This window comes from Burkholderia guangdongensis (assembly GCF_013403875.1).
In the GTDB taxonomy this organism is placed as follows: domain Bacteria; phylum Pseudomonadota; class Gammaproteobacteria; order Burkholderiales; family Burkholderiaceae; genus Burkholderia; species Burkholderia guangdongensis.
On record NZ_JACBNX010000003.1, the window covers coordinates 55,326 to 170,668 of the forward strand.

The following is a 115,343-nucleotide window of genomic DNA, read 5'->3' on the forward strand; positions in this document are numbered from 1 at the left end:
CAAACCAGACACTTTTTGTTCGGGCAAAGCGATTCCGTATTCCTTCGCCCCAAAGGACGCGACTGACATAATCAAGGCATGCGAGAAGCTTCCGGATCTGGATATGATGGTTCTTCTGTCTGACGAGGCGTCGTTGAATCCTCCGTCGTGGAAAATGCCTGCGCCTCGCTATAGAATGAAGGAGAACGGATCGTACGAAGCGGTAGATCATTACTACTTCTATGATTGCCAAAAACTTCGAGAGAAAGGATGGGGAGGTCGATCGGCGAATTGACGCCGACGGCAGATCAAGAGAAATGATTTCGCGGCGACTCGATATCACGACGACTGCTGCGTAGCGGAAACCGCCACGACACGCTGCTCGTGCCAATGAAACACGACGAGCTTGCGAAGCCAATACAGCGTGACGAAGCTGACCACGACCGCGATCATCTTCGCGACCATCTTGCCGAACACCGGCGCCGCGACGTGCACGATGCCGGCTGTAAGCAGCGCGCCGAGCGCGCAACTTCCCACGAACAGCGCGACTTCGCGGGCTTGAGAACGCCCGCTCGCCGCCGAATGGAACACATGGCGACGCGACAGCACATAGGTCACAATACCGCCGATCATATAGGCCACCCATGCGGCGAAGCCGGCATCGAGCGGCAGTATTGAACTCAACGCGATGAAGCAGAGCCAGTCGGTCGCGAGCGCAAACACGCTGACGACGAAATATCGAGAGAACATCACGTCTGCCTCCACTAAACCGTTGCGCGCACCGGCACAGCACGCAGACCCGATACCCCGGCGGCTTCCGTCGCCTCCGGCCTGTCGCCGCTCTCGTGATATTCGGCATCCTCGTTGACCGCCCAGATATCGCGCAATTGGCTTCCAGCGATGATGTTCTCGACAGTCAGCATCGCGGTCATCATCGCGTGATCCTGATTGTTGTACTTATGCATCCCGTTGCGGCCGACGAGATGCAGGTTCGGATAATGCTCGGCGAGATCGGCCCTGACCTCGTCGACGATCGCGCGATAGTCGTCGTCGTAGACCGGGTACGCCTTGGGTTGGCGTACGACGCGTGAGCCACGCACTTGGTCGCGCGTCGCCAGACCGATCTTCTCGAGCTCACCGACCGCGAGCGCGGTGAGTTCCACATCGCTGCTTTCCCAAAGCTTGTCGCCATCGAAGCAGAAATATTCGAGGCCGAGACAGCCGCCCGTGTCGGTGTCAGGCACCATCTCCGGAGACCACGACGCGAAGTTTTGAATGCGCCCGACCTTGACCGACGGATCATGGATGTAGATCCAGTTGTCGCTGAAGGTAGCCGGGCGATCGAGGATCAGCGCGACCGTGATGAAATCGCGGTATTGCAGCTTCGCGGCGGCAGGCGCGGAACACGGCGCCGGCGAGATCGCATTCAGCGTCTCGCGCATCGGCGCGGTGCAGACAACGTGACGCGCGACAATTCGCGTCGTCTGCCCATCGGCGCCGACGGCATCGACAGTCCAGTGCTTCGTATTCTCGTCGTAGGCGAGCGAGCGCGCGGCGCGGTCCATCAATAGCTGCCCGCCCTGATCCTGAAATTTGCGTGCGGCGGCTTCCCAGAGCATGCCGGGGCCCCGGCGCGGGTAATGGAACGACTCGATCAGCGACTTGATGCTCGTCTTGCGCGAACGAATGCCGAGCGAACGCTTCATCGCACTGACGATCGCGGTCGACAGGCTGAGACCCTTGATGCGCTGCGCGGCCCAGTCGGCGGAAATGTCGTCGCACGACATGCCCCAGACCTTCTCCGTATAAGTCTTGAAGAAGATCGAGAACAGCCGCTCGCCGAACTGGTTCGCAACCCACTGATGGAATGTCTTCGGATCGCGGCAAGGTCTGATCTTCGCGGCGACATAAGACAGCACGCAATGTGCGCTCTCGATCAGGCCGAGATTGCGCAGCGCTTCGATGCCATCGAGCGGATACCGATAGAACTTGTTCCGGTAGAAAATTCGGGAACTGCGTGGACGCTCGATGAAATCGTCGGGCAGCAGTTCGTGCCAAAGCGCGACCACTTCAGCGGACTTCGAGAAGAAGCGGTGACCGCCTATGTCGAAGTAATGTCCGTCGAACTTCTCGGTGCGGCTGATGCCGCCGACGTAGATCGGATCCTTCTCGATCATCGCGACCGCGAGATCGGTGTTCTTCGTCAGCAGATAACCAGCCGTGAGCCCCCCCGGTCCCGCACCAATGACGAGTACGTCAACAGATTGATCCATGTTGTCACCCCGGTAGTTATTGAGTTGGTCGAATGTTCCGTCGTTCGTTGAAACGTACTTCAGGTGCCGCCGCCTGCCAGGACTGCCGGTCGTGCATTGCTTGCCGGCAACGTGCCGACCTGTCGTATCGGCTCGAACGTCGATGCCCTGATGTGTCGACAGTCGTAGAGCCAGTATTGAGCGTCGCCATCGGGCGACCACTGGTGATGAGTCGACAGATCTGGGTAATTTCGGCTCGTGACGACAAAATCGAGCAAGGGGTCGGTGCATGCGTGATTCACGCCGCCGCGGGTGAGCGGTGGAAACGGACGCCGCATGAAAAATGTCGGCGAACTTCCGTTCGGGTGGTCATCGTCGTCAGGCCTTCCCGCCAATGGATCCTGCCTGATCCACGCGAACCGCCGTGCCGCCTCAAACGTCGTTCGACGGTGAAAGATGATGCCGCCCGCCTGCTCGGGCGAGTAATAGCTTGCCGCCTTCATCATCAACCACGGATAGACGACTTCACCCGGCGCTCCGTCCCAGTAAACCATCGAGCCGGGCGGAACCTGTGCACGGAACGGCGCGAGGTCCGGACGATCGGCGTCAGCCTCCACGGTCGCCATCGGTACGGAGCGCTGATCAAAATTGACGAGGCCATACGCGAACATCGCAGCCAGGAAAAGCGACAGGGCCAGTATCGAGATCCGGTGGCGTGACAGATTGAGCGCGGCCAGTACAGCAACCACTACGACGGCAAGACGTGTATGGATCAGTGCCTCGATCGGCTTCACGTTGAAGGCGATGCTGCCGGTTGGGTAGAGCGCGCGTACGAAATAGTAGATCGACTGATACTTGAGCCAAATCAGCGCGGCGATCAGCGTTCCGCAAATCAGCACGTAGCGCAGATACGGGGGGGGCGTGCCAAACAAGGCCGATGCAACGTGGGCCGATTGGCGGCGGGCATCGACATGCAGCGCAATGGCGATCAGCAACGCCAGCATGCCGCCGCCGGCGTCGAGCAACAGCCAGCAGATCGCAAGCAGCCAGATCAATAACGGCCGCGAGCGAGCTTCCCGCCGGATCAACAAAATCGCGGCGGGCCACTGCATCAGCGCAGGCATCCATAGCGTGCGCCAGGTTTGCATCTGGATCCAGAGGGCATCCTGAGCAGTCAGGGCCGCTGCGGTGGAGATCCCAAGCCCCGCTACAGCCAAAAGCGCGAGATTCGACCACAGCGCCCGGTGCTCCTGCGTCCTCGTGGCGAATAGCGCTACCGGCAACGCGATTGCCCAGCATGCGTCGCTCCACGCGGTGACATTCCAGAGGGTGGGAAACAGGAGCGGCAGGTTATATCGAGCGATGGCTAGCCAGTCCGGATCGAACGGGTGCACATGAAGGGCATGGAACGGCGGCAGCTCGATGACGGCGAATATAGACAGCACGAATGCAAAGAGGGCCCACCAATTGACGCGCTGCAGAACGCTGAGCATCGCAATCGCCAGTCCGGTTGCGCCGATGAGCGGATGAAGAGCCGTTGCCAGCAGGCCGAACGCAACGGCCATGCGGGGGCGGCGTTCGAGCGTCAGCGTGAGAGCCCAGATGCTGAGCGCTTCAGCCGGGAGACGGGCCGTGAGCAATAGCTCGTCGTAGGAAAAAACGGACAGCGCACCATACTCGGAAGGCATGCAGGCGATGAGTGACAGGCAGAGCCAGCACCAGGGCGGGTTCAGCAGTTTCCTGGCGAGGCGCCACATCCCGCTCCACCACAGTGCCTGAAATGCAATCAGGCATACGAGATTGCTCGCGCGGATGCCGAATGCAGAAACGAGTTTGCTGTAAAGCCGGCCATAGATGGTCCAGTCGTCCTGCGATCCGAATTCGAAGAACAGGTCGCGCGCGAAATGCCCGGGATTGGCGTTGTACAGCGCCTGCGCGGTGTACAGGATCGCGTCGTGCCGGATGCCCGTATAAGGATGGGCCAATAGAAACAGCGCGCCGATCGAAAGCGCGAACGCAATGGTCGAAGGTGAATGACGGATTATCGAGCCCATGATTGGCCAGCGATTGTTCGTCGAAAGTTCATGACCGTCGAACCCGTCGCCGATGAGCACATTGGAGCGTCTTGCCTTGTCGGCAGCGGCGAATGTGGAAGACGGTGCCGGATCAGCAGGCGCTTTGCCTGTTGCCGACCGGGCCGGCGCACCTGCTCGCAGACCTCGGTCCAGCGACGACGGACGTTTAAGCCGATCGCTCGTGATCCGCCGTCGCAGACGACGTCGTCTCCCGCACCACGCCAAGATCAGGTCGACGTAATGGCAGTTGATGAACGCATGCGTGCAATGCCAATGCGGACGGGGCGGCTGTTGCCACTTCCCCGGTTGAAATGACGCAAATTGTGGTTTTCATGTTTCCCCCGATGCGGTCCGTCGTGATGGCTTGTCTAAGCGCATACGTTCGGTGCCACCTTTTTATCGACGTCACTGATTATCTTGCTGTCTTGCAATGAGCGCGTGTTGGTTTGACGCGTGGAGGACTTACGCACGTAGCATGCCAAGCCCGTAAAACGGACGTAATCGGCACGTATACCGCGCCTGAAAGACAAGCGCGAAGCGTGTCAAGCCGTGGGATGTATCAATATTGAAACCGAGATGGGCGGCTTGCCGGTTTGACTGCCGGTTCCAGTGATTCAACAATGATGCATCGGCAGTCAAAATCGCGGCTTTGGTTTCGGCGATAACACGACGAGCGGAGCAACTGCCTTGGTATGGGCTCGTCCCGTTGGGCCCGCCCACGCCATGACTGCGCCCAGTTCGACGTTTCAGGATTGGTACGACCATACGGACCAGACATGCTCGAAACCCGACCGTATATCGACCACCTGCGCAAGCCAGATGGCCGTCGCGCAGGCAAACCCGCAGGCCACCCGATTCTCGGAAAAGTTTCGATTCTGAAACATCGCGAATCGATCGCAGGCTCCGACCCCCGATCCGCATCGGCTCGTCATCTTTCCGTCAGCCGATGTAACCTGAAGTAACGCGCCCCCGCGCATTCTTCAGGCAGTATGTCCGCACCACCCGGACCGACTTGCCGCCCGCCCCTATGTCCGCCGTCTACGATTACGCCGCCGGCCTGCTGCGTGCGCTCTACGACCGCCATCTGCACGGCGGCGCCGTGCTCGACACGGCCGCCTTCCCGGACGCCGCGCGCTTCGCCGCCGCGTGGCCCGCGATCCGCGCGGAAGCGCTCGACGTCGCGCGCGACCTGCCGCGCGTGCCGCGCTTTCACGACATCATGCGCGAACAGGCCGACATCTCCGCGAACGATGCGCGCGACTGGCGCATGTTCATCATGCAGGCATACGGCCAGCCGTTTCCGCGCAACCTGCTGCGCTGCCCGACCGTCGCGACGCTGGTCGCCGAGTCACCCGACGTGCTGTCCGCGTCGCTGTCGTTTCTCGCGCCGGGCAAGCACATACCGCCGCATCGCGGCCCGTTCCGGGGCATCCTGCGCGGCTATCTGGTACTGTCGATGCCCAAGCGCGCGGACGGCTCGCCCGCCGCGGTGCTGAAAATCGATCGGCGCGAATACCGGCTCGACGAAGGCCGCTTCCTGCTGTGGGACGACACGTTCGAGCATGAAGTGTGGAACGACAGCGACGAAGTGCGGATCGTGCTGCTGCTCGACATTCGCCGCCGCGACATGCCGCGCGCGTTGACGTGGCTGTCGGATGCGGTGATCCGCATCGTCCGGCTCGGGATCCGGATACGCGGCGGCACGATTCCCGTCTAGAACGAATCGCCATTCGTCCGGATCACGAAACAAAAAAAGCACACAAAAAAAAAACCCGCATCCGTCGCCGGACGCGGGCCAACTCTTGGACGAATGAAACTCAGTGCGCGCCGAGATACGCCTTGACCGCCGGCAGGCCCGGCTTGCCGTCGATCGTCGTGACGCCGGCGAGCCACTTGTCGAGCACCTGCGGATTCTGCTTCAGCCAGTCGGCCGCTGCCTTGTTCGGATCTTCCTTGTTCATGATCGGCAGCATCACGTGGTTCTCGATCGACGTCGTGAACTGCAGGTTCGACACGAACTTCGCAACGTTCGGGCAGCGCGCCGCGTAGTCGGGCGGCGTCGCGGTCAGCACCTTCGCCTCGCCGTAGTTCGGGCCGAATACGTCGTCGCCGCCGCTCAGGTAGTCCATCTTGAACTGCACGTTCATCGGATGCGGTTCCCAGCCGAGGAACACGATCCACTTCTTGTCGCGAATCGAACGGTTCACCTCGACCAGCATCCCCGCCTCGCTCGACTCGACGAGCTTGAACTTGCCGAGGCCGAACTGGTTGCCGTCGATCATCTTCTTGATCAGCGCGTTGCCGTCGTTGCCCGGTTCGATCCCGTAGATCCGGCCATCGAGCTTGTCCGCGAACTTCTGGATGTCGTTGAACGACTTCAGCCCGGCCTGGTACTCATAGTCCGGCACCGCCAGCGTGTACTTCGCACCGGTCAGGTTCGGCGTCGACAGCACCTTGATCGAGTTCGCCTTCACGAACGGCTGGATCATCGGGTCCATCGTCGGCGACCAGTAGCCGAGGAACACGTCGATCTGCTTGCTCTTGATCCCCGCGAACGTGATCGGCACCGAAGCGATCGTCTTCGTCGGCGCGTAGCCGAGGCCCTCGAGCATCGTCGATGCGAGACCCGTCGTCGCAGCAATATCGGTCCAGCCGACGTCCGCGAAACGGACGTTCTTGCAGACTGGCGGGTCGGCCGCGTAGACGGCCGAAACCGGCGCGGCAGCAAGCCCGATTCCGCATGCGGCTGCGATCATAAGTCGCTTCATCAGTGTTCTCCTCAAGGTGATGTCGTCTGGATGAATAGTGGGATCATCGATGTCTCGCATGCGCCGCGATCCCGACGGCGCACGGGCCGGTGGTGGTGCGCTGCCGTCAGCGTCCCGGCAGCCGGCGTTCGTAACTGGGCGCATGGCCGAACTGCGCGCGATAGGCCTTGCTGAAATGACACGGCGAATGAAAGCCGCAGCTCGCGGTCACGTGCGCGATCGACGCGTCGGTCGTGCGCAGCAGGTCGCGCGCGCGCTTCAGGCGCAGCGTCAGGTAATAGTGGGTCGGCGACACGTTCAGGTACACCTTGAACATCCGCTGCAAATGCCGCTGCGACAACCGCACGAGCCGCGCAAGCTCCTCGAGCGATAGCGGCTCCTCGATGTTCGCCTCCATCAGCCGCACGACCTCGATCAGCTCCGCGCGCGAGAAGCCGACGCGCGCATCGACCGGAATCGGCTGCTGATCGGTCGCGCTGCGGATCCGTTCGAGGATGAACTGTTCGGATACCTGCGCGGCGAGCTGCTGGCCGAAACGCGCGCCGACGAGATTCAGCATCAGGTCGAGCGGCGCGGTGCCGCCGGTGCATGTCAGGCGGTCGCGGTCGACGACGAACAGCTCATCCGCGAAATTCACCTGCGGAAACTCGGTGTGCAGCGACGACAGGTTCTCCCAGTGCACCGCGCAGCGATAGCCGTCGAGCAGCCCGCCCGACATCAGCGCATACGCGCCGGTGCAGATGCCGCCGAGCGGCACGCCTTCGTCCGCGAGGCGTCCGAGCATCTCGCGCGTGCCGTCGCCGACGACGTCGCGAATCCGGATCCCGCCGCAGACGATCATCACGTCCGGCAGCCTGTCGTGATCGAGCCGCTGCGTCGGCCGCACCGCGATGCCGTTGCTTGCGTGCACGGGCGCACCATCGAGCGAGTAGATCGACCACCGGTAATGATCCGCGCGGCCGACATAGTTCGCCATCCGGAGCACTTCGACCGCGCTCGAGAACGCGATCATCGAAAAGTTCGGCAGCGTCAGAAAGCCGAAATGGGCCAGCGACGAAACCGGAGATACGCTATCGACGGGCGCGGCGGCGACGGACGTCACGTCGATCTCCTCACGAGCGGGTTGCACGAGGCCGGCCCCGTGGCGGTGCGCCGCGGAGACGGATGAAAGGGTTCGCTTGGTTCGCTTCGAACGCGGCCGGCGCGATGCACCGGCCGCCGGCTCAATCAGGCTCGCGCGGGTGCGCCCTTCGCACGAAAGAGCTGCTTCAGGCCTGCGAACAGCGGTGCTTTCGCGGTGCCCGGCGCGCGGCCGAAGCTCTCGGTGATGCGGTCGAGAATGATCGCGAGCAGCACGACCGACAGACCGCTTTCGAAGCCGAGACCGATGTCGAGGCGCTGGATACTCGCGAGCACGTCGTTGCCGAGACCGCCCGCGCCGACCATCGACGCGATGATCACCATCGACAGCGCCATCATGATCGTCTGGTTCACGCCCTGCATGATCGACGGCAGCGCATTCGGGAACTGCACCTTGTACAGCAGCTGCCACGGCGTGCAGCCGAATGCCTGGCCCGCCTCGACGATCTCCTGGTTCACGTGACGGATGCCGAGGCTCGTCAGGCGCACCGCCGGCGGCATCGCGAAGATCACCGTCGACAGGATCCCCGGCACGCGGCCGAGACCGAACAGCATCGCGGCCGGAATCAGGTACACGAACGCGGGCATCGTCTGCATCAGGTCGAGGATCGGACGCACGACAGCCGCGACGACCTTGCTCTTCGCTGCCCAGATGCCGAGCGGTATGCCGAGCACGAGGCTGATGATCGTCGACGACAGCGTGAGGCCGAGCGTGATGACGGTCTGATCCCAGAAGCCGGTCGCGAAGATCAGCAGCAGCGACGCGGTCGTGAACAGCGCGAAGCGCCAGCCGACACGCCATAGCCCGATGCCGATGAAGAACGCCATCATCGCCCACATCGGCACGGCCTGCAGGCTGTGCTCGATGAATGCGGCGAGCCCTTCGATCGCGCGGCCGATCGCGTCGAACGTCGACGCGTCGTGATCGAGGAGATAGTGAACGGACTGGTCGACCCAGGTACCGAGCGGAATGAGTTCAGACATGGGAACCTCGCGAACGCGTAATGGCTTTCAGGATGACGGCGCGGTCGACCGACCCGCAGTAGCAGCCGTCGTCGTCGACGACCGGCAGCGCGTTCGGGCTCGCGACGACGCGCGCAACCACGTGATCGAGCGACGCGTCGCGCCGGATGCTCTCGACGGGCCGTACGTCCGGCGCGGCGTTGCCGATCGCGTCGCGCGTGACGAAGCCGCGGATCTTGCGCGCGGCATCGAGCACGAACGCGTATTCGGCGCTGCCGTTCAGCGTCGCGGCGACGTTCGCCGAATCGAGCTTCGACATGGTCGGCACCGCGCCCGTCTGCATCAGGTCGCCGGCGGTCAGGTAGCGGCTCGTATCGATGCCGTCGAAGAACGCGCGCACGTACTCGTCGGCCGGCTTCGCGATGATCTCGTGCGGCGTGCCGACCTGCACGAGGCGGCCGCCTTCCATGATCGCGATCCGGGTGCCGATGCGCAGCGCTTCCTCGAGATCGTGCGACACGAACATGATCGTGCGGCGATGCTCCTTCTGGAGCTGCAGCAGCACGTTCTGCATTTCCTTGCGCTTGAGCGGATCGAGCGCGGAGAACGCCTCGTCCATGATCATCAGCGACGGGTTCACGGCAAGCGCGCGGGCAAGGCCGACGCGCTGCTGCATCCCGCCGGACAGCTCGCGCGGCAGCTTCTGCGCGAACGTCGCGAGGCCGACCTGCTCGAGCACTTCCATCGCGCGGCGCTCGCGTTCCTTTTTCGCCATGCCCGCGACCTCGAGCCCGAACGCGGCATTCGACAGCACCGTGCGTTGCGGCATCAGCGCAAACGACTGGAACACCATGCTCATGTCCGTGCGGCGCAGCGAGATGAGTTCCGAGCGACGCGCGGTGGCGACGTCGCGACCGTCGATCAGCACCTTGCCGGCGGACGGCTCGACGAGCCGGTTCACGAGGCGAATCAGCGTAGACTTGCCGGAACCCGACAGGCCCATCAGCACGAAAATTTCGCCTTCCTGCACATTGAACGACACATCGTGCACACCGACGACCTGACCCGTGCGCTTCAGCACGTCATCCTTCGTCGATCCGGAAGCGAGCATGTCGAGTGCCTGCTTCGGATTGCTTCCAAACACCTTGCACAGACCTTCGACTACGACCTTGGGGGCATCCATCGAAACCTTCTCCTCGTGTAGCGGGACTCACACGTCTCACTGCGTGCCTACATAGTTGCTAGAAAAAACCCCGGCCTGCCGACGAATTACGACAAACGCTTGCGCAAATACGACACGACGGAAAATGGCTGGTGGCCGGTGTGCGCAGGACGGGTCGCGCGGCAGGCATGGTTTGCGGCGATGCAATAGGCGCTCACCCGCGACCGTCAAAGCTCAAGGCCTTTTTTTGTGCGGAGCAGCGCGACGCGCGCGCGGGCGCGGCGCATGCGCAATCGCGCGGGCGGCGCGTCGTTTTTCGACAAATCCGCGTCCGATCGCGCGGTCGCGCTTGCTTCGATGCGACATCGCGCAGCGACACGCGTCGCCATCGAAACAAGCGAACGGACGTGCGAAAAAAACGGTCGCGAAAAATCGATCCGGAACGGCTGTGTTAAATTGGTCGCCAAAGAACCCCAATCACGCCGAAGCGAAAATCGGCGGTCACATTCCGAGCCATGCCGTCAAACAAAATAATCGCGACTCCGTCCGGCGTTGAATTTCCTTGCGCGCCGTCTGCCCCCGAATCATTGCCGTGCGTCCCCCGACACGCGTGGCCGCCAGCGGATTGCGCGGGCCGGCGATCGTTCGATCGGCGGCACCCGAATTAGGCGTTTTCTTCGATCCGCGCATTCGACGCAGTCGATTCGTCCGGAATCCGCTATTTTCCATTCAGGGTCATGCCTGAAATACCGCGATCGGATTCGATTCACGATTGCGGCGCCATAACAACATAACGAGAGGGAGTGAATTCGATGACGTGGGTCTTTGCCGCGATCGGTTTCATGGTGGGCGGGATCGCCGGGCTGATCGGCGATTTTTCTTCGAGCGTCGGCGCGCTGCTGGGCGCCGCGATCGGCTTCTGCATCGGTCACGCGCTCAACCGGAGCAAGCAGGCGCAGCAGCCTGCCGCCAAGCCGGCCCAGCCGCAGGTCACCACCCTGCCACTCGTGCAGCGCGTCGAGCGCCTCGAAGCGACCGTCGAAACGCTCAGGCAGGAAGTCGCGCGGTTGCGCGGCCAGTCCGCGGGCGCGGCGGCGGTCAGCGCGGCGACGACCGCGGCGACGGCGCCCGAGTTGCCGACGTTCGGGTCCGAACCCACGCAGGCGCCTGCGCAGCCGTCCGCCACGCGGCCGGACCTGCAGCCGCCGAGCGCCGTTCCGGTACCCGCACCCGCACCGAAGCCCGCGATGCGCACCGACGGCGCGCCGAGCACGGCAGCCTCCGCATCCATGCCGACGCCCGCGCCCGCCACGCCCATCGCAAGCGAACGGCCGGCGCCCGCTGCCCCGCCCACGCCGCCCACGCCCCCCGCACCGCCGAAGCCGCGCGAACCGGATCTCGCCGAGCGCGCGTTCCAGGCCGCACGCGACTGGCTGCTCGGCGGCAACACCGTCGTGCGGGTCGGGATCATCGTGCTGTTCTTCGGCGTCGCGTTCCTGCTCAAGTACGCGGCCGACAATGACATGTTGCCGATCGAGTTCCGTCTCGCCGGCACCGCGATCGGCGCGACCGCGCTGCTCGTCGTCGGCTGGCGCGTCGGCGCGCGCCGCGCCGCGTACGGCCTCGTGCTGCAGGGGGGCGGCGTCGGCGTGCTGTATCTGACGGTGTTCGCCGCGACGAAGCTCTATCACCTGCTGCCCGTCGGCGCGGCGTTCCCGCTGATGGTCGCGGTCTGCGCGCTGAGCGCGTTCCTCGCGATCCGGCAGAACGCATCGCCGCTCGCGTTCATGGGCAGCGCGGGCGGCTTTCTCGCGCCGGTGCTGCTGTCGACCGGCGGCGGCAGCCACATCGCGCTGTTCAGCTACTACGCACTGCTGAACGCCGGCATCTTCGCGATCGCGTGGTTCAAGGCCTGGCGGCCGTTGAACCTGCTCGGCTTCGTGTTCACGTTCACGATCGGCTCGCTGTGGGGTGTCACCGCGTACCGTCCCGAGCTGTTCGCAACCACCGAGCCGTTCCTCGTGCTGTTCTTCCTGATGTACGTCGGCATCGCGCTGCTCTACGCGACGCAACGCGAGCTCGCGCTCAAGCATTACGTCGACGGCACGCTCGTATTCGGCACGCCGATCGTCGCGACCGCGCTGCAGGCCGCGCTCGTGAAGCACTTCCCGTTCGGCCTCGCGTGGAGCGCGGTCGCGCTCGCCGCGTTCTATCTCGCGGTCGCCGCGGTGCTCGCGCGCCGTCGCGACCGTCTGCGCCTGCTGTTCGACGCGATGCTCGCGCTCGCGGTGATCTTCGCGACGCTCGCGGTGCCGCTCGCGTTCACCGGTCCGACGACCAGCGCCGCATGGGCGATCGAGGGCGCGGCGATCGTCTGGGTCGCCGTGCGCGAACGGCGCCTGCTGCCGTTCGCCTTCGGCGTGCTGATGCAGATCGCGGCGGCCGGCGCGTTCTTCTGGGGCCTGCTCGTGCATCCGGCACCGGCCGCGCTGCCGGTGCTGAACAGCGCGTACATCGCAACGCTGCTGATCGCGCTCGCCGGCATATTCACCGGCTGGTGGCTGCATGCGCGCGACGAAGCGCGCGCATGGCACGCGTGGATGCCGGAACTCGGCCTCGCGGCCGCGAGCTGGGGGCTGCTGTGGTGGCTCGGCGGCGGCATCAACGAGATCGTCACGTTCGCGAGCCGTTATGCGAGCGCGCATCCGGCGCGCTTCACAACGGACGTCGTCGCGCTGTTCGCGGCCGCGACCGCATGGCTCGCGCACGTCGCGCGCAGGCGGCTCGCCTGGCCGCTCGCCGAATGGCCTGCGCTCGCGCTCGCGCCGGCGCTCACGCTGCTCGTGCTCTACGCGTTCGACCTGAACGAAGCGCCGCTGACCGGGATCGGCGCCGTCGCATGGCCGGCCGTCGTCATCGCATGCTATGCGTTGCTGTGGCGCCAGTCCGCCGACCGCCCTTCGTCCGGCGCGCAGCGCGGTGCCGGTGCTGGCGAGCGCGTGATCGCGCCGCTGCATACGCTGATGTTCTGGAATCTCTGCGGATTGTTCGCATTCGAAGGCTACTGGCGGCTGCACGCGTACGTGCCGGAAGGCGCGTGGAGCTGGAGCGCGTGGGCGTACGGCTATGGCCTGCTGCTCCTGCTCGTGTCCAGCGTCGGCTCCCGTCTGCGCTGGCCTGTCGCGCGGTTCGCGCATGCGTACCAGGTGTGGGGCGCGGCGCCGCTCGCCGCGCTGCTGTGGGCGTGGAGCATCGCGACGCTGCCGAGCGACGGCGATGCGTCGCCGCTCTTCTGGCTGCCGCTGCTCAATCCGCTCGACGTCGCGCAGTTGCTGATTTTCGTTGCGACCGCAACCTGGTTCCGCCGCCTCAGGGCGCTCGACGTCAAGTGGCATCCGGCCGCGCTCGACTACGCGGCGCTCGCGACCGTGTTCCTGTGGTTCAACGCGCTGCTGCTGCGCACGCTGCATCACCGCTTCCACGTCGCGTACGACGTCGACGCGGTGCTGACGTCGTTCAATCTGCAGCAGGTGTTCATGGTCGGCTGGAGCGTGTTCGCGCTCGCGGGCCTGTGGTTCGCGCGTCGCGAAGGCCCGGCGCGGCTCTGCGCGATCGCATCGGCGCCGCTCGTGCTCGCGATGTGGCTCTGGACCTTCTACGCGAACCTGACGCAGGACGGCGGCCACTGGGCGCGGCTGCCGCTCCTCAATCCGATCGACCTCGTGCAGCTCGCGGTCTACGGGCTCGCGGCGCTGTGGCTCGTGCGCGTGGGGCGTCTCGGCGTGCCGCTCGCCAGGTACCGCGTGCCGTTGCAGGCGGCGGCCGGCGCGACCGGCTTCCTGTGGCTCAACACGATGCTGCTGCGCACACTGCATCACTGGACCGGTGTGCCGTATACGTTCGACGACATGGCGCACTCGATGCTCGTGCAGGCATCGGTATCCGTGTTCTGGACCGTGTGTGCGCTCGCGACGATGATCTGGGCCACGCGCCGCCGGCTGCGTCCGCTGTGGTTCGTCGGCGGCGCGCTGCTCGCGCTGACGGTCGTCAAGCTGTTCCTGTTCGACCTGTCGCACGTGAAGGGCGTCGAACGCATCGTGTCCTTCATCGGCATCGGCGTGCTGCTGCTGTTGATCGGCTATTTTTCGCCGCTGCCGCCGAAGGCCGCGGCGGCAACGGCGACGGAAGGAACCGAATGAAACGCCTCCTTGCAGCGCTGAGCCTGAGCGCGCTGACGTCGGTCGCGTTCGCGGACGCCGGCCAGTCCCACGCGCAGGTCGCGCGCCGCTTCGCGCTCGGTCTCGACGGCAGCGCCGCGTACTACACGCTCGCCGTGCCGCAGACGGTGTATGCGGCGAGCCTGCGCAACGATCTCGGCGATCTGCGCGTGTTCAACGGCGCGGGCGAGCCGGTCCCGTACTCGCTCGACGCACCGCCGCCCGTCGCCGCGCCGCCGCAAACGCTCGCGGTGCACTGGTTCCCGCTGCCGCCGTCCGGCGCCGCTGCCGGCGTCGCGACCGGCGGCGTGCCACTCGGCGTGTCGATCGCGGCGGACGGCTCGCTGCGCGCGACCGCCGCGGCGCCGTCGCGCGCGAACCGCAGCGCGGATCTCGTCGATGTGTCCGCCGTCGGCGGCGCGGTCGACGCGCTGCTGATTCATCTGCGCAACGATAGCTATCAGGGGCGTGTGCACGTCGACGCGAGCGACGATCTGCGCAACTGGCAGCCGCTGACCGACACGCAGTTGCTGAAGGTCAGTTCGGAGGGGCGCACGCTGACGCAGGAACGCATCGCGCTCGACGGGGTGCGTCAGCGCTACCTGCGGCTTAGCTGGCTCGACGGCGCGCCGGCGATCGCCGGCGCCGCTGCGGAATTCCGCAGCGGCGACGGCAACGCGCCGGACGGTACCGCGCTGCCGCGCCAGTGGCGCGACGGCGTGACGATGCGAGCGGGCGCCGCGGCGGGCGAGTATCTGTTCGACACGGACGGCGCGTATCCGGTCGATCGCCTGCGCGTGGATCTGCCTCAGCCGAATACGATTGCACACGCAACGATTCAGAGCCGGGAAAACGCGCAGGCACCGTGGCGCGACGTCGCGGACGGTGTGCTGTTCCGGCTGCAGGGCAAAGCGGGCGAGCAGCGCAATCCGCCGCTCGCGTTCGCGCCGGATGCGGATCGCGCGTGGCGCATCGTCGTCGACATGCGCAATGGCGGTCTCGGCGGCGGCATGCCGGCCGTTTCGGTCGGCTGGCACCCGGCGTCGCTGACGTTCGTCGCGCGTGGCGCGCCGCCGTTCGCGCTCGGCGTCGGCAACGCGTCGCTCGAATCGGCGGCCGTCGGCCGCGATGCGCTGCTGATCGGCGCAACGTCCGTGGTCGGGTCGGCGCGCGTCGGCGACGCGCTGCCGTCGCCCGCCGCTCCGCCGGCTGCCGGCGATCCCGACGCTAAGCGCCGCTACGTGCTGTGGGCGGCGCTGCTGGTCGCGGTCGGCGTGCTCGGCACGATCGCGTGGCGTCTCGCGCGCGACGGCGGCAATCGGGATCGTGAAGGCCGCTGAGCGGCGTGGGGGTCGCGACGTTTGGTCGGGGTTTGGATCGTCGGGAAATCTACGGGAGGAACGTGATTGATGGTGGGTTCGCAGTTCTATGGATATGATCAAGGCCGCGATGAAACGCCACGGACTCGAACTGGCGCCTTGAGCATCGGGAGTCTAGGCTAGCTTGTGCGTACTGAGCCAATCCTTCAGCGCGGCGTTCAGGCGCGTCTGCCAGCCTCGCCCTGTTGCCTTGAAGGCGTCGAGCACGTCATCGTCGAGCCGGATCGTTGTCGCGGTCTTGTGACTGCCGACCGGCCGCCCACGTCCGCGACGCACCAACTTGTCGCCGATGTACTCATCCGCCTGTTCGAAGAATTCGTCGGTCAGCTCCGGCGCATCGTCCGGATCAATCCACTCGGTGTGCGTAGCGCGTTTGCTCACGGTCATTTGCCTTCCTCATGCTGACGATGCGGCGAGCCTCGCCGCGTGGGGTCCATACCATCACGATCATCCGCCCATCCAACCTGCCGACCGTGATACATCGCGATTCGCCGTAGTCTTCCCGCGTGTCCTCGATAGTGAAGTGGCGTCCAGCGAACACCTCGGCTGCCCGCGCGAAATCCAATCCTCGCTCGAACAGCGTCTTGTCGCGCTTGGTGGTATCGAATTCGATTTCCATGCGAATTATTGTACTTACAATAAAAAAATGGCGCAAGACGCAAAAAAACCGCACTGCGCCAATCGAACCGACCGCCCCCAAAGCCGGCGCCGACTGGCATTTCCCGCTGTCAGTGCGAGGTCTTCAACTGCGTCCACAGCCGGTTTTCAAGCCGCAGAATCTCGACCGGCTTCGGTTTCATCAACGTCATCTTCTTGAACACATCGTCCGGCGGATAGACCGACAAGTCCTGCGCGATCGCAGGCGTCACGAATTTACGCGCCGGTACGTTGGCGGTCGGGTAATACACCTCGTTGGTGATCCCGGCGTTCACCTTCGGGTCCTCGATGTAGTTGATCCACTTGAGCGCGGCCTCCGGATGCGGTGCGTCTTTCGGAATCGCCATCATGTCGAAGGCGACCAGACCGCCCTCCTTGACGTTCGTGAACCTGATGTCATACGAACGTTTCGCATCCGCACTGCGCCGATGCGCGATGCCGACATCGCCGGCGAAGCCGATGGAGACGCACACGTCGTTGTTGGCGAGATCGTTGATGTAGCCGGACGAGTTGAACTCGGTCACGTACGGCCGGACTTTCTTCAGCATGTCGAATGCCGCCTGATAATCGGCCGGATTGGTGCTGTTCGGATCCTTGTGCATGTATTGCAGCGCTGCCGCAAACACGTCGATCGATTCATCGAGGAAGGAAACGCCGCAGCCCTTGAGCTTCGCCAGATTCGCGGGATCGAAGACCAGTGCCCAACTATCGACCGGCGCGCTCGCGCCGAGCACCTTCTGCACTGCCTGCGCGTTGTAGCCGATACCGATTACCGCAAACGCCCAAGGCACGCCGTACTGATTGCCCGGGTCGGCGCCCGAGACCATCTGCATCAGCGTCGGGCTCAGATTCTTCAGGTTCGGCAGCTTCGACTTGTCGAGCTTCTGATACACGCCGGCCTGAATCTGCGCGCCCATGTAGTTCGACGTCGGTACGACGATGTCGTAGCCGGAGTTGCCGGTGAGCAGTTTGGCCTGCAACGTGTCGTTGCTGTCGTAGTTGTCGTATCGAACGTGAATGCCGGTCTGCTTCTCGAAGTTCGGAACGGTGTCTTTCGCAATGTAGTCCGACCAGTTGTACACATTCAGCGCGGCATCCGCCGCACGGGCCAGCGGCGCCGTCCACGCGGCCACGGCCGCCGCCATGCAGAGACTCGCGAAGACCGCTCGCCTGTATCGAGGTCCGGAGTGGGAAACGCTCATCGTGCTTTCCTTTTTTTAGGGCAGGTTACGGGATAGAGAGAGGGGTTCGAGCGGATGCAGCCGTTGTTCTCACGACTCCGTTTCAGCACGCCTCGCTTCGTAGTGCATACGGATTGCGGCACCAATATCGAAGAACGGGCGGGGAGGTACCCAGCCTGGCCTGGCGTTGTCGAGGACGGCAGTCAGCAACGCCGACTGGCCTCCCGACGCCATTTCCGCGAGCAGCCGTCCCCACAGGGTGCCGCGCGCCACACCGGAACCGTTGCATCCGGCAGCGGCATAGACGCCATGTTCAAGCTTCGCGAACCGCGGCTCACCGGATCGCGTGGCGCTCAGGTGGCCGGTCCAGGTGAATTGCAGGTGTTCGTCGGTGACCCACGGGAACCGGCGCTGCAATCCCCGCAGATGCCGGTCCCGCCGCGCCGCGAGCGAGCGGCCCGCGAGATCTCGATGGCGATACTCCACCGTGTTGCGAATCATCAGACGCTGGTCGGACGTCAAACGTAGCGTCGCGCCGGCAACCCGGGTCGACAGCACGCCCCAGGCGGATGCGTTGCCCAGTCGGGCCCGCTCCTCTTCATTCAGCGGCCGGCTGAGCGACGCGCTCAGTTCGAGCGGGAAGACCGCGCGGTCCGCCATCCCGACCCGTTGCAGAAAAGCGCCGACACAAACAATGACTTGCCCGGCGACGATGTCGCCGTCGTGCGAACGCGCGCGAATCTTGCCGCCATTCAGCCGCTCCAGGCCGACGATCCCGGTGTTCTCATAGAGCGAAACATTCTCGGGCAACGTGTCCCGCAACCCTTTGGCGTACTTTGCCGGCTGCAGCAGGCCGTTGCCGCCGCCGCACCATATTGCGGCCTGGTAGAAAGACGAACCCAGGCGCCGCGACAACGCCTGGCCTTCCAGCCATTCCGCACTCGCCCCGGCTTCCCGCAGGGTTCGCACCTGGGCCTCCGCCTGTTCGAGTTTCGCCGGATCATGGACGGCAAAGAAGTAACCGTCGTGGCTCAGGTCGCACTCGATGCCCAGCGTCGTCACGCGTCGGCTCACCTCGTCGCTCGCCGCTTTGCCGATCGCCGTCACGCGGTGGTATTGCTCGTTCTGTGGCCGGCCTGCCAGTTCTTCGAGTTCAGGCCGCTCGTATGCGACCACGAAACCGGAGTTGCGCGCCGACGCACCCTGCGCCGCGCGCTGCCGATCGACGATCACGATGCGTGATTGCGGGTGCAGTTCGGCGAGCGTATGCGCGGCCGTCAATCCCGTGAAGCCCCCGCCGATCACGAGCCAATCGGCTTGCTGAGTGCCTTTCAGCGGCGCTACGGCGGACGAGGCGCCTGCCTGGGCAATCCAGCCACAAATATTTTCGATCAAAGCGCGTCTCCTACCACGAAGCGAGGGGCTGCAATTGTCTGAAGCATGAATAATTGGCATCCTTGCGTGAAGGCGCCTTTCGGTTTGTGCAAATATATTGGGAGCTGGATGGGTTATCCAGTGCTATTAATTCATTCAAGCATTCATAAAACGCATGGATAAGCTCTATCGCCCGCCCTCTCTCCAGGCTCTTCAGGCGCTCGCGCTGGTGGCGGAGTCGTCCAGCTTTACCGAGGTCGCGGACAAGCTGCATCTGACCCAGAGCGCGGTCAGCAGGAAGATTCAGCAACTGGAAAGCCACTACGGCGCGCCGCTGCTCGTTCGCAACAGCCGCAGCATGCAACTGACCGAGCACGGCAAGGCGGTGCTCGACGTTGCCCGCAAGGTGCTCGGCGAGTTACGGATGCTCGATGAGCAGCTCACGCGGCGGGACAGGCCATTCCGCATCCGCATATTCGTATCCGTGGCGGTGCGCTGGCTATTGCCGCGCATGGTCGACTTCTATGCGCAGTGCCCCGATCTGTCGCTGTCGATAGAGACGGTGGCGACCGAGATGGTCGATCCATCGGGAGAGTGCGATGCCTATATCCTTTACCTCTCCGAAATGCGCAGGGATCCTTCGTTCCTCACACTCTTCGAGGAGTTTCTCGTGCCGGTTTGCGCGCCGTCCCCGGTCGGCGGCAAGCCCCCTCCGGCCACGCTGGAGGCGTTGGACCAGCACACCCTCATTCATGGCTCGACCGGCCACCACGAGTGGAAGCGCTGGCTTCAGGCGCAGGGGAAAGCGGACGACACCGACTACCGGCACATGACCTTCAATCTGGACGAACTGGCCATGGATGCGGCCAGTCGCGGATTGGGGGTGGCGATGACGGATCTGACTCTGGCGCAGGAAGCGATCGGTCGGGGCACGCTGATCGTTCCGTTCGGCACACCGCTGAAGACCACGGGCGTCTATGTGCTTTGGCTGCAGACCGCCGGCGCCCTGCACCCGGCGCGCCAACGCATCCTCCAGTGGTTTGCTCAACAGGCAGCGGGAGAGGCCCGCGACGCGGCGGGTTGAGTGCCAGCAACGTCGATTCAAGTCCGGATCGCGGATCCGGCAAGCACCCAGCCCGCCACCCCAGCCCGCTACCGTGCGCAATCGGCCAGCAGGTTCGCCAGCACCGACGCCCCTTGCGCGAGATGCACCGGGTCGGCGTCTTCCGCCTCGTTGTGACTCAGTCCGGCCTTGCACGGGACGAACACCATCGCGGTCGGGGCCACATACGAGAGGTTCACCGCGTCGTGCCCCGCGCCGCTGCACATCTCCAGATACGGATAGCCGGCGGCGGCTGCCGCCTGCCGCACGCGCGCGACGCACTGCGCATCGAACACCACCGGATCGTACTCGGCGACCCTCTGCACCACCACGCTCGCGCCGCGCAATGCGGTGCGTTGCAAACAGATCGCTTCGATGTCGGCGACGAGCCGTTGCAGCGCCGGCCGCGACGGGTGGCGAACGTCGACGCTGAACCTGACCTTGCCGGGTATCGTGCTCGGCGAGTTCGGCTGGCACGCAACATGGCCCACGGTCACGCGCCCATCGGCATCGAACCCATGCCCATGCTCGACGATCGCGGCGATCATCGCGGCCGCCGCGCCCATCGCATCCTTGCGCACGCTCATCGGCGTCGTGCCCGCATGCGACTCGAAGCCCGTCACCGTGACGTCGAGTTCGTCCATGCCCTGCACACCGGTCACGACGCCGATCGGCACGCCGGCCGTCTCCAGCACCGGGCCTTGTTCGATATGCGCTTCGAAGTAGGCTTTCGGCATCTGCCGCTCGCGCTCGGGGCCGGCGAAGCCGGTGCGCGCCAGTTCCTGGCCGAGCAGCACGCCCGTCTGCATGCACGGGCGGGCACGGGCGTACTCGAGATCCAGTGTGCCCGCATAGACCGCGGAGCCCATCATGCCCGGGGTGAAGCGCGAGCCCTCCTCATTGGTCCATGCCACGACGTCGACTGGATGCCGGGTCGCGATGCCGAGCTCGTTCAGCGTGCGAATGGCCTCGAGGCCGGCGAGCACGCCGTAGACACCGTCGAAGCGGCCGCCGAGCGGCTGCGTGTCGAGATGGCTGCCGCACATCACGGCCGGCGCGTCGGGCTGCGTGCCCGGCCGGCGCGCGAACACGTTGCCGATCGGATCGATGCGGATGTCGCAGCCGGCTTCCTCGCACCAGCGGATGAAGCGGCGCCGGCCCAGCACGTCGTCGTCGGTCAACGCGAGACGGCAACTGCCGCCGTGCGCGGTCGCGCCTATCGTCGCCATGTCCATCAGCGATGCCCAGAGCCTTTGCTGGTTAACGACGATCATCGCAGTCACTCCTTAAAAGGAGCGAGCATATCGGCTTGGCCGTATGACGAAAACTCGAATCCGAAAAAAGGCCCCGCCTGCATCCGCGCCGGCGGGGCCAACCCATGTCGGATGACACCTCATGGAGGAGACGGGATTCATCCTACCGATGCACGCGCCGCCGCCCAACCAAGCCTTTCTGCTATCGATCCGAGCGCCCGCCGCGCACGCTTGCCATGCGCGCCAGGCATATCGATAGAACGAAAAGTCGTTTTCCTGCCGACCGATTGGTCGCTAACATGCGGTTTTAAGCCGGCGCTGAGCGCCGGCCATGCCTTTCCCAGGAGCGTCTCTTGACCGCATTCGACCGTATCCACCAGCCGTTCGTCGTCGGCATCGGCGGCACAACGCGCGCGGCGTCGTCGACCGAGCGCGCGCTGAGCTTCGCGCTGCGCGGCGCGCAGGCGGCCGGCGCGCGCACGCGCCTGTTCGACGGCCCGTTCCTTCATACGCTGCCGCACTATGCGCCCGAGCATAAAACGCTGACCGACGCGCAGCGCGAGCTGATCGACGCGGTCCGCCAGGCGGATGCGATCATCATCGCGACGCCCGGCTATCATGGCGGCGTGTCGGGCCTCGTGAAGAACGCGCTCGACACGCTCGAGGAACTGCGCGCGGACGAGCGGCCGTACCTCGATGGCCGCGCGGTCGGCTGCATTGTGACCGCGTACGGCTGGCAGGCGGCCGGTACCGTGCTGACGTCGCTGCGCGCGATCGTCCATGCGCTGCGCGGCTGGCCGACGCCGTTCGGCGCGACCGTCAACACGCTCGAGACACACTTCGACAGCGCCGAGCTCTGCTCCGATCCGAAAGTCGCCGCGCAGCTCGAGACGGTCGGCACGCAGGCCGCCGAATTCGCGCTGGCATTCGCGTCGCATCGCGATACGCGGCGCGCCGCCTCCGTCGACGCGCTCGCGCCGGTGCTGAAGCTCGCGCATTCCTGATCGCCTTTCGTCCGCCTGACGCCGCCTGACGCCGCCTGATCGCCGCCCGATCACCGACCGAACGCTACCTGACCCGCGGCCTGACCGCTTACGCCGCCGCCTGCTCCATCACGAGCAGCTGCGCGCCGTCGGCGACCTGATCGCCGACCGCATACAGGATTTCGGCGACGACGCCCGCGTTCGGCGCGCCGATCGTGTGCTCCATCTTCATCGCCTCCATCACGATCAGCGGTGCGCCCGCCTCGACCGCCTGCCCCGGCTCGACCAGCACCGCGATCACCTTGCCCGGCATCGGCGCGGTGAGCCGCCCGCCGCCATGCTCCGTGTCGCCCGCATGCGCGAGCAGGTCGCCCCAGTCGAACGTTTCGACCGCGCCCTGCGTGAACACATGGAACGTGTCGCCGTCCGCGTACACGCGCGCGCTGCTGCGCACGCCGCCGAGCGTCACGTCGAAATCGAGCGGCGTCGGGCCGCGCGTCCATGCGAACGGCAGCGCGGCCGCCTCGCCGATCGCGAGCCGCTCGCCGAGCGCGCCGTCCTCGTAGGCGACCGTCAGATCGGTGTCGCGCTCCGTCGCGCGCCATTCGATCGTGCGCCGATAGTCGGCGTTCAGCCGCCAGTTCGACAGCGCACCCCACGGCGACCCGCCGCTCGCGAGCGTGTCGCGCTCGCGAGCGAACAGCGCCGCGCAGGCGAGCGCGAGCGCCGCGCGCGGCGGCTGCTGCGGCGCGAACAGCGCGTCGTGGTTCCGCTCGATCAGACCGGTGTCGAGATCGGCGGTCGCGAACGGCGCGCACGCGACGATCCGCTGCAGAAACGACGCGTTCGTATACAGGCCGACGACCTCGCATTCGCGCAGCGCGCGCGCCATCCGCGCGAGCGCTTCCGCACGGTCCGCGCCGTGCACGATCAGCTTCGCGATCATCGGATCGTAGAACGGCGTGATCGCATCGCCTTCGCGCACGCCGCTGTCGACGCGCACCGGCGCGCCGATGTCGAACTCGACGCCCGCCGGCAGCCGCAGATGCTTCAGCGTGCCGGTCGACGGCAGAAAGCCGCGCGCCGGATTCTCCGCGTACAGGCGCGCTTCGAGCGCATGTCCCTGCACGCGCAACTGATTCTGCCGCAGCGGCAGCGGCTCACCCGACGCGACGCGCAACTGCCATTCGACGAGATCGAGGCCCGTGACCATCTCGGTCACCGGATGCTCGACCTGCAGGCGCGTGTTCATCTCCATGAAGTAGAACGCGTCGCCGGTCATGATGAACTCGACCGTGCCCGCACCGACATAGCCGACCGCGCGCGCGGCCGCCACGGCCGCCTCGCCCATCGCGCGGCGCACGTCGTCGGCCAGACCCGGCGCGGGCGCTTCCTCGAGCACCTTCTGGTGGCGGCGCTGCACGGAACAGTCGCGGTCGAACAGATAGACGGTGTTGCCGTGCGTGTCGCCGAACACCTGCACTTCGACGTGGCGCGGGCGCGTCAGGTATTTCTCGATCAGCACGCGATCGTTGCCGAAGCTGCTCGCGGCCTCGCGCTGGCACGACGCGAGCGCGGCCGCGAAATCCCCGGAGCGCTCGACGACGCGCATCCCCTTGCCGCCGCCGCCCGCGCTCGCCTTCAGCAGCACCGGATAGCCGATCTCGTCCGCCTCGCGATGCAGCAGCGCCGCGTCCTGCTCGTCGCCGTGATAACCGGGCACGAGCGGCACCGCGGCCGCGTGCATCAGCGCCTTCGCGGCGGCCTTCGAGCCCATCGCGGCGATCGCGTCGACCGGCGGCCCGATGAACACGATCCCCGCCGCTTCGCACGCATGCGCGAAGTCCTCGTTCTCGGACAGGAAGCCGTAGCCCGGATGGATCGCCTGCGCGCCGGTCGCACGCGCCGCGTCGATGATTCGCTCGATGCGCAGATAGCTGTCGGCGGCCGCCGAGCCGCCGATGTGCACCGCTTCGTCGCATGCGGCGACGTGCTTCGCGTTTGCATCGGCATCCGAATAAACCGCGACGCTCGCGATCCCGAGACGTTTGCACGTCGCGGCGACGCGGCACGCGATTTCGCCGCGATTGGCGATCAGAATCTTGTCGAACATGGCTGTCGTCCGGTAATGGATTCGGTCACGCGCGCCACGACGGCGTGCGCTTCTCCAGAAACGCCGCGATCCCCTCGCGCGCTTCCGCGCCCGCGCGCGTGCGGGCGATCCAGTCGGCGGTGTCGTCGATCAGCGCCGCGTCGAGCGGCCGGTCGGCAACGTCGCGCACGAGCGTCTTGCACGCGCGCACCGCGTCCGGGCCGTTCGCGACGAGCGTCGCCGCGATCTTCGCGACCGTCTCGTCGAGCGTGTCGGCCGCGACCGTTTCGTGCACGAAGCCGAGTGCCGCCGCGCGTTCGCCGTCGAACAGCTCGGCGGTCGTGAAGTAGCGCCGCGCCGCGCGCTCGCCCATCGCACGCACGACGTAAGGCGCGATCGTCGCCGGAATCAGCCCGAGCCGCGCTTCCGACAGGCAGAACTTCACGCCTTGCGCGGCGATCGCGACGTCGGCCGCCGCGACGAGCCCGACGCCGCCCGCATACGCGTCGCCGTGCACGCGCGCGATCACCGGCTTCGCGCAGCGATGGATCGACTCGAGCATCCGCGCGAGCAGGCGCGCATCGGCGCGGTTCTCGTCGTCCGAGTAGCCGGCCATCTTCTTCATCCAGTTCAGGTCTGCACCCGCGCAGAACGCCGGGCCGTCGGCCGCGAGCACGATCGCGCGAATGCCGTCGCGCGTGTCGAGGTCCGTGAACGCGGCGGTCAGCTCCGCGATCATCGTCTCGTTGAACGCGTTGCGCACCTCCGGCCGCGCGAGCGTGACGGTCGCGACGCGGCCGTCGTCGGTCACCTTGATGGTTTCATATCGCATGGGTCAAGTCCTCACATCCGGAACACGCCGAAGCGCGTATCGTCGATCGGCGCGTTCATCGTCGCCGCCAGCCCGAGACCGAGCACGTCGCGCGTCTGCGCGGGGTCGATCACGCCGTCGTCCCACAGCCGCGCGCTCGCATAGTACGGGTGCCCCTGGCGCTCGTACTGGTCGCGGATCGGCTGCTTGAACGCCTCCTCCTCGTCGAGCGGCCACGTGCCGCCCTTCGCCTCGATCCCGTCGCGGCGCACGGTCGCGAGCACCGACGCGGCCTGCTCGCCGCCCATCACCGAGATCCGCGCGTTCGGCCACATCCACAGGAAGCGCGGCGAATACGCGCGCCCGCACATCCCGTAGTTGCCCGCGCCGAACGAGCCGCCGATGATCACCGTGAACTTCGGCACCTTCGCGGTCGCGACCGCGGTCACCATCTTCGCGCCGTGCCGCGCGATCCCTTCGTTCTCGTACTTGCGGCCGACCATGAAGCCGGTGATGTTCTGCAGGAACACGAGCGGAATCTTGCGCTGGCAGCACAGCTCGATGAAGTGCGCGCCCTTCACCGCCGATTCGGAGAACAGAATTCCGTTGTTCGCGACGATCCCGACCGGATGGCCCCAGATACGCGCGAAGCCGGTCACGAGCGTCGTGCCGTAGCGCGCCTTGAATTCGTCGAACGCGGAATCGTCGACGATCCGCGCGATCACCTCGCGCACGTCGAACGGCTTCCTCGTATCGACCGGGATCACGCCGTACAGGCTCTTCGCGTCGTAGCGCGGCGGCTTCGGCGCACGCAACTCCAGCGGCGGCGCGATGCGCGGCCCCAGATTGCCGACGATGCCGCGCGCGATCGACAACGCATGCGCGTCGTTCTGCGCGAGATGGTCGGCGACGCCGGACAGCCGCGTATGCACGTCGCCGCCGCCGAGATCCTCGGCGCTCACTTCCTCGCCGGTCGCGGCCTTCACGAGCGGCGGGCCGCCGAGAAAGATCGTCCCCTGGTTCTTCACGATGATCGATTCGTCGCTCATCGCGGGCACGTACGCGCCGCCCGCGGTGCACGAGCCCATCACGACCGCGATCTGCGCGATGCCCGCCGCCGACATCGTCGCCTGGTTGTAGAAAATGCGGCCGAAGTGGTCGCGGTCGGGAAACACCTCGTCCTGGTTCGGCAGGTTCGCGCCGCCCGAATCGACCAGATACACGCACGGCAGCCGGTTCTCGGCCGCGATTTCCTGCGCACGCACGTGCTTCTTCACCGTGACCGGATAGTAGGTGCCGCCCTTCACCGTCGCGTCGTTGCAGACGATCATGCACTCGCGACCCGCGATCCGGCCGATGCCGGTGATCACGCCCGCGCCGGGCGCGTCGTCGTTGTACATCCCGTACGCGGCCAGCTGCGACAGCTCGAGGAACGGCGTGCCGGGATCGAGCAGTTGCGCGATCCGGTCGCGCGGCAGCAGCTTGCCGCGCGACAGGTGCTTGTCCCGCGCGGCGGGCCCGCCGCCCTGCGCGAGCTGCTCGATTTTCGCGCGCAGATCGGCGACGAGCGTATCGAGCGCCGCGGCGTTCGTGCGGAATTCGTCCGAACGCGGGTTCAGCTTGGATTCGATGATCGGCATCGGCTCGGCTCCGTTGATCCTGATCGATTAGGATTACATCGTTTCTGCGAACAGCTCGCGGCCGATCAGCATCCGGCGGATCTCGCTCGTGCCCGCGCCGATTTCGTAGAGCTTCGCGTCACGCCAGAGGCGCCCGACCGGATACTCGTTGATGTAGCCGTTGCCGCCGAGCACCTGGATCGCCTCGCCGGCCATCCACGTTGCCTTCTCGGCCGTGTAAAGGATCACGCCCGCGCAGTCCTTGCGCACCTGCCGCACGTGCGCGCTGCCGGCGGAATCGAGATGCCGGCCGACCGCGTACAGATACGCGCGGCACGCCTGGTACGTCGTGTACATGTCGGCGATCTTGCCCTGGATCAGCTGGAACTCGCCGATCGACTGGCCGAACTGCTTGCGGTCGTGGATGTACGGCACGACCGCGTCGAGGCACGCGGCCATGATGCCCGTCGGGCCGCCCGCGAGCACCGCGCGCTCGTAGTCGAGCCCGCTCATCAGCACCTTCACGCCGCCGTTCAGCTCGCCGAGGATGTTCTCCTCAGGCACCTCGACGTCCTGGAACACGAGCTCGCCGGTATGCGAGCCGCGCATCCCGAGCTTGTCGAGCTTCTGCGCGACCGAAAAGCCCTTCATCCCCTTCTCGACGATGAACGCGGTGATCCCGCGCGCGCCGGCTTCCAGGTCGGTCTTCGCGTAGACGACGAGCGTGTCGCAATCGGGGCCGTTCGTGATCCACATCTTCGTGCCGTTCAGCACGTAGCGGTCGCCGCGCTTGTCCGCGCGCAGCTTCATGCTGACCACGTCGGAACCCGCGTTCGGCTCGCTCATCGCGAGCGCGCCGACGTGCTCGCCGGACACCAGCTTCGGCAGATATTTGCGCTTCTGCGCATCGTTGCCGTTGCGGTGGATCTGGTTCACGCACAGGTTCGAATGCGCGCCGTACGACAGCCCGACCGACGCGGACGCGCGCGAGATCTCCTCCATCGCGACCATGTGCGCGGTGTAGCCGAGGTTCGCGCCGCCGTATTCCTCGGCGACCGTCATCCCGAGCACGCCGAGCTCGCCGAACTTGCGCCACAGATCCATCGGAAACTGATCGGTGCGATCGACTTCGGCCGCGCGCGGCGCGATCTCCTTCGCCGCGAACGTCGCGATCGCGTCGCGCAGCATCTCGATGTCTTCACCGAGCATGAATTGCACGCCGGGCAGGTTGATCATGTCTCCTCCGTCTCCAGAAAGTGAGTGGGCGCTCGCGTCGATTTCTGAGTGTTACTCATAATCAGCCTGTTCGCCGATTGGATCGCACGCCATGCGGAAATTTTGCGTAGTTTCCCGCTTCTGAACGGCACTCGTCAATAGTTTTCTGAGTTTCACTCAGGTATCATCCGGACATGATCGACACGGACCGCACGACCATGACGACCGCCACCCCGAAGGCCGACCGCGCCGACCGAACTGACCGCCCCGACACGCCGCGCGCGCCCGCCAGCGCCCGATCCCGGCAGCGCGTGCAGGACATCCTGCGCGCCGGGCGTGACGTTTTCGCGGAAAAAGGTTACGAGCACGCGACGGCCGCGGAGATCGCGCAGCGCGTCGGCGTGTCCGAGGCGACCGTGTTCAGCTACTTCCGCGGCAAGCGCGAGCTGTGCGCGCGCGTGATCGCCGATTGGTACGATGAAAACATCGCGACGTTCGAACGCGGGATGCCGCTCGACGCGCCCGTGCATCAGCAGTTCGCGTTCGTCGTGCGAACCCACCTGCGACTGATGCTCGTGAACGGCACCGGCCTCTGCGCGCTCGTGCTGTCGGAGGGGCGCGCGAAGCAGCAAGCGCTCAGCGACGAACTGACCGCGCTGCAGCGACGCTACACCGCGCCGCTGATGGACGTGCTCGCGCGCGGCCAGGCGGCCGGGCAGATCCGCACCGACATGCCGCTGAGCCTGCTGCGCTCGCTCGTGTTCGGGCCGATCGAGCATGTGCTGTGGGATGCGATCCTCGGGCACCGCAAGCTCGACACCGACGCCACCGCCGAGCAGTTGATCGACGTGCTGTGGACGGCCCTGCAGCCGCCGGCGCCGGAAAGCGCGGCGCTCGCGCGCTTCAGGAGCGAGGTCGCCGATGCGATGCGGCGGCTCGATGCGACGGTGGGACACGATGTGGAGCACGCCACGCCGGTCGATTCCGTCGATTCGGCCCGGCGCGCATAGTCCGGCCCATGCCTCATTTGGGGGATGGGAACGACGTCCGTTTGCGTCTAACATGGCGACCCGATGGAGAGAGCAATCGCGGCACTGCACCGCGATCCCCTCGGGGCACGGAATGAAAGTCGCGCGCGAATCGTCCGACAAGAGACTGGCGGCGCACCGGCAAAGCCACGGTACGTGGCGGGGAGACCAACCCACTCCGTCAAAGCGATCCATCGGGCCGCGCCGCCGCCGGGCCTTCCGGCGACGATGCGGCGAAATCATCCGGGCCGGGCGATTCGAACGTCGCCCGGCTTTCTTTTTGCGCGCGGCATCGGTGCGCGCCTCTCAATGTGAGCATCCCCCGCCTGCGATCCTGGATCGCGGTCCGATACCTGTCATCGGACGGGCCAGCGTTCCCCCCACGATGATCCCCCAATAGAATTTCCGGAGCGACTCGGCGTCGCCCTGCGCGATTCACTGTGCTCCTTCTTTCCCGCGCGAACTGCACTCTCAACGGCGTGCCTGTCTCACTACACTGAACTGGTACGTCATCGAGCCGCAATGCGGCGTCACCTCAGACAAGACGGCGCCCGGCGAACCCGGCGCCGGTCACGGAGTTTCCTATGACCAAGCGACGCGAAGTTCCGGGCATCCGCCCGTACGACGGCCCGGCCGGCGGCTGGGGCGCCCTGAAAGCGACCGCGCAGGCGATCCGCGTGCAGATGGAAAGCATCGAGGCGCCGATCACGCTATTGCGCACCAACCAGCCCGACGGCTTCGACTGCCCCGGCTGCGCGTGGCCCGACAAGGAGCACCGCTCGACGTTCCAGTTCTGCGAGAACGGCGCGAAGGCGGTCACGTGGGAAGCGACGACGAAACGCGTGACGCCGGAATTCTTCGCGAGCCACACCGTCACGTCACTGCTCGCGCTCACGGATTTCGAGCTCGAAGGGATGGGCCGGCTCACGCATCCGCTCGTCTACGATCGCGCGACCGACACGTTCCGTCCGGTCGAATGGGACGCCGCGTTCGCGCGCATCGGCGAAATCCTGCGCGGCCTGCCGCCGGAGCAGGTCGAGTTCTATACGTCCGGGCGCGCGTCGAACGAAGCCGCGTATCTGTATCAGCTGTTCGCACGCGAGCTCGGCACGAACAACTTCCCCGACTGCTCGAACATGTGCCACGAGCCGACGAGCGTCGGCCTGCCGCAGTCGATCGGCATCGGCAAGGGCACGGTGTCGCTCGACGATTTCGAGAAGACCGAGCTGATCATCTCGATCGGCCACAACCCCGGCACGAACCATCCGCGGATGATGGGCACGCTGTGGGAAGCATCGCGACGCGGTGTGCCGATCATCGTGTTCAACCCGCTGCGCGAGCGCGCACTCGAGCGCTTCGCCGATCCGCAGAGCTTCATGGAGATGGCGATGGTCGGCTCGACGCGTATCGCATCGACCTATCATCAGGTGCGCGCCGGCGGCGACGCGGCCGCGCTGAAGGGCATCATGAAGGCGGTGCTCGCGCTCGACGCCGAGCGCGGCGACGTGCTCGACCGCGCGTTCATCGCGCAGCATACGGAAGGCTTCGACGCGCTCGTCGCGGACCTGAACGCAACGTCGTGGGACGACATCGAAACGGAAAGCGGGCTGACGCAGGAAGAGCTCGCGGACGTCGCCGACGCGTATGCGAAATCGAATGCGACGATCGTCACGTACGGCATGGGCGTCACGCAGCACAACAAAGGCACCGCGAACGTGCGGCTGATCTGCGATCTGCTGCTGATGCGCGGCAACATCGGCAAGGACGGCGCGGGCATCTGCCCGCTGCGCGGCCACTCGAACGTGCAGGGCAACCGCACGGTCGGCATCACCGAGAAGCCGTCGGCGAGCTTCCTCGCGAAGATTCAGGACGTGTTCGGCTTCGAACCGCCGGCCGGACACGGGCACGACGCGGTCCAGACGATGCAGTCGATGGTCGCCGGCCAGTCGAAGGCGCTGCTGTGCCTGGGCGGCAACTTCGCGGTCGCGCTGCCCGATCCCGAACAGAGCTTCCCGGCGATGAAGGCGCTCGACCTGAGCGTGCACATGGGCACCAAGCTCAATCGGTCGCATCTGCTCGTCGCGAAGGAAACCTACGTGCTGCCCGTGCTCGGCCGCACCGAGCTCGACATGCAGGCGGGCGTTCGGCAGTCGGTGACCGTCGAGGATTCGATGTCGATGGTGCACGCGTCGGCCGGCAAGCTCACGCCCGCGTCGGAGCACCTGCGCTCCGAGCCGGCGATCGTCGCCGGCATCGCGCGCGCGACGCTCCCGAACAGCAAGGTCGACTGGATGACGCTGGTCGCCGATTACGACAAGATCCGCGACCTGATCGAAAAAACCATCCCGGGCTTCGACGACTACAACGCGCGGATCCGCGTGCCCGGCGGTTTCCGGATGCCGCTGCCACCGACCGAGCGCATCTGGCCGACGCCGACCGGCAAGGCGATGTTCTCGGTCTTCCACGGCGTGAAGGAAGACGCGCACGTCGACGGTCACGACGTGCTGCGCCTCGTGACGCTGCGCAGCCACGACCAGTACAACACGACGGTCTACGCGCTCGACGACCGCTATCGCGGCGTGTTCGGGCGACGCGACGTGCTGTTCATGAACGAGGACGACATGGCCGATCTCGGTATCGAGCACGGCGATCGTGTGGATGTCGAAACGATCTCGCCGAGCGGCCGCGAGATGCGCCTGCAAGGCCTGACCGCGATCGTCTACGACATCGCGTCCGGCTCGGTCGGCGCGTACTACCCGGAAGCGAACTGCCTCGTGCCGCTCGACTACATCGACGTGGAAAGCGGCACGCCGTCATACAAATCGGTGCCCGTGCGCGTCGCGCGCGCGGCCGGCGCCTGATTCCCGGCACGCGAGCACGTCCCGTTTCATCGCCAAGACCGGCGCGCCGTTGCAGCGCGCCGGCCGTCACGCCAATGGCGTCATTGCCTGGAGACCTCGATCCATCATGGAACTCATCGACGCATTCCACCTCGCCAGGTTGCAGTTCGCGTTCACGGTGTCGATCCACATCATCTTTCCGGCGATCAGCATCGGCATGGCGAGCTTTCTCGCGGTGCTCGAATGGCGCTGGCTGATGACCGGCGACAACGCATACAAGGACATGTTCCTGTTCTGGTCGAAGATCTTCGCGATCGGCTTCGGCATGGGCGTCGTGTCCGGCGTCGTGATGGCGTATGAATTCGGCACGAACTGGAGCGGGTTCTCGAGCATCGCCGGCAACATCACCGGGCCGCTGCTGACGTACGAAGTGCTGACCGCGTTCTTCCTCGAAGCGGGCTTTCTCGGCGTGATGCTGTTCGGCTGGCAGCGCGTGAGCGCGCGCGCGCACTTCTTCGCGACGCTGATGGTCGCGGTCGGCACGCTGATCTCGACGTTCTGGATTCTCGCGTCGAACAGCTTCATGCAGACGCCGCAAGGCTACGCGATCGAACACGGCAAGATCGTGCCGGTCGACTGGATGAAGGTGATCTTCAATCCGTCGTTTCCGTATCGGCTCGTGCACATGACGATCGCCGCGTTCATCGTCGCGGCGTTCATCGTCGCCGCGTGCGGCGCGTGGCATCTGCTGAAGGGCCGGCGCGACGTGCCGGTCAAGCGCAGCTTCTCGATGGCGCTATGGATGCTGCTGCTGCTCGCGCCGGTTCAGATTGTCGTCGGCGATGCGCACGGCCTCAACACGCGCGAGTATCAGCCCGCGAAGATCGCCGCGATCGAAGGCCTGTGGGAAACCGAGCACGGCGGCACCGCGCTCAACCTCGTCGGCCTGCCGGACATGAACGCCGAAGTCACGCGCTACGCGATCCAGGTTCCGCATCTCGGCAGCCTGATCCTCACGCATAGCTGGACCGGCGAGATTCGCGGCCTGAAGGAATTTCCGCCGCAAGACCGCCCGTATTCGCCGATCGTATTCTGGACGTTCCGCATCATGGCCGGCCTCGGGATGCTGATGCTGCTGACCGCGGTGCTCGGCCTGCTGCTGCGCAACGGCGGGCGGCTCTACGAGGCGCGCTGGTATCAGTGGCTCGTGCTGTGCATGGGGCCGTCCGGCCTCGTCGCGCTGCTGGCCGGCTGGATCACGACGGAGGTCGGCCGCCAGCCGTGGACCGTGTACGGCGTGCTGCGCACCGCGGATTCCGTCGCGCCGATCAGCGCGCAACAGGCCGGCGTGTCGCTGCTGATCTTCGTGATCGTGTACTTCCTCGTGTTCGGCAGCGGCGTCTATTACATGATGAAGCTGATGATGCAAGGGCCGCAAGAGCATGCGCCGCCGCGCAAGCGGCGCCGCCACCCGATCCTGAACAATCGCGCGCTGGACGCGCTGCAAGGAGAGTGACGCCATGCAAATCGATCTCCCTGTCGTGTGGGCCGCGATCATCGGGCTCGGCGTGTTCATCTACGTGATGCTCGATGGCTTCGATCTCGGCATCGGCCTGCTGTTTCCGTTCTTCGACGCGAAGGGCGACCGCGACGTGATGCTCAATACGATCGCGCCGGTGTGGGACGGCAACGAGACGTTCCTCGTGCTCGGCGGCGCCGGGCTCTACGGCGCGTTCCCGGTCGTCTACTCGACGCTGCTGCCCGCGAACTATCTGCCGCTGATCCTGATGGTCATCGGCCTGATCTTCCGGGGCGCCGCGTTCGAGCTGCGCGCGAAAGCGACGCGCACGCAGCATCTGTGGGATCTCGCGTTCATCGGCGGCTCGGCGCTCGCGGCGCTGTGCCAGGGCATCGTGCTCGGCTCGCTGCTGCAGGGCATCGTGATCGTCGACGGCCGCTTCGCCGGCGGCCCGTTCGACTGGCTGTCGCCGTTCAGCCTGTTCTGCGGGATCGGCGTGCTCGTCACGTACGCGACGCTCGGTTGCGGCTGGCTGATCCTGAAGACCGACGGCGAGCTGCAGCGCAAGATGCGCTCGCTGATGAAACCGCTCGTCGGCGTGCTGCTCGGCGCGATGGCGATCGTCAGCCTGTGGACCGTGCTCGGCCTGCCGGCGGTCGAGCAGCGCTGGTTCGGCAGCGGCAATCTCGGCTGGTTCCTGCCGGTGCCGGTGCTCGTCGTCGCATGCGCGTGGGGCATTTTCCGGACGGTCCGCCTCGCGCACGACGCGACGCCGTTCCTGTTGACGCTCGCGCTGTGCTTCCTCGGCTACAGCGGTCTCGTGATCAGTATCTGGCCGAACATCGTGCCGCCATCGCTAACGATCTGGGATGCGTCATCGAGCCATTCGAGCCAGCTGTTCGCGCTCGTCGGCACGCTGATCGTGCTGCCGGTGATCCTCGTGTACAACGCGATGCAGTACCGCGTGTTTCGCGGCAAGGTGCGCGAAGGCGACGCCGGCTATCACTGACACGGCGGCGACACCATGATCGTAAGACCGAAGGAGAACTGGTTCCGTCTGCTGTTCGTGTGGAACGGTTCGGTGCTCCAGTCCATCATTCCGCAGCTGACGTTCATGGCGATCGTCAGCAGCCTCGCGGTGTTCTCGCACGGCCGCATCTTCGGCGAAAAGATTCCGCTGAACACCGCGCCGTTCACGCTGTTCGGGCTCGCGCTCGCGATCTTTCTCGCGTTCCGCAACAACGCGAGCTACGAGCGCTTCAACGACGCACGCCATTTGTGGGGCAGCGCGCTGAACGCGACGCGCACGCTGACCTCACAGATGCTGTGCTATCTGCCGCCCGACGCCGAGCGTCGCCGTCGCGTCGCCGATACGCTGATCGCGGTGGTCTACGCGCTCAAGCATCAGCTGCGCCAGACCGATTCGGCGCCGGACCTCGAGCGCCTGCTCGGCCGTACGCGCGCCGACGCGCTGCGCCGCAAGTGCTACAAGCCGATCGCGCTGCTCGACGAATTGCGCCGCGAGCTCGCCGGCCTGCACGGGCACGCGGCGATATCCGACACGAAGCTGTGGATGCTCGACGCGCAGCTCGACGAGCTGTGCCGGACCGTCGGCGGATGCGAGCGCATCGCGAGCACGCCGATTCCGGTTGCGTACAGCGTGCTGCTGCATCGCACCGTCTATGCGTACTGCGTGCTGCTGCCGTTCGGCCTCGTCGATTCGACCGAGTTCTTCACGCCGCTGCTGTGCGTGTTCATCGCGTATACGCTGATCGCGCTCGAAGCGATCGCGAGCGAAGTCGCCGATCCGTTCGGCACCGCGCCCAACGCGCTCGCGCTCGACGCGATGACGCGCTACATCGAGCGCTCGATCCTCGACCTGTGCGACCGCGAGCTGCCCGACGACGTGAAGCCGGTTCGACCGTATCAGTTGACCTGATCAGTTTGCCCAATCATCCGACCTATCGCGCACATGTCGCGACGAGCTTGCCGACGGTAATCACCGCCTGCTCGATCTCGCTCGTCCACGGGCTGCTGTAGTTGAGCCGGATGAAGTTCCGGTAGGTCATCTCCGAAATCGAGAACATATAGCCCGGCCCGATCGTGATCCCCTCGTCGAGCGCGAGCTTGTAGAGCCGCATCGCGTCGACCTTCGGCGGCAGCTCGATCCACAGCACGTAGCCGCCCGCCGGGTTCGACATCCGCGTGCCCTCCGGAAAGAAGCGCGACACCATCGCCTTCATCAGATTCGCCTGCTGCGCATACGCCTTCCTCACGCGCCGCAGATGATGCTCGTAGCCGTCGCGCTCGAGGAACTCCGCGATCGCGATCTGCGGGATCGACGGCGACGTCAGCGTGTTCAGGAACTTCAGCTTCTCGACCTGATCGCGATAGCGCCCCGGCATCGCCCAGCCGATCCGGTACGCGGCCGTCAGGCTCTTCGAAAACGATGCGCAATGCAGCACGAGCCCTTTCGTGTCGAACGACTTCAGCGTGCTCGGATGCGCATCGCCGAAATACAGTTCGTTGTACACGCCGTTCTCGATCACCGGAATGTCGTGTCGCGTGACGAGCTCGACGAGCGCGCGCTTGCGATCGTCGGGCATCTGAAAGCCGAGCGGATTCTGAAAATTCGGCATCACCATGCAAGCCGCGATCGACTGCGACGCGACGATCCGCGCGAGCGCGTCGACGTCGATCCCGTGCTCCGGATCCGTGGCGACCTCGATCGCGCGCATTCCCGCCCGCTCGATCGCGTGCAGCATCGCGTAGAACGTCGGCGATTCGACGGCGATCACGTCGCCCGGCTTCGCGACCGCCTGCAGGCACAGATTGATCGCCTCGGTCGCGCCGACCGTGATGATGATCTCGTTCGGATCGACCGCGAGGCCGGTTTCCAGATAGCGGCGCGCGATCTGGCGCACGAGCTGCGCGTTGCCGGGCGGCAGCGAATCGGTCACGCCCCATTGCGCCTTGCCGCGCCCCGCGTCGTACGCGTGGCGGTTGATCTTCTCGAACGGAAACATGCTCGGATCGGGATACGGCGAACCGAGCGGCACCGCGTCGTCGACGCCGATCGAGCGCAGCGTCGACAGCACGAGGCGGCTGACGTCGACGGGCGACGAGATCGGGATCGGCCGCGACGGCCGTAGCTCGAGCGGGCGCCGCTCGCCGGCGTCGCCTTCGAAGCTCACGAAATAGCCGGACTGCGGCCGGCTCGTCAGCAGGCCACGGCTTTCGAGCAGCACGTATGCGCGAATCACCGTCGTGATGCTGAGCCGGTGCTGCTGGCTCGTCTGCCGGACCGACGGGAGCCGTTCGCCGTGACGGTACACGCCGTGGCGGATCGACTTCTCGATATCGTCGGCCAGCTTTTCATAAAGTTTCATCGAACGCCCCCCCTTGGCGCAACGCCCGCTCGCGTCGCGGTGGCCGGCCTTTCGATTCATGCACGCCATCGCTGCCCGCCGGCGCGGTGTGCGGATCGTAGCAGAACTGTGCTCCGGCGAACCGGGCCGATTTGTGCGCTCCGTGATTGACGTCGCGGCCTTACGCTTGCTCCATCGAACGCATCGCGCAGGTTCGCGGCGATGCGCAAACATTGGAGCTCGAATCATGCGGCACGCCACGCCGACACAACGCCTCTGTCCGCCCCCTGGCTCGCCCCCACCCGCCGCGCGCTGCACGAAAACGGACGGCGCATCGTGAATCTGCTCGAAGCGATGCGCATCTACGTGCGGGTCGTCGAGCGCGGCAGTCTCTCGGGCGCCGCGCGCGATCTGAACATCGGTCAACCCGCCGTCAGCGAGCGCATCGAGCGGCTCGAGAAATTTCTCGGCTGCCGGCTGCTGCTGCGCAGCGCGCGCGCATTGATGCGCACACCCGAAGGCGAGATCTTTTACGAGCGCAGCAAGAAGGTGCTCTGCGCGGTCGAGCAGGCGGTCGCCGACGTGTCGAGCGACGGCCAGATCATCAAGGGCACGATTCGCATCGCCGCGCCGCACTGCCTCGGCGAAACGGTGCTACCCGACGCGCTGAAGCGCGTGCGGGACGATTACCCGCAACTCGACCTCGATCTCGTGCTGAACGACCGGATCGTCGATCTCGTGACGGAAGGCGTGGACATTTCATTTCGCGTCGGGCTGCTCGGCGAAGGCGCGTTCATCGCGTATCGGCTTGGTCAGGTCGCGCGCGTTCTCGTCGCCGCGCCCGAGTATCTGGCGCGGCACGGTCCGATCGCCGGGCCGGCCGACCTGATCCGACATCCGTTCATTCGCGTGAAAGGCATCTTCGGCACGGATCAGCTTCCGCTCAGGCACGGCGCGAGCGTCGTCGAGAGCACGCCGATCCGCACCGCGATTCAGACCAGCCACTGGCGCCCGATGCACGAGCTGATCGTGTCGGGCGCCGGCATCGGCGTGCTCGAAGAACCAGCCTGCGCTGGCGCGCTCGCGGACGGCCGGCTCGTCAGGCTGCTGCACGCGTACGAGGTGCCGCCGTTCGATCTGAACGTGCTGATCCAGGCGCAGCGTCCGGTGCCGCCGCGTGTGCGGACGGTCGTGTCGATGCTGAAGGCGAGCATCCCGGAGTTGATCGGCGGGCAGCGCGTCGAGTGCGTGTGACGGGTAGTGCGTCCGAACCGCGCTTCGTACTCCTCGCTTTGATCAGCCGATGTTCTGTTGCTCGACAGCCACATCGGATCGTCCGTGCATACCCTCGATATACGCGGCAATCGCACGATTCCGTTCGATTATCGATCGCCTCGGCCAGCAACCGCTTTATTCCACCCGCCTCTCCTCCCTATTCTGGGATCACCGCCGCCGCAGAGCGGGGTGCCCCCCTCACAAGTCGCAATCCTAAGAAGGAATGGAGATCATGAAACGAATCGAGCCTGTGAAAGCAGTCATCGCCACCGCGGCCGCGTTGGCGGCGCTGCCCGCGTTCGCGCAGAGCAGCGTGACGCTGTATGGCGCAGTCGACAACGGTATCGGCTATCAGAGCAGCACGACGACGCTCGGCTCGACGACGGGCGGCCGCTCGGCGGTCAAGATGGTCACCGGCGTGTGGCTCGGCGACCGCTTCGGATTGAAGGGCAGCGAGGATCTCGGCGGCGGCACGAAGGCGATCTTCCAGCTCGAGGAAGGCTTCAGCGGCGCGACCGGCGCGGAGTCGGTGTCCGGCTCGATCTTCAGCCGCCAGGCGTACGTCGGCATGACCAATCCGGCCTTCGGTACGTTGACCGCGGGCCGCCAGTACGCGTCGTACTACCAGTTCATGTCGCCATACAGCCCGACCACGTGGCTCACCGGCTTCTACGGCGCGCACCCGGGCGACGTCGACGGCCTCGACACGATCTACCGCGCGAACAACACGATCCTCTATACGTCGCCGACGCTGTACGGCTTCTCGGTGTCGGGCTCCTACTCGCTCGGCGGCGTGCCCGGCAGCTTCAACGCCGGTTCGACGTGGGCCACCGCGCTGCAGTACGTGAATGGTCCGATCGGCGCGACCGTCGCGTTCTCGCGGATCAACAACTCGACGCCGGGCGGCGGTGCGTTCGGCGCCTCGTCGACCACGTCGAACAGCGGCGCCGAGATCGGCGTGTCGGCCGTCACGAACGGTTATCAGACCGCGCGCGCGCAACAGCGATTCGCGGTCGGCGCGATGTACAAGTTCAACTCGAGCTGGGATGTTTCGGCAACCTACACGAACGTTCAGTACATCCCGGGCGCGGACTCGAAGTTCCTCGACACCGAGATCTTCAACACGGCCGGCGCGGTGCTGCACTGGAAGGCGACGTCGGCGTTGGATTTGGCGGCCGGTTACAGCTACACGCGCGCGACGAGGGCGAACGGCATCGCCAGCAGCGCGCAATACCAGCAGTTCAACCTGTCGCAGTACTACGCGCTGTCGCAACGGACCGGCCTCTACGCGCTCGAAGCGTATCAGCGCGCGAACGGCCAGACGCTCGGCACGAACGGCGCCGGCGACATCATCAGCGCTACCGCGACGCTCGGCGACGGCTTTCAGACCACGCCGTCGTCGACCCGCAGCATGTTTGGCGCGGGCGTCGGCATCGTGCATCGGTTCTGAGCGAGGAGGTTGTGGCGAGGACGGCGCATTGCGCGCCGTTCCCGCCCGCTTCAGCCGGGCCTCGCATCCTCTGGCTTGGGGCTCCTGGCCGTGGCAAAACGGCTTTGTACCGCGACGAGTTGGTCATCGGTGGTTGCCACCAGCCACAACCGCGCATGCTCCGCGATTTGGCGGTTGTGGTCCTTCAACGGGCCCATTGCCGCAGCGGACTTCCAGACCACGGGGCCAATTCGGCTGCTCCTGCCCGACGGCGCACCCACCAGCAGGCAATATGGCCCGAGAGGAAGCGAGACAAACGGAAGGGCCGGACTGGCGCGCACGCGCCAGTCGATGAACGGCATCTCGCTGATGAGCAGGGGGTTGGGCAGGCCGTAAAGCACACTGAAATCGTACAGCGCCAATTGCTCGCGCATGCCCGTGTAGATACGCCGGATATCGTCGACAACCGCAGCGCGGATTTCATCGTCGAACATGGGTTCCTGCGCATAGCGTGCGAAGGCTTCCCGGGCACTCGACTGATATGCGCTGAACAGGCCGAGTTCGATGCAGTCCTGCGCAGCGCGCTGGACCTCCACGATAGTGCCGGCTTCCTCGGGCTTGCCCAACTGCGCCGCCCTCAAAAACCGGGCGAGCCCCGCCTCCTGGATCGCAGGACCTTCCACGGACGCATCGTCGTCAGCATCCTTGTCGAGCGGCACGTAAATGTATTCTTCGGCCGCGAAGCGCGACTTCTTCCCTTCGTCAAACTTGATTTCGCCATCGGTGCAGTCCAGATATCGCGTGCCGATTCGGCCGTGCTCCCAAACCCAATTCTTCAGGAGCGGACGTAGCGGATGCAGCCGGTCGTGATTAGTCATTGGAGCCTCCAGGTGCCCCAGTATAGATCCACGTGACCGCTTGCTCCGTTGGTGAACCGCATCTGATACCCGCCCTTGGGATTATGATGACTCGGTCGGCAGCTTTGGCGCCCCGACTGGGACGAACCATGGATCAAAGCGAAGACTTTATCGTGCGCACCATGTCGACCGGCGAGGTGGCCATGTCGGTCGAATGGGCGGCTGCAGAAGGGTGGAACCCTGGCCGGCATGACCCGCACTGTTTCAGAGAAGCGGACCCGGCCGGTTTCTTCGTCGGCGTCTGGCGCGGCGAGCCGGTCGCGTGCCTCGCCGCCATCGCCTATGACGAACGCTTTGGCTTCATCGGTCTCTACATCGTGAAACCCGGGTTTCGCGGCAAAGGCTTCGGCATGCGAATCTGGCAGCACGGCATGCGTTACCTTGGCGACCGCAACGTCGGTCTCGATGGTGTCGTTGCCCAGCAGGCGAACTACAGGAAGTCCGGGTTCCGGCTCGCGTACCGCAACATCCGCTATCAGGGGCGTGTGGACGGCATCGGGTGCGCGCATGTGGCGGCAGCGGCCGATGTGCCGTTCGAGCAGTTGCTTGCCTACGATCGCCGGTGTTTTCCCGCGGCGCGAGAGCGTTTCGTCTCCGCCTGGATCGCGCAGCCGGATGCCGTTGCGCTCGCTACGGTCGACGCTGGCCGTATCGCCGGATACGGTGTCGTGCGCCGCTGCAAGGCGGGCTGCAAGATCGGCCCGCTCTTCGCCGATGACGCGGGCGTCGCCACCGGGCTGTTTCGCGCGCTGGCGGCGAGCATGCCCGGCGAGGTCATCGTGCTCGACGTGCCGGAAACGAATCCCGCGGCCGTCGCGCTGGCGGAACGGCACGGCATGACGAGCGTCTTCGAAACCGCGCGGATGTACACGAAAGACGCGCCCGCGATTGCGATCGATCGCGTGTTTGGGGTGACGTCGTTTGAGCTGGGGTGATCGGGCGGACTGGGGCGTCGCCTTTAACCGCGCGTGTCGACCCAGTTGCGTGCCCAGCGTGTCGAGTGCTGCAGCGCCTGCTCCGCACTCTTGAAGTAATCGAGCGAATAGAACTGATAGCGGCCTTCGGCGCATGCGCTATCGGTGCGTTCGAGCAGCAGGTTGGATGAAAAACTGCCGTCGGGCAAACGATGCGCCGAGGGTTGGACGGCATAGCCGTTGTATTGATGAATTTGTTTGTTCAGCATTTTAATTTTAATGATGTACGAGTGCGCGCGTGCCGTGCGAAATGTGCACGGGCATGCCGATTCAAAGCCATTGCGAGCCGAATCTGAAGCAGTCGGAAAGCGAAAAAAAGGCGTTACAGCCAGGGGGAGAATGAAGCGCAACGAGGCGTGTGGCGCTTGGCAAGCTGCTGAATGAACAGATGCAGCTAAGAGCGATCGCGCCAACTTTGGGAGACAACGCTCCGCGAGGGTGTCGCTGAACCCGGCGTCCGTCGCGGGAGGCCGGGTACTTCAAACTTTACAGCGTCAAACTTTACAGCGGCTTGATGTTGGCCGCTTGCAGACCCTTCGGGCCTTGCTTCGTTTCGAAGCTCACCTTCTGATTTTCAGCCAGCGTCTTGAAGCCGTCGGCTCTGATTTCGGAGAAATGCGCGAACAGGTCGTCGCCGCCCTTGTCCGGGGTGATGAAGCCAAAGCCCTTGCTGTCGTTGAACCACTTAACGGTACCGGTATCCATGAAGAATCCTTGATGAAAAAATATGAAGTTTTGCTCTGTTGAAGAGCGCGTGAAGCGTCAAGGAAGGGAGAGGACAACGAATACCGCTGAGGAGCGAGCAATTGATGAACAGCAATCGAACTTCTTGAACTTCGGACGACACACTAACCGCCGGGTAGTACCCGCGTCAATAGCTAACTTGTAACTGTGTCACCAGGCGTAGACTTAGAGAGCATATGTCTGCCTCCCAGGTGAGAAACCATGAAGCACGTGATGAAGGGTTTCCTGTTTGCCGTTGCCCTGCTGACAGTGGTGGGCGGCACCATCGGCACCTATGCGATCCTCTCCGCCCCGTCGGCTCATGCCGAGCCGTGCGGCGGCCGCGGGTATCCGCAGGACGGTGGCGGCAATCCGCCCTAAAACAGACTGACTTGATTCGCGAGCCTGAGTCACCCCAATGAGGCAAGCCGCTCGAGAGTATCAACCGTAATGTCCAGGTGCCCCTCGGCGTAGTTCAATGCGTGATCGGCAGCTTGCGCAACGCGCTGATACGCCTCGGGTGGCAAAGCGTCAATGGCTTCCTCCACCCAGTCCTGGTTGCGATTCAGTGTTGCGGAGAGCATCACGACCGCCTGCTGCATATCCTTGTTGGATTTAACGCCAAACGCGGCCGATCGCAAGGTACTCACGATGAGCTTGTGCAACGCAAATCGGGCGGGCGCCGGCACTCGCACGGGTACGATGTGATCCTTGCCCGTCACATACCCGTGCTCGGATTCATCGATCAGATAGTCAAAGTACGGCAAGCCAGTCGCGTACGCCTTCAAGCCGGGCAGCGCCTTGGTTTCGTAATTCTCGGAACCCGGCACCAGGAGATCGACCTTGAGCATCGAGCCTCGCTGTTTGTACGACGTCGCCGGCTGCCTGGGATCGAGTCCCGGTACTTCGAGGAATGGCAATCCCGTATCCTTGATCACGTCGAGGAGGCTGCGATCGTCCGGGATAGCGAGAGACACCTGAGCTCTGGAACCGATATCAATGTCGTTCGTCTGATAGTTCGCGGCCAGCCTGATACCCAGGCCGTTCAGCAAGGCACCGAAGGCGTGCGAGCCGACGAGCACGGCTCCTTGCCGGAAAAGTCCGGCATTGAAGATCGAGGCGATCGTAAGCGCCGATGAGTTGTCGGCGACGGCGAACCTGGCGATACGCAGCGTCTTGATCGATTCGGCAATGGCACGTGCCTGCGTACTGTCGCTACGCTTTTGCTCGAGCTTGACAAGCGTCTCCGCCGCATCCGTCACGCCGAGAATTTCGTCGGCACGCTGCCCACTTGCCTTGTAGACACGCCAATACGTGTAGTTGATGCCATTGACGGACTTGTATGACACGGTGCCAGGCGTTTGCAAGGGAATGTGCGCCTGCCCGCCAGCTGTTTCGATGAGCGAGGCGTACAACGTCTGCAGCGCGTCGGGATGATAGGTCAGCATGGCCGGATTGGTTACCCACTATATTCAAATATTAGTGGGTAATTATGATGCCGGGAAGCTCTACCCAGGTTACCCACCATCATATTATTTTAGTGGGTAACCCATCCGGATAGCACGACTGGCCGTTGCGGGATGATGATATTTACTAGGTCGATTGATCACTAGGCAGCAGCCCACTCAGCTCGCTACTTGGGACAGCGTGTTGGCGTCGCGAGCCAGAAGCCAGCGGCCGTCGGGCTGTTTGCGGTATATGGTGATCCGATGACCGGCCAGCTTCGTTGCTTCTCCGCCGGCCCGCGGGGTCACGGATATCGAGTCCCGGCACAGTGTGTAGGCAACTTCGCCGACGATCACGACCTCTTCCAACTCGCTAATGCAACGAATCCGAGATTGTTCGTGGGCGGCCGAGAAGCCGACGGGGAATCCATCCCGTCCGAACGGCGGTCGGCCCGGATTCAGAAACACGACATCGTCCGCCATCAAGGTGAGCAAGCGGACGAGATCGCCGGCGTTGACTGCATCAATCCAAGTTGTGTGTAACTCACGGATAGCTCGTTCACCAGAACCCATCTGGAACCTCCGCGGCCAAAAAAGTTAGATCACCGACAATTAGGGCGTCGACCTTCGAAGAGCATCGGTGTCGATCTTACCCAGGTGCTCGTCGCAAAATTGTCGGCTGATGACACCGCAATCAACATACGTGACGCTGAATGAAATGCCGGAAAGATTACCTTCGACGAAATTGCGACGTACCCATTCAGCACTGACGGCCCCCTAAAGCTTGACAGACCCAGGGACCGCTCGAGCAACCGCGGACGCCTTGAGCGCGGCCTCATGGCGTCCCATGGCAAACATGCCGAGTGCGGCGACGATAGCGGGAATCGCTACCAGCATGAACATGACGGGCAGGCCCAGATGCATGGCCAGCAGCACGCCGCCCACCATCGAGCCCACGATCGACCCCACCCGGCCGATGCCTAGCGCCCAGCTCACGCCGGAGACGCGGCTGGACGTCGGATAGTAGGCCGCCGCCAACGCATTGACGCCAGTCTGCGAGCCGCCCGTCCCAAGACCCGCCCCAAAGACGGCGAACACCAGCATCGGCAACGACGAAGCGACGCCGATCAGCAGAATGAACACGGTGGCAATCAGGTACGAACTTGCGAGCACCAGACAAGGATCAAGCCTGTCCATCAGGCGGCCAATCAGCACGGCGCCGACCGTGCTGCCCAAGGGCAGCGCCGCGGTGATCAGCGCAGTCCTGCCCAGCGGGACGCCGGTGCTGTTAATGACCGTCGGCAGCCAGCTGGTCAGCAGGTAATACACCAGCAGACTCATGAAGAAGGTGAGCCAGAGGCAGACAGTGCCGACGATCGCGCCTTTGCTGAAAAGGTTGCGGACCGGAGAGCCCTTGACCTTGTTCTCGGGAACCGTGAACGTCGCGTGATCGAGTGGCTCGCGCGGCGCGATGCGCAGGAGCGTGCGGGCCACCTGCGCCTGCATCCGGCCGGACAGCGCCTGATACCGGACAGACTCGGGCAGCAGCCATGCAAGAACCGGCACCAGCACCAGCGGCATTGCGCCGCCGAATGACAGCACGCCCCGCCACCCATGCACGGGAATGATCTGCGACGCGACCACGCCCCCCAATGCTCCGCCTAACGTGAAGCCACAGAACATGCTCGTCACCAATAGCGAGCGCTGTTTCTCCGGGCCGAATTCGGATGTCATCGTAATGGCCGTCGGCATGGCCCCGCCAAGGCCCAGACCGGTCAGGAATCGCAATAGTATGAGTTCCCGCAGAGAAGTCGCGTAGGCGGACCACAGACACATCGCGCCGAAAAACGCCACTGAAAGGCAGAGTATGGGCTTGCGTCCGAACCTGTCGGCGAGCGGACCGAACAGCAGCGCGCCGATCATCAGGCCAAACAGGCCGCCGCCAAACATCGGCGCCAGCTGAAGTGCGCTCAATGCCCATTGCTTCCTGATGGCAGGCGCGATGAACCCGGCGGTCGCCGTATCGAAACCATCGAACGCGACGGTCAGGAAACACAGCGCGACGATCAGAAACTGATACGTCGACAGCTTGTGCGAGTTGATGAAGTCCTGAACGTCGACCGTTCTGATCGTCGCCATGGCGTTCTCCATACCGCTGCGGCAGTCAGTTTTGAAATTCCGGAATGTCGGGTTTGGCGCCCCACATGCAAAAGCCGGTGGCGTCGAACGGGAACCGGCGAGGGCACCAGGTTGCCTCCTCGTCCGGTCTGATCAGGCGAACGCCTGTCGAATACTCGTAAGTCATTCCGTCAGGCCCCTCGAAGTAGAGAAAGATGGCGCCCGACGTCGGATGCCGCCCCGGTCCGAACCGGATCGGAATCCCCTTTTCACGCAGGATGTACCAGGCGCGCATGAGGTCGTCGATGCTTTCGACCTGATGATTGATGTGCTGAATACCGGCGAACGAGGACGGAAAGAGTGCGATCCGGTGATGCACTTCGTCGATCCTCAACAGCGGAGCAGGTCCGATCCAGTCGCTCACGCGTGCATTGCACAGCTTCGTCCAGAACATCTCGTCGCGCCGGGGATCGCTGGAGCGTAGCCCCACATGGCTGAAGCCCGTGATTCCGGCGTCGCGTGACGGAAAATAACGGCGGCCGCTGTGCAAAGCGCCGAGCACCAGTTCGATCTGATTGCCCGACGGATCCTCGAAACCGATGAAGGCACGCACGCGACGTTGATCGCACTCGTCGCGAGTACCGGCGTGTATGCGGAAACCGTTCTGCTCCAGCACGGTGCCCGCATGCTCGAGCGCCTCGTTCGCGACGACATCGAACGCGACAGTATGATCGCGTGGATCACCCTCGAAGTAGACCAGCGTGTGATCGCGCTCGTCGGAGCGCAGGTAGGCCCACCCGCCCTCGCGTCGCACCAGCTGTAGTCCGAGAATATCGGCGGCATACTTCGTCGCGGCGTCAACGTCGCGGGTACCGAGCCGAACATACCGGAGTTCGTGCAACTTGATCATGAGCGGGACCCCGCGGTTCGCCTGTCTACAAGAATAGGTGGCATTACCCCTGTGTGTGCACGATGTTCATAACAGCGAGCCAACGATCGCCACCTCCGCTTTGCCGGGTCATTCAGGCTTCAGCCAATGAGATCGGCACCGGTCGTCAAAACGATCTTCCCAAAGTGTGTGCCGGAATCGATCAGCTCGTGAGCGCCGCGAGCGTCGGCAAGCGCAAAGGTCTTGTAGACGACCGGCTTGATCCTGCCGCTCTCGACGAGCGGCCAGACCTGCCGCTCCAGTTCATTGACGATGATCGCCTTGTCCGCGGATGTGCGCGATCGCAATGTCGAGCCCATATGCGTCAGACGTTTCGTCAGCATCGGCACGAGGCTGAGATCCTTCGCCGGCCCCTTGATCACGCCGACCTGTACGATCCGTCCGTCCATCGCCGCGGCGTCATAGTTTCTGGCCACGTAGTCGCCGGCAATGATGTCGAGGATCACGTCGACGCCTCGTCCATCGGTGGACCGCTTCGTTTCGGCGACGAAATCGTCCTCGCGGTAATCAATCGCGACATCTGCGCCTAGCGCCAGGCTGGCCTCCCGATGCGCGGCCGAGCCAACCGTCGTGATGATTTTCGCGGCGCCGAATGCCTTCGCCAGCATGGTCGCCGTGGTGCCGATACCTGACGCGCCGCCGTGGATCAACACCGATTCGCCGGCAACCAGCTTGCCGCGCTGGAACAGGTTCAGCCATACCGTCATGAACGTTTCGGGCATGGCCGCCGCTTCCACCAGCGTCAGGCCCTTGGGGATATGCGTCGTGTTGTTGGCGTGCGCGACCGCGTATTCCGCGTAGCCGCCGCCGGGAATCAACGCGCACACCCGTTCGCCGATCTGGAATTGGGTCACGTCCGAGCCCACGGCAACCACCTGACCTGCCACCTCCAGCCCTGGAATGTCCGACGCTCCGGGGGGCGGATCATACAGCCCTTTGCGCTGGAAAACGTCCGGACCGTTGACGGCGGCCGCATGGATGCGAATCAGAACCTGGTCGGCGGCGGGCATCGGCACCGGACGCGTAGCGGGCACCAGGACTTCAGGACCGCCGGGCTGTTTGATCTCGATGGCCGTCATCGACGACGGCACGCGATAAGTCGAAGCAGACATGGATACCACTCCTTCAATAGATGAGGCTCGATTGATCCGGGCGGATCATTGAACGAGGAGCTCTTGCGTGCAGTGTAGGTCTCGACGACGATGAATATGTGCAGCATTATTCACGCTGTGAGATGCAAATTTGCATCAGGAGGGCAGCGCGATGAACTGGGATGACGCACGAGTGTTCCTCGCGGTGGAGCGCGAAAAAACGCTCCGTGGCGCGGCGAGGACGCTCAATCTCGATCAGGCGACGGTCGGCAGACGGATTGCGGCACTGGAGCACGCGCTACGCGCAACGCTCTTCCTGCGTACGTCCGACGGCTACGCGTTGACGACCGCGGGCGAGGCCGCGCTGACGTCGGCGGAGAAAATGGAACACTCCGCACACGAACTCGTCAGACGAACGCAAGGCACGGATACGCGGCTTGCGGGAGACGTAAGAGTCACCAGCACCGACTCGATCGCGCTTGAATTCCTGCTTCCCGCCATCGAACGCCTGCACGCTGCGCATCCCGAAGTGCGCGTCCTGCTGGACACGTCGACGCGCATGCTCAATCTGGCCAAGCGTGAAGCGGATATCGCGGTCCGGTCAGTCAGGCCGGACAATCCCGATCTGGTCGCGCGGCGCCTCGCTCGCTGGCCGATGGCGCTCTTTGCGTCGAATGCTTATCTCGAGCGGCATGGCAAGCCCGCCGCCGGCTCCGCATTCGCGGGGCACGATCTTGTCGTCTATCAGGGGAACGGGGCCGGCAATCGATCACCGATGCTTGCCGGCGAGCCGATACACGCAGGACGCATCGTATCGACCTTCAATTCGAGCCTCATGCTGCGTACCGCGGTAAAGGCCGGTATCGGCATCGGTGAGCTTCCGATACATCTGGCCGAGCGCGACGGCCTCGTGCAGATATGGCCGGAACCGGCACGGGGGGCGGTCTATGAAAACTGGCTCGTCACGCATCAAGACCTTCGGCATACCGCGCGCATCGCGGCAATGATCGATGGCATCGCCGCCGCGTTCGAGGAGCACACGCCCCACACGATTCGCAGATGATTTCGGACGCAGCCCACCGCGGCACCCTATCGCATGGCGCCTGCCAACTTGCTCATGCCCTCCGTCGCCGAGCGCCCAACAGCGGATTCCGCGTCAGCCTCTGGTGAGGTTGACTGCCACGATTTCGTATCCGGGGTCGGCTTGCTCGTTCGCCACTTTTTTCGCTTCCTCATACGAGAGAAAGGACATGGCTTCTTCAATCGCCGGGGCCATGCCGATGTCGCCATCCTCGGCAGTGCAGAGAAACTGCTCACCGGTCTTCACGACATAGACGGTCGTCATGTCTCCCTCCATTGTTTGCAGGGGAACTTCCAGTCTAGCAGGCCCGAAGGGTTGGGGGCGGCTCGTCCGGTTGAAGGGTGCGAGATCGTGCTGGACGGGCTGAGCACACTACCGCGTGCGGCTGGATCGCTTCGATCGCGACTTGAACGGCGCCAGCTCTCTGTCAGCGAGCACGTAATCGCTGCAATCATGCAAACGAGCGAAGGCAAGATCCAGGAACGCTCGCACTCGCTTGGGCTGAGCAGTTCGGCTTCCGTAATACATGTGCAAACCAATGGGCGCGCTCATATGCTGCACGAGAACGGGTTCCAGCCGTCCCGCCCGGATGTGAGGCGCTGCCGAGAAGCTCGCGAGCTGACCGATGACTTGCCCGGCGAGCACGGCTTGCAGCTCCAGCTCCGAGTCGTTCGTTGCGAACGCGGGAGACATCTGCCGATGTTCGAGCTTGCCGTCCACGGTCAAGTACCAGGGCGCCACCTTACCGGTGACGGAATGCCGGAACACGCTGCAGCGATGCGCGGCCAGTTCGTCGAGCGTCGATGGCTTGCCGTACGCTTCGAGGTAGCCGGGCGCCGCGCACATGATCATCTGGATCGGAAAGAGCTGTCGACCGATTACGCCCTCGCTGGGAGACACCCCGATCCTGAAGCCGACATCGACGCGATCCAGCACCCAGTTGCCGATACCGTCATCGAGCTGGACGTCCGGCTGGATACCGGGATGCGCTCGACAGAATTCGTCGAGCAGCGGCATCAGAATGGCGGCGAACGACGATTTCGGCCCGACGATGCGCAGCGGCCCCGCGATCTCATCCTTGGAATCCCGCGCCAGGGCGAGTGCCCTGTCCAATGCCGCCAACGCAGGCTGCGTGTTCTCCAGGAAACGTTGCCCCTCCTCGGTCAGGGCCAGGCTGCGCGTCGTCCGATGCAACAGGCGGACGCCAAGATGACGTTCCAATTGCGCGATGGTCTGACTGGCAGCCTGGGGCGTCACGCCCTGGGCCAGCGCCGCCTGCCGGATGCTGCCGAGTTCCACTGCTTTGGCGAATGTCGCGATGGCCTTGAAGTCGTTGATGGGCATGGTCGATTCTTCCGATGAAGCGCGAACGGAGCAGTCACGCAAGCGACCAGTATCAAGCTGAGCTTGATACTGGTGCAAGCCGGATTCGACTAGTCGCTTGAAACTGACGCGCCTAAAGTAACGAACGTCGGGCGATTGCCCTCGTCTATCACACCGGAGCGCATCATGAATAAGCGACAACTCGGCCGTTCGGGACTGGAGGTTTCGGCGCTTGGCCTCGGATGCATGGGGCTGAGCCACGGCTACGGCCCAGCCACCGATCGAACCACGGCCGTGGCGTTGATTCGCGGCGCCTTCGACCGCGGCGTGACCTTTTTCGATACCGCCGAAGTCTACGGGCCATATCTCAACGAGGAGGTCGTCGGGGAGGCATTGGCGCCCGTGCGCGACCAGGTGGTCATCGCCACCAAGTTCGGCTTTACCTTCGGGGACGACGGCAAGCAGCAGATTCTCAACAGCCGACCGGACCACATCCGGTGGGCTGTCGATGGCATGCTCAAGCGCCTGAAGACCGACACCATCGATTTGCTGTACCAGCACCGCGTCGACCCGGACGTGCCGATCGAGGATGTCGCCGGCACTGTCGGGGAGCTCATCCGGGCGGGCAAGGTGAAGCACTTCGGCCTGTCGGAGGCCGGCGAGCAGACCATCCGTCGGGCGCATGCCGTGCAGCCTTTGACGGCGCTCCAGAGCGAGTATTCGATGTGGTGGCGCGAGCCCGAGGACAGCATCCTGCCCACGCTGGAGGAACTCGGCATCGGCTTCGTGCCGTTCAGCCCGCTCGGCAGGGGTTTCCTCACAGGTGCGATCGACAAGAGCGCGACGTTTGGCAAGGATGACTTTCGCAGCGTCGTGCCGCGTTTCACGCCGGAGGCGCTTCAAGCGAACCAGGCACTCGTCGAGTCGATCGGGACCATCGCCAGGAACAAGGGCGTGACTTCGGCCCAGGTCGCGCTCGCATGGCTGCTTGCCCAGAAGCCGTGGATCGTGCCCATTCCCGGGACAACCAGGCTGCATCGTCTGGACGAGAACCTGGGCGCGGCGTCGGTCGAGCTGACCGGGTCCGACCTTCAGCACATCGCCGAGGCGCTCGCGAACGTCGAGATTCACGGCGACCGCTACCCGGCCGCATTGAAGGCTCGCGTCGGCCGCTGAACGCATGCCGCCATCGACATCGACACAAAGGACCCACCATGCATGACGTGACACTGAACAACGGAATGAAGATGCCCATTCTCGGCTACGGCGTGTTCCAGATCGCCGACGAGGTGGAATGCGAACGCTGCGTCGTGGACGCGGTACAGGCAGGCTACCGCCTGATCGATACCGCCGCGTCCTACAAGAACGAGGAGGCCGTCGGGCGTGGTCTCAAACGTTGCGGAGTACCGCGTGACCAGCTTTTCGTCACCAGCAAGCTGTGGGTGGAGGATGCCGGCTACGAACGTGCCCGCGTGGCCATCGACAAGTCACTGAAGCGTCTGGGCGTGGACTACCTCGATCTGTTCCTGATCCATCAACCGTTCTCGGACGTTCACGGCGCGTGGCGGGCCATGGAGGACGCGTATCGCGCCGGCAAGCTGAGGGCGATCGGGTTGAGCAACTTCCAGCCAGATCGGCTCATGGACATCGCGTGTTTCAACGAGATGACGCCCGCCGTCAACCAAATCGAAGTCAATCCCTTCCACCAGCAAGCTGAAAGCGTCGACTTCATGCGCGGACTCGGCGTGCAGCCGGAGGCCTGGGCCCCGTTCGCCGAAGGACGGAACAACCTGTTCGGGAACGAGCAACTGGTGGCGATTGCGCAACGCCACGGCAAGACCGTGGGGCAAGTCGTGATGCGATGGCTGATTCAGCGTGGCGTCGTCGCGCTCGCGAAGTCGGTGCGGAAAGAGCGGATGCAGGAAAACCTGGCTGTGTTCGACTTCGAGCTGTCCGACGCGGACATGCTGGCCGTTGCCACGCTGGAGACGGGCAAGAGCAGCTTCTTCTCCCATCGCGATCCGGCGATCGTGAAATGGATGAGCGAACGAAAACTCGGGCTCTGACGCGCAATCTGATCAGGGTTGACGTTTGCCGCGGCCACCAGCAGGTTTGCCAGCCGGCTTGCGTGAACCCGCGGCTGACTTGCTGGCGGGTTTGCTGACGGGTTTACCGCGTGGCTTTTTGCTGAGCACCTGCGTGGCGCCCGGCGCAGTTTGCGGCACTTTGGGCTTCTTGGGCTTTTTGGGTTTCTTGACGATCTGGCCCGTTGCGCTGGTTTGCGGCACGCGGTGTTCGGCTTCAAAGCCCGGCTCTTCTTCACGGGGCAGCGTTTGCCGGATCAGCGCTTCAATCGCGGCCAGTTGCGGCGCTTCATCGGCACACACGAGGGACACCGCCACGCCGCTGGCGCCCGCGCGGCCGGTACGGCCAATACGGTGCACATAGTCTTGCGCCACGATCGGCAGATCAACGTTGATCACCAGCGGCAGGTCGTCGATATCCAGCCCGCGCGCCGCCACATCGGTGGCGACCAGCATCTGTACTTCGCGCGTCTTGAAGCGCTCCAGCGCACGCAGGCGCGCGGGTTGCGGTTTGTCGCCGTGGATGGTGTCGACCGCATAGCCCGCTTCATCCAGCATGGCCGCCAGGTAATCCACGCCATTGCGGGTTTTGACGAACACCAGCGCGTGCTCCCAGTTGTTCTCGGCCACTAGGTGCATGAAGAGGTCGGGCTTGTTCCTTTTATCCACCGTCACCACCCACTGCTTGATTTTGCTGGCCGTGGCATTGGGCGGGCTGACGCTGATATTGACCGGGCCGCGCAGAATGCCCGCCGCCATGGCGCGGATATCATCGGTAAACGTGGCGGAAAACAGCAGGGTCTGGCGCTGAGCGGGCAACGCAGCAAAGACGGCGTCGAGTTCGCGCGCAAAGCCCAGATCCAGCATGCGGTCGGCTTCATCCAGCACCAGCGTTTGTACTTGATCAAACTGCACTGCGTTCTGGCGATTGAGATCCAGCAAACGGCCCGGCGTGGCAACGAGCACATCCACGCCTTTGCGTAACTTCATCATCTGCGGATTGATACTCACACCGCCGTAGGCGGCCAGAAATCGCAAGTCGAGGCCTTTGCCGTAAGCGATAAAGCTTTGCAGCACCTGTTCAGCCAGCTCACGCGTGGGCACCAGCACCAGAACACGCGCGCGATTGCTGGACACCGCCGGGCCATGCTGCGCCAGCCGTTGCAACAGCGGCAGCGCAAAACCCGCCGTTTTGCCAGTGCCGGTCTGTGCCGCGGCCATGACGTCCTTGCCACCGAGCACGGCAGGAATCGCCTTGGCCTGCACCGGCGTAGGTGTCTGGTAATTGAGGTCCTGCACATTACGCAGCAACGGATCGATCAGGCCAAGCGAGGCAAAAGACATGGACATATTCCGGGCCAAAACCGCAATTCTAGCGGTTACCGCGCCAATTGCAGCGCGCACATCAATGGCCAATGATTCCGCAGTTTCGCGCCCTTTCGTGCTCACGCCACGCCGATGAGATGGATGAGCCCGAAGCTGATCACGCCAAGGACGATGAGCGACAGGGTGACTGCTCCGGTCACCCGTGGCCCGGCTTTTGCCACGACCCGAATGTCGACGCCAAGGCCTAGCGCCGCCATCGATACCGTGGTCAGCAGGTTGGCGACGACCGCGGTCGGGTGCAGGACTGCGGTCGGGATCAATCCGGCGCTTCGAACGCCAGCCACGACGAGAAAGCCGACGATGAACCAGGGTACGAGTTGGTGAAGCGCGAGCTTTCCGGGCTTCGAACGATCGCCCGCCGTCACCTCCCGCGCAGGCTCGCCCGTTTCGTCGCGCAGTTTCGAAGCCAGAAGGGACATCAGGAGCACGACAGGGCCAAGCATCAGCACACGCACCAGCTTGACGACCGTTCCTACCTGGTTGCTGAGGGCGCCGATCGGCAACGTCGCGGCGAGAACCTGCGGCACGGCGTAAACGGTCAGTCCAGCCATGACGCCATATTGCGTCAACGACATCTGCAAAAGCGGCACGAACAGCGGCAGGACAAGCACGACGATCACGCCCAGCACGGCCGTGAAAGCGATGGACGAGGCAATGTCCTCTCCATTGGCGCCAATGACCGGAGCCACGGCGGCGATTGCGGAGTTGCCGCAGATCGAGTTGCCGCATGCGACAAGGATCGCCATGCGCTGTGGGAGTCCGCACGCCCGGCTTATGACGTAGCTTGTCGCGATCGCGACGACGACGACAACCGCAATGCCGGCAATCAGTTCCGGCCCGATGGCCAGAACCGCACGGGCGCTCACCGATGCCCCCAGAAGCACGACCGCGATTTCGAGCAACGTCTTGGCGCTGAACTCGATACCGGCACGCCAAACACTCGGCGGCGTCCAGATGCTTCGTATCACGACGCCGAGGAGGATGGCGAAAACCAACGCCTCAAGCCAGGGGCGACCGACAAGATCGATTTCGATCACCTGGAGCAGATAGGAAAGTGCCGTGACGAAAATACAAAGGCCAATGCCTGGAAGAAGGCGCGCCGACGCCGGGAGGGTTGATTGCGCTTGAGCGATGTTTTGGGCGGACATGACCATTCCTTGTTGATAGCGAAATCGTGCCCGATGGTTACTGTTTAGTCTATTTCAATATAATTGATGTTTTATTCGATTATTCTGAATGAAAATGACGCTTGATCAACTTCGGATTTTCATCGCGGTAGCCGAGCGCGAACACCTCACGCGAGCCGCCGAGGCCTTGAACCTCACCCCGTCCGCGGTAAGCGCGGCGATCCACGCTTTGGAAACCCGATACGGGGTCAACCTCTTCCATCGGATTGGCCGCCGCATCGAACTGAGCCAGACGGGGCGGCTGTTTCTCGTTGAGGCCAAAGCGACGCAACGAAGCGCGAGGCTTGCGGAACTGGCTTTGACCGAACTGGGCGGCCTTCAGCGCGGAACGCTGACCATTCAAGCCAGCCAAACCATCGCCGGCTATTGGCTTCCGCCGCTCCTGGTGGATTTCAAGGCTGCGCATCCGGCGATCGGCGTCGTGCTGCGCGAAGGCAATTCCGCCGATGTCGCGGCCGCCGTCCTCGACGGTACGGCCGACCTCGGCTTCGCGGAGGGGGCGATCGACGACCCCGCGCTGACGCTCGTGACGGTGGCGCGCGATCGTCTTGTCGTCGTGGCATCGCCCGATCATCCTTTGGCGAAACGAAGAGCGTCGCCCAAAGACCTGGCCGAAGCGACATGGATATTGCGCGAGGAGGGCTCCGGAACGCGATCCGCGTTCGAGGCCGCACTTCGTGCGCTCGACATCGATTCCGCGCGACTCACCGCGCCCCTTGAATTGCCGACCAACGAAGCCGTCTGCGTGGCGGTACGCTCTAGCACCCATCTGACGGTGGTCTCTGACTTGGTGGCTCGTCCTCACATAGATGCGGGACGTCTCGCTTTGATCGCAATCGATCTCGGCACACGCGCCTTCAGTTTGGTTCGGCACAAGGAGCGCTATCGCACCAGGGCATCCGAAGCGTTCGAGGCCCAGCTACCAGGACCGGCGGACAGCGACAGGCTCGGGAACCCGCCGACGCCACCCACTCGTTAAACGGTGCAGACGCGGAGGAGGTGTCCGGCAGGGCTCGGGATGGCGCGCCAGCCTGGGCGGATCGGCCGAGTGCTGATTCGTATGTGAGGCCAGGCTGCCATGCCGGATAACCGCCCGCCCCGAGAAAACCCTCATTTCGCACGATCTCCGCACATGCTCGCGCGATTATCGCTCGAACGCATAGGAAGAACGCTTGTTAACACCCGCCGCACCCGCCTAAGCTGCAAGCATCACCAACGAACCGCTCCCTCGATCATGAAGATTGCCGGAACCACCCGGGTGTTCTACTGCATCGCCGATCCGATCGCGCAGGTGCGCGCGCCCGAGCTGTTCAATCACGTGTTCGCCGCGCACGGCATCGATGCGGTGATGGTGCCGCTGCAGGTCGCGCCCGCGCATCTCGCGGCGACGCTCGACGCGCTGCTCGCGTCGCCGACCGTCGGCGGGATTTCGCTGTCGATTCCGCACAAGACGATGGCGGCCGGGCTCGTGTCGAACGCGACGCCGCTTGCGCGCGCGGCCGACGCGGTCAACGCGATCCGCCGCGGCGCCGACGGACGCATCGAAGGCGCGCTGTTCGACGGTCTCGGCTTCGTCCGCTCGCTCGAGCGCGTCGGCTTCGACGTCGCCTGGCGCAGCGTGCTGCTGATCGGCGCGGGCGGCGCCGCGAGCGCGCTCGCGACCGCGCTCGCGGAACGCGGCGCGAGCCGCATCGCGCTGTACGATCCCGATCACGCGAAGGCGGTGCGGGTCGCCGACGCGGTGACGCGCGCGTATCCCTCCCAATCCGGATGCCAAGCCACGAGCGTGCCGTCGAACGATCCGGCCGGCTACGATCTCGTCGTCAATGCGTCGCCGCTCGGCCTGCGCGCGGGCGATCCGCTGCCGGTGCCGGTCGAGCGGATCGAGCCGCATGCGTTCGTCTACGACATCCTGATGAAGGGGCAGCCGACACCGCTCGTGCGCGCGGCCCGCGCGCGCGGGCTCAGCGCGTCGCCGGGCTTCGACATGCTGGTGCAGCAAGCGCCGCTGTATCTCGATTTCTTCGGCTATCCCGAGCTGGCGGACGCCGCCCGGCGCGGCGATGCGGTTCTCAGGGCGCTGCTGGAGACCGAGCCGGCGACGTCCGGCCAGCACGACGAAGCGGCGCACGGCACGCCGGCCTGAGCGGAACGGAGCAGGCCGGGGCGGGCCTGAACGGACCCGAGCGGGCCGGAACCGCCACCATCGATCACACAGATGAAAACGCCCGCGCCCGGTTCAACCGGGCGCGGGCGCATGAAGCTCCCCTGACACTCACTCGTCGTCGCGCGACACCGCCACCTTGCGCTGCGCTTGCGCGGCGAGCCGCACCGGCGCATTGACCGCGCCATAGCCGTCGTAGCCGCCAACCCGCTGCGCGACCTCGACGAAGAAGCGCTCGTCGAGCGGCTCGGTGTAGAACTGGAAGAACTCGCCGCCGTTCGCATCGCGGTCGTACAGCACGCTCGTGGCGCACATGCGTTCGAGCAGCTCGTCGGCAAAGCCGTAACGCGCGGCGAGATCGTCGTAATAATTCCGGGGAATGCGCAGCAGTTTGACGCCGCGCGCGCGCAGCCGATCGGCGGCCGCGAAGATGTCTTCCGTTGCGAACGCAACGTGATTGAGCCCACTGCCCTGATACGTGCGCAACGATTGCGCCACCGCGGTATGGCGATCCGCCGACGCGTTCAGCACGACGCGCACGCTTCCGTCCTTGCTGCGCACCGCGCGGCTGCGGACGAGGCCGTACGGATCGGGCAGCAGCACCGACGCCTCCGCCTCGAGACCCAGCGCGGCCTTGAAATACAGGATCCACGCATCGAGCGCGTCGGCCGGGAGATTCATGCACACGTGATCGATCCGGGTCAGCGCGCCCGGCTCGTCCGCCGCGTCGCCGTCATGCGCGCCGGACAGATCGAAATCCGATTCGTACAGCGTCGGCTCGCCCGGCGCTTCGTCGACGAAATAATGCAGGCTGCCGTCCGGCGCGCGCACGGCCGGCACCACGCGCTCGTTCGGGCCGACGCGCCCCGAGAACGGCGCATAGCCGAACGACGTCGCGCGCTCGAACGCCTGCGCCGCATCGGCGACCCGGAACGCGGACGCGCACAGCGAAAGACCGTGCGCATGAAAGAACGCGCTCGCGAACGAATCGGCATCGGCGTTGAACACGATCGACGCGTCGCGCTGCTGATACAGCGTCACGTCCTTCGACCGATGGCGTCCGGTCGCGCGAAAGCCGATCCGCGCGAACTGCTCCATCAGCCCGGTCACCGCCGTCGAATCGACCGCGAACTCGATGAACTGAAAGCCGTTGGCGACGGGCGGCGCCGGCGGCGAGAAAAGCGGCGCGGCATCGCGCACCGGCGCGGGCAGGCGATGCGCGACCTGCTCCTCCAGATACAGCAGCGAGCGATGGCCGTCGGCGGCCGTCGCGGTCGTCGACGCCGCACGAAAACCGTCGTTGAAAATTTCGAGCGACAGCGGCCCTCGGTACCCCGAAGCAATCACGCGCTCGGCGAAACCGGTCACATCGAGCTCGCCCTGCCCCGGGAAGCAGCGATAGTGACGGCTCCATTCAAGCACGTCCATCTTCAGCACCGGCGCGTCCGCGATCTGCACGAACGCGATGCGGTCGCCCGGAATCCGCGCGATGTCGTCAAGCGGGTCGCCGATCGACAGCGTGTGGAAGCTGTCGAGAATCAGCCCGAGGCTCGGATGGTCGACCGCGTCGACGAGCCGCCACGCGTGACGATACGAGTTCACGTACCGCCCCCACGCGAGCGCCTCGTAGCCGACGCGCACGCCTTCGCGCTCGGCCAGCTCCGCGAGCCGGCCGAGCTGATCGACGATCAGCGCGTCGTCGCCGATCGTGTCCGCCGACACGCTGCTGCACACGAGCACGAGATCGGTGCCGAGCTCGTGCATCAGCTCGAACTTGCGCTGCGCGCGCTTCAGGTTGTGCACGAGCCGCTCGGCGGACACCCCCTCGAAATCGCGAAACGGCTGGAACAGCAGCACCTTCAGGCCGAGATCGTCGCAACGGCGGCGCACGTCGGCCGGCGAGCCGTCGAAGTACAGCAAATCGTTCTCGAAGATCTCGACGCCGTCGAAACCCGCGGCGGCGATCGCCGCGAGCTTGTCTTCGAGCGTGCCGCTGATCGACACGGTGGCGGTTGAGCGGAGCATCGGATGTCGTCCTGTGTGAGCGGGTTGCGGTTACGCGGCCTTGAGGCCGAGCAGCGCGCGCGCCTGCGCGGGCGTCGCGACCGGGCGCTCGTACTCGGCGCACAGCCCTGCCACGCGCGACACGAGCTGCGCGTTGCTGGCCGCGAGCGTGTCCTTGTCCCAGCGTACGTTGTCCTCGAGGCCGGTGCGGCAATGGCCGCCCATCTGCAGCGTCCAGTGATTGACCTCGAGCTGATGGCGCCCGATCCCTGCGGCGGTCCACGTCGCGTCCGGCAGCAGCGCGTTCAGCTGCGCGACCTGGAACTCGAGGATCTCGCGGCGCGCGGGCAGCGCGTTCTTCACGCCGAACACGAACTGCACGTGCACCGGCGACTTCAGCAGCCCCTGCTGCACGAGATCGACCGTGCTGTACAGCATCGCCAGATCGAAAATCTCGATCTCCGGCTTCACGTCGTGCTGAAGCATCATCGATGCGAGCGAACGGACGAAATCGGGCGGGTTCTCGTAGACGGTCGTCGGGAAGTTGACCGAGCCCGTCGCGAGCGACGCCATGTCCGGGCACAGATCGAGCATCGCGCCGCGCTGCTCGAACGAACGGCCGCGGCCGCCGGTCGAGAACTGGATGATCATGCCCGAGCAGTGCTTGCGGATGCCGTCCTGAAGATCGGCGAAACGCGCGCGGTCCGAGCTCGAGTTTTCCTGTTCGTCGCGCACGTGCAGATGCACGAGCGTCGCGCCGGCGTCGTACGCTTCATGCGTGCTTTCGATCTGCTCGGCGATCGAGATCGGCACGGCCGGGTTGTCCTTCTTGCGCGGCACGGAACCGGTGATGGCGACGGTGATGATGCAGGGTGCGTTCATGGCGATGACCTGATGACTGAAAGGAAGACGGGACGCGACTTGCGTCGCGCGCTGTTCAATACGCTGTCCGGGCGGGGAGCCGGCTTCTCATCGCGTCTTCATCGTCGCGGCGACGATGACCGACAGCAGGCAGCCGACCGCGAGATACGCGGCGACCGGATGCCACGAGCCGCCGGCGAGGCCGACGAGGCCGACCGCGATGAACGGCGTGAACCCGCCGCCGACCACGCTCGCGACCTGATAGCCGACGCCCGCGCCGCTGTAGCGGTATTCGGCGCCGAACAGCTCGGTGAACATCGGCTGCTGCACGCTGACGACCATGTCGTGCGCGACGTTCGCGAGCAGCACCGAGAAAACCACGATCCATCCGATCGACCGCGCGTCGAGCGCGACGAAGAACGGCACCGCGCTCAGCAGGCCGATGATCGCGCCGGTGATGTAGATGCGACGGCGTCCGAAACGATCGGCGAGCGCCGCGAAACACGGAATCGTCACGATGCTGACCGCGCCGACGAGCAGCCCGATGTTCAGAAACAGATCGCGCGACATCCCGAGGTTGGTCGTCGAGTAGCTGAGCGCGAACGCGGTGACGATGTACATCGTGAACAGCTCGGCGAGGCGCAGCGCGATGATCAGCAGGAACGCCTTCGGATGGCGAAGCAACGCTTCGAGCACCGGCAGCCGCACCTTCTTGTGCGCATGCTCGACCCGCTCGACGAACTCCGTCGACTCGTCCATGCTCTTGCGCACCCACAGGCCGATCGCGACGAGCACGATGCTGAACACGAACGGCAGACGCCAGCCCCACGACTTGAACGCCGCGTCGCCGAGCGTGTGGCTCAGGATCGACACGATGCCGGTCGACAGCACGAGCCCGACGCCATAGCCGACCTGCACGCCGCTGCTATAGAACGCCTTCTTCGCCTTCGGCGCGCTTTCGACCGCCATCAGCGCCGCGCCGCCCCATTCGCCGCCGACCGCGAAACCCTGCAGCGCGCGCATCAGCACGAGCAGCACCGGCGCCCACCAGCCGATCGTCGCGAAGGTCGGCAGAAAGCCGATCGCGACCGTCGACAGCCCCATCATCATCACGGTCAGCACGAGCATCCGCTTGCGGCCGAGGCGGTCGCCGTAGTGGCCGAACACGACGCCGCCGAGCGGACGGAACAGGAAGCCGACGCCGAACGTCGCGAACGCGGCGAGCGTGCCCATCGTCGGGCTGACCTTCGGGAAGAACGCGGCGTTGAACACGAGCGCGGCGACGATCCCGTACAGCAGGAAGTCGTACCAGTCGACGACCGCGCCGACGAAGCTGCCGATCGCGGCCTTGCGGGCCTGGTTGCGCACGCGGCCCGTCGGGAGCGCGTCGAGGTTGTCTAGGGCTTGGGTCATGGTGTCGGATGTCTCCTGTTGCGCGGCCAGGGTGGCGGCCGTGCAGTTCTCGGTCCAGATTCAACGTTCTGGCTGGTGAACGGAGCATAGGGCGTGGATTGTGTGGGAACAATCATGCTTCGCGCGGCATCGTGCGATTGCCGCTCAGCTTCGTGCGATCAGCGCACGCATTGCGGGTTTGCACTAGGACGGGGGGAGGAATGGGGGACAGGGGTCAGGAAGCCGTCGTGAAGCGGGGCCGGTCGTTGTTCGTCATCCCAGATCGCGCCGGAAGCGCTGGCGCTGCGTGGCGTCGGCGATGCAGGCCTCGACCAGACGATAGAACTCGTCGAGGTTCGCGGCGCGCCGGGCTTCGCGCCTGGCGATCACCTTCGCGATCGGGCCCAGGTAGACCGCCAGTTTCATCGCCGTTGCGTCGATGCTCGCCTGGTCGATTTCGCCCGCGGTCGTCATGCCGGCGGCCGATTCGCGCGCGGTGCGCTGCGTCGCGACCGATTCGCCAGCAGGAAAGGACAGCGAAGACGATGAGGACGACGTCGCCATCGAAGCCCCCGATGTGCCGGACGTGAGCCGCGCCAGGATCCGCTCGAACTCGCTGCGCGTCGATTGGTTCGTCAGGCTCGACAGCAGTTGCTCGGTGAGCGTGCCCAGGTCGACCGCCTGCGCGGCCGCCCGCCGTACCAGCAGGCTCGCGAGCGGACCGATGTGCGTGGCGAGTTGCCGTTCGATGCGCTCGAGCAGTTCGGGTGGCCAGATTTGACCCGCCGGCGCCGCATGCGTATCGGTCGTCGTGCCAATCCCCGCCGGCTCCGCGAACGCCGCGCCACTCGCCGCCACGATGGTCCGGTCGTCGTCGACCTGCGATGCGCCCGCCATCAGCGCACGTAAGTCCGCGAGCCATTGCGCCGCCGACGCGAAGCGGTCGCCGGGCCGCTTGGCCAGCGCCTTCTCGACCATCGCGTCGATGGCCGGCGGGAGCGAGCGCACGATCCCGGACGGCCGGGCCGGCATCTCGTTCATGATCTGCCGCATGACGACGGCGGCCGAACCGACGAACGGCTGCCGGCCGGTGAGCATCCGGTACAGCACGACACCGGCCGAGAACAGATCCGAACGCGCATCCACCGATTCGCCCGCGAACTGCTCGGGCGACATGAAGCTCGGCGTGCCGATGATCGAGCCGAACGACGTCGCCGACGCGCCGATGCGCGCGACGCCGAAATCCGCGACCTTGAGCAGCCCGCGCGCGGTGACGAGCAGGTTCGCCGGCTTGATGTCGCGATGCACGACACCGGCCTCGTGCGCATACGCGAGCGCGGCGAGCAATTGCGCGAGCCAGTCGAGCGCGGTGGCGAGCGGCGGCACGTGGCCGGGCGGAAGCAGCGCGTCGAGCCCGTTTCCGGCGACGTACTCCATCACGATGTAAGCGGTGTCGCCGTCCTCGCCGAAGTCGTGGATCGTCACGATGTTCGGATGCGCGAGCCGTCCCGCCGCGCGCGCCTCGTTGCGAAAGCGCTGGAGCACGTCGCTATCGGCGTCGCCTTCGTTCGCGAGCAGCTCCCGGCGTACCGTCTTGATGGCGACGGGCCTTTCGATGTGCGGATCGAAAGCGAGATAGACGACACCCATGGCCCCGGTGCCCAGTACGCGATCGATCCGGTATTTGCCGATCTGCGATCGCGTCGCTTCGTTCGTCATGTCGATGTCCTTTCGCGGCCCGGTTCACCTCGTTCCGGCGTCCGATATGGCGATGCGCGCTCACGCGTCCAGCATCCTCAACGCTTCCACGAGGCTCGTTTTCATCCGGTTGAACGATACCGCGAGCGACGCGATCTCGTCGCCGCCGCGCACCGGAAATTGCGCGTCTTCGAGCTTGCCGAGGCTCGCTTCGTCGGCCGCGCGCGAGAGCGTCTTGAGCCGCCGCGTGACGAGAAAATGCACCATCAGATTCAGCGCGATCATCACGCACACGAACACCGCGGCGAACGACGCCATGAACGTGCGCCATACGCTGCGCGCCTGCTCGAGCGGCAGCGACATCGGCACGGACACGATCTGCGCGCCGATCGTTTCGTGCATTGGCCAGTTGAAGCCGTTCGCGGGGCCGTACTTGTCGAGCAGGGTTCGCGGCGCGGCGGCCGGTGTGCTGTGGCACTCCATGCACTTGCCCGAATCGACGCGCGTCGGCCGCGCGATGTAGAGGCTGAGCCCCGACGGCGTGTCGCGCTCGCCGATCACCTCGGGCAGGTCCGGGTGGTCGTGCAGACGCCGGATCACGTCGCTTTCCCAGTCCGTCGCGCGGTCGCGCGGATTGGTCGGATTGAGCATCGCGTGCTTGTACGAAAAGCCCGGGATCGACTTCTGGATCGCGAGCAGGCTTTCGACCGCCGAATACGCGGGGATCGACTGCGGGATGAACGTGTACTTGATCTGCGTGGCGAGCAGCGGCGTCACCTGTTCCGACGTGTAGTTGTGCACCGCCGTCGCGGTTTCGATCATCAGGTCGGCGTCGTGCACCGTTGCCTGGACGGCGTTCTGCTGCAATACCCGGTCGGCGACGATGCCGGTGGCGACGAAACCCACCGCGAAGACGGCGACGAACGCCAGATTGAACTTCAGGGTGAGTGACACGTTCATGAAGGCTCCGATCGTCGACGCGGTGTCCACATGCTCCGTTGCAATCGCGCGCGCGTCAATGAGCAGTGATAGCGAGAGCGCGCGGTGCGCGGTGCGCTGTTATCGCGGTGGCGGGTGCAGGACCGGACGCCATTCGGGCAGCGCGTGCAGATGGGCATCGACCTCCGAGCGAAACTCCGGCGCCTTCAGGCGCGGCGTGAACCGCCTGACGAACGTGCCGCGCACGCTCACGCTGCTCGTCAGCCAGTCGGCCACGTCGGCGTAATCGACGGCGCGCAGTGCCGCGGGCAATTCATGGCGGCTCGCGACGCGGCCGGATACGGCGACGAGCGAATCGCGAAAGCCCACCGGCATCCGAGCGACGAATTCCGTCGATGGGCGCGGCAGCACATGCAGCGGACCATCGGGCGCGCGCTCCGCGTACTGGCCGGCACGCAGCGTCAGTGCGCTCGCGTGGCCCGCGTCGTGAATCGGGAGAGTCAACGCATCATCGCCAGCTTCCGCGAATATCGCGACGCTTTGTGTGACGGCCGTCACAACGATCGACCAGGGCGCGCCGTTCATCGGCTTGATGCTGACGCCCGGCATGTCGATCGACAGCGATGGCAGCGGCGCCGCAGCGCCGGCCACGCGACCGATCTTCAGCCAGCCGCTCAGCATCGCGATTCGTACGGGCGTCGCGGCGGTGTCGCGGGTCGCCATGGAAGTGGCGAGCAGCACTCGCGTTTGCGGTCCGAGCGCGATCAGCGTCCCCGCGCCGTCCTCCAGTTGGGCGGACTTGCCGTCGTCGGTTTCGATGATGTCGTCGTCGCGCAGCCGTGTGCCCTCGCCCGCGCGATACAGCGACGCACCGCGAATCACCGTCACCGGGCCATCGGCGAACGCGAGCACGAGTTCCGCATGGGCGAGCGGTGTGACCAGCGCGAGGCACGCCACGGTGCAGCGTGCACAGAAGCGGCGGAGGGTTGAGTCGAAGGCCATGTGGGATCGTCAGTCTGGTGAAGGCAGTGTCCGCCGCGCGATGCAGCTCCCCGCCTGCGCGACGTCTGCCATCGCGGAAGGTTATCACTGTCCGAAATCGCCATGCCTGATGGATGCCCGCAAATCATCATGGACGTTGGCCCACGCTCACCTATTCTTGATAACGGACCGGTGGGTCCGTTGAATGCATGCCAAGCCGAAAGGAGACTTGAACAATGAAGATGCTACTGACGGTCGAAATCCCTCATGAACCCTTCAACTCGCTTGTCAGAGATGGGAAAGCGGGCGCGATTATTGGACGTATCCTGGAAACGATCAAGCCGGAGGCGGTGTACTTTACCGAGCACGATGGCATGCGCGGCGGGATCTTCCTGGTCGATATACAAGATTCATCGGAGATTCCGGCTTTTGCCGAGCCGTTTTATCTCAACTTCCAGGCCAACTGCAAGTTCCGCCTGGTGATGAGCCCGGAGGATCTGCAAAAGGCCGGCCTGGACGAACTGGGCAGGAAGTGGGCGTAAGACCCGGGGCAAGCCAACGCCCGGATGAAAGCGGCGCGATGCCCCCCCTTTTAGCACCGTCCATTGTTCTATTGCAGCAACGATTCGTTGTCGGCGGATGGCTTGCTCGAAGCGCGGCAAAAAAACACAATGCTTTCCACCTGCGCAAGATTGCGCGCCTGAGACCCGAAGCCGCCATGACCAATATCCTGCAACTCTTGCGCGACATTGTGCGCCCGAGACCCGAACCCACCCCCGTCACCACGATCCTGCAGATCAATTCCGCGGCCCGCTCGCAAGGCGCGCAGTCGACGCTGCTCATCAACGAATTGACTGACAAGCTGCGGCAATCGAAGTCCAATGCGAAGGTTGTCACGCGCAACCTCCAGGCCGAGCCGCTGCCGCACCTCGACGACGCCGTGCTCGGCGCGTTCTTCACGCCGGCCGAGCAGCGCACGCCGGAACAGCAGGCCATCGCGGCGCGCAGCGAAGCCCTGATCGCGGAACTGCAAGCCGCGGACGTCATCGTGATCGGCGCGCCGATGTACAACTTCGGTGTCTCGTCGCAACTCAAGACCTACTTCGACTGGATCGCGCGTGCGGGCATTACCTTCCAGTACACCGAGAACGGCCCGGAAGGCCTCGTGAAGGGCAAGAAGGTGTTCGTGGTCTCGGCGCGCGGCGGCCTGTATCAAGGCACCCCGTATGACACTCAGACGCCGTACCTGAAGTCGTTCCTCGGCTTCCTCGGCATGACCGACGTGAGCTTCATCTACGCCGAAGGCCTGAACATGGGCCCGGATGCGGTGAGCACCGCGCTTGCGGGCGCGCGCGAGGCGATCGCCGTCGCCGCGTAAGTCCGCTTCGGCGCTCCGCAGCGGGCGCCGCCATGCAATAACGCCACGACGGTGAGTCATATACAGTAAAACTGTACAGTTTTACTGCGTATATGCTATCGTCAGCCCATGACGCCCCCCTCCTCCCCGCTCGACACCGCGCAACTCGTCGCACTGGCCGGCGAGCTGCGCATTTCGCTGAGCAAGCTGATGCGGCGCCTGCGCGAACAGGCGCGTCCGAACGACCTGACGTCGTCGCAGAAGTCGGTCCTCCTGCGTCTCGACCGTGACGGCCCCGCCACCGTCTCCTCGCTCGCCCGCGCCGAAAGCGTGCGTCCGCAGTCGATGCGCGTCACGGTCGCCGCACTGGAAGCGCTGGGCGCCATCAGCGGCAAACCCGATCCGACCGACGGACGGCAAACCCTGATCGCACTGACACCCGGCTTCCGGAAAGCGCTCCAGGCCAACCGGGCCGCGAAGGACGACTGGCTGTTCCGCGCGCTGCAGGTGCAACTCTCGTCGCGGGAACAAGCCGAACTCGCATCCGCCGTGAATCTGCTGCAGCGGCTCGCGGATTTCTAGGCCCCGTCGACGAGCATGTTCCGTTCGCTGAGAAGCTTCAACTACCGCGTCTGGGCGGTCGGCGCGCTGATCTCCAACGTCGGCACGTGGATCCAGCGCACCGCGCAGGACTGGCTCGTCCTCACGCAGCTCACGCACCACGACGCGTCGGCCGTCGGCACGGTGATGGCGCTCCAGTTCGGGCCGCAGTTGCTGATGCTGCCGTGGACCGGCTACGCGGCCGACCGCTTCAACCAGCGCCGGATGCTGATCGCCACGCAGGCGCTGATGGGTGCGCTCGCGCTGGCGCTCGGCGCGCTGACGGTTACCGGCATCGTGCGGCTCTGGCATGTGTATGTGTTCGCGTTCCTGTTCGGCTGCGCAGCGGCGTTCGACGCGCCGGTGCGCCAGATCTTCGTCGCCGAGCTGGTCGGCGATGCGGAATTGCCGAACGCGGTCGCGCTCAACTCGACGTCGTTCAACGCCGCGCGAATGATCGGCCCCGCATCGGCCGGCCTGATCATCGCGTCGGTCGGCACCGGCTGGGCGTTCCTGATCAACGGCATCAGCTTCGTCGCGGTGCTGGTATCGTTGTCGATGCTGCGGGTCGCCGATCTGCGTCCGAACGCGCGGGCGCATCGCGCGCGCGGCAGCCTGCTCGACGGTTTTCGCTATGTCTGGAATCGCCCGGACCTGAAGGCGATCCTGGTGATGCTGTTCCTGATCGGCACGTTCGGGCTGAACTTCCCGCTCTACATTTCGACGATGGCGGCCGGCGTGTTCCATACCGATGCGCGCGGCTACGGGATTCTGTCGTCGTGCATGGCGGTCGGCACGGTATCCGGCGCGCTGCTCGCGGCCGGCCGCGCGCGGCCGCGGTTCGGACACCTGTGGATCGGCGCGGCGATGTTCGGAGTCGGCTGCACGCTGGGCGCGATCTCGCCGAACTACTGGCTGTTCGGTGCCGCGCTCGTCGTGACCGGCGTCGCCGCGCTGACGTTCACGAACGGGACCAACAGCCTGATGCAGCTATCGACCGAGCCGGCGATGCGGGGACGCGTGATGGCGCTGCGGATGGCGATCGCGTTCGGCGGCACGCCGCTCGGCGCGCCGATCGCGGGCTGGGTCGCGAACCACCTTGGCCCGCGCTGGGCACTCGGCGTCGGCGCGGCTTCCGGCTTCGCCGCGGCGGCGGTCGCGACTTACGCGCTCGCGAAAGAGGTCCACCGATCGCCCGGGCAGGACGCGCCCGGGCGTCAAGCTCATTAGCAGATGGCGGAACCTTCTACCTGGATGACCTGCGTTAATCCGCCGTGTGTGACTTTGATCGTGCCGCTCTCGTCCTGCTGGTCCAATTCCTGATGTGCTTTCCCCGCTTTGAGCGTTTCAACGACCCAGGTTGTTTTCTGGGTGTCGGCAAACGTCCGTGCCGCGCCTGAAGCGCCGACGAGATGCAGGACGATTAGCTTGCCGTCGATGCGAATGAACCCCGTTGCACCGCTTTGCACGCCATCCTCCCGGAAGATGGGCAGATCTGAACTGCCCTGGATACGGGACAACTCCACGATGCAGCCGTCAATATCGCCGTCCTTCTGCTGCAAGCCGGTGATTTGGAAGGATCGCGACCCCTCTTCATCACCTGCGCTCGAGGACAGCTGACGATCGGCTTTAAGGCGTCGCAGTATTTCTCCACGCTCCGCGATCAGCACGTGATCCGAGTTTTCGCCCCTGTCGTAACGTTTGGCTGTCCGATAGGAGAACCTCTTTCCATATTGATTCGTTGCAGGATCAAACGCCCATGCGTCGACTTCGAAGAAATGTTGTCCGAAGTGATCTTCTCCCTTGCCCCAAATAAAATCCGCCCGGACAAATAGCGGATACGGCGATACTTCCGGCACATTCCACATCGCGCGATCCGCCATCTCCGTCTCGGTCATTTCAGGCATCAGATTCTCGATCTTCCCGCCCGCGCCATAACGCAAGACCGCCACTCGCTCCAGCATCCCGCTGCCGCCGGCGGAGAACATCCCCGAGAAGAAAACCCACGCCCCGCCCGACGAAAGCGGCAATCGTTCAGATCGTGGTTTGAGTCCAAACTGATAGAGGCTACTTTGGGAGCCCGGTATATGGGCGGGTGGCATCTCGAAGCATGACGCACCGTTGGGCAGCGGACAGAGCTTCACGCCGGATAGCGGAAACCCATCGGCATCCAGCTTTCCCTCTGCTTGCGTGTAGTGCGGAAATGCAAGCTCGCTCGATGCCGCGTGAACATCGGCGATGCCGATGATAGAAAAGCCCAGGAGCACCCCGAGCGTCTTCAAAACCCACTTCATGCATCTCACTCCATTATGATTTCGTTGATGAGCGTCTCTCACGCCGTTTGGAATGCGGATACTACTGGAGCGCCCTCGCCGACGCCGACGCCGACGCCGATGCCGATGTCAAGTAAGAGGTGTCGTTTATGTTCGGCCCGAACAGGAGTGCGCACGCACCGTTTCCGGATTGACCGGGCTATGTCCAGGGACGATCTGCATCATCACGAGTGCAGCATGTTCCCCATCCGGCACCGACCAAATCATCATCGCAGTCAGATCGTCGCCCTTCGATGATTTCAGCCACCGGACCATTCGCACTTGTTGCGGAAAGCATGTCGTCGCACCGACGATGTCCTCGGTGATCGACCCGTAACGATCAAAGGTCTCGCTCATTGCATCGACGGCCTGTTTGCGTGCAACGGCCTTCTTTGCAACGTCAGCGAAACTGTCGTAGATGGCGTCGAACTTCCCGCTGTTGAATCGTTGAATGACAACTGCTTCAGCCGAGTCAGAGGCTGCTTTGTCGTCCGCGAAGTATCCGAAGTGAATCTTGAGCTTCAAGAGCAGCCCAATACTGAGCAGCACGGCTATCGCCACTGCGATCTTCCATTTCCCGCCTTTTATTGCAATCGTCATTTTTTCTCGTTTTCTCAACGCCTCGGAGGCCAAAGCATACAACAACGATTGAACCGGAGATTCAAGTCGACCGAGCGTGCCGTGCGCCGTGCGCCGTGCGCCGATAAATAACCGATGGAACGACGCGACGAGACGTCCGGCGGCAATATCATCCGAAGTGGTAGTCAGCGAATCGGCAATTGAATTCGTCGCCGAGTACACTTTCGCAAGTGGGCTTTTGCGTCGCCGATTGCCGACACTCACGCATTCATGTTGGATGCCACAACGTCGCCAACGCGCAAGCAATCGACGACGTGACGCAACAGGCGAGGCAGGCGCTCGGTGCGTGAAGCCTGCCGGAAAAACCTTCTGGGGCGGCTACTCCGGCTATTTTCAGGATCCTGACGGCCATCGTTGGGAGATCACCTTCAATCCCGATCTGATTCCCGACGACTGACGATCGACTTCGCCGCCGGCCGCCTCCGTGGACGGCCGCCCCGTCATATTTCGACGCGCGAACCCACTTCGATCACCCGGTTCGCGGTCAGCTTGTAAAAGGCCGCCGGATTGCCGATGTTGTGCGACATCACGCTGAACACCCGTTCGCGCCACACCGGCATGCCCTTGCCGCCGGCCACCACGGTCGCATGACTGAGGAAATAGGACACCTGCGCCGGATCGACCACCAGGCCCTTCGGCTCGCAGTCGCGCAGCGCTTGCGGCAGGCTGGGTTCGTCCTTGAAGCCGTAAGTCACGACGATCCCGTAGCAGTTGTGGCTCATCGGCGTGATCGTCACGCGCTGATCGCGCGACACATACGGCACGTCCCGATTGGTCACGTGCACGAACAGCACGCGTTCGTGCAGCACATGGTTGTGCATCAGGTTGTTCACCAGCGCGTGCGGCACCGCATCGGGATCGATGTTCAGGAACACGGCGGTGCCGGGCACGCGGACCGTTTCCCTCGCCAGCAGGCCATCCAGGTACTGGGCCAGCGGCAGCGTGCCGGCATGGGCCCGCGCCTCGTCCACCATCAATTCGCGGCCGCGGTGCCAGGTCGACATCACGGTGAACATGATCGCGCCCAGCAGCAGCGGGAACCACCCGCCATCGACGAACTTCAGCAGATTCGCCGAAAAGAACACGAAGTCGATCACGAAGAAGAAACCGGTGGCCAGCACGCACAGCAGCCAGTTGTAGTGCCACGCGTAGCGCACCACGTAGAACGTGAGGAACGTGGTGATCATCATCGTGCCGGTCACCGCGATGCCGTAGGCCGAACCCAGCGCGGTCGACGAGCCGAAGCCCAGCACCGCGCACACCACCGCGATCAGCAGCAGCCAGTTGATCGCGGGCACGTAGATCTGGCCGGCCTCGCGCTCGGACGTGTAGACGATGCCCATGCGCGGCATGAAGCCCAGCTGCATCGCCTGCTTGGTCATCGAGAACGCGCCGCTGATCACCGCTTGCGACGCGATCACGGTCGCCACCGTCGCGAGTATCACCATCGGAAACAGCGTGACCGACGGGAACAGATGAAAGAACGGGTTGTCGACGGTCTTCGCGTCCGACAGCAGCAGCGCGCCCTGCCCCAGGTAGTTGATCGCGAGCGCGGGCAGCACCATGACGAACCACGACAGCCGGATCGGCGGCGCGCCGAAGTGCCCCATGTCCGCATACAGCGCCTCGGCGCCGGTCAGCGCCAGCACCACCGAGCCGAGCGAGACGAACGCGATCCAGCCGTTGCGCATCAGGAAGGCGAGGCCCACGAACGGATTGAACGCATCCAGGATGTCCGGCGCGCGCCCGATGTTCAGCAGCCCCGACACCGCGACCACGCCGAACCACAGCACCATCACCGGCCCGAATACCGCGCCGATGCCGGCCGTGCCGCGCCGCTGCACCAGAAACAGCGCGATCAGCACGACCAGCGCGATCGACACGACGAAGGGCTTCAGCCGCGGTTCCGCCACTTCCAGCCCTTCCACCGCGCTGAGCACCGAGATGGCCGGCGTGATCACGCCGTCGCCGTAGAACAGCGCCGCGCCGAACACGCCGGCGAGCAGCAGCCCGGTGCGCAGGCGCGGCCGGTCCATCACCGAACTGGACGCCAGCGCGAGCAGCGCCATGATCCCGCCCTCGCCGTGGTTATGCGCGCGCATGATCAGCGTCACGTACTTCAGCGACACCACGACGATCAGCGACCAGATGATCAGCGACACGACCCCCAGCACGTTGGCGCGGGTGAGCGGCAGCCCGTGATTCACGTCGAACACCGTGCTCATCGTGTACAGCGGGCTGGTGCCGATGTCGCCGAACACGATGCCGATCGCGGCCAATGCCAGCTTCGCCATCGCCCCGGGGCCGGTTTGCGCGGCGTGGCCGGTCTGGGCGTCGGCTTGCGAGCCTGAAGACGATTCCATGAACGGCTCCTTCTCAGTGGTGGGGCCTTGTTAAGCCAGCGAGCTGGCGTACCGGCCCCTGCAGTGCGGGGCGGCGCGTCTCGTCACGCTGGGTCTCCTGTAATGGGTCGATCAACGGCGGTCCGTCGGCGACAGCGTACCGAAGAAAGTTCGCATTTCAAAGCGTTCCAGATCAGTCCCCACGCAATCCGAACATTTCGGCAGGGTCCGGGCGGGTGCGAATCGGTCAGGGTTGCGATCCATTGCCGTCGGGGATCGTGTCGACGTCGCCCGCATCCCACGCGATCCGGTCGAAGATCGCCCGCAGCTTGATTCCGCGCGTCGCGTTCAGCATCGTCGCGTGCGCGACGCGTCCGGCCAGATAGCCGCGAAAATCCGGATGCGCATCGCGGTTCTGCGACGCCGGCCCATGCCGGACGCTGTTCGTCAGCATCGCCTTCAACGTGTCGAACGCGTCGCGCGCGAGATTCGGGTGCCGGTTGACGACGACGCCCGCCAGCCGCTGCCGTACGCTGCGCCGCATCACGCGCGTCTTGCGCATGTGCAGCGCGAAGCCTTCTTCGAGCGCGATCGCGGCGACCCTGACCTGCAGCCGTTCGATCGCGCGCGCCAGCCCGGCGCCGCCGGAGAAGGCGAGATCGTCTGCATAGCGCGTGTAGGTCGCGTCGAGCGAACGCGCCAGCGCGGCGAGCCGCGTGTCGAGCCGGAACGCACACAGGTTCGCGAGCGCGGGCGAGGTCGGCGCGCCCTGAGGCAGATGCCGATTGCGGTAACGCTGGCGGCCGGACCAGTCGAACCTGTCGCGCAGATCCGGCGCGAGCAGACGCGCCGACGGCACGCGATTCGTGCAGAGCGCGGTCAGCGTCCGCGCGACTTCGGCCGGATAGCCGAGCGTGCCGAACAGCGCATGGATTCTCGCCGCGCGAACCGACACGAAGAAGTCCGCCAGATCGAAACGGATCACGACGTCGCGATCCGCGTGCGGCGCGGCGAACGACACGATGCCGCGCCCGCGGCGAAAGCCGTGCGCGGCATCGTGCGGCGGAACGCGATCGAGCAGCCCGTGCAGAACGCGGCTTTGCGCGTCGCGCAGGCGGCCCTTCGGAATCTCGATCAGACGGCATCCGCCATCGCGCTTGTCGAATGCACGGTACGTGTAGTGATGCAGCGGCGTCTCGCTGCCACGCGCCGCGACGCGCCAGCGATCGGCGAGCCATTCGAGCTCGGGCACGGTCAGGTCGAGCCAGTCGGCGAGATCGCCGGAAGTGGGCAACTGCGGCAACGGCGGCAACGGCGGCAGATCGAGCGCCGCGAGCGGTGGCGGCAACGGCCGTTGTACGGCCGGTTGCCGCAGGATGCGGACGATCGTCGGCCGGCCACCGCGTCGCCACGCTTCGACGAATCCCGGCGCACCGACGACGAGCCGCGATAGCTCGTCGGGCTCGACGTCGGCCCAGCGCTCGCCGAAGCGCGCGATCGCGTCAAGTGCGACGTCGCGCACCCACGGCGGCGAATCGCCGAGCACGGCCGCGATGCGCGCGGCCACGCCGTCTGGTTCGGCCGGTCCGGCCAGCATCGCATCGGCGATCGTGCGTGTGGTGTCGTACAGGGATGAATGCATGAGCGCTGATGGGCGGGACGATGAGCCAACGTGCTCGGTGCTGCGAGAGCGGCTTTGCGCAACGCGCAACCGGGCTCTTGCGACGCATCGGGGAGTCGATCTCATCCACGGGGTAGCCCCGTAGTCCGGGAACATCGGTTGCCTGTTCCGGGGTGTGCTTGACCCACCGCCCCGCGACGCGACTGTAACGGTCGCACGAAGGCGGTGTCAACGGCGGCGACTTGCCGCACCGCATCAGACGCGGAATCGGTTGCCTTTCCGCTCACTCTTCCTATCTGGACCGCCCGCGCGGGCGCACACGAAATGTCGGGCCGGCGGGAATAAAACGGACGATCCGACAGTCTTGCTATTGAACCCGGTCGGGAGGCCCGCTGGATGATCCGGCGGCCCACCTCCCGAACCTTAATCGCGAGGTCAATATGTCATCCGATCTGCCATCCGATCCGTCACGCCGCAGCGCATTGAAGTGTCTCGCTTTCGGCGGCGTGGGCACCGTGTTTGTGCTGGCCGGCGGTGTGCTCACGCCGGTGGAACTGGCCCTCGCCGCCACGTCGGAGGATTCGTCGGCTGCTTCGGGCGTTCCGCTGTTCCTGCAGATCAGCGACTCTCATATCGGCTTCAACAAGGAAGCCAATCCGGATGTCGCGGGCACGCTCAAGCGGACGATCGACTTCGTCAACGCGATGCCGGTCAAGCCGGCGCTGACGATTCACACCGGCGACATCACGCATCTTTCCAAGCCGGAGGAATTCGATCTCGCCGCCCAATTGATGTCGGGCCTGAATATCACCGAACTGCATACCGTGCCCGGCGAGCATGACGTGACCGACGGGACCGGGACGGAATACTTCAAACGTTTCGGTCAGGCCTCCGACAACAAGGGCTATTACAGCTTCGACCATAGCGGCGTGCACTTCATCGGTCTGGTCAACGTCATGCATTTCAAGCCGAACGGTCTGGGAGGCTTGGGCGACGATCAGCTCGCCTGGCTGGAAAACGATCTGAAAGGCCGCTCCGCCAGCACGCCGATCGTCGTCTTCGCGCATATGCCGATGTGGACGATTTACGAACCGTGGGGCTGGGGCACCGGCGATGCCGGCCAGGCGATGAGCTATCTGAAGCGCTTCGGCTCGGTCACGGTGCTGAATGGGCATATCCACCAGATCGTGTCGAAGGTGGAGGGCAACATCACGTTCCATACGGCGCGCTCGACCGCGTATCCGCAACCCACGGCCGGCAACGGGCCCGGACCCGGACCGCTGCAGGTAACGAGCGATCAGCTGCCGAAGATGCTTGGCGTGACCAGCATCAAGATCACGCAGCACCCGCTCAAGGCGACGCTCGCCGATGCGACGCTCGTCTGAATGGCCATTGCTCGCTCACCCAACAGGAGCCCTGTCATGCTATCCCTCATGCTTCGCCGCGCATTCATCGCCCCTCTCGGGTTTGCGATGCTCATGGCGGCATCCGCCGATTTCACCGTCGTGCAAGCGCAGGAGTCCAATGCGGTCGTGATCAAGAACTTCATGTTCTCGCCGATGGAGCTCACCGTCAAAGCCGGCTCGACCGTGACGTGGAAAAATCTCGATGGCGAACCGCATACGGTCGTCAACGACGCCGGAATTTTTCGCTCCGCCGCGCTCGATCAGAACGATACGTTCCAGTACAAGTTCGATAAACCGGGCGTCTACAAGATATTCTGCGGCATCCATCCAAACATGCGGGAGACGATTACCGTCCGGTAGGTGCGCTCTGCCCATTCCGTCGGGCGCGTAGCCCGACGGATGGACTTCGATGTCAAGGCGTCGGCGTTGTCTGCCGGGTCTGGCTCAGGCCCAGTGCCGCACTTCGTTCCGCTTGATGTCTGGCGGCAACCTTCGCTTCGGCTGCCTGAATATCGTCGGGATAACTGTTGCCGCCATCGCCCATGGACGGGTCATACCCGACCGACTCCAACTCCTGGAGCTCCTGATAGACCTCGGCACGTGTCTTGCCCTGGGCGAATGCACCCGACGACGTGAGCGCGGCAAGCGAAATAGCGGTGATGGCGGTGATGGCAAACCTCTTCATTTCAGACTCCTTATCATGTTGCGCGGTATGCGATAAGTAGACGCCGCTTCGCCATCGGATATTCCCGCGCCTTGAATGGAAAGCATCGGCCGCTCGCCGAGCTGAACTCGGAGCCATTTCGACTACCCGGGAATAAAAACGACGTGCCGGCGGTCTGATCACTGTCGGTAACGGAGCGCGATTACTGCAGGGATTTCACAATGGCCGATCCAGTCAGCGCGCAGCGCTTCGAAAAGCTCGTGTTACCTCACATGAATTCGGCGTTCAATGTTGCGCGATGGCTGGCGCATAACGATCAGGATGCCCAGGACGTGGTGCAGGAGGCGTATCTCCGCGCATTCCGGTTTTTTGGCGGATTCCGCGGCGAGGACGCCCGCCCCTGGTTATTGAGCATCGTGCGTAACACCTTCTATACGTGGCACCAGCAGAACCGGGGGCACGCGGCGGACACCACGATGTTCGAGGAAGACATGCACAGCCTCGAGACGAAGACCGCGGAACGCGACGACAGCCCCGAGGCGATGCTCATTCGGATCCAGAGCCGGAAGCGGGTGCACGACGCATTGCGGAGTCTGCGTCCGGAATACCGGGAGGTGATCGTGCTGAGGGAGCTTGAAGAATTGTCGTACAAGGAAATCGCCGCCGTCGTGGGTATCCCGATGGGCACGGTGATGTCTCGCCTCGGGCGCGGTCGCCAGCAACTCGCGGCGCTGCTCGCACCGACGGATCAGGAGGCATGATGGATCACGAACAGGTGCTTGAACTGCTGCCGGGCTATATCGACGAGGAACTGAGCCTGTCCGAGGCGCTCGAACTCGAACGCCATCTTGCCGGCTGCGAGCCGTGCAAACGGGCCTACGAGCAGCAGCGTCAAGTCAGCGCGCAGCTCAGGCACGCGAATCTGCGCGTGGAGGCGCCGGCGGAACTGGTGAAGCGTATCCGGGCCGCGCTGCCGGCCCGGCGCTCGCGCTGGCAGCGGCTGTGGGACCGGTTTGGCCGATCGAGCGGCGGTGGTTCATGGGGCTGGGCGCCGGTTGGCGCGATGGTGACGAGCGTGGTCGCGTTGGCCTGGAGCGCGGGCCTGTACCTGGCGGTGCCGTCCGGTGAGACGCGGCTCACTCAGGAGCTGGTGGATGATCATGTTCGCTCATTGCAGTTCAATCACCTCTTCGACGTGATTTCAACCGACCGGCATACCGTCAAGCCATGGTTCGACGGCAAGCTGGACTTCGCGCCGCCGGTCGTCGATCTCGCGCGGCAGGGTTATCCGCTGGTCGGCGGCCGGCTGGACTACCTGAATGGCCGGTCGGTAGCCGTGATGGTCTATCGCTACAAGCTGCACCCGATCAATCTTTATGTATGGCCGGGCAATGACGCGGGCGCCCCGCCTCCTCGCATCTACCAGCAACAGGGCTATCACCTCGCGCACTGGAGCGCGGCGGGGATGAATTACTGGGCGATTACCGATGCCGGTGAAACCGAATTGAACGGCTTCATCGCGAATCTGCTCGCCCATCCCGCTTCCTGACTGTCGCCACGCGGCAGGCTTGCGGCGACATGCAGCGCTGGTGTCAGGCGCCGGGCGATGTCGACGCGTCAGACCGGAGGCATCCGTGCCGCGTTGGACAGCACGCGGACGGGCACTGGATCATGCCGGCCTTTCAGATGGGCGGTCAGCCGCGGCAGGCCTTCGGCCGGCACGCCGGCATGCTGGAACACCTGTTCGGAAATGATTGCCTCGCAGGCCATCTCTTTCGTCAACGCCTCGAGTCGCGAGGCCACGTTCAGTGGATCGCCAATCGCCGTGAACGTCACATGCTCGCGAAAGCCGATCTCGCCCATGACGGCCCGGCCGCAATGCAATCCAATGCCGAACCGAATGGGCGCTTGCAATTGCTGCTCGAGCGCCGAGTTGAGTTGAGCGATATTGGCCGCGACCAGCGGCACCGCGCTGAGCGCATGGCGACACGCAGCGGCCGGTTCGTCGTGCAAGCCGAAGATCGCGAGCACGGCGTCGCCCAGGAACTGGTTCGGCAGGCCGCCCGCCTCGACCACCGCGGCGCAGACGGCGCTCAGGAAGCGACTGACCACGAATAGACTGTCGAACGGCAATTGCGCGGCCGCGAGCTGCGTGGAACCCCGCATGTCGACGAACATGAACGCCGCGAATCGCTCTTGCGGCATGACATCCCGCTGGCGCCGCTGCAGAAAGGCCGTGGATGCGCCCGGGGGCACCAGTGGCCATACGGAGAGATCATGGATCGGCCGCAACTGGCAGGCGAGGCGCACTGTCTGCGAGTCAGCGCCCAGCCGCGCCAGAACACGCCGCTCCGCGTCGGCTGGCGCGGGCAGCGGCGCATCGCTGACCACACGCACCCGGCACAATGTGCAACGGGCGCGACCACCACACGTGCTGGCATGGGGAATGCCGGCCATCCGGCTTGCCTCCAGCACCGAAAATCCGAGTGGCGCGAACACCTTGCGCCCGTCCGGATACGCAATGCAGAGTCGCCCGCGCCAGCGCTCCCGGACCATGCGCACCAGCCGCGCTGCCAGTACCAGCAGCAGCGCGCCACCATCGAAGAGCAAAAAGTCGTTGCGCAGATCGGCGAGCCAGAGATTTTGCAGTCCCGTCCCGACGACCGTCGGCCGTGTCGCCGCCGCGCGCCAGACAGGATCCTGCGCAAGCGCGACCACTTCACGTCCACCTTGCAGGAAACCGAGCAGCGCCAGCACCGGGAGCAGCACGGCGACGCTCAGCAGCACGCTCCGCCACGCGCCGAACCAGGGTTTCAACCGCAACCAGAACCAGACGCCGAAACACCCGTGCAGCCACGCGACCACCAGCAGCAGCAGTTGCGCACGGCCGAAGAACGGCGACGTGATCCAGAACGAGTACAGCAACTGCGCGTAACCCTTGTTCAGGCCGAACGCCGCGAACGCGATCCGCGTATTCGCGAGATGGTTGGCCAGCAGCGGCGGGATGCACAATCCCAGGACGAGCTGCATCACCTCGGCCCGATTCCAATGCACCGAGCGCCGCTCATACAACGCCCACAGACCCAGAAAGAAATGCGTCACCAGCGCGCCGTACAGCACGCCCGTTCCAAGCCATCCCTGCCAGATGAACTTCTGCACGAGCAGACCGCGCTCCAGCCAGGCGAGCGAGACATTTCCCAGCGCGTGATTCAGCAGGTGTGTTCCGACGTAGGTGAACAGCACCAGTCCGGTGGTCAGCCGAACCGATCGCACGCCCACCGGCGGCCATCCTTGAAAACCGGGAAAGCGCGACATGGTCTGCTATTCACCCTCTCGATCAGCGTTGCTTCGTCGAGAGACCGACCGGCTTCTCTCATGCGCGCGACAACGTCTGTCGCGCACGCTTCCGATTATCTTTCCGGTTTGCTTCGGCGTGACGTACGGCGTCGGCAAATCGCTGCAATGCCGACAATGAACCGCACACGCTCTGGTATTCCACCCGGCCGATCCTGCCGTCGAGGATGACGGTCATGCCCGACGTACGGGCGATGTCGACGATGTCCATTTTGACCACCTCTTTCGCGTCTTCTCGTTTGCAAGACTGCCGGGCTGGCCTGATTATTCCTGAAGCATCCGCCGGCGTTGCGGGCTGCCGATGTGGGGATCGATCGTTCGAAACGAACATTTCGCGTCGATCGGCTAAGATACGCCCCGGCCACCCGATCCCATAACGACGGAGCATTCCCGTGATTCAACCGACCAGCGTATTCAAGGACAACCTCGCGCAACTGCCGTCGATCGACGGCATCGAGCGCATCGATCTCGTCGACCTGAAGGGCGACGTCGTCGCGACCATCGAGAACAAGCCGGGCAAGCAGGGCTCGCTCGCGGTGTACCACTATCTGTGCCAGACGTTCGGCTCGCTCGACGCGAACGCGGCCGAGCACGGTCTCGCGGTATTCGCCGAGCACACCGCCGACGCGCGCAATCGTCCGGGCGCACATCCGAACGTCGATCGCCTGCTCGAGATCGCGGGCGGCGGCGATCCGCTGCGCATCGACGTGATCCCCACCGCCTGAGCGCGCGTCACGCCGCCAGCGCACGATGCGGACCGGCCGACGCCGGTCCGCATCCGCGTCAGGCCGGCAGCGTCCCCGCGAGCCGGTCGAACTCCACCGCCCAGCGCGCGCGCCATTCGGCCTTCGCCGCGTCGTCGACCCACGCGCCGTCGATCCCGTTCAGCATGAACTGCCGCAACTCCGCGATCGTGAACCCGAAGTGGCTGAACATCAGCTCCCACGCCTCGCTCGGATTGACCTTGTGCAGCGTCGGATCGTCGGTGTTCGGATGCACCTTCAGCCCGAGCCCCGGCATCTTGCGCAGCGGATGCAACTCCGCCCATTGCTCCGGCGGCAGCGTGCGCAAATAGTACGAGTTCGTCGGCACGACCGTGAACACGATCCCGCGCTCCGCATAGCGTGCGCACAGGTCCGGGTTGTCGACGATCGTGTAGCCGTGATCGACACGATCGACCTTCAGCAGGTCGACCGCCGTCTCGACGTTGCGCCACGGCATGCCGAACTCGCCCGCATGCGCGGTCGTCTTGAAACCGGCATCGCGCGCGTTTCGATACGCCTTCCAGAACAATTCGGGCGGCCGGTCGTTCTCGCGATAGTCGATGCCGATGCCCGCGACTTCATCCGCGCGACTCGCCTTCATCCATTCGACGATCTCGACCGCCTCGTCCGGATCCTGCTCGCGGTCGATGCTCGGAATCAGCTTCGCGGTCACGCCGAAATCGCGCGCCGCATCGCGGATCGCCGCGACGATCGCCGCCTGCGCGTGCGCGTACGGAATTCCCGACACGCGTACGGTACCAGTCGGATTCCAGAAAAATTCGCTGTGGCGCACGTTGTGTGCGGCGGCATCTTCCAGATATTCGTAAGCAATCCGATGCAGATCGTCGGGGCGCGTCAGCAGATACTTGTCGAGCGCGCGCAGCACGTGCAGCACGCCGACCGGCTTCTCGCCGCGCGTGTAGAACGCGTCGATCTCCGCGCGCTCGATCGGCGCGCCGGTGCGCTCGGCGAGCGCGACGAACGTCTGATGCCGCACCGCGCCGAGCAGATGGCAGTGCAGCTCGGTCTTCGGCAGCGCGTGAAAGAAGGCCCGATGGGCCGGTGTGATGTCGATGCCCGTGCGCGCGGCCGGGACGTTGCCAGGTGAACCGTTCATGGGGTTTTCTATGTCAGGTGGGTCGATTGCGTCGCGGAAAGTCTCTCAATGCGGCCTCTCAATGCGGCCTCTCAATGCGGCCTCTCAGTGCGGCCTCTCAGTGCGGCTTCACGACGGTCCAGAAGTAGTAGCCGAGCGGCACCGCGAGCACGACCAGCCCCCACGGCACTTCGCGCCGGCGGCCGGCCAGCAGCTTCACGAGTACGTAGCACAGCAGCCCGCCCGCGATGCCGGTGCCGAAGCTGTTCGACATCAGCGTGAGCAGCACCATCGCCATCACGGGCAGCGCGTCGGTGAAGTCGTCGAAATGCGTATGGCGGATCGTCGCGAACATCGACAGGCCGATCAGGATCAGCGCCGGCGCGGTCGCCTCCTTCGGAATCGCGAGCGCGAGCGGCACGAACAGCAGCATCAGCGCGAACAGCGCGGCCGCCGCGAGCGACGACAGCCCGCTGCGCCCGCCCGCCTCCGCGCCCGCCGCCGATTCGACGAGCGCGGTCAGCGCCGGAATGCCGAGCACCGGCCCGATCGTCGCGGCGATCGAGTCGACGAGAAACGGCCGATTGATGTTCGGCAGGTTGCCCTGCTCGTCGAGCAGGTTCGCCTTCGCGCCGACCGCGAGCGCGGTGCCGAGCGTCGAGAAGAACTCGGCCGCGAAGAACGCGAACAGATACGGCGCCGCGGCGATGCTCAGCGCGCCGCCGATGTCGAGCTTGAACGCGACGGGGGCGATGCTGTGCGGCAGCGCGACGAACGACGCGGGCAGGTGCGTGACGCCGAGCGGCACGCCGGCCGCCGCCGCGACGAGGATCGCGATCAGGATCGCGCCCGGCACCTTGCGCGCCTGCAGCACGACCGCGACTGCGAGCCCGATCAGCGTGACGAGCGCGCCGGGCCGCGAGAAGTCGCCGAGCGCGAGCGCGTTCGCCTTCGCGTTCGCGACGACCATGCCCGCATTGCGCAGCCCGAGCATCGTGACGAACAGCCCGATCGATGCGCCGAGCCCGAGCTTGATCTGCACCGGAATCAGCCGCACGACGACGCTGCGCGCGCCGAGCAAGGTCAGCACGAGGAACGCGAGGCCCGACACGCACGCGATGCCGAGGCCGGTCTGCCAGCCGACGTGCTCGGTCGTCGCGAGCGTGACGCCGACGATCACCGAGCCGCCGATGCCGGGCCCGACGAGGAACGGCAGGTTCGCGTAGAGCCCCATCAGCACGGTGCCGAGCACGAACACGACGATCGTCGACGTGGTCGCGGCACCGCGATCCATCCCGCCGGTGGCGAGCAGCGAAGGAATCACGACGAGCAGATACGCGGCCGCGAGAAACGACGTGATGCCCGCGATCGTCTCGGTGCGCACGCTGGTGCCGCGCGCGGCAAGCGCGAAGCGGCGTTCGAGCCAGCCCGTCTGGCGCGCCGCGGTGGCGTCGGTCGATGACATTGCAGTTCTCCTGTGTTTCCTGAGTGTAGGGGTTTCTTTTCGGGACGTCTTTTCCTGAGCGCGGCGGTCTTATACTGCGGCGTACCGCATTCCGACCGCCACCGCCCGATGTCGTCCAATCGCTCGTCGTTGCTGCCCGCGCTCACGCTGCGGCAGGTCCAGCATTTCGTCGTGCTCGCGCACACGCGCAGCTTCACGCAGGCCGCGCAGGCGCTGTCGCTCACGCAGCCGGCGCTGACCGCGTCAATCCGGCAGATCGAGTTCCTGCTCGGCGGGCGCCTGTTCGCGCGCTCCGCGCACCGGATCACGCTGACGAGCGCCGGCGAGGCCGTGCTGCCGCTCGCCGAGCGGCTGCTGAACCAGGCGCGCGGCACGTTCGGCGACATGGCGCAGCTGATCGCCGAGCGCATCCAGACGGTGCGCATCTCGTTCATCCCGTCGGTCGCGGGCCGGCTGCTGCCCGCGCTCAACGCGCTGCGCGACGCGCAGCCGTCGCTGCGCTTCACGCTGACCGACCTGCCGAACAGCGCGCTCGTCGAGGCGGTGCGCGACGGTGTCGCGGATCTCGGCATCGGCGTGCGCGAGCCCGGCCAGGACGACGACGCGCTGCACTACGAACGGCTGTTCGAGGACGAGATCGTCGTCGTCGTGCGCCGCGACGATCCGCTCGCCGGCCCGAAGTCGGTGCCGTGGGCAAAGCTCGTCGGCCGCGACCTCGCGGTGTTCGTGCGCGGCAGCGTCAGCGAATCGCTGCAGCGCACCGGCGGCGCGGAGCAACTGCGTCTGACCGTCACGTACCGGATGGAGTACACGGAGCCGCTGTACGCGCTCGCGCGCAACGGCCTCGCGATCGCGGTGCTGCCGAGCCTCTACACGATGCATCTGCACGATCCCGAGCTCGTCGCGCTGCGCCTCGAGAAACCGCGCGTGAAGCGCGCGATCTCGCTGATCTCGCTCGCGACCGACGATCGCGGCCCGCACGTGCGTGCGTGCCGCGAATGGATCGTGCAGCGCATCTGACTCGCGCAACGCACGCTTACGGCAGCTTCGCGACGCTGTCGAGCAGCGCCGCGTAGAAGCGGTCCGCATCGACCTCGTCGATCCACGTCGCGTTCGGCGCGCGGCCGCTGTGGCCGGTCCAGTCGACGACGGTCTCGCCGAGCGTCCACTGCCCGGCCGTCTCGACGACGACGTTGACCTTGCGCCCGCCGAACATCGACGGATCGAACAGATAGCCGACCGCGGTCGGATCGTACATCGGCGCTTCCTCGACTCCGCGCCGCTTCTTGTTGTACGCGAGCTCGGCCGCCATGATGTCCGCGACGATCGCGCCACAACGATTGCCGAGCGCGCGGAACGGCGCGACGCGCGCGGGCGTGATCGGCGCCTTCACCGCGACGTCGCGCGGCAGCACGACGATCGGCACGCCGCTCCTGAACACGACGTCGGCCGCCTGCGGATCGACGTACACGTTGAACTCGGCGGCAGGCGTGATGTTGCCCCGCTCGAAGAACGCACCGCCCATCATCACGATCTCGCGCAGCGCGGCACGGATCTGCGGCGCCTCGATCAGCGCGCTCGCGACGTTCGTCAGCGGACCGATCGCGCAGATCGTCACGCTGTTCGGCGCCGCGTGCGAAAGCGTGTCGACCAGATACGACACCGCGTGCTGCGACGCGAGCGGCCCCTGCGGCTCGTGCAGTTCGACGCCTTCGAGGCCGGTTTTGCCGTGTACGTTCGCGGCCGTGATCAGGTCGCGCGCGAGCGGGCGCGGGCAGCCGGCGTAGACCGGCAGCGTCGTGGCGCGGCCCGCCCAGTCGCGAATGATCCGCGCGTTGCGCTGCGTGAGATCGAGCGGCACGTTGCCGGCGACCGCGGTCAGCGCGCGCACGTCGAGGCGATCCTGTGCGCCGAGCGCGAACAGGATCGCGATCGCATCGTCCTGGCCCGGATCGGTGTCGATGATCACGCTGCGGCGCGCGGGCGCATCGGCGGCGAACGCGTGGCCGGCCGGCAGCAGCGCGCCCGCGGCGAGCGCTGCCGACAGCGTCAGGAACGCGCGGCGGTCGAGACCGCGGCGATCGAAGGTCGTGTTCGCCGTCATAATCAGAACACGTGGCGGATGCCGACCGTCGCGGTCAGCTGACGTTTGCTGGTCGAGCGGGTGTACGCGAAGATCTGCGCAAACTTCGCGTCGCCGGCCGCCTGCTGGCCGATCACGGTCAGCGCGACGTCGGTGCGCTTCGACAGGTAGTAGTCGGCCTGCAGGTTCACCTGGTGCCACTTCGGATGCGTGTCGATCACGTCGTACTTGCCTTGCGTATAGCCGTACGCGGCGCCGAGGAACAGCGACGGCGTCACCGTGTACACGACGTTCGCGCCGACGTTCTGCAGATGCAGATGCGTGTTGTCGAGATAGTCGTAGTGAACGTCGGTGAACAGCGCCGCGAACTGCGCGTGGCCGACCGTGTAGAAGCCGCCGGTGCCCGCGATCCGCTGCCGGCTTGCGTACGCGCCCGGCGTGACCACGCTCTTCGCGAAGATCAGCAGCGGCGACGCGTAGTCGTTCGCGACCGCGCCGTCCGGGTTCGTGCCGCTGTACGGATGGTTGTACTGCGCGTAGACCGCGCTCCAGCGCAGCGGGCCGTGCTCGTAGCCGACGCCGAAGCTGTACGCGCTGTTGTTCGCGAAGCCGGTCGCGTTACTGAAGCCGTACAGCGCGGTCAGCTTCAGCCCGTTGTAGTCCGGGCTCACGTACTTGACCGAGTTCTGGATGCGGATGTCGTTGTAGCCGTTGTCGTTGTCGCCGATGTTCACGCCGTTGCTCGCGATGATCACCGGGCCGATGTAGTCGTGGATCGCGTCGTACTGGCGGCCGAGCGTCAGCGTGCCGTACGTGCGGTCGGACAGCCCGACGAACGCGAGGCGCCCGAACATGCGGCCGCTCTGCGACGCGGTGCCGGTCATCACGTTGAAGCCGTTCTCGAGCTGGAAGACCGCCGACAGCCCCTGCCCGAGATCCTCCTTGCCGCGCAGGCCCCAGCGCGGATTCTGGTCGGTGCCGGACAACGCCTGCCACGCGTTCTTGCCGCCCTGGTTCGTCGCGAAGCCGACGCCGGCGGAGATCAGGCCGTACAGCGTGACGCTGCTTTGTGCATAGGTGTGGGTCGCGAACGCGCCGAGCACCGCGAGGGGCGCGAGCTTGAGGAGAGCTTTCATACGGGTCGTGTAGTCTGAAGAATTCGTCTGGCTGGTCTTTTACAAGACCGGCCACGACTATACGAACCCGGGACGGATAATAAAAGTTTGCTTTACTTATCTACCCATAAAATAGATTTATTCTCGTTCAGCCGGATGGCGGGCTGCGCGACCGTGCACGCCAGCAGTGCGGGGCGGGGTGAACCAGCCCCGCGGCCTCGCTACCGTGCGTAGGAGTCGTACAGGTGCCCGGGAATGTTGTGGAACCGGACCTCGTGCCCCTCCTTCCGCGTCTTTCCATTACCGCCCGGCGAAGGACCGGAACCTGGATTGCGCCTATATCTGACGACGTTGCCGCCGACTTTACCGGCCATCCACTGCTGCTCGTCGCTCCTGCGATCGAGCCGGTGGGTCGCAATCGCCCTGGTCTGGATATCGTCGACCACCGTATACGTGTCGCCTTCGTCGCTATAGCGCGTCTGCTCCGCCAGCCAGTTGCGATTCCGGTAACGCCAGTACAGATACGTCGAAATGAAATGGTCAGCCAGCTGTCTGCGGTCGCCCATCAGCAGATAGTCCATCAAGCACTGCGGTGAACGAAACGAATCCGACTCGAGTGTTTCGCCGCTTTTGTTCAGCTTTTCGGTCGCGAATTTTTTCATGTCCGATGGAAAGCAATCGACGAGCCACTGCCATAGCGAGACCGACAGGCCGACGTTGCTGCAGCGGAAATCGACCGTTTGCGCGTAATAGTCGGCGGTCTGGTTTCCGACCACACCGGACTCCGCGATCGCGAGCCATTGCAGGCTGTGGCTATGCTCGCCGTGACGGGAATCCATGCTGTCCTTCCAGAACAGCTTTTTGCGAACGTGCGTGCCGAGCAGTGGATCGCCGGCGACGAGCACGATGCCGATCGGCGCATTGCCGCGCGCGCGGTCGCGTGCGCCGTTGGTGTTGATCTGCATCTGATTCTGGAACGCGAACCCGTAGCGGCGCGCAACGACGCCCATCGCTTTCGTGAATTTGTTCTGCTCGTTCCGATCGCAATATCGGTACTGGATCCACATACGTTTCGACACGCGCTCCAGGCTCGCGAGAAATCGTTGCCGGTCGCACAGAAAATGGGCGATCGCCGCGAAACCGTCGATATAGCCTTTTTTCCGCAGATCGTCCCCGTCGCGCTTGAATTTTTTCTCCACCGTGTCGAATTCGGCATGCACGAACATGCTGCTATCCAGGCTGGTTCTGGCCTGTGCTGCATCGGTAAACACAGTGCTCGCCATCGTCCGTCTCCTTTCGAAAAGATGCGGTTGTGCGTCAGCGCGTCGACAGCCTCACCGGCTTCTGCACGCCCGACGTCGGCGTGACCGTCGGCGGCGTGACCGGCCCGACGCTGTCCACGTCGTACGTGGTGCTCTGGTAGTAGGTCGTATGCGAGATGTCGAACATCTTGCCGACCAGGTTCTGCAGCTTTGCACCGATCGCCTTGATCCCGCTTTGCGTGCAGCCGAGCGACGCGCGCGTCTCGTCCTCGGTACGCACCCAGCCCCACGCGATCACCTTGATCGTCATCGACGGGTCGACGCGTGTGCTGTCGTAATGATCGTCCGGCCCGTCGGGCGGCCGGTGATAGCGGCGCACGCGAATCCACGCGAGCATGTCCTCGAGATTCACGTTGCGCACCGCGCTTTCCGGATACTGGGCGAGCTTGAACGTCTCCGCGGCGAGGCTGCCGCTCGCGATCGCGCACGCGAACACGCGTGTCTCGTCGGACAGCACCTCCTCCAACTTGCCGCCTTTCTTCTTGTTGCGCACCGTGACGACCTTGACCTTCTTCGGGCCGAGCAGAGCGCGCAGATCCGCGCCCCACCCCGACACCGGCCCCCTCAACCGCTGATCGATCTCGTACGAACGGAACATCGGATACGCGCACGAGATGTGGAACTCCTTCGCGAGACTATTCATCGTGAAATAGTCGTTGTCCTTGCTCCCTTTACGGAACCACATCTTTTTCCATTTCTCGTCACCGCTGTTCCACGGATGCCACGCCTGATCGACGCCGCAGTTCTTGCGCCAGAAGTCGAGTTCGGCGCGGCACCGCGCCCCTTGCTTGATGATGGTCGGCAGATCGCGCGTGTCACCCCGATAGCCGAACACGAACTCGCCCTTGGACGACCGTATCGCGACGCCGTCCGGCATGTTCGATTTCAGTGCGAGGTTCTCGGCGAAGTAATCCCCGGCCTGCGTGGTGGTCGCTTCCTCGAAACCGATCTCGAACAGGTAACCGAGGATCGCGCGCGGAATCGCGCGCGGCTTGCGCTCCAGCAGACCATAGAACGAACTCGCCAGCGACAGCGGAAAATCCTCCGCGAACGTCAGCTTCGCGGTCCGGCCCGCACCGACCACCTTCAGATCGAACATCAGGCTCAGGATGCGGCCGAGCATCCGCCCGATGTCGGCGTTCCCGGTGGCGGAAGGCTTGGCCTCCGCGAAGAAGTAGTTGAACCAGCCGCCGTAGTCGAGATTGTTGTTCGTCGAGCGCGTGTAGCAGATCGGCCCTGCAAACTTGCGGGCGAGATCCCACAGCGGATCGAAGAACTGGTTCGGATCCTGGAGCTTGTCCTGCGGCCACGGCAGGCGCACGGCGGCGCCTGGCGACGCGGGCTTGACCCACGCGTTGCGAAGAATATCGGACTCTGCCTTGATGATCGATTCGTAGACGGACATGACTGTCCTCCGAAGATTGGCTCACCGATCGACGACGCGCGCCGGCGCGGCGTTGTCGTCGCCGGCGCCACCTTGAAGCGCAGCCTCGGCCGCGCTTCCGATTAAATCGCCATCGATATCCGCTCGTACATCAATAATATTTGCCCGCATTGTAGTTATTGTCCAATAATTGAAAGTGCTGATTCCACTCCCTGTGAAGAAAATGGGCAATCTTGTCCATCCCGTAAGGGGATGGCTCCAGCTCCATGGGATTTTTTTCATCTCTGTCCGACAAATTCAAATCCCACTTTATTCTTCCCATTACTTCCTGGGCAGATACGCCTGTATTCGGCAGCCCCGGAAGACCGTCCGCGGAGCCCGCAAAAAGAAAAGTTTCCATAAGAAATTTATTCAAATCAGCAGCCCAGCCATCATAGTTATTCGATGCGCAATGCTTATTGAATATCTCCCTTTGCTCATCGTGCCACGACGACTGAAATACCGTGAGCGGCTTGGCCGATTCACCGGGACGATCCATGCTCAGCCCTCCGGAGTGCCCATTCAATCCGAGCTCGGATGCCAGAATATAAGATGTACACGTGGGACCCGCCTCCGCGTATGACGCCGCTTCCTCTATTTTCTTCACGTAAGCCTGATAATTCACGTGATATTTTTCAGGATTCAGTATGGGTAGCCAGGTCGGACATCTCATCACATTGAAGTAAAACATCCATCTCTGACTACGCGATTTAATTACGTCGCCGATAGTGTCGGTGGTAATCCATTCGTGCATTCCAGTCGACGATTCGAACTTACTGAGACGAAGGGCTGCAAGATCCTTTGGCCTTGTCGGCGTGGCGCGAGTCGAATCCTTGTGCATTTGGGCATAAGCAGCCAACGTCCCAGAATTCTCGCCATCGTAAAATCGCTTGTTAATCGATCTCAGTTTCGAGCTGAATTGGTACGACCCATGATTCGTAGGCTTGTCGTCCAAATCGTCGACATCCATGGCATTGGAAAGCTCCCGCTGCCTGTCCAGATATTTCTGGTCATGCACCTGGCCCACGAGAGCGCGACTAAAGGAACTTCTGGTCATTTTCCTGCCTCTTTTTTGAAAGCACGGTCTACAAAAATGTGATGCAAAAATGAGACCTGATACCGCTCACCGCCCCGCCTGCCCCACCCTCGCCTCCAGCCTGCGCCGCACGCTCGCCACGTCGATCCCGTACGCGCCCGGCGTATCCGCGAACGGAATGTACGCGGCAGGCGTGTGCAGCAGATACGCCTGCGTTTCGTCGATCACGATCCGATCGCTCGGGTCGTATCCGACGTTCGCGAGCTGACGCGTCAATTCCGCGCGCTCGGCGTAGCTGAGGTCGTGCCACCAGAACGTGCGGCACGCGTGCGCATAGACCGTGTCCGAGAAATACCGCCAGTGCCCGAGCTCGTGGCTCAGGATCGCCGCGCGCACCGTCGCGTCGATCGTCCCGCCGCCCGGCGCGGGGCCGGGACCCGGGATCGTGATCAGAAAATCGCGCTCGCTGCGTGCGCGCCACACACCATCTTCTTCGTGGATCAACCCCCAGCCGGCGAGCACCGTCAGCAATCTCCGCTCGCCATCGGTCAGCGTCAGATGCTGGTGCTGTGCGACGTCGAAGAAATGCGCGAGCTCGGTCGCGCTGAAGTTGTTGCCGGCCGTGAGGCCGGCCGGATCGGTGTCGAAGCGGCGCGCATGCGCGGCGATCGCGGCCATCGTCACGATGTGGTCGCGCGGCATGTCGCGACGCTCGAGCAGCGCAACGACGCGCGAAAACATCGCGCCCTGCTCGAACAGGTTCGGCGCGTGCATCACGTACAGGCCCGGACGGTCCGTGATCGTGAACAGACGCAGGCGCGCATCGGCCGGCAGCGATGCGTCGAGCCGCGCGAGCGGAATGCGCTGCACGGCGGCAGCGTCGAACCGCGGATCCGGCGATGCGTCGCCCGGCATCGGCGGCGGCATCGGCGTCGCCGCCACCACGCGCGCGTCGCCGGTCTGCGCGAATGCAGTCCCGGGCAGCCGCCCCCCGCCGCCGAACAGCAACAGCAGGCCCAGCGCAGCGGCGGCGGCGGCCGGCACCGTGCGCGCGGAATCGAAGCGCTTCATCGTCGACGCTCGTCGCGATCGGCGCTATTCGGTCACGGTCACGATCGTCACGCGCCGGTTCTCGGGCGCGGTCGGATTGCGCCGGTTCAGCGGGTCCGTCGATCCCTTGCCGACCGACGTCAGCCGCTCGGGCGCGATGCCGCCCTGCTGCGTCAGGTAGTCGACGACGGCCGCCGCGCGCGCCTCGGACAGCTTCATGTTCGCGTCCGCCGAGCCGCGCGGATCCGCGTGGCCCTCGACGCGGAACCGGTACGCGGCGAGCTTCTCCGACTGCAGCGCCTGCGCGACGCGGTCGAGCGCGGCCTGCGCGGTCTTCGTCAGCGTCGCCGAGTTGGTCGTGAACGTGATCAGCATCTGCGCGGCGTGCTGCTTCGCCGGGCTCGCGTGCGGCGCGCCCGGCGCCTTGTTCGACAGCACGAAGCCGCGCGTGAGCACGTTGTCGTCGCCGGCGGCTTCGTTGCCCGGCGCGAGTGCTTTGGTCACCGACTGCTCGGTGATGTCCTGCTCGTTCATCACCGAGCCACCCGCGTGGGCCGCCTGCGCGAGCGCGACGGAACCCAGCGCGACGAATGCGACGCGGCGTATCGTCCGCGCGCGGAGGAAAGAAAGATTGAAGGACAACATACGTCGGTCTCCGAACAAGTTACCCGCCCGGCGCATGCCACCGCCGGGCCTTTGCGCGATTCGCCCGCCTGACGAAGACGAGCGGACCGCGGCCGATTTGAAACTTCGCGATGCGGGTGCGTGCCGTCATCCCGCTGGCATCCCATCGCCATCCCGCCTTCATCCCGCCGGCGCATCTCCGCTCAAACGCGTCAGCGCGGCCACCGTCTCCCAGCCCGGGCACGCCGCATCGAGCAGCGCCGCGAACTGCCGCGCGTCGGGCAGGCCGGCCGCGACGCGCAACGTCGGCGGCACCGCATCCGAACCTTCGGTCCACCACGCGCATCGCCCGGGCGACACCGACGACGCGAGCCGTTCCGCGAACGCGTCGCGCCCGGCGCCGCCATCCGCAAGGGCAAGCCGCCACCGCACGCCGCCGTCCGGCGCGACGCCGGGCAGCGGCATCGCGTTCAGCGCGTCATCGAAGCGCTCGAGCACGAAATCGTCGGCGAGCGTCGACAGCGCGAATCGCGCCGCATCGTCGTACCAGCGCTGCGATCCGCGCAGCCAGCCGCCCGATTCGCCCAAATCGCCCGAATCGACACCCCGCACCGGCGCCGCGATCGTGAACGGAAAATACCGTCCGACGCGATCGACGCCCGGCATCAGCACCCCCGCCCACGCCGACGCGCCGCACACGCCCGCGCCGAGCGCGAAATGCCACAGCGGCGCATTCAGGTAGACGGGCAGCCACTGCGCGGCGAACCATTCGCGCGCGGCGAGCATCCCGCGCTGCAGCCACAGATCCCACGGCGCGGTGAACTCGCCGGGCAGCCGGCGCGACACGAAATCGCCGTGCGTGCGCACCTTCCCGAAAAAACCCGGCCCCTGGCCGTTCGCGTCGCTCATAGACGATCCGGACACCGAAACTGCTCGAACGCCGCACGCCGGAACGGATTCACGACGCTGCTCGCATTGAGCTCGAACTGCGCGCGCCGCCCGTCCGACTGGAAGCCGAACGTGAAGCGGTCGGCCTGCGCGGTCGGCCGCAGATCGGCCGCATCCATCAGGCGCAGCAGCGCCCACGGCCCATCCGCGCGCGCGGCCGTGCCGCTGCCCGGCGGCGCGAACTCGACGTGCGCCTGCGCGGTGCCCTTGCCGCTCGGCCACTGGAACTGCATCGCCTGCGGCGCGCCGGGCTTCGCGACCAGTTGCTGGCCGTCGATGTCGAGCGTGACCTCCGACAGCGACGGATCGATCGACACCGCCTTCACCGCGAAGCGCACCGACACGTCGCGCCCGCCCGCGCGGAAGAATGCGTCGCGGATCTGCGCGGCGCGCTGGAACTGCACGAGCACGTCCGCCGGAATCCCGAGCGCGTCGGTGCCCGCGCGCCAGCGCCACTGCGGCCCGGACATGTCGACGTAGCTCGCGAGATTCTTCTGGAAGAAATCGTCGATGAGCCCGCCGGGGCCGAGCACCTTGCCGAAGTCGTCGGGCGTCGCGTCGCGCGTCGATGCACGCACGAGCGGATAGCGGCCGTCGAGCGCCTGCCGGCACAGCGGCGCGACGCTGCCCTGCCACAGCGCGTTCAGCCGCGCGCGCTCGCCGCCGACCATCAGCGACGACGACCCACCCGCGACGTCGCCGACCACCGTCGCGATCGGCTGCGGCGCACCCTGCGCGGCGAGCTTCAGCTTCGTCAGCGCGTCGCTCGGCGGCGGCGGCAGCCCCTGGCGGCTCGCGGCATCGGCGGCCGCGAGATACGCGGCCGCGTCCTTCAGCGCGGCGAGCTGCGTGTCGAGCGGAATCGGCCCCGCCGCGCCGGGTTTGCCCGCGAGATCGTGCAGCGCCTGGAAGTGCGCGTCGACCGGATTCGTCTGCGCGGCCGGCGGCGCGGTGTCGTCGGACGCGTTGCCGAGCGCGCTTTCGAGCCGCTTCTTCATCGCGTCGAGCTTGCCGGTCAGCGCGGTCACGCCCTGCTCCGCGAGCGAGCCCCCGGTCTTCACGCTGCCGAGCGTCGTCTCCTGCGCGGCCGCGACCGTCAGCATCCGCAGCGGCGAATCGGGCGCGGCGAGCGCATTCGCGACACGCGCGCCCTTCTCGACGCCGTCGATCGGCACGACGCCGACGTCGTTCAGCAGCGCATCCCACTGCCGGATGTACTCGTCGTAATAGAGCTGCGTCATTCCGGCCTTCAGGTCCGCCACGCCATTCGGCGTCAGCACCGATTCCTCGCGGCCGAGCACCCAGTCGTCCTTCGCGATGTCGACCACCGCGAGATCGCGCAGCTCGCCGAACTTCCGGTAGCCGGCCCGCGTATACGCGCCGGGCACGCCGCGCGTCAGCGGCGCGCCGCTCTTGCGCACGAGCACGAACGCGGCGTTCGCGCCGGCGACGTTCGCGATCGTGAACTCCGGCAGCTTCGCCTGCGCGAGATCGCGCTGCACGCGGTTGAACATCCGCTGCGCGAGCGGCATCCGCGCGAGCGTCGTGCGCGCCTGCGCGATCAGGTCCTTGTCGAGCGGCAGCGACGCGTCGAACTGCGCGGGCGCGAGCAGCGCGGCGAGATGGCCGTCGATGTCGTTGCGCGCGTCGTCGCTCGCGTCGCGCAGCGGCCCGCGCCGCCAGTCGACGTCGGCCCACAGCCGCACCGCGTCCGCGTCGTAATGCGCGGAATCGCCGAGCATCAGATACGCGCGCAGCACTTCGTACTGGAAGTCCGGATTGTTCGCGTCGCCGCGGCGCAGTTCCTCCTCCATCCGCCGCACGACGAGCGGCAGGAGCGTCTGCCGCAACAGTCGCCGGTAGCTCGCCTGCGCCTCGAGGCCGAGCTTGTCGCCCTGATAGAGCCCGAGCCGCGACAGCAACGGCACCGGCTTGTCGCGATCCGCGTAGCCGCCGGGGAGGTCGCGCGCCGCGTTCAACAGCGGCAGCAGCGCGAGCGGATCGTCGCCGGGCTGCAGCGCCTGCGCGCGCTTTTGCAATTCGGCGACGTGCTGCTCGACGTCGGCGATGTACGCGCGATTGCGCTCGTAGCTGACGAAAAATCCGATCAGCGCGGCGATCAGCGCGACGCCGATCAGCGCGAGCGCGATCCGCTGCAACCACGCGCGGCGGCGCTCGAGCGCCGCATTCGTGCCCGCGAGCCCGGCCTCCTGGAAGATCACGTCGCGCAGCAATCGCGTGATGAAGTACGCGCGCCCGCTCGACGGATCCGGCAGCACCACCTGCCGCTGCAGCCCGAGCGCGGCCGCGACCGCGCTCATCACGCGATCGATCGGCCGGCCTTCCTGCGTGCCGCTCGTGAAATAGACGCCGCGCAGCAGCGCCGCCTGCTCGAAGCGCGACGTGCTGAACGTGTCGTCGAGGAACGACTTCAGCACGCCCTCGAGGCCCGCGAACTGCTGCGGGAAGCCATAGATCAGCGCGCGCCGGCGCGTGTCGGTCTCCTGCTGCATCCGGTGCAGCACGCGCGACTGGAGCTGTTTCTCGAGCGCGTCGAACTCGCCCGGGAACGTCGCGAGCGCGTCGTCGGGCGAACCGTTCTCCGTGTGCGGGAACGTGACGCCCCACACCTGCTCGCGCTCGTCGCGGCCGAGGTCGTCGAAGAACTCGACGAAACCGGCGAGCAGATCGCATTTCGTCACGACGACGTACACCGGGAAGCGCATTCCAAGCCGCGTATAGAGCTCCTTCAGCCGCTCGCGCACCGCGGACGCCTGCGTCGCGCGCTGCGTGTCGGACAGCTGCAGCAGATCCTGCGCGGACAGCGCGACGATCACGCCGTTCAGCGGTCGGCGCGGCCGATACTTGCGCAGCAGTTGCAGGAAGCCGGCCCACGCGGCCTGATCGGCCTCCGCGAAGCTGTCCTGCGTCGTGAAGCGGCCCGCGGTGTCGAGCAGCACCGCGTCGTCGGTGAACCACCAGTCGCAATTGCGCGTGCCGCCGACGCCACCGACCGCCTGCTTGCCGAGCCGCTCCGCGAGCGGGAAGCGCAGCCCCGAATGGACGAGCGCGGTCGTCTTGCCGGTGCCGGGCGCGCCGACGAACACGTACCATGGCAACTGATACACGTACTGGCTGCCGAAGCGGCCCTTCACGCGATCCTTGCGCAGGATCGCCATCGCCTCGTCGAAACGCTGCTTCAGCGTCGCGACGTCCGCTTCGGACTCCTTCTTGCCAGGCACGGGCTCGGCCGTCCCCTCGGCGACGACGCGCGTGAAGCGCACGTTCGCGAGCCGCGCGATCAGCCAGCGCCCGCCCCAGTACGCGGCCCACAGCGCGAGCAGCACGATGACGACCGCCCAGCGGCTGCCCGGCGTCGCGAGCGGCTCGCCGCCCGCGTAGCCGACGAGCGGCCCCTCGATCCATACGATCAGCGCGAGCGCGAGCACGCCGACGAGCGACAGCACGATCGGCTTCACGAGCCAGTTGACGAGCTTCATGCGCGTTCTCCTGCGGCCTGTTCTGCTGCTGCCTGGACGGCTGCTGCCTGTTGGCCTGCGTGTGCGATTGCAGGCGCGAGCGCCATTGCGAGCGTGCGCATCATGCGGCCCCCGGCGCGAGGATCGTGATGTCGACGCGGCGATTCTTCGCGCGATTGGCCGGCGTATCGTTCGGCGCGACCGGCTCGGTGTCGCCGCGCCCTTCCGCGGTGAAGCGGCCGGGCGAGCCGGCGCGCGCGGCGAGCATGTCGCGAACCGCTTCCGCGCGCGCCTGCGACAGATGCCAGTTCGACGGGAAGCGCGCGGAGAACACACGCTGGTTGTCGGTGTGGCCCGCGACGACGACATCGCCCTGCACGTCCTTCAGCGCGTCGCCGATCCGCTGGATCAGCGGCACGAACTGCGGATCGAGCTCCGCGCTGCCGGACGCGAACAGGCCGTCGCCATTGATCGTCACGATCGTGCGGTCGGGCAGCTCGGATACGCGCACGAGGCCCCGCGCGATCTCCGGCGCGAGGAACTGCGACAGCTTCGGCGCGAGCTTCGGCGCGGCCGCGGGCTTCGCGGCGAACGACGGCGCGGGCGCGACGCGCACGCCGTGCAGCACTTCGAACACGCGGTCGGACGCATCGTTGAGCCGGTAGCTCAGCACCAGATGCACGACGACGAGCAGCGTGCAGGCGATCGCCGCGGCCACCCACAGCGGCACGAGCTGCAGCAGCGGTTTGCGCTCGGCCTTCACCGGCGCCCAGTGCGGCGACAGATCGCGCTCGGGCGCGCCGCGCTGCGCGCGGACCATCTGTTCGAGCCGCTCGCGGATCGTGTCGAGCTGCGTGCGCCCGCCGTCGATCAGCCGGTAGCGTCCTTCGAAACCGAGCGCGAGGATCACGTAGATCAGCTCGAGCACGTCGACGTTGCCGGTCGGGTTCTGCGCGAGCCGCTGCAGGATCACGAAGAACCGCTCGCCGCCGGACGCCTCGTTGTGGAACGTGACGAGCAGGCTGCGGCTCGCCCACAGGCCCGCGCCCCACGGCGTGCTCGAGATCGCCTCGTCGACGAACGTGCACAGACAGTAGCGCGACGCGCCGAGCTTCTCGTCGTCGACGCCGTTCGCGCGGCCCTGCGTCTCGAACGCGCGGACCATCTGGATCAGTTGCGCGCGCAACTCCTCGACGTTCGGATGCGTCGGCAGCTGGCGCAGCGGCAGCGCGAGCTCGAGCAGCGGATTCGCCGCGCGCAGCAGCGGATTGAGCCCGCCGGCGGCCGCGGAAATCGGCGCGACCGCGGCCTGCGCGGCGACGAACGCCGCGCGCGCGCCGCCCGGCGTCGGGATCAGGATCGTGGCGCCGGAATCTTCGCCCGCGGCGCGCGGTTCGTCAGGAATCACGATGAACGTCCTCAGTCAATGCGGTGCGTGCGCTGCATGGGATGCATCAGCGGCGGATCGCCCAGAATTCCATCTTCAGCCCCGGAAACTCGCCGGCGACGTGCAGCGCCATGCCGGCCGACGTCGAGAACTGCTTCCAGAGCTCGTTGCCTCGATCCAGTTCGAAGTACGTAAATCCCGCGTGGAACGGCAGCTGACGCGGCGCGACCGGCAGCGCGCGCAGGCCGACGCCCGGCAGTTGCAGATTCACGAGATCGCGGATCCGCTCGATCGGCCCGATCTTCACCTGCGGCGCAAAGCCGGTCAGGATCGTCTCGGCCGGCACCTGCGCGTTCACGGCGAGCACGAACGTCGCCGACGCGTACAGGTTCTTGTCCGGCACGAGCGCGACGCGCAGCCCGAATTTGCGTTCCTCGAGCGGAATCGGCACCGCATGCGGGTCCATCACCATCGACAGCGCCGCACGCAGATCGTCGATCACCGGCGCGAACGTTTCCTGCAGGCGATCGTGCCGGTACACCGGATACGCGCGCGGACGCTTCGTCGGCCGGCTGAACGTCGCGAGCTCGCCGGCGAGCTGCGCAACGACCCGGTACAGCGCCTCCGGATGCAGCCCGGTCATCGTCGACAGGTGCGCGGCGAGCGGTTCGTGGCGGTTGATCAGTTGTAGCAGCAGAAAATCCGCGACCTCGGCGACGCCGGTCACGCCCGGCTGCGCGAGCCGCGCGGCGAGCGCTTCGCCACGCTGGTGCAGCAGACCGACGAGATCGTCGGCGAACGCGGCGAGGCGCGCGGCGACGCGGTAGTCGGCGCACGGCGGGCTGTAGTCGGGATCGAGCACGACGCGGTTGTCCGGCAGCCGCTCGACGACACGCACGACGCCGAGCGACGTATACGCGTTCGCGACGTCCGGCTCGAGCGCAAGCCGCACACGCAGCTTGCCGATCTGCATCAGCGCGGCGTCGGCGTTCGGATCGTTGCTGTCGGCAACGTCGAGCTCGTCGATCCGGTGCCGCGCGAAGTTCTCCTCGGTGTCGCCGTTGCCGGTCTCCGGCACCCCGGGGCGCCGCACCGGCAGCGCGAGCACGACGAGCATGCTGCGCGTGCCCTCGGGAATGTCGAGCGGCGCGGGCAGATCGTCGTCGGCGGGCAGGTTGAACGGCGTGCCGTCGGGCAGCACGCCCGAGCACGACAGCAGCGCGATCTTGCCGAGCTTCAGCAACTGCTCGTCGAGTGCGAGCGCGGTAAAGCCCCACGCGTACGGCCGCAGCCCCGACGCGCGGACTTCGAGCTGCGTCTGCAGGTAGCGGTCGTGCTGCTGCAGATGCTGCGGCTGCAGGAACATTCCTTCCGACCAGATGACTTTGCTGTTCCAGGACATGGTTTAGCGTGGGTGGTGACGTGGGTTAGCCTTTTTCGCCGGAATCGGTCTTTCGCGCCGCGAGCAGCGCGTCGATCTGCGCTTCGTAGGCGTCGTTGAACGCATTGCCGAACAACCGCTGGAAATCGTCCTCGCTGTCGCGCGCGATCTGCGCCTGCATCTGCACGAAGCGATCCCACAGCTTCGCCTTGCGGTTCGACAGCAGCTTGTCCATCACGCCCTGCTCGGTCAGCTCCGCCTCGAGCGCGGCCGGATCGAAGCGGCCGAGCACGTGCGCGAGCGCCGCGCGCATCCCGGCGATCACCGCGAGCTCGTGCGACTGGATGTCGGCGAACGCGTACTCGAGCGCGCGGTCCGGCGGCAGATAGCCGGCGCTGCGGCCGGCCAGCATCTGCGCGAGCGCGCTGTCGACGTCCGGGAAGAACTTCAGCGGATTGTTGTCGCGCGCGACGATCACCGTCGTGTCGAGACGCGCCTCGCGCTTCGTCGTCGAGCGCGAGCGCAGCACGGTCATCGTGCCGCGCAGCGCCTCGCGCAGCATCGCGCCGATCAGATGCGCGAACTCGGCCGGCGGCAGGTTCGGCGCGCGGGTCGGGTCGAGGCCCAGACCGGCGATCAGCGCGGCGAGCGTCGGGTCAGCGGAGTGCGGGAGGGGCGCGGGCGTTGCCTGCGTTGCCTGCGTTGCGGTCGGCTGCCGGACGGCCGCGGGTGTCGCGGCGATGGGCGGTGTCGGCGCGGTCGATTGCGATTGCGGCTCGGGTCGCAGCCCGGGTTGCGGCACGAACGGCGGCATCGGCTGCGGCACCAACGGCGGTTCTGCCAGCGGCGTCGGCTGCGGCACCAACGGCGCTTCTGCCAGCGGCGTCGACTGCGGCACCAACGGCGGTTCTGCCGACGGCATCGGCTGCGACGCCAACGGCGGTTCTACCAGCGGCAGTGGTTGTATCGGCAACGGTTGCGACGCAGCCGGCTGTTGCGGCGGGGATTGCATCTGCACCTGCGGCTGCGATGGCGGCTCGCTCGGCGATTGCGCGCGCACCGGCGGCACAAACTGCGTCAGGTCGTGCGCGAGCGGTTCCAGCGTCGGCAACGGCGGCAACGACGGCGGCTGGACCGGCAACATCGGCTCGTCCGGCAACGGCAACGGCAACGACTGCGCAGTCGCGGGCGACGAAGGCGGCGCAGCGCCGAACAGATCGTCGAACGGCGTCGCACCACCCGGCGCGGGCGCGTCGAGCAGGCTCGCCGGCAGGCCGGTCGGCCCGCCCTGCGGCGCAGGTGGCGGCTGAACCGGCTGACCCGGTGCAAACGCGGGCATCGCCGGCGCGACCGGCATCGCAGGCATCGCGGGCATCGCCGGCGTCACCGGCATCGCCCCCTGCCCCTGCCGCATCACCTGCTCCGCATGCGCGTCCCACTGCGCGAGCGCATCGGCGAGCGGATCGTAGTCGGCCGGAATCCCGCCGCCCGCATGCGCGCCGCCGAGGGCCGGCTGCACCGCGGCCGGCACCGGTGACGAAAACGCCTCGAATTCCGGCGCCACGTGATCGCTCTGCGATCCGCCGAACCCCGGCCGCGCGCCGGCCTGCGCGCCGAACCCCGGCTGCCCGAGCGGATCGAGCGCTACGAGACCGAGCGGGCCGAGCGGGCCAAGCTCCGCGCTGTCCGGCAGCGGGCCGCTCAGCACCTTCGCGGCGGCCAGCGGATCGTGAAAGCCCGGCTGCGCGCCGGCCTCGCGCTCGTGCACCGCGACCTCGAGCAGATAAGGCCCGATCACCAGCCGGTCGCCGTTCGCGAGCCGCGCCTCGCGCGTGCCGCCGATCGCGCGCTCGTTCAGCACGCTCGGATTGGCGCCGAGATCGCACAATAGATACTCGCCGCCGCGACACTCGATCCGCGCCTGCACGCGCGAGATCGCGCGCTGCTGGTCAGGCAGCATCAGCGTGCAATCGGTCGCGCGGCCGATCGTGCCGCCCGCCGGCCCGAACTCGACCGCCATCGGTTCCGCGACGGGCTCGTCGTTGAACCTGGCGACACGCAGCGAAAGTACCGGATTCGTCAGTTGCATCCCCGTTCCCTGGCGGACTCGCGTCCGCCGTCACTTGAGTTTCTTCGTGCCGTCATCCGCATCCGTCGGCGCGGTCGGCGCGGTCGGCGCGGTTGGCGACGCGCCGTCGCCGGACCCGGCCGAGCCCCCCGAATTCAGCTTGATCGGCGTGCCGACGACGGACACGCTCATCGGATCGATCACCACGAACGCGCCGCCGACCTTCAGCGTCAGCATCGCGCCCGCCTCGATCACGACGTTCGCGCCGGCCTTGATGTGGATGTTCGCGGCCGCCTCGATCGCCCAGTTCGCGCCGACTTTTTCCTGCAGATTCTGCCCGGCCTTCAGCGACACGCTCCCGTCGACCTGCGTGTTCTGGTCGCCCTGCACCGCGTCGCTGCGCGTGCCGTTGACCTGCGCGTTCCGGGCGCCCTTCACGGTCTCATGGCACGCGCCATCGACCTCGACGAACTCGTTGCCGCCGATCTTCAGATGACGATCGTTCGCGACGTTCGTCAGCGTGTCGTTCTTGATCCACGTCTCGTGGTCCTTCTCCGCGTGGAAGAACAGCTGCTCGCTGCCCTTCGTGTCGTCGAAGCGGACCTCGTTGTACCCGCCGCCGCCCTTCGTCGAATTGCTCTTCAGCGTCGACAGCGCGCTGTTCGCGGGCAACGCATACGGCGGCATCAGGCTCGCGTTGTACACGCTGCCGGTCACGAGCGGCCGGTCCGGATCGCCTTCGATGAAATCGACGATCACTTCCTGCCCGATCCGCGGCAGGAAAAACGCGCCCCAGTTCTTGCCGGCCCAGCCCTGCGATACGCGCGCCCAGCAGCGCTTCATCCGCTCGTTCGCGTTGGCGGGCGGCGCGAACTGCTCCCAGTGGAACTGCACCTTGATGCGGCCGTACTTGTCCGTGTGGATCTCGTCGCCGTCCGGGCCGACGACCACCGCGGTCTGCGGTCCGCCGACCACCGGCCGCGGCGTCAGCCGCTCCGAGCGGAAATGGTTCTCCTTGCGCAGCGCGACGAAATCGCAATCGAAGAACGGCAGCGACACGTTCCGCGTCGATACGTACTCGTCCGAGTTGATCTCGTAGGTCGCGCGCACGACGAGATAGTCGCGGTTCTGGTCGTCGGTCGCATGCCCGGTCAGCTTGAACAGGCCGCCGGGCCAGATCGCGCGCACCGTCGAGCGCCCGGTGATGCTGTCGTTGCGCGTCTGGCGGATCTCGACGCCGACCTTCGCGTAGCGGTCGCCGTCGCTCGACTGCACGTGCCCGGTCAGATGCTCCTGCATCGTGTAGACCGGCGCGTCGTAGGCCGTCGGCCGCGTCGAGCGCGACAGCAGCCCCTGCTGGTTGCTCGCCGACGGCTTCTCGAAGTCGTAGTCGTTGACTTCGTACGTGCCGGTCTGCAGCTCCGCGCCCGCCATCCAGTCGTAGATCCCTTCCTTCTCGGTCAGCGGACCGTAGCCGGGGTCATACGAGATCGTCGGGTAATGGTCGAGCGGCGCGTGCACGTCGCCCGAATCGGTCAGCACGAGCGTGTGCTTGCCGCCGCTGTGCTCGAAGTAGTAGTAGATGCCCTCGCGCTCCAGCAGCCGGCTGACGAAGTCGAAATCGGTCTCGCGATACTGCGCGCAGTGCTCGAGCGTCGGATAGGTCGCCGCGCACTTGTTGCTGAGATCGACATTGTAGTCCTGCAGCACTTTCGTGACGATGTCCGGCACCGTCATCTCGTAGAAAAAACGGCAGTGCGACGCGCGCGTGAGCAGCCACAGACGCGGCCGCACGGTCGCCTCGTAGCGCGCCATCCGGTTGCGGGTCTTGTCGCCCGGCACCGCGATCCGGAACGCGGTGACGATGCCGTTGATCTGCCGCTCGCCGCCGGCCGGCAGCGACAGCTCGACCGAAATGTCCTGGCCGAGCAGATCGCCCGGCTTCAGCGCGTTGCTCGTGCTCAGCAGCTCGAGCTGAAAGCGGCTCAACCGGCCCAGCTCCTCGGTGCCGGTCAGGCGCAGGAACTTCAGGTCGTCGCCGGCCGCCGCGCAAGTGACGGACACCTGGCGGTGCGGATCGCGCGTGGTCATGTCGAACTCTTCACGGAATCATCGTGTTGACGGTGGCCGGATTGACGATCGATATCACGCCGCCCCAGTTGCACATGCATTTCGACACGTTGTCGAGCGACGGCTGATTGCCGAGCAGCACCGTCGGCGCGCCGGCCACCCACGGCGACGGTGTCATCGGAATGCACGGCATCGGCGTCAGCACGCCCATCGCGGCGGCGGTCGCGGCCGCAACGGTCGGGTTCGAGGGCGAGTTGCACATCCCGAACGGCATGATGTTGACCATCGGGATGTGATCCATGATGTTCGCGGCGGGCGGCCCTTCGCCGAGCACACGGTTCACCGGCAGCACGACGAGCGCCGACGTCGCCATCCCGAACGTGCATTGCAGCGTCGCGCCCATGCTGACTTGTTGCGGCATCTTCGGCCTCCGATCGATCAGGGTTCCGGATGATTTCCGTCATCGAGCGTGCTCAGTCGAACGCATAGACGAACTCGCCGTCGCGTGCGCCCACCTGCACCTTCGACACCGTCGCGCCGTTCATCATCCGCGTCAGGAACTCGTTGCTGACGTGCGGCAGCAGCGAGTTCGTCAGGATCGCGTCGATCATCCGGCCGCCGCTCTCGAGCTCGGTGCAGCGGCTCGCGATCAGCTTCACCACGTCGTCATCGTACGTGAACGGGATCTTGTACGTCGCGCGGATCCGCGATTCGATCCGGCGGAGCTGCAGCCGGATGATCGCGCCGAGCATCTCGTCCGACAGCGGATAATACGGAATCGTGACGACGCGGCCAAGCAGCGCCGGCGGGAACACCTTCAGCAGCGGCTCGCGCAGCGCCTTCGCGATCCCGTCCGGGTCCGGCATCAGCTCCGGATCCTTGCAGAGGTTCGTGATCAGGTCGGTGCCGGCGTTCGTCGTCAGCAGGATCAGCGTGTTCTTGAAATCGATCACGCGGCCTTCGCCGTCCTCCATCCAGCCCTTGTCGAACACCTGGAAAAAGATCTCGTGCACGTCCGGATGCGCCTTCTCGACCTCGTCGAGCAGCACGACGCTGTACGGCCGGCGGCGCACCGCCTCGGTCAGCACGCCGCCCTCGCCGTAGCCGACGTATCCGGGCGGCGCGCCCTTCAGCGACGACACCGTGTGCGCTTCCTGATACTCGCTCATGTTGATCGTGATCACGTTCTGCTCGCCGCCGTACAGCACCTCGGCGAGCGCGAGCGCGGTCTCGGTCTTGCCGACGCCGGACGTGCCGGCGAGCATGAACACGCCGATCGGCTTGTTCGGGTTGTCGAGGCCCGCGCGCGACGTCTGGATCCGCTTCGCGATCATCGCGGTCGCGTGGCCCTGGCCGATGATCCGCTTGTTCAGGTTCTCGGCGAGCTTCAGCACGTTCTCGATCTCGTTCTTCACCATCCGGCCGACCGGGATGCCGGTCCAGTCCTGCACGACCGACGCGACCGCCTGCCGGTCGACGGTCGGCAGGATCAGCGGATCGTCGCCCTGATGCGCGGCGAGCGTCGCCTGCAGCTCGCGCAGCTCGGCCAGACGCGCGCCGGCCGCGGCCGGGTCCGCGTTCGCGTCGGCAGCAGCGGCGTCAGACGCGGCTTCGGGCGCACCCTCGACCTTGCCGGTCTCGCCGCGCAGTTGCGCGCGCAGCGCGAGAATTTTCTCGACGAGCGCCTTCTCGGTCTGCCAGCGCGCATCGAGCTCCGCGAGGCGCGCCTGCTCCGCCGCGAGCTTCTCCGACGCGGCGGCCTCGCGCTCGCGCGTGTCGACGCCGACGGCCGTTTCGCGCGCGATGATCTCGAGCTCCGTCTCGAGCGCGGCGATCCGCTTGCGCGAATCGTCGACCGACGGCGGCGTCGCGTGCTGGCTCACCGCCACGCGCGCGCACGCGGTGTCGAGCAGGCTCACGGCCTTGTCCGGCAGCTGACGCGCCGGAATGTAGCGATGCGACAGCCGCACCGCGGCATCGAGCGCCTCGTCGAGAATCTGCACCTTGTGATGCCTCTCCATCGTCGACGTGATCCCGCGCATCATCAGGATCGCCTTCGTCTCGTCCGGCTCCGGCACCTGCACGACCTGGAAGCGCCGCGTGAGCGCCGGATCCTTCTCGATGTGCTTCTTGTACTCGGCCCACGTCGTCGCGGCGACGGTGCGCAGCGTGCCGCGCGCGAGCGCCGGCTTCAGCAGGTTCGCCGCATCCCCGGTGCCGGCCGCGCCGCCCGCGCCGACGAGCGTGTGCGCCTCGTCGATGAACAGGATGATCGGTTTTTCCGACGCCTGCACTTCCTCGATCACCTGCCGCAGCCGGTTCTCGAACTCGCCCTTCATGCTCGCACCCGCCTGCAGCAGGCCGACGTCGAGCGTGCGAAGCTGCACGTCGCGCAGCGACGGCGGCACGTCGCCGGCGACGATCCGCTGCGCGAAGCCCTCGACGACCGCGGTCTTGCCGACGCCGGCCTCGCCGGTCAGGATCGGGTTGTTCTGCCGGCGGCGCATCAGGATGTCGACGACCTGGCGGATCTCCTCGTCACGCCCGACGATCGGATCGAGCTTGCCGCTTCTCGCCTGCTCGGTCAGGTCGGTCGTGAAGCGGCGCAGCGCCTCCTGCTTGCCCATCGCGGCGGGCGGCACCGCGCCGCCCTCGCCGTCGGCAGACGCTGCGGCAGCCTGGAAGCCGTCGCTCGCGCTCATCGACGCTTCCGGCGAGCCGCCGACCACACGGTCGAACTCCTCGACGAGCGCATCGAGCTTGACCCGCTCGAACTGCCGCGAGATTCCGTAGAGCGCGTTGCGCAGCGACGGCGTCTTCAGCAGGCCGACGATCAGGTGCCCGGTGCGCACCTGCGATTCGCCGAACAGCAGCGAGCCGAACACCCAGCCGCGCTCGACCGCCTCCTCGACCTGCGAGCCGATGTCGAGCGACGACGCGCCGCGCGGCAGCCGGTCGAGCGCTTCGGTCAGGTCGCGCGCGAGCCCGGCCGGATCGACGCCGAAGTGCTTGATGATCCGGTGCAGGTCCGAATCCTGCGTCTGCAGGATCTGATGGAACCAGTGCACGAGCTCGATGTACGGATTGCCGCGCAGCTTGCAGAACACGTTCGCGCTTTCGATCGCGCGGTATCCCAGCTTGTTCAGTTTGCCGAACAGTGCAGCCCGTTTGATCTCAGCCATGATTTATTCCTTCGTTGAAGGTTGACGTTCCGGCGCCGCACCCCGCGCGGGCATGCGCGGGCGCCCCGACGCATCGGCCGGTTGGAGCAGCAACTGTTTCTGGTCGCCGGCGGCCGCGCCGCGCAGCACCCAGCTCGTATAGCCGAGCCGCGCGTGGCGCCCGAGCTTCAGGCGCGGCACGTCCGCCTGCCTGAGCTGCAGGTTCACGTCCCAGTCGAGGCCGTCGCGCACGTAATTGCGCACCCAGTCGACGAGACGCCGCAGGCTGTCGCCGCCCGGCAGAAAGCGCTCGTAATCGGCGATCGAAAGCGGCCCGATCACGATGCGGAACTTGTGCTGGCCGTCCCATACGCGTGCGCCGAGCAGCGTCGACACGCCGAGCCGCGACGAGCCGTCGCGCGCCCCGAGCCGCGACACCTCCGTCGACGGCAGACGCATCCAGTGTCCGACCCACTGCTCGATCTCGACCGGCAGCTCGAAGAAGCGCGACAGCACGAGCTTCAGGCCCGCCGCGTGCCGCGTCGGCGCGGCGAGCAGCCCGGCGAAATGCAGCTTCGCGAAATCCGGCACCGTGTCGCGCTCGCGCAGCGCCGGCTCGCCGAGGCCGAACACGGTGCCGACGTAGGTCGAAAAGCGGTCGCGCTCGGGCCGGTCGAGGTTCACGGCCGGCTGCGCGTCGGCCCACGCGCGATAGAACAGCGACGCCATCCGGTGATGGAACACGTCGAGAAAACGCGCGAGCGTCGGATCGTTGCCGTTGCGCAAGCGGTCGCGCACGTACTCGGTCAGATGCAGCGGCATCGGCCCGTTCGGCCCGAGCAGCCCGAAGAAGTTGATCGCGAGGCGCGCCGGATCGCGGTCCGTCGCCGGCGTGAACGCGCCGAGCGTCGTCGGATGGAACACGAGCTCCGGCTCCTGCGAGAAGCGCACCGCGTCGTCGCGCGGCCGCAGCGACGCGCCGACGCGCGGCGCGTGCGGATACGCGATCTCGAGCAGCCGCACCGCCTGGAAGAAATCGAAGCGACCGGCGTCGGTCTCGAGCAGGCCCAACAGCGTCAGAGCGTCCGGCATTGTCCGATCCTCGCTGGCCATCGCATGATCTCGCCGCGCGACTGCGACCGAACGACCGTTTCGGCGAACGAATTGAGCGATACGTATTGCGCGAAGAAATGCGCGAGCACCGCACCGAGCAGGAACGCGCCGGCGCCGCCGAACGGCGCTTCGTCGAACGTCAGCGTCACCTCGAGGCCGCGGCCGAACGCGATCGGCCCGCTGCCCGGCAGCCGGCGCGTGACCGAGCGCGAATCGATCGAGCGCAGCCCTTCGATCATCCGCTGCGTCGCGACGTCGTCGGCCGGGCAGTACAAGCCGAGCAGATCGCGCATCGCGCGCGCGCCTTCTTCCGCGCCGGAGTCGATCAGCGACGCATAGTTCAGCGACAGATGGCTCAACAGCCGCCACGCGACCGCGCCGTGCGCGTACGACGGCAGCGGCCGGCTCGGGCCGCTCACGCAGCGCACGCGCTCGACCGGCGCCTCGACGTCGAGCGTGAAATCGCTCGGGCCGGCGCCGAGCGCCATCATCAGCGGCAGGTCGCGGTTCGTGCACAGCACCTGCAGCCCGAGCTGGCGCAGGTCGCCGCGAAACGGCGCGTTCGCCGCGTCGACGAGCGAGATGAACGTCTCGCTGCCGAGATAGCTGCTGCGCGCGCCGCGCTCGGCCTGCCGCGCCGACTGCATGCGCCTGTCGCGCCGCACCTGGTAGTACGCGCCCGCCTGATACGCGGCGCCGAGATCGCGCGCGCGATAGAACGGCTCGAACTTCTGCTCGGCGACGGTGCCGGCGCTGTAGCCGGTCACCTCGTCGATCCGGTAGATCTCGAAATCCATCGGCCGCGTGCGGTCGGCGACGACGTGATACTCGAACTGCTCGGCGGTGAGCGCGATCCGGTCGGTGCGCCGGGCAAACAGGTTGATCGCCGGCGTGCAGTGCAGCGCGAAATTCGACGCGTCGAGCGCCTGCTCGAGCACCGGATCGGCACGGTTCAGCAACACGATCACCTCGACCTCGGCGTCCGCGCAGCGGCGCAGCGCGGGCAGCAGCCCGTCGATGCCGATGAACAGGAAGCGCTGCGGGAACGCAAAGTATTCCTGCAGCAGCCGATAGCCCTGGAACGCCTGCCGGCTGACCGGCAGCAGCGCCTCGTCCTCGCCGAAACCGAGCGGCTTCACCGCGCTCGCCGGCAACTGCGCGTGCCACGGCGCGGGGCGCGCGACCGGCATCACGACGACGCCCGCCGCCGACGCGAGCAGCCGCTCGTGGATGCGCAGCGGCATCGAATCGGCGCCGCGCACGTACAGCGCGAGCCGGTCGAGCTGCAACTGGCCGATCTTCAGGCCGCCGGTCGCGCGCAGCCGCAGCCGCAACCCCGCCTTCACGCCGGCCGGCAGCGCGATGTCCGCGCCGCCGAGCGAGCCCGAGTGCGTGAAGAACTTCGCATCCGCGAGCTCGAGCGGCCACAGCGTCAGGTCGTGCGCGGTCCGGTATTCGCAGCGCGTCGAGCCGCTCTTGTCGAGCGCGCTGCGCAGCGCGCCGCCGCGCGGGATCTTCACGCCTTCGGCGAGCCCCGGGTTCGTCAGGTCGGGCTGGATCTGCACGACCGCCATCGACGGCGTCGGCGCCAGATAGTGCGGATAGACGAGCTCCGCGAGATGCTGCGTGAAGCGCGGAAACTCCGCGTCGATCTTCATCTGCACGCGCGCGGCGAGAAAACTGAAGCCTTCGAGCAGACGCTCGACGTAAGGGTCCGCGCACTCGAGATTCTCGAGCCCGAGGCGCGACGCGATCTTCGGAAACGCGCGCGCGAACTCGCCGCCCATCTCGCGCAGATGCTGAAGTTCCTGGCTGTAGTACTTGAGCAGTTCCGGATTCATGGATTCAGCGCGGCGCGCCCTGTTCGAGCACTCTGATTTCCCCGGCCTCGAGATCGAAATCGGTGCGGAAATACAGCCGCTCCGGATAAGGCTGCGCCCACAGATCGCCTTCGATCACGAACGACACCGTGTTGTGCCGCCCGGTCGTCTCCTCCGCCTGAACCGCGGTGACGCTCACCGTGTCGCGCAGGATGCGCGGCTCGAACGCGCGGATCGTGTCGCGCACGATCCGCTCGAGCTGCGCGACGTCGATGCTCGACGCGGTCTTGCCGGCGATGTCCGGAAAGCCGTAGTTGACGACCGACGTCGCGACGTACGGATAGCGCGACACGTCCTGCACCGACTCGAGCCCGTTCGCGTTCAGCAGCCAGCCGAGATCGCGCTGCACGCTCTGCCGGAGCGCGCGCATCGACAGCACGCGCCGTTCGCGCGGCTCCTGCTGCGCGTCGGGCTCGTGATCGGTCAGCCGGTCGAGCAGCGACGGCTGCAGGCGGTCGCGGATGCTGGTGGTCTCAGCCATGACTCGGCGCGGCGTCGCCGCTTTCCGATGGCGGCGCGTCGACGTTCAGCTCGAGCGTGCGCACGTCGAGCAGCGCGCAGTCGGTCGCGTCGGTCGCGAAGAGCCGCTGGCCGACCGGCCGCGCATTGCCCTCACTCGCGCCCGCTTCGATCCATTCGGTCTTGCGCGCGAGCCACAGCGCATGGTCCTTTTCGGCGAGCGTGCCCGCATAGCGCGTCGGGATCAGCCCGACCGCCTGTCCGTCGTTCGCCCACGTGAAGATCGCGGGCATCCACACGCGGTCGCGCAGGTCGGACGGCGCTTCGATCTCGATCTTCTTGATCCGGAAAAACGGAATCCAGTAATAGCGGCCGTTCAGCACGACCTCGAGCGTCGGCCCGAGCCGGCCGTCGGCATCGGCGATCCAGTCGAACGGCTCGCCGTTCAGCGCGCCCGACGTCGCCGGCGCGTCGTCGAACGCCTTCGCGCGCGCGGCCGACGCGGCCGCCGCATCACCGTGCGCCTCGAGCCGCAGCGCATCGATCAGCAGCGCGAGCCATCCGGTCGGCTCGCCGAAGATCAGCGGCGTGCGCTTGCCGTCGAACACCTCGCCGCGCAGCACCTCGCACTGCAGCGCGTCGCGATACAACTGCACCATCGGCAGCGCGGCCGCGTCGAGATCGCCGACCACGTTCAATTGCGTCAGCGCGCGATCCCACGCGCCCATCACCGCGAGCAGCTGAAACAGGAATACGCGGTTCGCCGCTTTGGCCGGATCGCCGCGAACCTGGTTCTGCAACTGGCGCAGGCATTCGTCGAGATCGCCGTCGCGCAAGCTTTGCTCTGCCGTCATTTCGGTATGCTCCCGTCAGGCCGTCGATACCGCGCGGCACACTGCGCCGGGTGTTCGCATCGCGCGCCACCGCGCGATGCGAACACCCGGCCATGGTCGGACTCAGCCTTCCTTGTTTACCGCGATGTCGTACGTGAACGGAATCTCGGTGTCGCCCGAGCCGTCCGGCTTTTGCGGCGTGTACGTGTACGTGAACTTCGCGAAATTGAGCGTGACGTTCTCGGTCAGGCGATCCTCGCCGCCCGAGCCACCCGACGATATCGACGTCACGATCACCTCGTCCATCTCGACCTTGATGTACTCGAGCGGCTTGCCGCCGGCCTTGCGCACGAACAGCTCCACCTTCGTGAAGTGATCGCCGGTGACGCACGATCGCAGCAGGCCCGGCGTCGCCTTGTCGACGTATTTGGTGAACGACAGATCCTGCACGTTGGCCTTGCCGGCGCCGGCGCCGCCGCCCATGTGCGCGGAGCCGGAGTTGCTCATGCCCCAGCTCCACGCGAGCACGTCGATCTGGTCCTTGTGTTTGTCGTCGCGCGACTCGCCCTTCAGTTCGCCCTTCGAGTCGGTCATCTTGATAAAGATATCGACAGCCATGTTCTTCTCCGATCAAAAAGAATGTGCAACGGGTTGGGACTTCCGTCAGGCCGCCTTGGCCGACGGGAGCTTCGACACGAGCCGCAGCGACACGGTCAGACCTTCAAGCTGGTAATGCGGACGCAGGAAAAACTTCGACGTGTAATACCCGGGATTGCCCTCCACCTCCTCGATCACGACCTCCGCGGCGGCCAGCGGCTTGCGCGCCTTCGTCTCCTCCGACGAGCGGGCCGGATCGCCATCGACGTACTGCTGGATCCAGGTCTGCAGCCAGCGCTGCATGTCGTCCTTTTCCTTGAAGCTGCCGATCTTGTCGCGCACGATGCACTTCAGGTAATGCGCGAAGCGGCTGCACGCGAACAGGTACGGCAGGCGCGCGGCGAGGTTCGCGTTCGCGGTCGCGTCCGGATCGTCGTATTCGGCCGGCTTGTGCAGCGACTGCGCGCCGATGAACGCGGCGAAATCCGAGTTCTTCTTGTGCACGAGCGGCATGAAGCCGTTCTTCGCGAGCTCCGCCTCGCGCCGGTCGCTGATCGCGATCTCGGTCGGGCACTTCATGTCGACGCCGCCGTCGTCGGTCGGGAACGAATGCACGGGCAGCCCCTCGACCGCGCCGCCCGACTCGATCCCGCGAATCCGCGAGCACCAGCCGTACATCTTGAACGAGCGGTTGATGTTCACCGCCATCGCGTACGCGGCGTTCGCCCACGAGTACTTCGTGCTGTCCGCGCCGGCCGTGTCTTCCTCGAAGTCGAACTCGTCGACCGGGTTCGTCTTCGCGCCGTACGGCGCGCGCGCGAGGAAGCGCGGCATCGCGAGGCCGATGTAGCGCGAATCCTCCGACTCGCGCAGCGAGCGCCACGCCGCGTGTTCCGGCGTCTGGAAGATCTTCGTCAGATCGCGCGGATTCGCGAGTTCCTGCCACGAATCCATCAGCATCACCGTCGGATCGGCCGCCGAGATGAACGGCGCGTGCGACGCCGCGGAGATCTTCGAGATCTGCGTGAGCAGGTCGACGTCCGGGCCGCTGTTGTCGAAGTAGTAATCGGCGACGAGGCAGCCGTACGGCTCGCCGCCGAACTGGCCGTACTCCTCCTCGTAGAGCTTCTTGAAGAACGGGCTCTGGTCCCACGCCGTGCCCTTGTACTTCTTCAGCGTCTTGTACAGGTCGTTCTTCGACACGTTCAGCACGCGGATCTTCAGCGTCTCGTCGGTCTCGGTGTTGTTGACCAGATAGTGCAGGCCGCGCCATGCGCTCTCGACCTTCTGGAATTCCTCGGTATGGATGATCTTGTTGACCTGCTCGGTCAGCTTCTTGTCGATTTGCGCGATCAGCGATTCGATCGTCGCGAGCACGTCGCCGGAGATCACGTTCGAGTCGCGCAGCGCCTGCTCGGCGAGCGTGCGCACCGCGGTCTCGACCGCTTCCTTCGCCTTCTCGGTCTTCGGTTTGAATTCCTTCTGCAGCAGATTCGCGAAATCGCTCATCTCGACCGCAGCTTCGCCCTGCTGCTGCACTTGCCCTTCGCTGTTGGGTTCGGCCATGTCAGTCTCCACGGTGGATCTGGATCGTGCTCGTCATTCCTGGGGCTTCGGCGCGGATGCGAGCGCCTGCAGCAGCGTCGGATCGCTCAGCAGCTTGCCGATCAGCTCCTCCGCACCGGTCTTGCCGTCCATGTACGTGAGCAGGTTCTGCAGCTGGCCGCGCGCCTCGAGCAACTTCGCGAGCGCGTCGACCTTGCGCGCGACCGCGGCGGGCGAGAAGTCGTCCATGCTCTCGAACGTCATGTCGACGGCGAGATTGCCGTCGCCGGTCAGCATGTTCGGCACCTGCACCGCGACGCGCGGCTTCATCGATTTGAGGCGCTCGTCGAAGTTGTCGACGTCGATCTCGAGAAACTTGCGATCGGCGACGGGCGCGAGCGGATCCGCCGGCTGCCCGGACAGATCGGCCATCACGCCCATGACGAACGGCAGATGCACCTTCTTTTCGGCGCCGTAGACCTCGACGTCGTACTCGATCTGCACGCGCGGCGCGCGATTGCGCGCGATGAATTTCTGGCTGCTTTCCTTGGCCACGTCAGTTCCCCTGGTTGACGCCGCACCCGCCGCAGGCGTGGCGGCGCGTCAGTTGCAATGCGAATGGATACCCCGTCGAAGACTCGCTAAAACCCGCTCAGATTCGTTCTCACTCGTTCGTGATACCGCCGACCTGCCGGACCTGCCCCAGACCGTCGGGCGCCAGGTCTTCCAGGATTTCGATGAAGCTCTTGTCGACCAGACGCAGCGCGCGCAGCAGCAACAGCGGCACCGGGCTCGACGGCTCGTGCTTCTCGTAGTACTCGCAGATGCGATTGATCGCCTTGATCACGTCCTGCCGGCTCGTGATCTCGCCGGTCGCCACGACGACCGCCGGCACAGCGGTCGCCGCCACGGGCATCGCGCCGTCGATGGGCGCGTCGTTCGCTGCGTCCGCGACACCCGGCGCAGCGGCGCCGCCGACACGTTCGCCGAGGAACTCCGCCGCGCGGCGCAGCATCCGCGCGAGCGGCGTCAGGTCGAGCGCGCGCGACGCGCCGACGCGCTCGGTCAGCAGCGACTCGATCCGTGTGGTGCTCTGCTGCGCGGCGACGAGCGCCGCGTGCGTGACGACGGCGTCATCGCGCGCGTCGGCGACGATCCCGTCGAGCGATGTGAACGTCGGCACGTCGGCGTCGGCGGGCGCCGGCACCTCGCCGCTCGCGTATTCGACGTCGCGCAGGCGTACGACCCCGTTCAGACGCGACGCGGCAAGCGGCGCGTTGCGCACATCGCTCAGGATTCCGGATTGTTCGGCGAGCATCGCGAGCACGTTCACGCGCGCGGTCGGATCGTTGTCGTCGTCGGGATCGAGTTGCGGATAGAGATGGTCCCAGCAGCGCTCGAGCATGCCTTCGAGCAGCGCGAGGCCGTCGGCGAGGCCGGTGAAGCCGTGGCGGTTCAGCAGCGTGCGCGACAGATGCGCGGCGACGCGCAGGTCGTGGCTTTTTTCGAGGAGACCGAGCGCCAGCGCTTCGGCCGCCTTCCAGTCCGGCTCGGTCGCCGCGACGACGGTGTCGCCGTACTGCACGTCCGGCTTGCCGTTCACCGCCGTTTCGAGTTCCAGGAACGCCGGATCGTACTCGACGTCGATACCGCCGGGTGAATCCGGGGAAAGATCGGCGAGCAGTGCCCCCGTGTCAAGCGTAGCCATCTTTTTCCGGCGTCGATTTCGATTGAATAAACGTCAGCATGCCGCTCGAATGAACGGCATGCGCCTGAGTGACCGACTAACTTGATTCCCCTGTTTCGACGTACTACCGATGTGCAACCAGCGATCCAGTCTTATACGGCTGCGTTGCGCAACCTTTAATGTGTGCCTCGATGCGATCCGATATGAGCATAGCACGCAATTTGCAAAAAAACAGTGACACCCTGCGTCGGTATTCCACCTAATTACCGTCTCCGGCCTTTAATGAAATCGCGCGCGATCACTCAATATACTATGCAGTCGCTTAATATATTTAATATTAATAATACGTATGCGGATAGCAATGCCGCCACGTGCAATCCGGGGCACGAACCCGCGCGTCGCGCGCTCGCCCGCGGCCGGCCGGGCCCGGCATCGGCACCGGCACTTTTCAGACGATCCAGCTGTTTCGCCATCCAGCGCGAATCCCTCCGGATCCCCGCCGGACAAGGCTTTCGTCCGACCACGCGCGTACCGGCGATCGCCTGCCGCGCACCCGCCGGCATCGAGGCGGGCGCCTGCGCGCCGCGCGAATCAGGCCTACCCGCAGGCCTGCCGCCCTTGCGCCTGAAAAAAAACCGCCCGGCACGTTCATGAAATCGAGGAATTCATGTATAAATCGCCGCATCCAAAAACCGTCCATGATAAAAATCCGCTCGTTCGGTTTCCATACCGCGAATATGGTATTTACTGGTTTCACATATGCGCGTGACTATTGATAGACTTCCCAATACGCAATAAATTGATGCGTCGTCCGATTCGACGACGCGCGACGGCCGCCGAGTGCCCGGCCGCCGTCGCCGGTTCGAGCCGGGGGCCAACGCCCGGCCGACGCATGCAGGAACGACCTTGCCGCACGCGATGCGGCGGATGACCAGACCGGGGTGACAGGTGGACATTGATAGCGCGACCGCGGTATGCAACGTGGGAGAACATGCGCTGCCGGAGCTGTGGCAACGCCGCGCCCACCTCAGTCACGACGAGATGGCGTCGATCTACTCGATCGTGCGCAGCGCGCTCACCACGTACCACCCGCTCGAACTGCAGGCGCTCGGCGAGGACAAGGAAGAGCTGATCTCCCAGTTCATCTTTCTGAAGGTGTTCCGCCTCGAGGCGCTGCATGCGGACACGACGACGTTCCCGCTGCACAGCGCGCCGTCGAACCGCCACGCGGTGTGCGCGTATTTCCGCCGCTATCTGATCGATTGCCTGCGCAGCGCCGGGCATCAGCGCAACGTGCCGATCGACGATGCCCTGCACGAAATCGAGCGGCAGGCCGCGCTGCCCGCCAACGCGATCGAGGCGGCGCTGCTGCTGCACGGCCTCGACGAGGCCGGTGTGCGCGAATCCGCGCGCGCGTTCATCGACGGGCTCGACGAGGCCGACCGGCTCGTGCTCGCGGGCAGC

The 115,343-nt window shown here is 65.6% G+C and carries 98 protein-coding genes and 1 pseudogene (2 of these 99 cut by a window edge); 32 read left to right on the plus strand and 67 right to left on the minus strand.

Annotation, left to right across the window (positions count from 1 at the left end; genetic code table 11):
- Positions 1-274, plus strand: the final stretch of a protein-coding gene (locus tag HZI36_RS04025; RefSeq protein ID WP_179401350.1) for a hypothetical protein. It extends 1,664 nt beyond the left edge of the window; only the last 274 of its 1,938 coding nucleotides appear in the window; its start codon lies beyond the left edge, outside the window; the stop codon is at positions 272-274.
- 44 nt (positions 275-318) lie between these two features.
- Here the strand turns inward: HZI36_RS04025 and HZI36_RS04030 are convergent, their stop codons facing one another.
- From HZI36_RS04030 to HZI36_RS04040, 3 genes are read right to left on the minus strand one after another with little or no spacing between them, the layout of a single operon-like run.
- Positions 319-729, minus strand: a complete 411-nt coding sequence (locus HZI36_RS04030) for a GtrA family protein (protein WP_246326961.1) — start codon at positions 727-729, stop codon at positions 319-321.
- 14 nt (positions 730-743) lie between these two features.
- Positions 744-2,252, minus strand: coding sequence for an NAD(P)/FAD-dependent oxidoreductase (locus HZI36_RS04035; RefSeq protein ID WP_179401352.1), 1,509 nt, complete (start codon positions 2,250-2,252; stop codon positions 744-746).
- Between the two features lie 59 nt (positions 2,253-2,311).
- Positions 2,312-4,345 (minus strand): hypothetical protein, encoded by a 2,034-nt coding sequence (locus tag HZI36_RS04040; protein WP_179401353.1) that lies wholly within the window; start codon positions 4,343-4,345, stop codon positions 2,312-2,314.
- A 988-nt stretch (positions 4,346-5,333) separates the two neighbouring features.
- Between HZI36_RS04040 and HZI36_RS04045 the strand changes: the two genes are divergently transcribed.
- The gene (locus tag HZI36_RS04045; protein WP_179401354.1) at positions 5,334-6,023 is read left to right on the plus strand and encodes an aspartyl/asparaginyl beta-hydroxylase domain-containing protein; all 690 of its coding nucleotides are present in this window, start codon (positions 5,334-5,336) and stop codon (positions 6,021-6,023) included.
- A gap of 100 nt (positions 6,024-6,123) precedes the next feature.
- Here the strand turns inward: HZI36_RS04045 and HZI36_RS04050 are convergent, their stop codons facing one another.
- The 4 genes from HZI36_RS04050 to HZI36_RS04065 all read right to left on the minus strand — a co-directional run bounded on the left by HZI36_RS04050 (position 6,124) and on the right by HZI36_RS04065 (position 10,360).
- Entirely contained in the window at positions 6,124-7,074 is a 951-nt protein-coding gene (locus HZI36_RS04050; protein WP_179401355.1) for a choline ABC transporter substrate-binding protein, read from the minus strand.
- A 106-nt stretch (positions 7,075-7,180) separates the two neighbouring features.
- Entirely contained in the window at positions 7,181-8,176 is a 996-nt protein-coding gene (locus HZI36_RS04055; RefSeq protein ID WP_179401356.1) for a helix-turn-helix domain-containing protein, read from the minus strand.
- A 125-nt stretch (positions 8,177-8,301) separates the two neighbouring features.
- On the minus strand, positions 8,302-9,198 hold the full coding sequence (gene choW / locus HZI36_RS04060; protein WP_179401357.1) for a choline ABC transporter permease subunit: 897 nt from the start codon (positions 9,196-9,198) through the stop codon (positions 8,302-8,304).
- Positions 9,191-10,360, minus strand: a complete 1,170-nt coding sequence (locus HZI36_RS04065; RefSeq protein WP_179401358.1) for a quaternary amine ABC transporter ATP-binding protein — start codon at positions 10,358-10,360, stop codon at positions 9,191-9,193. Before HZI36_RS04065 ends, choW begins: the two co-directional genes overlap by 8 nt.
- Positions 10,361-11,151: 791 nt before the next feature.
- Between HZI36_RS04065 and HZI36_RS04070 the strand changes: the two genes are divergently transcribed.
- A complete protein-coding gene (locus tag HZI36_RS04070) occupies positions 11,152-14,538 on the plus strand; it encodes a DUF2339 domain-containing protein (protein WP_179401490.1) in 3,387 nt (1,128 codons plus the stop codon).
- Entirely contained in the window at positions 14,535-15,896 is a 1,362-nt protein-coding gene (locus HZI36_RS04075) for a DUF3999 domain-containing protein (RefSeq protein WP_179401359.1), read from the plus strand. Before HZI36_RS04070 ends, HZI36_RS04075 begins: the two co-directional genes overlap by 4 nt.
- Before the next feature lie 153 nt (positions 15,897-16,049).
- On the opposite strand, the gene HZI36_RS04080 is transcribed toward HZI36_RS04075, so the two are convergent.
- The 4 genes from HZI36_RS04080 to HZI36_RS04095 form a co-directional block, all read right to left on the minus strand.
- Entirely contained in the window at positions 16,050-16,322 is a 273-nt protein-coding gene (locus tag HZI36_RS04080) for a BrnA antitoxin family protein (RefSeq protein ID WP_179401360.1), read from the minus strand.
- Positions 16,282-16,554, minus strand: coding sequence for a BrnT family toxin (locus HZI36_RS04085; protein WP_179401361.1), 273 nt, complete (start codon positions 16,552-16,554; stop codon positions 16,282-16,284). The genes HZI36_RS04080 and HZI36_RS04085 overlap by 41 nt, the downstream gene beginning before the upstream one ends.
- A 109-nt stretch (positions 16,555-16,663) precedes the next feature.
- Positions 16,664-17,794 (minus strand): polyamine ABC transporter substrate-binding protein, encoded by a 1,131-nt coding sequence (locus tag HZI36_RS04090; protein ID WP_179401362.1) that lies wholly within the window; start codon positions 17,792-17,794, stop codon positions 16,664-16,666.
- A 69-nt stretch (positions 17,795-17,863) separates the two neighbouring features.
- Positions 17,864-19,168, minus strand: a complete 1,305-nt coding sequence (locus HZI36_RS04095; RefSeq protein WP_218883627.1) for an NAD(P)/FAD-dependent oxidoreductase — start codon at positions 19,166-19,168, stop codon at positions 17,864-17,866.
- Positions 19,169-19,322: 154 nt separating this feature from the next.
- On the opposite strand from HZI36_RS04095, the gene HZI36_RS04100 reads away from it, so the two are divergent.
- Positions 19,323-20,231, plus strand: coding sequence for a LysR substrate-binding domain-containing protein (locus tag HZI36_RS04100; RefSeq protein WP_179401363.1), 909 nt, complete (start codon positions 19,323-19,325; stop codon positions 20,229-20,231).
- Positions 20,232-20,299: 68 nt separating this feature from the next.
- Here HZI36_RS04100 and HZI36_RS04105 read toward each other — a convergent pair whose 3' ends face one another.
- Complete coding sequence (locus HZI36_RS04105; RefSeq protein WP_179401364.1) at positions 20,300-21,523, minus strand: Zn-dependent hydrolase; 1,224 nt, start codon at positions 21,521-21,523, stop codon at positions 20,300-20,302.
- Positions 21,524-21,855: 332 nt separating this feature from the next.
- Between HZI36_RS04105 and HZI36_RS04110 the strand changes: the two genes are divergently transcribed.
- On the plus strand, positions 21,856-22,506 hold the full coding sequence (locus tag HZI36_RS04110; protein WP_179401365.1) for an NADPH-dependent FMN reductase: 651 nt from the start codon (positions 21,856-21,858) through the stop codon (positions 22,504-22,506).
- Between the two features lie 88 nt (positions 22,507-22,594).
- On the opposite strand, the gene HZI36_RS04115 is transcribed toward HZI36_RS04110, so the two are convergent.
- The 4 genes from HZI36_RS04115 to HZI36_RS04130 are packed head-to-tail and all read right to left on the minus strand — an operon-like array spanning position 22,595 to position 28,243.
- The gene (locus tag HZI36_RS04115; protein WP_179401366.1) at positions 22,595-24,598 is read right to left on the minus strand and encodes an acetyl-CoA carboxylase biotin carboxylase subunit; all 2,004 of its coding nucleotides are present in this window, start codon (positions 24,596-24,598) and stop codon (positions 22,595-22,597) included.
- Positions 24,599-24,623: 25 nt separating this feature from the next.
- On the minus strand, positions 24,624-25,409 hold the full coding sequence (locus tag HZI36_RS04120) for an enoyl-CoA hydratase/isomerase family protein (protein ID WP_179401367.1): 786 nt from the start codon (positions 25,407-25,409) through the stop codon (positions 24,624-24,626).
- Positions 25,410-25,420: 11 nt separating this feature from the next.
- Positions 25,421-27,028: a carboxyl transferase domain-containing protein gene (locus HZI36_RS04125; protein ID WP_179401368.1), complete on the minus strand. Its 1,608-nt coding sequence runs from the start codon at positions 27,026-27,028 to the stop codon at positions 25,421-25,423.
- Positions 27,029-27,061: 33 nt separating this feature from the next.
- Complete coding sequence (locus HZI36_RS04130; protein ID WP_179401369.1) at positions 27,062-28,243, minus strand: isovaleryl-CoA dehydrogenase; 1,182 nt, start codon at positions 28,241-28,243, stop codon at positions 27,062-27,064.
- Between the two features lie 197 nt (positions 28,244-28,440).
- Between HZI36_RS04130 and HZI36_RS04135 the strand changes: the two genes are divergently transcribed.
- The 5 genes from HZI36_RS04135 to HZI36_RS04155 all read left to right on the plus strand — a co-directional run bounded on the left by HZI36_RS04135 (position 28,441) and on the right by HZI36_RS04155 (position 35,548).
- The gene (locus tag HZI36_RS04135; protein WP_179401370.1) at positions 28,441-29,232 is read left to right on the plus strand and encodes a TetR/AcrR family transcriptional regulator; all 792 of its coding nucleotides are present in this window, start codon (positions 28,441-28,443) and stop codon (positions 29,230-29,232) included.
- 602 nt (positions 29,233-29,834) lie between these two features.
- Positions 29,835-32,111 carry an FdhF/YdeP family oxidoreductase gene (locus tag HZI36_RS04140; RefSeq protein WP_179401371.1) on the plus strand — a complete coding sequence of 759 codons (2,277 nt, stop codon included), beginning with the start codon at positions 29,835-29,837 and terminating at the stop codon, positions 32,109-32,111.
- Between the two features lie 106 nt (positions 32,112-32,217).
- A complete protein-coding gene (locus HZI36_RS04145; protein WP_179401372.1) occupies positions 32,218-33,606 on the plus strand; it encodes a cytochrome ubiquinol oxidase subunit I in 1,389 nt (462 codons plus the stop codon).
- A gap of 4 nt (positions 33,607-33,610) precedes the next feature.
- Positions 33,611-34,618, plus strand: a complete 1,008-nt coding sequence (gene cydB / locus HZI36_RS04150; protein ID WP_179401373.1) for a cytochrome d ubiquinol oxidase subunit II — start codon at positions 33,611-33,613, stop codon at positions 34,616-34,618.
- A gap of 15 nt (positions 34,619-34,633) precedes the next feature.
- Positions 34,634-35,548, plus strand: coding sequence for a bestrophin family protein (locus HZI36_RS04155; protein ID WP_179401374.1), 915 nt, complete (start codon positions 34,634-34,636; stop codon positions 35,546-35,548).
- 22 nt (positions 35,549-35,570) lie between these two features.
- Here HZI36_RS04155 and HZI36_RS04160 read toward each other — a convergent pair whose 3' ends face one another.
- Positions 35,571-36,998, minus strand: coding sequence for an aminotransferase-like domain-containing protein (locus HZI36_RS04160; protein WP_179401375.1), 1,428 nt, complete (start codon positions 36,996-36,998; stop codon positions 35,571-35,573).
- 315 nt (positions 36,999-37,313) lie between these two features.
- Here HZI36_RS04160 and HZI36_RS04165 point away from each other — a divergent pair, with 315 nt between their 5' ends.
- Complete coding sequence (locus HZI36_RS04165; RefSeq protein ID WP_179401376.1) at positions 37,314-38,231, plus strand: LysR substrate-binding domain-containing protein; 918 nt, start codon at positions 37,314-37,316, stop codon at positions 38,229-38,231.
- 253 nt (positions 38,232-38,484) lie between these two features.
- On the plus strand, positions 38,485-39,702 hold the full coding sequence (locus tag HZI36_RS04170) for a porin (protein ID WP_179401377.1): 1,218 nt from the start codon (positions 38,485-38,487) through the stop codon (positions 39,700-39,702).
- Positions 39,703-39,752: 50 nt separating this feature from the next.
- Here the strand turns inward: HZI36_RS04170 and HZI36_RS04175 are convergent, their stop codons facing one another.
- Complete coding sequence (locus HZI36_RS04175; protein ID WP_179401378.1) at positions 39,753-40,559, minus strand: hypothetical protein; 807 nt, start codon at positions 40,557-40,559, stop codon at positions 39,753-39,755.
- 128 nt (positions 40,560-40,687) lie between these two features.
- Here HZI36_RS04175 and HZI36_RS04180 point away from each other — a divergent pair, with 128 nt between their 5' ends.
- Complete coding sequence (locus HZI36_RS04180) at positions 40,688-41,533, plus strand: GNAT family N-acetyltransferase (protein WP_179401379.1); 846 nt, start codon at positions 40,688-40,690, stop codon at positions 41,531-41,533.
- A gap of 23 nt (positions 41,534-41,556) precedes the next feature.
- On the opposite strand, the gene HZI36_RS04185 is transcribed toward HZI36_RS04180, so the two are convergent.
- Together HZI36_RS04185 and HZI36_RS04190 are read right to left on the minus strand one after the other, a co-directional pair.
- Positions 41,557-41,781, minus strand: coding sequence for a hypothetical protein (locus HZI36_RS04185; RefSeq protein WP_179401380.1), 225 nt, complete (start codon positions 41,779-41,781; stop codon positions 41,557-41,559).
- 292 nt (positions 41,782-42,073) lie between these two features.
- Positions 42,074-42,277: a cold-shock protein gene (locus tag HZI36_RS04190; protein WP_013591514.1), complete on the minus strand. Its 204-nt coding sequence runs from the start codon at positions 42,275-42,277 to the stop codon at positions 42,074-42,076.
- 240 nt (positions 42,278-42,517) lie between these two features.
- Here HZI36_RS04190 and HZI36_RS04195 point away from each other — a divergent pair, with 240 nt between their 5' ends.
- Positions 42,518-42,676, plus strand: coding sequence for a hypothetical protein (locus HZI36_RS04195; protein WP_179401381.1), 159 nt, complete (start codon positions 42,518-42,520; stop codon positions 42,674-42,676).
- A 29-nt stretch (positions 42,677-42,705) separates the two neighbouring features.
- On the opposite strand, the gene HZI36_RS04200 is transcribed toward HZI36_RS04195, so the two are convergent.
- The 5 genes from HZI36_RS04200 to HZI36_RS04220 all read right to left on the minus strand — a co-directional run bounded on the left by HZI36_RS04200 (position 42,706) and on the right by HZI36_RS04220 (position 47,919).
- Complete coding sequence (locus tag HZI36_RS04200; RefSeq protein WP_179401382.1) at positions 42,706-43,743, minus strand: GSU2403 family nucleotidyltransferase fold protein; 1,038 nt, start codon at positions 43,741-43,743, stop codon at positions 42,706-42,708.
- Between the two features lie 177 nt (positions 43,744-43,920).
- The gene (locus HZI36_RS04205; RefSeq protein ID WP_179401383.1) at positions 43,921-44,313 is read right to left on the minus strand and encodes a YybH family protein; all 393 of its coding nucleotides are present in this window, start codon (positions 44,311-44,313) and stop codon (positions 43,921-43,923) included.
- A 204-nt stretch (positions 44,314-44,517) separates the two neighbouring features.
- Positions 44,518-45,879 carry an MFS transporter gene (locus HZI36_RS04210; RefSeq protein WP_179401384.1) on the minus strand — a complete coding sequence of 454 codons (1,362 nt, stop codon included), beginning with the start codon at positions 45,877-45,879 and terminating at the stop codon, positions 44,518-44,520.
- 25 nt (positions 45,880-45,904) lie between these two features.
- Complete coding sequence (locus HZI36_RS04215) at positions 45,905-46,768, minus strand: VOC family protein (protein ID WP_179401385.1); 864 nt, start codon at positions 46,766-46,768, stop codon at positions 45,905-45,907.
- Between the two features lie 119 nt (positions 46,769-46,887).
- Positions 46,888-47,919, minus strand: a complete 1,032-nt coding sequence (locus tag HZI36_RS04220) for an NAD(P)H-quinone oxidoreductase (RefSeq protein ID WP_179401386.1) — start codon at positions 47,917-47,919, stop codon at positions 46,888-46,890.
- Between the two features lie 151 nt (positions 47,920-48,070).
- Between HZI36_RS04220 and HZI36_RS04225 the strand changes: the two genes are divergently transcribed.
- Positions 48,071-48,961, plus strand: a complete 891-nt coding sequence (locus HZI36_RS04225) for a LysR family transcriptional regulator (protein WP_179401387.1) — start codon at positions 48,071-48,073, stop codon at positions 48,959-48,961.
- A gap of 93 nt (positions 48,962-49,054) precedes the next feature.
- Here HZI36_RS04225 and HZI36_RS04230 read toward each other — a convergent pair whose 3' ends face one another.
- Positions 49,055-49,243: a hypothetical protein gene (locus HZI36_RS04230; protein WP_179401388.1), complete on the minus strand. Its 189-nt coding sequence runs from the start codon at positions 49,241-49,243 to the stop codon at positions 49,055-49,057.
- Positions 49,244-49,351: 108 nt separating this feature from the next.
- Positions 49,352-50,323 carry a LysR family transcriptional regulator gene (locus HZI36_RS04235; protein ID WP_179401389.1) on the minus strand — a complete coding sequence of 324 codons (972 nt, stop codon included), beginning with the start codon at positions 50,321-50,323 and terminating at the stop codon, positions 49,352-49,354.
- A gap of 165 nt (positions 50,324-50,488) precedes the next feature.
- Here HZI36_RS04235 and HZI36_RS04240 point away from each other — a divergent pair, with 165 nt between their 5' ends.
- Positions 50,489-51,478, plus strand: a complete 990-nt coding sequence (locus tag HZI36_RS04240; RefSeq protein WP_179401390.1) for an aldo/keto reductase — start codon at positions 50,489-50,491, stop codon at positions 51,476-51,478.
- A gap of 38 nt (positions 51,479-51,516) precedes the next feature.
- Positions 51,517-52,368, plus strand: coding sequence for an aldo/keto reductase (locus tag HZI36_RS04245; RefSeq protein ID WP_179401391.1), 852 nt, complete (start codon positions 51,517-51,519; stop codon positions 52,366-52,368).
- 12 nt (positions 52,369-52,380) lie between these two features.
- Here HZI36_RS04245 and HZI36_RS04250 read toward each other — a convergent pair whose 3' ends face one another.
- Entirely contained in the window at positions 52,381-53,730 is a 1,350-nt protein-coding gene (locus HZI36_RS04250; protein WP_179401392.1) for a DEAD/DEAH box helicase, read from the minus strand.
- A 101-nt stretch (positions 53,731-53,831) separates the two neighbouring features.
- Positions 53,832-54,920, minus strand: a complete 1,089-nt coding sequence (locus HZI36_RS04255; RefSeq protein WP_218883630.1) for a YeiH family protein — start codon at positions 54,918-54,920, stop codon at positions 53,832-53,834.
- Positions 54,921-55,008: 88 nt separating this feature from the next.
- Here HZI36_RS04255 and HZI36_RS04260 point away from each other — a divergent pair, with 88 nt between their 5' ends.
- Both HZI36_RS04260 and HZI36_RS04265 read left to right on the plus strand, forming a co-directional pair.
- Positions 55,009-55,938 carry a LysR family transcriptional regulator gene (locus tag HZI36_RS04260; protein WP_218883633.1) on the plus strand — a complete coding sequence of 310 codons (930 nt, stop codon included), beginning with the start codon at positions 55,009-55,011 and terminating at the stop codon, positions 55,936-55,938.
- Between the two features lie 255 nt (positions 55,939-56,193).
- Positions 56,194-57,105 (plus strand): shikimate dehydrogenase family protein, encoded by a 912-nt coding sequence (locus HZI36_RS04265; protein ID WP_179401394.1) that lies wholly within the window; start codon positions 56,194-56,196, stop codon positions 57,103-57,105.
- A gap of 129 nt (positions 57,106-57,234) precedes the next feature.
- Here the strand turns inward: HZI36_RS04265 and HZI36_RS04270 are convergent, their stop codons facing one another.
- From HZI36_RS04270 to HZI36_RS04295, 6 genes are all read right to left on the minus strand, one after another.
- Complete coding sequence (locus HZI36_RS04270; protein WP_179401395.1) at positions 57,235-59,148, minus strand: bifunctional sugar phosphate isomerase/epimerase/4-hydroxyphenylpyruvate dioxygenase family protein; 1,914 nt, start codon at positions 59,146-59,148, stop codon at positions 57,235-57,237.
- A 30-nt stretch (positions 59,149-59,178) separates the two neighbouring features.
- Positions 59,179-60,009 (minus strand): 3-oxoadipate:acetyl-CoA acetyltransferase, encoded by an 831-nt coding sequence (locus tag HZI36_RS04275; protein WP_179401396.1) that lies wholly within the window; start codon positions 60,007-60,009, stop codon positions 59,179-59,181.
- Between the two features lie 87 nt (positions 60,010-60,096).
- Entirely contained in the window at positions 60,097-61,401 is a 1,305-nt protein-coding gene (shiA, locus tag HZI36_RS04280; RefSeq protein ID WP_179401397.1) for a shikimate transporter, read from the minus strand.
- 252 nt (positions 61,402-61,653) lie between these two features.
- Positions 61,654-63,099: a serine/threonine-protein kinase gene (locus HZI36_RS04285; RefSeq protein WP_179401398.1), complete on the minus strand. Its 1,446-nt coding sequence runs from the start codon at positions 63,097-63,099 to the stop codon at positions 61,654-61,656.
- A gap of 60 nt (positions 63,100-63,159) precedes the next feature.
- Complete coding sequence (locus HZI36_RS04290) at positions 63,160-64,038, minus strand: c-type heme family protein (protein ID WP_179401399.1); 879 nt, start codon at positions 64,036-64,038, stop codon at positions 63,160-63,162.
- A gap of 99 nt (positions 64,039-64,137) precedes the next feature.
- Positions 64,138-65,019, minus strand: a complete 882-nt coding sequence (locus HZI36_RS04295) for a FecR family protein (protein ID WP_179401400.1) — start codon at positions 65,017-65,019, stop codon at positions 64,138-64,140.
- A gap of 215 nt (positions 65,020-65,234) precedes the next feature.
- On the opposite strand from HZI36_RS04295, the gene HZI36_RS04300 reads away from it, so the two are divergent.
- From HZI36_RS04300 to HZI36_RS04315, 4 genes are all read left to right on the plus strand, one after another.
- Positions 65,235-65,540, plus strand: coding sequence for a panthothenate synthetase (locus tag HZI36_RS04300; RefSeq protein WP_179401401.1), 306 nt, complete (start codon positions 65,235-65,237; stop codon positions 65,538-65,540).
- A 176-nt stretch (positions 65,541-65,716) separates the two neighbouring features.
- Positions 65,717-66,376 carry an FMN-dependent NADH-azoreductase gene (locus HZI36_RS04305; RefSeq protein ID WP_179401493.1) on the plus strand — a complete coding sequence of 220 codons (660 nt, stop codon included), beginning with the start codon at positions 65,717-65,719 and terminating at the stop codon, positions 66,374-66,376.
- A gap of 108 nt (positions 66,377-66,484) precedes the next feature.
- The gene (locus tag HZI36_RS04310; protein ID WP_179401402.1) at positions 66,485-66,937 is read left to right on the plus strand and encodes a MarR family winged helix-turn-helix transcriptional regulator; all 453 of its coding nucleotides are present in this window, start codon (positions 66,485-66,487) and stop codon (positions 66,935-66,937) included.
- Between the two features lie 15 nt (positions 66,938-66,952).
- On the plus strand, positions 66,953-68,185 hold the full coding sequence (locus HZI36_RS04315; protein WP_179401403.1) for an MFS transporter: 1,233 nt from the start codon (positions 66,953-66,955) through the stop codon (positions 68,183-68,185).
- On the opposite strand, the gene HZI36_RS26900 is transcribed toward HZI36_RS04315, so the two are convergent.
- Both HZI36_RS26900 and HZI36_RS04325 read right to left on the minus strand, forming a co-directional pair.
- Positions 68,182-69,249 carry a hypothetical protein gene (locus tag HZI36_RS26900; protein WP_246326953.1) on the minus strand — a complete coding sequence of 356 codons (1,068 nt, stop codon included), beginning with the start codon at positions 69,247-69,249 and terminating at the stop codon, positions 68,182-68,184. The genes HZI36_RS04315 and HZI36_RS26900 overlap by 4 nt on opposite strands.
- A gap of 126 nt (positions 69,250-69,375) precedes the next feature.
- On the minus strand, positions 69,376-70,110 hold the full coding sequence (locus HZI36_RS04325; RefSeq protein ID WP_179401295.1) for a hypothetical protein: 735 nt from the start codon (positions 70,108-70,110) through the stop codon (positions 69,376-69,378).
- A 17-nt stretch (positions 70,111-70,127) separates the two neighbouring features.
- Here HZI36_RS04325 and HZI36_RS04330 point away from each other — a divergent pair.
- A pseudogene (locus tag HZI36_RS04330) lies at positions 70,128-70,303 on the plus strand (VOC family protein); the annotation flags it as partial.
- A gap of 43 nt (positions 70,304-70,346) precedes the next feature.
- Here the strand turns inward: HZI36_RS04330 and HZI36_RS04335 are convergent.
- Positions 70,347-72,269: a potassium transporter Kup gene (locus tag HZI36_RS04335; protein ID WP_179401404.1), complete on the minus strand. Its 1,923-nt coding sequence runs from the start codon at positions 72,267-72,269 to the stop codon at positions 70,347-70,349.
- Between the two features lie 226 nt (positions 72,270-72,495).
- Positions 72,496-73,890, minus strand: a complete 1,395-nt coding sequence (locus HZI36_RS04340; RefSeq protein WP_179401405.1) for a reverse transcriptase family protein — start codon at positions 73,888-73,890, stop codon at positions 72,496-72,498.
- Positions 73,891-74,309: 419 nt separating this feature from the next.
- Between HZI36_RS04340 and HZI36_RS04345 the strand changes: the two genes are divergently transcribed.
- Together HZI36_RS04345 and HZI36_RS04350 are read left to right on the plus strand one after the other, a co-directional pair.
- Positions 74,310-75,254 carry a metallophosphoesterase family protein gene (locus HZI36_RS04345; protein ID WP_179401406.1) on the plus strand — a complete coding sequence of 315 codons (945 nt, stop codon included), beginning with the start codon at positions 74,310-74,312 and terminating at the stop codon, positions 75,252-75,254.
- An 87-nt stretch (positions 75,255-75,341) separates the two neighbouring features.
- Positions 75,342-75,635: a cupredoxin domain-containing protein gene (locus HZI36_RS04350; protein ID WP_246326963.1), complete on the plus strand. Its 294-nt coding sequence runs from the start codon at positions 75,342-75,344 to the stop codon at positions 75,633-75,635.
- A gap of 52 nt (positions 75,636-75,687) precedes the next feature.
- On the opposite strand, the gene HZI36_RS04355 is transcribed toward HZI36_RS04350, so the two are convergent.
- Positions 75,688-75,960 carry a DUF4148 domain-containing protein gene (locus HZI36_RS04355; RefSeq protein ID WP_179401408.1) on the minus strand — a complete coding sequence of 91 codons (273 nt, stop codon included), beginning with the start codon at positions 75,958-75,960 and terminating at the stop codon, positions 75,688-75,690.
- A gap of 200 nt (positions 75,961-76,160) precedes the next feature.
- Between HZI36_RS04355 and HZI36_RS04360 the strand changes: the two genes are divergently transcribed.
- Both HZI36_RS04360 and HZI36_RS04365 read left to right on the plus strand, forming a co-directional pair.
- On the plus strand, positions 76,161-76,700 hold the full coding sequence (locus HZI36_RS04360) for a sigma-70 family RNA polymerase sigma factor (protein ID WP_179401409.1): 540 nt from the start codon (positions 76,161-76,163) through the stop codon (positions 76,698-76,700).
- Complete coding sequence (locus tag HZI36_RS04365) at positions 76,700-77,488, plus strand: anti-sigma factor family protein (protein WP_179401410.1); 789 nt, start codon at positions 76,700-76,702, stop codon at positions 77,486-77,488. Before HZI36_RS04360 ends, HZI36_RS04365 begins: the two co-directional genes overlap by 1 nt.
- 68 nt (positions 77,489-77,556) lie before the next feature.
- On the opposite strand, the gene HZI36_RS04370 is transcribed toward HZI36_RS04365, so the two are convergent.
- Positions 77,557-79,254, minus strand: a complete 1,698-nt coding sequence (locus HZI36_RS04370; RefSeq protein WP_179401411.1) for an adenylate/guanylate cyclase domain-containing protein — start codon at positions 79,252-79,254, stop codon at positions 77,557-77,559.
- A gap of 58 nt (positions 79,255-79,312) precedes the next feature.
- Complete coding sequence (locus HZI36_RS04375) at positions 79,313-79,504, minus strand: hypothetical protein (protein WP_179401296.1); 192 nt, start codon at positions 79,502-79,504, stop codon at positions 79,313-79,315.
- Positions 79,505-79,685: 181 nt separating this feature from the next.
- Here HZI36_RS04375 and HZI36_RS04380 point away from each other — a divergent pair, with 181 nt between their 5' ends.
- A complete protein-coding gene (locus HZI36_RS04380; protein WP_179401412.1) occupies positions 79,686-80,018 on the plus strand; it encodes a DUF2322 family protein in 333 nt (110 codons plus the stop codon).
- Positions 80,019-80,076: 58 nt separating this feature from the next.
- On the opposite strand, the gene add is transcribed toward HZI36_RS04380, so the two are convergent.
- The gene (add, locus tag HZI36_RS04385) at positions 80,077-81,174 is read right to left on the minus strand and encodes an adenosine deaminase (RefSeq protein WP_179401413.1); all 1,098 of its coding nucleotides are present in this window, start codon (positions 81,172-81,174) and stop codon (positions 80,077-80,079) included.
- Between the two features lie 97 nt (positions 81,175-81,271).
- A complete protein-coding gene (locus tag HZI36_RS04390) occupies positions 81,272-82,618 on the minus strand; it encodes an NCS2 family permease (RefSeq protein WP_179401414.1) in 1,347 nt (448 codons plus the stop codon).
- 108 nt (positions 82,619-82,726) lie between these two features.
- Between HZI36_RS04390 and HZI36_RS04395 the strand changes: the two genes are divergently transcribed.
- A complete protein-coding gene (locus HZI36_RS04395) occupies positions 82,727-83,638 on the plus strand; it encodes a LysR family transcriptional regulator (RefSeq protein WP_179401415.1) in 912 nt (303 codons plus the stop codon).
- Positions 83,639-83,654: 16 nt separating this feature from the next.
- Here HZI36_RS04395 and HZI36_RS04400 read toward each other — a convergent pair whose 3' ends face one another.
- From HZI36_RS04400 to tssA, 23 genes are all read right to left on the minus strand, one after another.
- Positions 83,655-84,722 carry a nucleoside hydrolase gene (locus tag HZI36_RS04400; protein WP_179401416.1) on the minus strand — a complete coding sequence of 356 codons (1,068 nt, stop codon included), beginning with the start codon at positions 84,720-84,722 and terminating at the stop codon, positions 83,655-83,657.
- 2 nt (positions 84,723-84,724) lie between these two features.
- Positions 84,725-85,837 carry a porin gene (locus tag HZI36_RS04405; protein ID WP_179401417.1) on the minus strand — a complete coding sequence of 371 codons (1,113 nt, stop codon included), beginning with the start codon at positions 85,835-85,837 and terminating at the stop codon, positions 84,725-84,727.
- Between the two features lie 200 nt (positions 85,838-86,037).
- On the minus strand, positions 86,038-87,099 hold the full coding sequence (locus HZI36_RS04410) for a LirA/MavJ family T4SS effector (protein ID WP_179401418.1): 1,062 nt from the start codon (positions 87,097-87,099) through the stop codon (positions 86,038-86,040).
- Positions 87,100-87,133: 34 nt separating this feature from the next.
- The gene (locus HZI36_RS04415; RefSeq protein ID WP_179401419.1) at positions 87,134-88,543 is read right to left on the minus strand and encodes a hypothetical protein; all 1,410 of its coding nucleotides are present in this window, start codon (positions 88,541-88,543) and stop codon (positions 87,134-87,136) included.
- A gap of 130 nt (positions 88,544-88,673) precedes the next feature.
- Complete coding sequence (locus HZI36_RS04420; RefSeq protein WP_179401420.1) at positions 88,674-89,618, minus strand: hypothetical protein; 945 nt, start codon at positions 89,616-89,618, stop codon at positions 88,674-88,676.
- A 66-nt stretch (positions 89,619-89,684) separates the two neighbouring features.
- Positions 89,685-90,668 (minus strand): hypothetical protein, encoded by a 984-nt coding sequence (locus tag HZI36_RS04425; RefSeq protein ID WP_246326954.1) that lies wholly within the window; start codon positions 90,666-90,668, stop codon positions 89,685-89,687.
- 24 nt (positions 90,669-90,692) lie between these two features.
- Positions 90,693-91,292 carry an OmpA family protein gene (locus HZI36_RS04430; protein ID WP_179401421.1) on the minus strand — a complete coding sequence of 200 codons (600 nt, stop codon included), beginning with the start codon at positions 91,290-91,292 and terminating at the stop codon, positions 90,693-90,695.
- 159 nt (positions 91,293-91,451) lie between these two features.
- A complete protein-coding gene (gene tagF, locus HZI36_RS04435) occupies positions 91,452-92,180 on the minus strand; it encodes a type VI secretion system-associated protein TagF (protein WP_179401422.1) in 729 nt (242 codons plus the stop codon).
- Positions 92,177-95,719 carry a type VI secretion system membrane subunit TssM gene (gene tssM / locus HZI36_RS04440; protein WP_179401423.1) on the minus strand — a complete coding sequence of 1,181 codons (3,543 nt, stop codon included), beginning with the start codon at positions 95,717-95,719 and terminating at the stop codon, positions 92,177-92,179. Before tssM ends, tagF begins: the two co-directional genes overlap by 4 nt.
- A gap of 100 nt (positions 95,720-95,819) precedes the next feature.
- Positions 95,820-97,106, minus strand: coding sequence for a DotU family type VI secretion system protein (locus tag HZI36_RS04445; RefSeq protein WP_179401424.1), 1,287 nt, complete (start codon positions 97,104-97,106; stop codon positions 95,820-95,822).
- A gap of 46 nt (positions 97,107-97,152) precedes the next feature.
- Positions 97,153-98,487 (minus strand): type VI secretion system baseplate subunit TssK, encoded by a 1,335-nt coding sequence (tssK, locus tag HZI36_RS04450; protein WP_179401425.1) that lies wholly within the window; start codon positions 98,485-98,487, stop codon positions 97,153-97,155.
- A gap of 25 nt (positions 98,488-98,512) precedes the next feature.
- Positions 98,513-100,555, minus strand: coding sequence for a type VI secretion system-associated FHA domain protein TagH (gene tagH, locus HZI36_RS04455; protein WP_218883636.1), 2,043 nt, complete (start codon positions 100,553-100,555; stop codon positions 98,513-98,515).
- A 30-nt stretch (positions 100,556-100,585) separates the two neighbouring features.
- Positions 100,586-102,625 (minus strand): type VI secretion system Vgr family protein, encoded by a 2,040-nt coding sequence (locus HZI36_RS04465; protein ID WP_179401426.1) that lies wholly within the window; start codon positions 102,623-102,625, stop codon positions 100,586-100,588.
- Between the two features lie 10 nt (positions 102,626-102,635).
- Complete coding sequence (locus tag HZI36_RS04470) at positions 102,636-103,025, minus strand: DUF4280 domain-containing protein (protein WP_179401427.1); 390 nt, start codon at positions 103,023-103,025, stop codon at positions 102,636-102,638.
- 52 nt (positions 103,026-103,077) lie between these two features.
- Positions 103,078-105,786, minus strand: coding sequence for a type VI secretion system ATPase TssH (gene tssH / locus HZI36_RS04475; RefSeq protein ID WP_179401428.1), 2,709 nt, complete (start codon positions 105,784-105,786; stop codon positions 103,078-103,080).
- A 3-nt stretch (positions 105,787-105,789) separates the two neighbouring features.
- On the minus strand, positions 105,790-106,857 hold the full coding sequence (tssG, locus tag HZI36_RS04480; protein ID WP_179401429.1) for a type VI secretion system baseplate subunit TssG: 1,068 nt from the start codon (positions 106,855-106,857) through the stop codon (positions 105,790-105,792).
- On the minus strand, positions 106,842-108,719 hold the full coding sequence (gene tssF, locus HZI36_RS04485; protein WP_179401430.1) for a type VI secretion system baseplate subunit TssF: 1,878 nt from the start codon (positions 108,717-108,719) through the stop codon (positions 106,842-106,844). Before tssF ends, tssG begins: the two co-directional genes overlap by 16 nt.
- A 4-nt stretch (positions 108,720-108,723) precedes the next feature.
- Positions 108,724-109,239, minus strand: a complete 516-nt coding sequence (gene tssE / locus HZI36_RS04490) for a type VI secretion system baseplate subunit TssE (RefSeq protein ID WP_179401431.1) — start codon at positions 109,237-109,239, stop codon at positions 108,724-108,726.
- Positions 109,232-110,071 (minus strand): type VI secretion system accessory protein TagJ, encoded by an 840-nt coding sequence (locus HZI36_RS04495; protein WP_179401432.1) that lies wholly within the window; start codon positions 110,069-110,071, stop codon positions 109,232-109,234. The genes tssE and HZI36_RS04495 overlap by 8 nt, the downstream gene beginning before the upstream one ends.
- A gap of 102 nt (positions 110,072-110,173) precedes the next feature.
- Positions 110,174-110,668 (minus strand): Hcp family type VI secretion system effector, encoded by a 495-nt coding sequence (locus tag HZI36_RS04500; RefSeq protein ID WP_179401433.1) that lies wholly within the window; start codon positions 110,666-110,668, stop codon positions 110,174-110,176.
- A 45-nt stretch (positions 110,669-110,713) separates the two neighbouring features.
- Positions 110,714-112,213 carry a type VI secretion system contractile sheath large subunit gene (tssC, locus tag HZI36_RS04505; protein WP_179401434.1) on the minus strand — a complete coding sequence of 500 codons (1,500 nt, stop codon included), beginning with the start codon at positions 112,211-112,213 and terminating at the stop codon, positions 110,714-110,716.
- 33 nt (positions 112,214-112,246) lie between these two features.
- On the minus strand, positions 112,247-112,747 hold the full coding sequence (tssB, locus tag HZI36_RS04510) for a type VI secretion system contractile sheath small subunit (RefSeq protein ID WP_179401435.1): 501 nt from the start codon (positions 112,745-112,747) through the stop codon (positions 112,247-112,249).
- A gap of 109 nt (positions 112,748-112,856) precedes the next feature.
- Positions 112,857-113,900, minus strand: a complete 1,044-nt coding sequence (tssA, locus tag HZI36_RS04515) for a type VI secretion system protein TssA (RefSeq protein ID WP_179401436.1) — start codon at positions 113,898-113,900, stop codon at positions 112,857-112,859.
- Between the two features lie 1,020 nt (positions 113,901-114,920).
- Here tssA and HZI36_RS04520 point away from each other — a divergent pair.
- Positions 114,921-115,343: the 5' portion of a hypothetical protein gene (locus HZI36_RS04520; RefSeq protein WP_246326964.1), read on the plus strand. 252 nt of this gene lie beyond the right edge of the window; the window shows 423 of its 675 coding nt (coding positions 1-423); it begins with the start codon at positions 114,921-114,923; its stop codon lies off the right edge, out of view.

Coding starts and splice junctions, on each gene's coding strand:
- HZI36_RS04030 (WP_246326961.1), bottom strand. CDS start 729: ATGTTCTCTCGATATTTCGTCGTCAGCGTGTTTGCGCTCGCGACCGAC.
- HZI36_RS04035 (WP_179401352.1), bottom strand. CDS start 2,252: ATGGATCAATCTGTTGACGTACTCGTCATTGGTGCGGGACCGGGGGGG.
- HZI36_RS04045 (WP_179401354.1), top strand. CDS start 5,334: ATGTCCGCCGTCTACGATTACGCCGCCGGCCTGCTGCGTGCGCTCTAC.
- HZI36_RS04050 (WP_179401355.1), bottom strand. CDS start 7,074: ATGAAGCGACTTATGATCGCAGCCGCATGCGGAATCGGGCTTGCTGCC.
- choW (WP_179401357.1), bottom strand. CDS start 9,198: ATGTCTGAACTCATTCCGCTCGGTACCTGGGTCGACCAGTCCGTTCAC.
- HZI36_RS04065 (WP_179401358.1), bottom strand. CDS start 10,360: ATGGATGCCCCCAAGGTCGTAGTCGAAGGTCTGTGCAAGGTGTTTGGA.
- HZI36_RS04070 (WP_179401490.1), top strand. CDS start 11,152: ATGACGTGGGTCTTTGCCGCGATCGGTTTCATGGTGGGCGGGATCGCC.
- HZI36_RS04075 (WP_179401359.1), top strand. CDS start 14,535: ATGAAACGCCTCCTTGCAGCGCTGAGCCTGAGCGCGCTGACGTCGGTC.
- HZI36_RS04080 (WP_179401360.1), bottom strand. CDS start 16,322: ATGACCGTGAGCAAACGCGCTACGCACACCGAGTGGATTGATCCGGAC.
- HZI36_RS04085 (WP_179401361.1), bottom strand. CDS start 16,554: ATGGAAATCGAATTCGATACCACCAAGCGCGACAAGACGCTGTTCGAG.
- HZI36_RS04090 (WP_179401362.1), bottom strand. CDS start 17,794: ATGAGCGTTTCCCACTCCGGACCTCGATACAGGCGAGCGGTCTTCGCG.
- HZI36_RS04100 (WP_179401363.1), top strand. CDS start 19,323: ATGGATAAGCTCTATCGCCCGCCCTCTCTCCAGGCTCTTCAGGCGCTC.
- HZI36_RS04105 (WP_179401364.1), bottom strand. CDS start 21,523: ATGATCGTCGTTAACCAGCAAAGGCTCTGGGCATCGCTGATGGACATG.
- HZI36_RS04115 (WP_179401366.1), bottom strand. CDS start 24,598: ATGTTCGACAAGATTCTGATCGCCAATCGCGGCGAAATCGCGTGCCGC.
- HZI36_RS04120 (WP_179401367.1), bottom strand. CDS start 25,409: ATGCGATATGAAACCATCAAGGTGACCGACGACGGCCGCGTCGCGACC.
- HZI36_RS04125 (WP_179401368.1), bottom strand. CDS start 27,028: ATGCCGATCATCGAATCCAAGCTGAACCCGCGTTCGGACGAATTCCGC.
- HZI36_RS04130 (WP_179401369.1), bottom strand. CDS start 28,243: ATGATCAACCTGCCCGGCGTGCAATTCATGCTCGGTGAAGACATCGAG.
- HZI36_RS04135 (WP_179401370.1), top strand. CDS start 28,441: ATGACGACCGCCACCCCGAAGGCCGACCGCGCCGACCGAACTGACCGC.
- HZI36_RS04140 (WP_179401371.1), top strand. CDS start 29,835: ATGACCAAGCGACGCGAAGTTCCGGGCATCCGCCCGTACGACGGCCCG.
- HZI36_RS04145 (WP_179401372.1), top strand. CDS start 32,218: ATGGAACTCATCGACGCATTCCACCTCGCCAGGTTGCAGTTCGCGTTC.
- cydB (WP_179401373.1), top strand. CDS start 33,611: ATGCAAATCGATCTCCCTGTCGTGTGGGCCGCGATCATCGGGCTCGGC.
- HZI36_RS04155 (WP_179401374.1), top strand. CDS start 34,634: ATGATCGTAAGACCGAAGGAGAACTGGTTCCGTCTGCTGTTCGTGTGG.
- HZI36_RS04160 (WP_179401375.1), bottom strand. CDS start 36,998: ATGAAACTTTATGAAAAGCTGGCCGACGATATCGAGAAGTCGATCCGC.
- HZI36_RS04170 (WP_179401377.1), top strand. CDS start 38,485: ATGAAACGAATCGAGCCTGTGAAAGCAGTCATCGCCACCGCGGCCGCG.
- HZI36_RS04175 (WP_179401378.1), bottom strand. CDS start 40,559: ATGACTAATCACGACCGGCTGCATCCGCTACGTCCGCTCCTGAAGAAT.
- HZI36_RS04180 (WP_179401379.1), top strand. CDS start 40,688: ATGGATCAAAGCGAAGACTTTATCGTGCGCACCATGTCGACCGGCGAG.
- HZI36_RS04185 (WP_179401380.1), bottom strand. CDS start 41,781: ATGCTGAACAAACAAATTCATCAATACAACGGCTATGCCGTCCAACCC.
- HZI36_RS04190 (WP_013591514.1), bottom strand. CDS start 42,277: ATGGATACCGGTACCGTTAAGTGGTTCAACGACAGCAAGGGCTTTGGC.
- HZI36_RS04195 (WP_179401381.1), top strand. CDS start 42,518: ATGAAGCACGTGATGAAGGGTTTCCTGTTTGCCGTTGCCCTGCTGACA.
- HZI36_RS04200 (WP_179401382.1), bottom strand. CDS start 43,743: ATGCTGACCTATCATCCCGACGCGCTGCAGACGTTGTACGCCTCGCTC.
- HZI36_RS04205 (WP_179401383.1), bottom strand. CDS start 44,313: ATGGGTTCTGGTGAACGAGCTATCCGTGAGTTACACACAACTTGGATT.
- HZI36_RS04210 (WP_179401384.1), bottom strand. CDS start 45,879: ATGGCGACGATCAGAACGGTCGACGTTCAGGACTTCATCAACTCGCAC.
- HZI36_RS04215 (WP_179401385.1), bottom strand. CDS start 46,768: ATGATCAAGTTGCACGAACTCCGGTATGTTCGGCTCGGTACCCGCGAC.
- HZI36_RS04220 (WP_179401386.1), bottom strand. CDS start 47,919: ATGTCTGCTTCGACTTATCGCGTGCCGTCGTCGATGACGGCCATCGAG.
- HZI36_RS04225 (WP_179401387.1), top strand. CDS start 48,071: ATGAACTGGGATGACGCACGAGTGTTCCTCGCGGTGGAGCGCGAAAAA.
- HZI36_RS04230 (WP_179401388.1), bottom strand. CDS start 49,243: ATGACGACCGTCTATGTCGTGAAGACCGGTGAGCAGTTTCTCTGCACT.
- HZI36_RS04235 (WP_179401389.1), bottom strand. CDS start 50,323: ATGCCCATCAACGACTTCAAGGCCATCGCGACATTCGCCAAAGCAGTG.
- HZI36_RS04240 (WP_179401390.1), top strand. CDS start 50,489: ATGAATAAGCGACAACTCGGCCGTTCGGGACTGGAGGTTTCGGCGCTT.
- HZI36_RS04245 (WP_179401391.1), top strand. CDS start 51,517: ATGCATGACGTGACACTGAACAACGGAATGAAGATGCCCATTCTCGGC.
- HZI36_RS04250 (WP_179401392.1), bottom strand. CDS start 53,730: ATGTCTTTTGCCTCGCTTGGCCTGATCGATCCGTTGCTGCGTAATGTG.
- HZI36_RS04255 (WP_218883630.1), bottom strand. CDS start 54,920: ATGTCCGCCCAAAACATCGCTCAAGCGCAATCAACCCTCCCGGCGTCG.
- HZI36_RS04260 (WP_218883633.1), top strand. CDS start 55,009: ATGAAAATGACGCTTGATCAACTTCGGATTTTCATCGCGGTAGCCGAG.
- HZI36_RS04265 (WP_179401394.1), top strand. CDS start 56,194: ATGAAGATTGCCGGAACCACCCGGGTGTTCTACTGCATCGCCGATCCG.
- HZI36_RS04270 (WP_179401395.1), bottom strand. CDS start 59,148: ATGCTCCGCTCAACCGCCACCGTGTCGATCAGCGGCACGCTCGAAGAC.
- HZI36_RS04275 (WP_179401396.1), bottom strand. CDS start 60,009: ATGAACGCACCCTGCATCATCACCGTCGCCATCACCGGTTCCGTGCCG.
- shiA (WP_179401397.1), bottom strand. CDS start 61,401: ATGACCCAAGCCCTAGACAACCTCGACGCGCTCCCGACGGGCCGCGTG.
- HZI36_RS04285 (WP_179401398.1), bottom strand. CDS start 63,099: ATGACGAACGAAGCGACGCGATCGCAGATCGGCAAATACCGGATCGAT.
- HZI36_RS04290 (WP_179401399.1), bottom strand. CDS start 64,038: ATGAACGTGTCACTCACCCTGAAGTTCAATCTGGCGTTCGTCGCCGTC.
- HZI36_RS04295 (WP_179401400.1), bottom strand. CDS start 65,019: ATGGCCTTCGACTCAACCCTCCGCCGCTTCTGTGCACGCTGCACCGTG.
- HZI36_RS04300 (WP_179401401.1), top strand. CDS start 65,235: ATGAAGATGCTACTGACGGTCGAAATCCCTCATGAACCCTTCAACTCG.
- HZI36_RS04305 (WP_179401493.1), top strand. CDS start 65,717: ATGACCAATATCCTGCAACTCTTGCGCGACATTGTGCGCCCGAGACCC.
- HZI36_RS04310 (WP_179401402.1), top strand. CDS start 66,485: ATGACGCCCCCCTCCTCCCCGCTCGACACCGCGCAACTCGTCGCACTG.
- HZI36_RS04315 (WP_179401403.1), top strand. CDS start 66,953: ATGTTCCGTTCGCTGAGAAGCTTCAACTACCGCGTCTGGGCGGTCGGC.
- HZI36_RS26900 (WP_246326953.1), bottom strand. CDS start 69,249: ATGAAGTGGGTTTTGAAGACGCTCGGGGTGCTCCTGGGCTTTTCTATC.
- HZI36_RS04335 (WP_179401404.1), bottom strand. CDS start 72,269: ATGGAATCGTCTTCAGGCTCGCAAGCCGACGCCCAGACCGGCCACGCC.
- HZI36_RS04340 (WP_179401405.1), bottom strand. CDS start 73,890: ATGCATTCATCCCTGTACGACACCACACGCACGATCGCCGATGCGATG.
- HZI36_RS04345 (WP_179401406.1), top strand. CDS start 74,310: ATGTCATCCGATCTGCCATCCGATCCGTCACGCCGCAGCGCATTGAAG.
- HZI36_RS04350 (WP_246326963.1), top strand. CDS start 75,342: ATGCTCATGGCGGCATCCGCCGATTTCACCGTCGTGCAAGCGCAGGAG.
- HZI36_RS04355 (WP_179401408.1), bottom strand. CDS start 75,960: ATGAAGAGGTTTGCCATCACCGCCATCACCGCTATTTCGCTTGCCGCG.
- HZI36_RS04360 (WP_179401409.1), top strand. CDS start 76,161: ATGGCCGATCCAGTCAGCGCGCAGCGCTTCGAAAAGCTCGTGTTACCT.
- HZI36_RS04365 (WP_179401410.1), top strand. CDS start 76,700: ATGGATCACGAACAGGTGCTTGAACTGCTGCCGGGCTATATCGACGAG.
- HZI36_RS04370 (WP_179401411.1), bottom strand. CDS start 79,254: ATGTCGCGCTTTCCCGGTTTTCAAGGATGGCCGCCGGTGGGCGTGCGA.
- HZI36_RS04375 (WP_179401296.1), bottom strand. CDS start 79,504: ATGGACATCGTCGACATCGCCCGTACGTCGGGCATGACCGTCATCCTC.
- add (WP_179401413.1), bottom strand. CDS start 81,174: ATGAACGGTTCACCTGGCAACGTCCCGGCCGCGCGCACGGGCATCGAC.
- HZI36_RS04390 (WP_179401414.1), bottom strand. CDS start 82,618: ATGTCATCGACCGACGCCACCGCGGCGCGCCAGACGGGCTGGCTCGAA.
- HZI36_RS04395 (WP_179401415.1), top strand. CDS start 82,727: ATGTCGTCCAATCGCTCGTCGTTGCTGCCCGCGCTCACGCTGCGGCAG.
- HZI36_RS04400 (WP_179401416.1), bottom strand. CDS start 84,722: ATGACGGCGAACACGACCTTCGATCGCCGCGGTCTCGACCGCCGCGCG.
- HZI36_RS04405 (WP_179401417.1), bottom strand. CDS start 85,837: ATGAAAGCTCTCCTCAAGCTCGCGCCCCTCGCGGTGCTCGGCGCGTTC.
- HZI36_RS04410 (WP_179401418.1), bottom strand. CDS start 87,099: ATGGCGAGCACTGTGTTTACCGATGCAGCACAGGCCAGAACCAGCCTG.
- HZI36_RS04415 (WP_179401419.1), bottom strand. CDS start 88,543: ATGTCCGTCTACGAATCGATCATCAAGGCAGAGTCCGATATTCTTCGC.
- HZI36_RS04420 (WP_179401420.1), bottom strand. CDS start 89,618: ATGACCAGAAGTTCCTTTAGTCGCGCTCTCGTGGGCCAGGTGCATGAC.
- HZI36_RS04425 (WP_246326954.1), bottom strand. CDS start 90,668: ATGAAGCGCTTCGATTCCGCGCGCACGGTGCCGGCCGCCGCCGCCGCT.
- HZI36_RS04430 (WP_179401421.1), bottom strand. CDS start 91,292: ATGTTGTCCTTCAATCTTTCTTTCCTCCGCGCGCGGACGATACGCCGC.
- tagF (WP_179401422.1), bottom strand. CDS start 92,180: ATGAGCGACGCGAACGGCCAGGGGCCGGGTTTTTTCGGGAAGGTGCGC.
- tssM (WP_179401423.1), bottom strand. CDS start 95,719: ATGAAGCTCGTCAACTGGCTCGTGAAGCCGATCGTGCTGTCGCTCGTC.
- tssK (WP_179401425.1), bottom strand. CDS start 98,487: ATGTCCTGGAACAGCAAAGTCATCTGGTCGGAAGGAATGTTCCTGCAG.
- tagH (WP_218883636.1), bottom strand. CDS start 100,555: ATGCAACTGACGAATCCGGTACTTTCGCTGCGTGTCGCCAGGTTCAAC.
- HZI36_RS04465 (WP_179401426.1), bottom strand. CDS start 102,625: ATGACCACGCGCGATCCGCACCGCCAGGTGTCCGTCACTTGCGCGGCG.
- HZI36_RS04470 (WP_179401427.1), bottom strand. CDS start 103,025: ATGCCGCAACAAGTCAGCATGGGCGCGACGCTGCAATGCACGTTCGGG.
- tssH (WP_179401428.1), bottom strand. CDS start 105,786: ATGGCTGAGATCAAACGGGCTGCACTGTTCGGCAAACTGAACAAGCTG.
- tssG (WP_179401429.1), bottom strand. CDS start 106,857: ATGCCGGACGCTCTGACGCTGTTGGGCCTGCTCGAGACCGACGCCGGT.
- tssF (WP_179401430.1), bottom strand. CDS start 108,719: ATGAATCCGGAACTGCTCAAGTACTACAGCCAGGAACTTCAGCATCTG.
- tssE (WP_179401431.1), bottom strand. CDS start 109,239: ATGGCTGAGACCACCAGCATCCGCGACCGCCTGCAGCCGTCGCTGCTC.
- HZI36_RS04495 (WP_179401432.1), bottom strand. CDS start 110,071: ATGACGGCAGAGCAAAGCTTGCGCGACGGCGATCTCGACGAATGCCTG.
- HZI36_RS04500 (WP_179401433.1), bottom strand. CDS start 110,668: ATGGCTGTCGATATCTTTATCAAGATGACCGACTCGAAGGGCGAACTG.
- tssC (WP_179401434.1), bottom strand. CDS start 112,213: ATGGCCGAACCCAACAGCGAAGGGCAAGTGCAGCAGCAGGGCGAAGCT.
- tssA (WP_179401436.1), bottom strand. CDS start 113,900: ATGGCTACGCTTGACACGGGGGCACTGCTCGCCGATCTTTCCCCGGAT.